The sequence below is a fragment of the Paracoccus jeotgali genome (assembly GCF_002865605.1).
GTDB classification, from domain to species: Bacteria; Pseudomonadota; Alphaproteobacteria; order Rhodobacterales; family Rhodobacteraceae; genus Paracoccus; species Paracoccus jeotgali.
Window position 1 is genome coordinate 1,393,444 of record NZ_CP025583.1, and the last position, 111,328, is coordinate 1,504,771.

Sequence of the window (111,328 nt, forward strand, 5' to 3'; positions counted from 1 at the left end):
CCAGCACCCGATGGCCGCGCCGCTGCAGCGCCGGCGCCAGATGGGTGAACTGCGCCGGATAGTTCTGGTGGACGAACAGGATGTTCATGGCACGGGCTGGCCGGCGCGATCCTGAAAGGCGGCCCGCATCAGCGCCGCGGTATAGTCGGTCGCGGGCGCGTCGAAGACCTGGGCCGTGCTGCCCTGTTCCACCACCTCGCCCGCGCGCATGACCATGATCTGATGGGCCATGGCGCGGATGACGCGCAGATCGTGGCTGATGAACAGGAAGGCGAGGCCATATCGTTCCTGCAGGCCGCGCAGCAGATCGACGATCTGGACCTGCACCGTCATGTCCAGCGCCGAGGTCGGCTCGTCCAGCACCACCACGCGCGGGCGCAGGATCATCGCCCGCGCAATGGCGATCCGCTGCCGCTGCCCGCCCGAGAACTCGTGCGGATAGCGGTGCATCATGGCGGGGTCGAGCCCGACCTCGGCCATGATCTCGGCCACCATCTCGCGCCGGTTGCGGCCCGGCTCGACGCCATGGACGCCCAGGCCCTCGGCGATGATCTGCTCGATCGTCATGCGCGGCGACAGGCTGCCGAAGGGGTCCTGAAACACGATCTGCATGTCGCGCCGCAGCCGCCGCAGCTGCCGCGCCTTCCAGCCGCCGATGTCCTGACCCAGATAGAGGATCGGACCGTCGCTTTCGATCAGCCGCATGATCGCCAGCGCCAGCGTCGTCTTGCCGGACCCGGATTCGCCCACGATCCCCAGCGTCTCGCCCTGCCTGACCACGACGCTGGCGCCGTTCACGGCCTTGATATGGCCGACGACGCGGCGCAGAAAGCCGCGCTTGATCGGAAACCAGACCTTCAGATCGCGGGTCTCGACAAGAACCTCGGCCCCGTCCGGGACCGGGCGCGCCTGCCCCTTCGGCTCTGCCGCCAGCAGCTTGCGGGTATAGGGGTGCTGCGGGTCGGCGAAGAGCTGCTCGGCCGGGCCCTGCTCGACGATCTCGCCGTCCTTCATCACGCAGACCCAGTCCGCGATCCGCCGCACCAGCCCCAGATCATGGCTGATGAACAGCATCGACAGCCCCTCATCGCGCTTCAGCTCGGCCAGCAGGTCCATGATCTGCGCCTGGATGGTGACGTCGAGCGCGGTGGTCGGCTCGTCCGCGATCAGCAGTTCCGGACCATTGGCCAGCGCCATCGCGATCATCACCCGCTGCCGCTGCCCGCCCGAGAGCTGGTGCGGATAGTCCTGCAGGCGGCTTTCCGGCTCGCGGATGCCGACGCGGGTCAGCAGCTCGATAATCCGCGCGCGGGCCGCCGCCCCGCGCAGACCCTGATGCAGCGCGAGGCTTTCCGACAGCTGCCGTTCCAGCGTGTGCAGCGGGTTCAGCGAGGTCATCGGCTCTTGAAAGATGAAGCTGATGTCATTGCCGCGGACCTGACGCAGCCTCGCCTCGGACGCGCCCAGCATCTGCTGGCCGCGCCATGTCACGCTGCCAGACAGCTCGGCCGAATCGCCCAGAAGCTGCACCGTCGACAGCGCCGTGACCGATTTCCCCGACCCCGATTCGCCCACCAGCGCGACGGTCTGGCCGCGCGGGACCGAAAAGCTGACGCCGCGCACGGCCTCGATCCGGCGTCCGTCCTGATGAAAGCCGATCCTCAGGTCGCGGACGTCCAGCAGCGGCGCATCGTCTTCGGTCATTTGAACGTCTTTCGCGGATCGAAGGCGTCGCGCACGCCTTCGAAGATGAAGACCAGCAGCGACAGCATGATGGCGAAGGTGAAAAAGGCGGTGAAGGCCAGCCACGGCGCGCGCAGATGCTGCTTGCCCTGCAAGGCCAACTCCCCCAGCGAGGGCGCCGAGGCCGGCAGGCCGTAACCCAGATAATCCAGCGCCGCGAGGCCCGAGATGGTGCCGGTGACGATAAAGGGCAGCATGGTCAGCGTGGCGACCATCGCGTTGGGCAGGATGTGGCGGAACATGATGACCCGGTCGCTGACCCCCAGGGCGCGGGCGGCGCGGACATATTCGAAATTGCGGGCGCGCAGGAACTCGGCCCGGACCACGCCGACCAGCGCCGGCCAGCCGAACAGGATGGTGATGAAGACCAGCAGCCAGAAGCTGCGGCCAAGGATCGCGAACAGGATGATGATGACGTAAAGCGAGGGCGTGTTCTGCCAGATCTCCATGATCCGCTGCAGCACGATGTCGGTGCGGCCGCCGAAATAGCCCTGAATCGCGCCCATCGCGATGCCGATGGTCGAGGCGATGACGGTGACGATCAGCGTGAACATGATCGAGGTGCGGAACCCGTAGATGACGCGCGCCGCCACGTCGCGGGCGGTGTTGTCGGTGCCCAGCCAATGCGTCGCGTCGGGCGCGCTTGGCGCCTGCCCGACATTGTTGATGGTGCGGTAGCTGAACGGGATCGGCGGCCAGATCATCCACCCCTGCTCGGCCTTGGGCACGTCCGAGGTGCCGGCGCGGATCGCGTCGATCATGCCTTCGGGGTCGTCCCAGCAATCCTCGCGCCCGCCCGACAGGATCAGGCATTGCACCGCCGGGTCGGTATAGATCGCCTCGGTCTGGAAATCGCCGCCAAAGGCGGTCTCGGGGTAGAAGCGATAGACCGGCAGGTGGATCTCGCCGCGATAGCTGACAAGGATAGGCTTGTCATTCGCCACCAGTTCCGCGCAGGCCGCGACCACGAACATGACCGAGAACAGGATCAGCGACCAGAAGGCCCGCCGGTTGCGACGAAAGCTGCGCCAGCGGCGGCGGTTCAGTTCGGACATGGCCATCAGCCCGACCTCTTTTCGAAATCAATGCGGGGATCGACCAGCACATACATCAGGTCGGACAGGATGCCGACCAGCAGCCCGATCAGGCCAAAGACATAAAGCGTGCCGAAGATCACCGGATAGTTGCGCTTGACGGCGGCCTCGAACCCCAGCCGGCCCAGACCGTCCAGCGAAAAGATCGTCTCAATCAGGATCGACGATCCGAACAGCATCCCGATGAACATGGCTGGAAAGCCCGCGATCACGATCAGCATGGCGTTGCGGAAGACATGTCCGTACAGCACCCGGTTCTCGGCCAGACCCTTGGCGCGGGCGGTCATCACATATTGCTTGTTGATCTCGTCCAGAAAGCTGTTCTTGGTCAGCAGGGTCAGCGTCGCAAAGCCGGAAATCGAGGTCGCCAGCACCGGCAGCGTGATGTGCCACAGGTAGTCCTTGATCTTGCCAAATGTCGACAGCGTGTCGAAATCGCTGCTGACCAGCCCGCGCAGCGGAAAGATCCGCCAATAGGTGCCGCCCGCGAACAGGACCAGCAGGATCACGGCAAACAGGAACGCCGGGATCGCATAGGCGATGATGATCGCGGTCGAGGTCCAGGTGTCATAGGGCGTGCCGTCGCGCACCGCCTTCTTGATGCCCAAGGGGATCGAGATGACATAGGCCAGCAGCGTCGACCACAGCCCCAGCGTGATCGAGACCGGCAGCTTGTCGATTATCAGATCGACCACGCTCTCGGAATGAAACCAGCTTTCGCCGAAGTCAAAGCGCAGGTAATTGCCCATCATCGTCAGGAAGCGTTCCAGCGGCGGGCGGTCAAAGCCGAACTCTTTTTCCAGCTCGGCGATGAATTCCGGCGGCAGGCCCTGCGCGCCGGCATACTCGACCCCGCCCCCGCCCGCGTCCGAGCCGCCGGCGATGTTGGCGAAGACATCGCCCTCGCCCCGGACCTGCGCGATCACCTGCTCGATCGGGCCGCCGGGGACGAACTGGGTCAGCGTGAAATTGACGATCATGATCCCGAGCAAGGTCGGGATGATCAGCAGCAAACGCCGCAGAAGATAAGCTGCCATGAACTGCCCTTGCCTGTCGCTGTCCTCTGGCGTCCGGTTTGCGACGCGCCTTAGCGCAGCGCCCCGGCCGCTTTCAGCTTTTCGGCCTTTTCTGCGTTATACCACCAGAAATCAAGCTCACCCAGCATCAGCGGCGGCAATTCGGCGGGATGTTCGTATTGCTCGTAATAGGCGACGGTGTGGCTGGGCTTGTACCAGTTGGGCACCCAGATCCGCAGCGCGCGCAGCGCCCGGTCCAGCGCATGGACGGCGACGGTCATCTCTTCCTGCGTCTGAGCGGCGACTGCGTGCCCGATCAGCGTGTCGATGGCCGGGTTGGCGAGACCGGCGGGGTTAAAGACGTCATCGGCGCCTTGCGAGCCGAAATTCTGATACAGCCCGTCGCCCGCGATCATGTCGGTCAGCGAATGGCCGACCATCAGATCATATTCGAAACGGTAACGCCGCGTCTCGTATTCCGCGTCATCGACCCGCGCCATGCGGGCATCGATCCCCAACGCCCGCAGATTCTCGACATAAGGATTGATGATGCGGTCGAAGGCTTGGGAATCGTTCATGAATTCGACCTGCAGGGTCTGCCCCTGCGCGTTCCGGCGCACGCCGTCCTTGCCGACCTGCCAGCCGGCCTCGTTCAGCAGATCGGCGGCCTTGCGCAGCGCCCCCCGGTCAAGCTGGCGCGGCCCGCCATGGGGCGGCACAAAGGCGGGCTCGGTCAGGATGCCATTGGGCAGATCGGCGGCGACGGGGGTCAGCAGCGCCAGCTCTGCCTCGCTTGGCGGGCCATTTGCGCGCAGCGGGCTGTTGTCCCAGAAGGATTCGATGCGGGTATAGAGGTCATAGAACAGCGCCGTGTTGGCCCAGTCGAAATTGAACATCAGCCCGATCGCCTCGCGGACGCGGATGTCCTGAAACTTCTCGCGCCGCAGGTTGAAGAAGAAGCCTTGCGCGGGCGCCTTGGTGCCGTTGGGCAGCTCGGTCTTGATGACATGGCCACGCTCGACACCGGGGAAATCATAGCCGGTCGCCCATGAAATGGACGAGTTTTCGTTGCGGAAGGTGTATTCGCCGGCCTTGAACGCCTCGAACGCGGCATCGGAATCAGCGAAATACTCGATTCGGATGCGGTCGAAATTGTGCCGCCCGCGCTTCAGCGGCAGATCGCGGGCCCAATAGTCCGGGTTGCGCCGCCAGACCACGGTGCGGCCCATATCGGCGCTGTCGAACATATAGGGGCCCGAGCCGACAAAGGGCGTGCTGCTGGCCGCCTCCAGATCGCGGTCATTGTCGCGGAAATCGGCCTGCGAAAACACCGGCAGCCCGCCCGCCGCCTGGATCACGTCGCGGCGCGGATAGCCGGGCACGAAATCAAAGCGGATGCGCCGGTCGTCCAGCACCGTGGCCCCGGCAATCGACTGCGCGATGACGGCACGAAACGAGTTCAGCCCCTTGTCGCGCAGCACCTCATAGGTGAACAGCACGTCCTGCGCAGTCACCGGGCTGCCGTCCGAAAACTTTGCCTCTGGGCGCAGAGTAAAGATCACCCAGTCGCGGCTTTCGGGGTATTCTATGGTCTCGCACAGCAGGCAATAGGCGGCGCCGATCTCGTCCGCCGTGCCCTCCATCAGGGATTCGTGCATCACCGTGGACAGCGCCGCACCGCGGCCGCGGACGGTATAGGGGTTGAAGCTGTCAAAGCCCCCGGTCAGCGCCATCGAAAACTCGCCCCCCTTGGGCGCGTCCGGGTTGACATAGCGCAGATGCTCGAACCCCTCCGGCAGCTCGGGCGGACCAAAAACGCCGATGCCGCTGGCGATGGTGGTCGGCGCCTCTTGCGCGGCAAGCGGCAGGGTCAGGATCGGCAGGATCAGGGCGGCAAGGCGGGCGATCTGGCGCATGTCGGTCCTTTGCTAGTGCTTTGCCCGACAGGCTAGGGGCCGCCCGCCCCCGGATCAATCCGCGATTTCGTGAACGACCGGGCGGGCCGGTCGACGCCACGCAAAACGCCCGGCGGTGAGGCCGGGCGTTGGATGGTGACGAAAAGCGGCTGTTACTCGCTGGCCGCCAGATAGGCGATCACGTCGGCCCGGTCCTCGGGCTTGGGCAGACCGGCAAAGCTCATCTTGGTGCCGGGCACTTCGGCCTTGGGGTTCAGCAGATAGGCCTGCAGCGCTTCCGGCGTCCATTCCGGGTCTTCGGTGGCATGTTCGACCATCGCATCGGAATAGTTGAAGCCCGCGACGGACGCCACCGCCCGACCCACGACGCCGTTCAGATGCGGCCCGGTGCCGTCGGTGCCGTCCAGCTTGTGGCAGGCCTTGCACTTGCCGAACACCTTCTCGCCCTTGGTCGCGTCAGCCGATTCCATCAGGACGGCGAAATCAAGCTCTTCCTCGGGTTCTTCCTCGGCACCGCCATCGGCATCCTCGACCTCGATCGAATAGGCCTGCGCCACCTCGCCATCCTCGGCGTGACCCGAGGGGCCGATGTGGAACAGGGCGCCGCCCGCCCAGAACAGCAGCAGCAACGCCAGAAGCGAGCCGATCAGCGCGCCCGCCGCCTTCGTGATGGTCATGGTGTTGAACATGTGCCGTCCCCGCTAGGTAGTGTTCAAAATCTGGGCGTATCTATCCGCTTTCGCTCCACCGGTTCAAGGTATAGTTGACGCCCCAGATGTCAAAGCGCCCATCGACGAGGTGAGAGGACCATGACGACCAACCGCATCGCCTTTCAGGGCGAGCCGGGTGCCTATAGCCATCAGGCCTGCCGCGACGCCCGCCCCGACATGGAAGCCCTGCCCTGCCGCACCTTCGAGGATGTGATCGACGCGGTCCGCGCGGGCGAGGCCGATCTGGCGATGCTGCCGGTCGAGAACTCGACCTATGGCCGGGTCGCTGACATCCACCACCTGCTGCCCGAATCCGGCCTGCATATCGTGGACGAGGCCTTCGTGCGCGTCCATATCAGCCTGCTGGCGCTGCCCGGCACGCCGCTGTCCGAGATCACCGACGCGATGAGCCACACCGTCTTGCTGGGCCAGTGCCGCGGCTTCATGCGCCAGCACGGCATCCGCGGGATCACCGGCGCCGACACCGCCGGCTCGGCCCGGATCGTGGCGGATCGCGGACAGCGGCACATCGCCGCACTCGCATCGCCGCTGGCGGGCGAGATCTACGGGCTGGACCGTCTCGCGGACGAGATCGAGGACCGGCAGAACAACACCACACGATTTCTGGTCATGTCCCGCCAGCCCGACCACCGCCGCCGCCCCAACCGCGCGGGCGAGGACGGGATGATCACCAGCTTCGTCTTCCGCGTCCGCAACATCCCGGCGGCGTTGTACAAGGCGATGGGCGGGTTTGCGACGAACGGCGTGAACATGACGAAGCTGGAAAGCTACATGGTCGACGGCGTCTTCACCGCAACGCAGTTCTACGCCGATATCGAGGGCCACCCGGACGACGCCAATGTCCGCCTGGCGCTGGAGGAGCTGTCCTATTTCACCTCGATGATGAACATCCTCGGCGTCTACCCCGCCGACCCCCTGCGCGCGATGCAGCGCATGGCGCAGGGGTGAGGGCGGCGAGTAAGATCGTCCGTCGAGTTGTGGTCGGCTGAGGGCTTGGAGAATAGTCGCGACGAGCCACTCCGCTGAAGCTGGTTTGCGTTAGCGGAAGCCCACAGACTGTCAGCCGTCGGCCACCAAAGGCAGGGCGCCGCGCCCGAGCCGGGTGAGGTCGCCAAATTAAGCAGGCCCGGCGCCACGGGCCACTGCCCCCGGATGGCATCGAGACGCGATGCAAAACGAAGTCGCACCCCTTCCAGCGCCCTCTTCAACTCAAGACGTCATCCACGAACGCCTTCACCTTCTTCGCGATCTTCCGGTCCAGCTGCCCCTTGCCCAGCTTGGCCGTCTGCAAGGCCAGCCGGGCGCGCATGTTCCGGGGCCGAACGTCGAGTTCAAAGATCAGCCGCGTCTTTTGCCGCGACATCGCGATGACGCTCAGGTCCAGCCGCAAATCGAAAGGCGTTGACACGCCCGTCAGGCCCAGCCGCTCGGGCCGGTCGAACTGCACCAGCGCCAGTTGCAACTCGCGCCGCTGCCCGCGCCAGTCGAAGGCCAGATTCCACACCCTCGCCCCGATCGAGATGTCGTTGACCGGCGTCACCGCCACCCCGCGGCGCAGCAGCATGCGTTCGAGCCGGTCAAAGTCGGCGAGCGCATCGAAAAGCTCGGTCGCCGCCACCTGTCTGTCGATTCTGGTCGAGAACTTCATCCGAACATCTTACCCGCAAAATCACATGCCGTGTCGATACTTGCCCGCATAAGCTGTTGCAACCCGGCTTCCCCTCCCGCCGCTGAAAAGGTTTCTGCCACAATCTCTGGTTGCATTTGATTGACCCCGCGTTCTAATTCCTGATGTGTCGCGTGCCGCTTCATGCGCGTCACATGCCCCTTCCGAGGTTCCAGTTCTTGCCCGACGGCTCGTCCCCCGATGCAGGTGATGCCCGCCCCGCCAGAGTTAAGGCGGCCGCCAGCACCATCACGCTGCGCATCCTCGCCACGACGGATCTGCACATGAACCTGGGCGCCGAGCGGTCGTCGGGCGGTCTCGCGCGGCTGGCAAGCGTCATCGAAACCCAGCGCCGGGTGTTTCAGAACGTGCTGCTCTTCGAAAATGGCGATCTGATCGAAGGCACGCCTCTGGGAGAGGAAATCGCCCGCAGCGGCCTCGGCGCGGGCGAGGTTCACCCGGCCGTCGCGGCGCTGAACGCGCTCGGCTATGACGCGGCGACGCTGGGCAATCACGACTTCACCCATGGCACCGCCTTTCTGCGACGCGCCCTGCGTGACGCGGCCTATAAGGTGACCGTCGCCAACGCCGCCCTGCTGGACGGCCCCCCGATCTGGACCGACAGCGTGCTGCTGGACCGCCGGTTCCACGATGGCGAGGGCCGCAGCCATCCGATTCGCGTCGGCGTCTTCGGCGTGCTGCCGCCCCAGACGGTCCGATGGGAGGCGGGGCTGGCCGGCCGGATGAGGACTGAGGATGTCACCCTCGCCGCCGCCCGTGCTGCCACCGCGCTGCGCGGTGCGGGGGCGCAGGTGGTCGTCGCGCTCAGCCATGGCGGTGTCGGCATGCAGGGCGTTTCCAACCCCGAAAACGCGGCGGGCGAGATCGCGTGCCTGCCCGGGATCGATGCAGTCATCGCCGGTCACACCCATGAATTGTCGGTGATGCCCTCTGCCCCCGGACAGGCTCCGATCGTGACTGCCGGCTGCGGCGGTTCTCACCTCGCCGCGATCACGCTGCGCTTTGACCCAGACGAGGCTAGCGGTCCCCGCAACTGGCGGATCACCTGCATTGGGGTCGACGCCTTGCCTGCCGCCGATCAGCCCTCGCCGCGCGTGATCGCATTGATGAAACGCGTCCCGGCCAGTGTGATCCGCCGGCTGAACAGCCCGGTAGGGGAATGCGATCAGCGATTGAGCAGCCATTTCTCGCTGCTGGGCAGGGACAGCGGCTTGCGGCTTGTCGATGCGGCGGCGCGGCACTGGCTGCAGCAGGTGGCGCCGGAGGGGCCGCCAATCCTTGGCGCCTATGCGCCGTTTCACACCGGCGGACGCGGCGGGCCGGGCAACTTTATCGATATTCGCGCCGGTGCGCTTCGGCGGCAGGACGTGTGCACCCTCTATCCGTTCAGCAATCGCATCGGCCTGATCGAGATATCCGGCGACGAGCTTCTGGACTGGCTTGAACGCGCGGGATCGATCTTCCACCGGATCGATGGCGGCAGCGAAGACACCCCCCTGGTCGATCCCGCTTTTGCGGGGTTCCAGTTCGATGTCGCGACGGGGATCGACTATAGTCTCGACTTGGCACAATCGGCGGCTTTCGATCCCAGCGGGCGGCACATCTTCAACACTCGGCGGCTGACCGAGGCGCGCCATCAGGGGCGCAGCATCCGCCCGGCGGACCGGTTCCGGCTGATCGTCAACAGCTATCGGCTGGGCGGCGGCCCGCTCTATGGTGCGCTGACGCAGGGGAAACGCTGCCTGCTGCCGGATTCGGCACGGCTGCACATGCGAGAGATCCTGACCCGCTTCCTCGCCCTCGGCCCGGTGGCGAAACTGCCGGAAACGCCGCTGTTCACCCTGACCGCCCCGCCCGGCAGCACCGCGAGTTTCGACACCGCGCCCGAGGCGGACCCGGCCTGCAGCCCCATCCCGGTCGCCGCCGATTCGATCACGCCGCAGGGCTTTCGGCGGCTCGTTTTGCGGTTCTGATCGGGGTTGCATCGCGGCGCGGGCTTGCCTATCTAGGCGCTGAGAGGCTGGCGCGGGCGAACGCTTCGCCAAACCGGTCAGGTCCGGAAGGAAGCAGCCGTAACGAATTTCGTTCGGGTCGCTGTCCAGTCTCTCACCCCTCCCCGATTGCTCGACCCAGCGCCCTGCATCTGGCGCCGTCGCCCCCGCCCATCTGCGCGGTTGTCGCCACTTGGCGCCGGGGCTAATGTGCCGCGAGCAGGAAAAGGCCCCATGATCGCAAGCGAACAGAATTATCAGGTGCTGGCGCGGAAATACCGGCCCGAGACGTTTTCCGACCTCGTCGGTCAGGATGCGATGGTGCGCACGCTGAAAAACGCGTTCGCCTCGTCCCGGATCGCGCAGGCCTTCGTGATGACCGGCATCCGCGGCACCGGCAAGACGACCACCGCGCGGATCATCGCCAAGGGGCTGAACTGCACCGGGCCGGATGGCACGGGCGGGCCGACGGTCGAGCCGTGCGGGCAGTGCGAGCACTGCGTCGCGATCTCGCAAGGGCGTCACGTCGATGTGATGGAAATGGACGCGGCCAGCCGGACGGGCGTCGGCGACATCCGCGAGATCATTGAATCCGTTCACTATCATGCTGCCTCGGCGCGCTTCAAGATCTACATCATCGACGAGGTGCACATGCTCTCGACCAGTGCGTTCAACGCGCTGCTCAAGACGCTGGAAGAGCCGCCGCCGCATGTGAAGTTCATTTTCGCCACCACCGAGATCCGCAAGGTGCCGGTCACGGTGCTGTCGCGCTGCCAGCGCTTCGACCTGCGCCGGATCGAGCCAGAGGTGATGATCGCGCTGCTGCGCCGGATCGCCGATGCCGAGGGCGCGCAGATCAGCGACGAGGCGCTGGCGCTGATCACGCGGGCGGCCGAAGGCTCGGCGCGCGATGCGACCTCGATCCTCGATCAGGCGATCAGCCATGGCGCGGGCGAGACGACTGCGATGCAGGTGCGCGCGCTGCTGGGGCTGGCCGATGGCGGCCGCATCCTCGATCTGTTCGAGATGATCCTGCGCGGCGATGCGGCGCAGGCGCTGGCGGAACTGCAGGCGCAATATGCCGACGGGGCCGATCCGGTGGCGGTGCTGCGCGATCTGGCCGAGGTGACGCATTGGATCTCGATCGTGAAGATCACGCCCGAGGCCAGTGACGATCCCACCGTCTCGCCCGATGAGCGCGAGCGCGGGGCGGCGCTGGCCGAGCGGATCCCGATGCGGGTGCTGACGCGGATGTGGCAGATGCTGCTGAAAGCGCTCGAAGAGGTCTCGACCGCGCCCAATGCGATGATGGCGGCCGAAATGGCGGTGATCCGCCTGACCCATGCCGCGGATCTGCCCGACCCCGAGGCGCTGATCCGCAAGATCCAGTCCGCTCAGGCGGCGGGCGAGTTCAGCCGGCCCACCGGCAACGGCTCGGGTGGCACGACAGCTTCCCCGCAGGCAACCGCGCGCTCCGCACCCGTCGCGGCGACGCGCGTGACGCAGGCTGGGCATGGTGGAAGCGTGATGGCCGCGCAGGCGCTGGCGCCGTCGGCGGTGCCCGAGAGTTTGATCGCCGCCTATCCCGATTTCGAAGCGGTTCTGGACCTCATCCGGCGGATGCGAGACATGCCGCTGCTGATCCTGGTCGAGAACCATCTGCGGCTGGCCCGCTACAGCCCCGGCCGGATCGAGTTCCAGCCCACGCCCGACGCCCCGCGCGATCTGGCGTCGCGGCTGGCCGAACGGCTGCGGGGCTGGACCGGCGGGCAGCGTTGGGCGGTGACCGTGGTCAACGAGGGCGGCGCGCCGACCCTGGCCGAACGCCGCGCCGAGGCCGAGGCCGAGGCATTGGCGCGGGCGCGGGCGAACCCGCTGGTTCAGGCGACGCTGGCGGCCTTCCCCGAGGCGCGGCTGCTGGCCGCCCGCCCTGCCCCCAGCGAAAGTGACAGCACCCCGGAACCCGTCGAGGCGGACCGGCATGATGACGGGGTCGGGCCGGTTGGCGCGGCCGAGGAATGGGACCCGTTCGAGGACGAGGAGTAGACGATGTTCAAGGGATTGGGCGGCATTGGCGACATGGCCAAGATGATGGCCGCCGCCAAGGATATGCAGGCCAAGATGGCCGAGATGCAGGAAAGCCTGGCCGGGATCACGGTCACCGGCGAGGCCGGGGCCGGGCTGGTCCGGGTCGAGGCGACGGCCAAGGGCGAGCTGACCGGGCTGGAGATCGATCCGTCGATCTTTGTCGCCTCGGAAAAGCAGGTGGTCGAGGATCTGATCCTCGCCGCCGTCAAGGACGCGCAGCGGCGCGCGCAGGAACGCGCGCAGTCGGAAATGGCGCGGATCACGCAGGAACTCGGCCTGCCGGCTGACATGAAGCTGCCCTTCTGACCGCTGATGGCCGAAGGCAGCGATGACATTCAGGCGCTGATCGCGGCGATGGCGCGTCTGCCGGGTCTGGGGCCGCGCTCGGCCCGGCGGCTGGTCCTGTCGCTGCTGGCGCGGAACTCTGGCCAGATGAGCCAGCTTGCGACGCTGATGGCCAAGGTCGCGAGCACCGCGCAACCTTGCGCGCGCTGCAACAACCTGTCCGACCGCGAGATCTGCGCGATCTGTGCCGATCCGGCGCGGGCGACCGGGGAAATCTGCGTGGTCGAGGATGTGGCCGATCTGTGGGCACTGGAACGGGGGCGGGCCTTTCGCGGGCGCTATCATGTACTGGGCGGAACGCTGTCGGCGCTGGACGATGTGGGGCCGGCCGATCTGGGCATCCCGCGCCTGCTGTCGCGCATTGAGGACGAAGCCGTGACCGAGGTGATCCTGGCGCTGAACGCCACCATCGAAGGCCAGACCACCGCGCATTACATCGCCGACGCCCTGCCCGAGGCGCTGACCGTCACCGGGCTGGCGCAGGGCGTGCCCATCGGCGGGGAGCTCGACTATCTGGACGACGGCACCATCACCGCGGCCCTGCGCGCCCGGCGCCGGTTCTGACCCTCGCCCAACATCATCCGTTCCGATTCGCACCATCCACCCTCACCCCCGATCGCGCTCAGGCTAGGCTCACGCGGCTGAAGATCGGGTTAACGCGCGAATCCCGGCAAAAATCCCGCTTGGCGCTTGACTTTGGCGGCTGGCGGACGTATCTGCGGCGCGATTTACCCGGAAGCATGGCCTTCCGGTCCCCGACCAGCGAAGCGGGGATCGCCCCCCGTCAGCGCGTTGCGCCCACGGGGGCGATACTGCTTCCGTGACCGGCGACAACGCAACCGGACCCTTAGGAGGCCCGCATGTTCGAGAACCTCTCCGACCGTCTTGGCGGCGTCTTCGACCGGCTGACCCGTCAGGGCGCCCTGACCGAGGATGACGTCACCGCCGCCATGCGCGAGGTCCGCACCGCGCTGCTCGAGGCCGACGTATCGCTGCCGGTGGCGCGCGGTTTCGTCAAATCGGTGACGCAGAAGGCGACCGGCGCCTCGGTCACGAAATCGGTGACGCCGGGGCAGCAGGTGGTCAAGATCGTCCATGACGAGCTGATCAAGGTGCTGCAGGGCGACGGGCCGGCCGACAGCCTGCGGATCGACAACCCGCCGGCGCCGATCCTGATGGTCGGGCTGCAGGGCTCGGGCAAGACCACGACCACGGCCAAGATTGCCAAGCGGCTGAAAGAGCGCGAGAAAAAGCGTGTTCTGCTGGCCTCGCTGGACACCAACCGGCCGGCGGCGATGGAGCAGCTGGCGATTCTGGGCAAGCAGGTCGGAGTCGATACGCTGCCCATCGTTGCGGGCGAATCGGCCGTGCAGATCGCCCGCCGCGCCAAGCAGCAGGCCAGCCTTGGCGGCTATGACGTCTATATCCTGGACACCGCGGGCCGTCTGCATATCGATGCAGTGCTGATGGACGAGGTGCAGGCGGTCCGCGATATCGCCTCGCCCCGCGAGACGCTGCTGGTGGTCGACGGGCTGACCGGGCAGGACGCGGTCAATGTGGCGACCGAATTCGACGACAAGGTCGGCATTACGGGCGTCGTGCTGACGCGGATGGATGGCGACGGGCGTGGCGGTGCGGCGCTGTCGATGCGCGCCGTGACCGGCAAGCCGATCCGCTTTGTCGGTCTCGGCGAAAAGATGGACGCGCTGGAAAGCTTCGATGCCGAGCGGATCGCCGGTCGCATCCTCGGCATGGGCGACATCGTCGCGCTGGTCGAGAAGGCCCAGCAGGTGCTGGAGGTCGAGCAGGCCGAGCGCATGATGAAGCGCTTTCAGAAGGGCATGTTCAACATGAACGACCTGAAAGGCCAGCTGGAACAGATGCAGAAGATGGGCGGCATGGGCAGCATCATGCAGATGATGCCCGGCATGTCCAAGATGGCCAAGCAGGCCGAAGAAGCGGGCATGAACGACCAGATGATCCGGCGCCAGATCGCGCTGATCAACTCGATGACCCGCAAGGAACGCGCCAATCCCGAGCTGTTGCAGGCCAGCCGCAAGAAGCGGATCGCGGCCGGCGCCGGGCTTGAGGTGTCAGAGCTGAACCGGCTGCTGAAGATGCAGAAGCAGATGGCCGACACCATGAAGAAGCTGGGCAAGATGAAGGGCGGGATGCTGAAACAAGCCATGCGCGCCATGACCGGCAAGGGCGGCGGGCTGCCCGATATGGGTCAGGTCGATCCCAGCAAGATGGCCGAGGCAACCAAGATGCTGCAGGACCCGCGCGGTCTGGGCGGGCAGCTGGGCGGGATGAACCTGCCCGGCGGGCTGTCCGGCATGTTCGGCAAGAAATGACCCGTCCCGCCATGTCCGCCGACCCCGCCGCATCCGATGCCACGCAGGCCGCCTCGCGCGCGGCCGAGCTGCTGAAAGGGCACCGCGCCAGCATCGACCGGCTGGACGCGATCCTCGTCTATACGCTGGCCGAGAGGTTCAAGCACACGCAATCGGTCGGCCGTCTGAAGGCCGATCACGATCTTCCTCCGTCCGATCCGGCGCGTGAAGCGCAGCAGATCGAGCGGCTGGAACGCCTCGCGCGCGAGGCCGATCTCGACCCGGAATTCGCGCGCAAATTCCTCAACTTCGTGATTGCAGAGGTCATCCGCCATCACGAGGGTTTCCAATCCCCGGAGGCGTGACCGCGCATCCGATCCCGCCATTTCTGAAGGAGAAGACCCAATGGCAATGAAAATCCGTCTGGCCCGTGGTGGCTCGAAGAAGCGTCCGCACTACTCGATCGTCGCCACCGATTCGCGCATGCCGCGCGATGGCCGCTTCCTGGAAAAGCTGGGCACCTACAACCCGCTGCTCGCCAAGGACAGCGAAGACCGCGTCAAGATGGACATGGAGCGGGTGCAGTACTGGCTGGACCAGGGCGCCGCGCCGACCGACCGCATCTCGCGCTTTCTGGAAGCCGCCGGCGTCAAGCCGAAGGCCGAGCGCAAGAACCTGAAGAAGGCCGAGCCGGGCAAGAAGGCCCAGGATCGCGCCAAGGCCCGTGCCGACAAGGCCGAGGCCGCCCGCGCCGCCGCCGAAGCCCCGGCCGAAGAAGCCGCTTCGGAATGATCCGGTCTCGGCCCGTCGCCATGGCGGGCCGCTGACAGGCTGGCAGCCCCATATCCGGTCGCCCTTGGCGGCTGGATCGGGGGTGGCAGCATCGGGGTCACCGGGCCTGAAAAGGGGTGCGTCATGTCCGAACGGATCTGCGTGGGCGCGATTGCCGGTGCCTTCGGCGTGCATGGCGAGGTGCGGCTGAAAAGCTTCACCTCCGAAGCCGCCGATATCGCCCGCTACAGCCCGCTGACGACCGAGGATGGTGCGCGCAGCTTTACCGTGTCGCTGACCCGTCAGGTGACGGGGGGGTTGGGGGCGCGCCTGTCGGGCGTGGCCACGCGGGAACAGGCCGAGGCGCTGCGCGGCGTGACCCTGTGGGCGCCGCGCTCTGCCCTGCCCGCTTTGCCGGATGACGAATTCTACCACGCCGATTTGATCGGGCTTGAGGTCTATGACACCGGCGGGCGCTTGCTGGGTCAGGTCAAGGCGGTCTATGACCACGGCGCCGGAGATTTCCTTGAAGTCACCGGCGCGCAGACCCTGCTGCTGCCTTTTACCCGCCAGACCGTGCCGACCGTCGACCTTGCCGCCGGCCGTCTGGTCGCCGATCCGCCGGGCTCGGACGAATGAGCGGCGCGGAGGACACCCCGCCCGATGACCCTGCCGACGACCCCGGCGACGACACGCCGCGCCCGGCGCGGTCGCATGGCCGGGTCAGCATCGCCGCGCAGGCGGCGCGGCAGGGGAACAGGCCGCGCGATCTGATGGCCGATCCCGATGCCTGGACCGCCAATGTGATCACACTCTTCCCCGATGCGTTTCCCGGCGTTCTGGGCCTGTCGCTGACCGGACGGGCGCTGGCGCTCGGGCTGTGGCGGCTGGAGTCGATCGATCTTCGCGCGTTCGGCGTCGGCAAGCATCGCAATGTCGACGACACGCCCGCCGGCGGCGGCGCGGGCATGGTGATCCGCGCCGATGTCATGGCCGCAGCGCTCGACCGCGCCGACCCCGCGCTGCCCATCATCTACCTGTCGCCGCGCGGCGCGCCGCTGACGCAGGCCCGTGTGCGGCAATTGTCGCAAGGCCCCGGCGTCACCCTGATCTGTGGCCGGTTCGAGGGCGTCGATCAGCGCATCCTCGACGCCCGCGGGATCGAGGAAATCAGCATCGGCGATTATGTCCTGACCGGGGGCGAGCTTGCCGCTCAGGTCTTGATCGACGCCGCGGTCCGGCTTATACCCCGCGTGGTCGGGAATCAGGCGTCGCTGACCGAGGAATCCTTTTCCGAAGGTCTGCTTGAACACCCGCAATACACTCGCCCGTCCGAGTGGGAAGGCCGCAGGATACCGGATGTCGTCATGTCCGGCAATCACGCGGCCATTGCCGCTTGGCGACGAGAACAGGCCGAACGCCTGACCAAGGAACGCCGCCCCGACCTGTGGCGGGCATATGAGGGCCGGGCGACCGGCGCGACTATGGACCCGACAAAGGACCGACAGCTCTCGGGCGCATCACACCAAGCAGGGCAGCACCCTGCGCATGACAAGGATGAACCGCGATGAACCTGATCGCACAGATCGAAGCCGAGCAGATCGCCGAACTCGGCATGGAAATCCCCGACTTCAAGGCCGGCGACACGCTGCGCGTCGGCTACAAGGTGACCGAGGGCACCCGCACCCGCGTCCAGAACTATGAAGGCGTCTGCATCAGCCGCAAGGGCGGCAGCGGCATCGGCGCCAGCTTCACGGTCCGCAAGATCTCGTTCGGCGAAGGCGTCGAGCGCGTCTTCCCGCTGTATTCGACCAACCTCGCCCATATCGAGGTGGTGCGCCGCGGCCGCGTCCGCCGCGCCAAGCTGTATTACCTGCGCGACCGCCGCGGCAAATCGGCCCGGATCGCTGAAGTCACCAATTACAAGCCGAAGGCCGACAAGACGTCTGCGGCCGACGCCAAGGCCTGAGGATCGCTGCCATGAAAAAAGACATTCATCCCGCATACCACATGATTCAGGTCAAGATGACCGACGGCACCACCTATGCGTCGCGCTCGACCTGGGGTTCCGAAGGCGACACGCTGGCGCTGGACATCGACCCGACGACCCACCCGGCCTGGACCGGCGGCTCGGCCAAGCTGATGGACACCGGCGGGCGCGTCTCGCGGTTCAAGAGCAAATATGCCGGTCTCGGCTTCTGATCGCCGACAGCTGTCACCCCGAAACGCCGCCCCGCTTGGGCGGCGTTTTTCGTTGCGTCACGGCGTTGACCGGCTGACAAGGCGCGACAGATCATCGCGCTAAGCGGTTGCAACCAAATGGCAACTCTGCCCGCGCTTGCAGGCCCGTAACCCCGGCCAAGGCTTCCCAAAAACGCGCTGTCCGCCTATGGTCCGGGCACGAAACAGGGGCGAGATCCATGGCGCATATCATCGTTGTCGGCAATGAAAAGGGCGGTTCCGGCAAGTCCACGACCTCGATGCATGTGGCGACGGCGCTGGCGCGGATGGGGCATCGCGTTGCGGCGCTGGATCTGGATATCCGCCAGCGCAGCTTTGGCCGTTATCTGGAAAACCGCATCCATCACTGCGTCAAGGCCGGGCTGGACCTGCCGACGCCGACGCTGGGGGATCTGCCCGCGCAGTCGCCGAACGACACCGACCCGCTGTCGCAGGCCATGGCGCAGCTTGACCCCGACCATGATTTCATCGTCATCGACTGCCCCGGCTCTCATACCCGGCTGGCGCAGATGGCGCATATGCTGGCCGATACGCTGGTCACGCCGATGAATGACAGCTTCATTGATTTCGACCTGCTGGCGCGGATGTCGCCCGAGGGCAAGGTGCTCGGCCCCTCGATCTATGCCGAGATGGTCTGGGGCGCGCGTCAGGGGCGGCAGGCGGCGGGTGCCGGGCCGATCGACTGGGTTGTGCTGCGCAACCGGCTGGGCACGCAGGCGATGCACAACAAGCGCAAGGTCGGCACCGCGCTGACGCAGCTGTCCAAGCGCATCGGCTTCCGCGTCGCGCCGGGATTTGCCGAGCGCGTGATCTTTCGCGAGCTGTTCCCGCGCGGCCTGACCCTGCTGGATCTGCGCGATATCGGGACCGAGCAGCTGAGCATGTCGAACATCGCCGCGCGGCAGGAGCTGCGCGATCTGGTGGCGACGCTCAACTTGCCCGGCGTCAAGATCGACTTCTGACGCGGGTGCGCTACAGCGCCCGCCAGCCGATATCGCGCCGATAGAAGCCTTCGGGCCAGTCGATCGCATCGGCCAGCGCATAGGCGCGGTCGCGGGCCTCGGCCAGACTGTCGCCGCGCCCGGTCGCGGACAGAACCCGCCCGCCCGAGGCGATCAGCTGACCCTCCTTCAACGCCGTTCCAGCGTGGAACACGGTCTGCGAACCGGTATCAGGAAGATCGTCCATCCCCTTGATCGCGCTTCCTTTCCGGTAGTCGCCCGGATAGCCCTGCGCTGCAAGGACGACCGTCATCGCGTGATCATCCGCCCAGTTCACCCGGACCTCATCCAGCCGCCCCTCGACACAGGCTTGAATCAGATCGAGCGCCTGCGCGCCGAGGCGCATCATCAGCACCTGACACTCCGGATCGCCGAAACGGGCGTTGTATTCGACCAGCCGCGCCTGCCCGTTTTCAATCATCAGCCCGGCATACAGCACGCCCTGAAACGGCGTCCCGCGCCGCGCCATCTCGGCTACGGTTGGGCGGATGATCTGGGCCATCACCTGCGCCTGCAGCGCCTCGGTCAGGATCGGCGCGGGGGAATAGGCGCCCATGCCGCCGGTGTTGGGGCCGCGGTCGCCCTCGTCCCGGCGCTTGTGGTCCTGCGCGGTGCCGATGGGCAGGCAGTTGACGCCATCGGACAGCACGAAAAAGCTGGCTTCCTCGCCGGGCATGAACTCCTCGATCACCACCTCGGCGCCGGCCTCGCCAAAGCCGCCGGCAAAGATCATGTCGATGGCCTCAACGGCCTGCTGGACGGTCTCGGCGACGACCACGCCCTTTCCGGCCGCCAACCCGTCGGCCTTGACCACAATGGGCGCGCCCACCCGCCGGACATGGTCCTGAGCGGCCTGCGCGTCGCGGAAGCGCGCCCAGCCTGCGGTGGGCGCCCCGCAGGCATCGCAGATCTCCTTGGTGAAGGCCTTCGACGCTTCCAGCTGCGCGGCCGCCTGCGACGGGCCGAAGACCGCCACCCCGCCTGCGCGCAACACATCGGCTACGCCCGCCGCCAGCGGCGCCTCGGGGCCGATCACCACCAGATCGATGGCGTTTTCCTGCGCGAATTCAAGCACCTCATCACCGGACATGATGTCGATGCGGGCACATTCCGCGACCGAGGCGACGCCCGGATTGCCCGGCGCCACGATCAGCCGGTCGCATTTCGGGTTCTGCCGAAACGCCCAGGCCAATGCGTGTTCACGCCCACCGCCACCGAGGATCAGGATGTTCATGCCACGCCCTTTCACTTGTGCGCCAATGCCGCTAACCATGTCCCGCACGCAACTAAAGCCGCGCGCATCGCGGCGCAATCGCGAAGTGCTGCGGGGGCTGGGGACGGCGGATGGATCTGTTCGAGGATGACGACCCGACACCGGGCGAGACCAGGGGCGGCAACGCCCCGGCGCTGAGCGTGTCCGAAATTTCCGGCGCGGTGAAGCGCGTGATCGAGGGCGAATTCGGCCGCATCCGCGTCCGCGGCGAGATCGGTCGCGTGGCGCTGCCCCGCTCGGGCCATGTCTATTTCGACCTCAAGGACGACCGCGCCGTGCTGGCCGCGATCTGCTGGAAGACGCAGGCCGCCCGGCTGAGCCAGGCGCCGGAAGAGGGGCTGGAGGTCATCGCCACCGGGCGGCTGACCACCTTTCCCGGCCAGTCGAAATATCAGCTGATCGTCGAGGAGTTGGAACCCGCCGGCGAAGGCGCGCTGATGGCGATGCTGGAAAAGCGCCGCCGCGCGCTGGCCGAGGAAGGGCTGTTCGACGCCGCGCGCAAGCGGCCCCTGCCCTTTCTGCCGCGCGTGATCGGCGTCGTCACCTCGCCCTCGGGCGCGGTGATCCGCGACATCCTGCATCGGCTGCGCGACCGTTTCCCGTCGCATGTGCTGATCTGGCCGGTCGCGGTGCAGGGCAAGGCCTGCGCGCCCGAGGTCGCGGCGGGCATTCGTGGCTTCAACGCCCTGCCCGCAGATGGACCGATCCCGCGCCCCGATCTGCTGATCGTCGCCCGCGGTGGCGGCAGTCTTGAGGATCTGTGGGGCTTCAACGAGGAAATCGTCGTGCGCGCGGCGGCCGAGAGCAGGATCCCGCTGATCTCGGCCGTGGGGCACGAGACAGACACCACGCTGATCGATTTTGCCGCCGACCGGCGCGCGCCCACGCCCACCGCCGCCGCCGAAATGGCGGTGCCGGTGCGGCGCGATCTGGCGACGGGGCTGCAACAGGCCGGGCTGCGGATGAACCAGGCGATGGGCCAGCGGCAGGACCGGCTGGCGCAGCGTCTGGTCGATCTGTCCCGCGCCCTTGGCCGCCCGCAGACGCTGACCGAGGCGGCGCGGCAGCGGCTCGATTTTCGCGGCAACGCGCTGGAACCGGCGCTGCGGAACCTCGTCTTGCGGCGGCGCGACCAGCTGGGCGGGCTGCGCCTGACGCCGGTGATGCTGCGCCGGCAGACGGATGCGGCGCGCGCCGCGCTTGGCAACCTGACCCGGCATCTGCGCGGCGCGGGTGCGCTTGCCGATAGCCGCCGCCGCGACCGGCTGACGGCGCTGGCCGAGCGGCTGGAAAACGGCCGCGCGCGGGTGCTGGCCGACAAGCGCCGCGAGACGGCGCAGGCCCGCGCGCAGTTGGCGCCGCTTGGCGCGCGGCTGGCGGATGCGTTCGGCCGCGACCTGACGCGGCGTCGCGAGGCGCTGTTGCGGCTGGACCGGATGCGGGTGTCGCTTGGCTATCCGCAGACGCTGGCGCGGGGCTTCGCGGTCATCCGCGACGCCAAGGGCGCGGTGCTGACCTCGGCCACCGTTGCGGCAGAAAGCCCGCGCCTGCTAATCGAGATGTCGGATGGCAGCCTGACCGCGCGGCCGGATACCGAGCCTCAGGGCTCGCTGTTCTGATCCGGGGGCGGCGGCTTCGGCCGGTCGTCCCATTCGTCCGACAGGATGCGTTCCGCGTCGCCCTTGGGGTCGTCATATTGCCGCGTCCGCAGCGACCACAGGAAGGCCGCGAGCCCGCCCGCACCCAGCAGGATCGAAACCGGAATCAGGATGACCAGAATCTCCATCAGCGCAGCCGCAATGCGTTCAGCGTGACGGTGATCGAGCTTGCCGACATCGCCAGCGCCGCCAGCAGCGGGGTGGCCAGCCCGGCCATCGCGACCGGGACCGCGATGACGTTATAGCCGAACGAGATCGCGAAGTTCTCTTTGATCCGCCGCCGCGCCTTGACGGCCAGTGCCACCGCCTCGGCCACCGGCTGCAGATCCTGCCCCATCAGCACCATGTCCGAGGCCGCGCGCGCCGCATCGAGCGCCGAGGCCGGCGAGATCGAGACATGCGCCCGGGCCAGCGCCGCCGTGTCGTTCAACCCGTCCCCCACCATCAGCACATGCGCGCCAGCCTGAGCCAGCGCGGCAATCTCGGCCTCTTTCTCGGCCGGGGTGACGCCGGCGCGAAACTCGTCGATGCCGAGCGCCTTTGCTGCCGAGGCAACCGCCGCCGCCGTGTCACCCGACAGCATCATCACCCGGCGCCCCTGATGCTGCAGGGCCGTGACACATTCCGCCGCGCCGGGCCGCAGCGCGTCGACAAAACGCAGCAGCACGGGCGCGTGACCTTCGACCGACAGCAGGCTGACCGGCCCATCGGCATCGACCGGCTCTTGCGCCGCGTCTCCAGCCCAGTCGGCGCGGCCTAGACGGACCCGCAGCCCCTGCCAGCGCCCTTCGACGCCAAAGCCCGGCACCTCGGCTGCCTGATCCAGCGGCGCGATCGGCACGCCCGCCCCCTTCAGCGCCCCGGCCAGCGCGCGCGACAGCGGATGGCCCGAGGCGTCGGCGATGGCATGGGCCACCGGGCGCAGCGTGTCCGGCAGATCGGCCAGACGGACCAGTTCCGGCTGACCCATGGTCAGCGTGCCGGTCTTGTCGAAGACGACGCAATCGACCTCGGCCAGACGTTCAAGCGCGGTGCCGTCCTTGATCAGCAACCCGCGCCGGAACAGCCGCCCCGAGGCCGCTGTCACGACCGCCGGCACCGCCAGCCCAAGCGCGCAGGGGCAGGTGATGATCAGCACCGCCGCGGCCACGTTCAGCGCCACCCGCCAATCGCCGCTGAGATACATCCACAGCCCATAGCTGAACAGCGCCAGCAGATGCACGACCGGCGAATAGCCGCGCGAGGCCCGCTCGGCGAGCGAGGCGTATTTGCCTCGCGTCGCCTCGGCCATGGCCACCAGATGCGTCAACCGGCCCAGCGAACTGTCCTGCCCCGCCGCCGTCACCCGCAGATCGAGCGGGCCGGTCAGGTTCACCTCGCCCGCCGACAGCATCATGCCAGGGGCCGCCTGCACCGGCAGGCTTTCCCCGGTCAGCAGCGAGCGGTCGATCTCGGACATGCCGGTGACCACCTCGCCATCGGCGGCCACGCGGGCGCCGGGACGGATGCGGATCATGTCGCCGGGGCGCAGATCGGCCAGCGGCACGACCTGCTCGGCCCCGTCGCGCAGCAGCACCGCGCGCGGCACCTCGAGCGCGGTCAGCTCGGCCGCCGCCGAACGCGCGACGGCGCGCGTGCGATAGTCGAGGTAACGCCCGATCAGCAGAAAGAAGCACAGCATCACGGCGGCGTCGAAATAGGCGTGATGCCCGGAATGCAGCGTCTCGAAGAGCGAGATCGAGGTAGCCAGGATCAGCGCCAGCGAGATCGGCACATCCATCCCCAGCCGCCCGCCCTTGAGGCTGGCCCAGGCGCTGCTGAAGAAGGGCTGACCGGCAAAGATCACCGTCGGAAAGGCGATGACGGCGGAAATCCAGTGGAACATGTCGCGCGTAGCGCCGCTGGCCCCCGACCAGACCGCGACCGACAGGATCATGATGTTCATCATGGCAAAGCCCGAAACGCCGATGCGCATCAGGATGTCGCGCCCCTGCCGGTCGGCGGCGGTGGGACCAAGGGCCGAGGCATCAAGCTCATGCGCCTCGTAACCGATGCCCTCCAGCACCGGAATGAAATCGGTGGCCTCGCGGCCCGGCGCGTCGATCATCACCCGGCGCAGGGTCAGGTTGACCCGCGCCGCGCGCACGCCCGGCTGCGCCAGCAGCGCGCGTTCGACATCGGTGATGCAGGCGGCGCAATGGGCGGTGGGCAGCGACAGCACCAGATCGCCCCGCGCGGCGGCGGAATCGGCGATCCGCGCCGCCAGCGGCGCCGCGTCGCAGGCCGGGCAGGCGCTCAGCCGAGAGGCATATTCGCGGTCGGCACCCAGATCCGTCATCTCAGCCCCTGACCATCGCGCCGGGGAAGTTGGCGAGGCGCTGGCGGAACACCGTGCCGTCCGGGGCATCGGCTTCCAGATGAACGACCCAGGCCCCCGGCGCCAGCGTCAGATCGCTAAGCCACAGCCCGCCGTGATAGCGCATCTCGGGCGTCACATCGTCGCGTTTCTGCGTCGGGCGGCCGACCACGACCCGCAACCCGCTGACCCGCGCCGGCAGCCCGGCGCTGTCGGTGATCTTGAGGCTGAGCGTGCGCCCGTCATAGCTGGGGCTCGCTGTCCACCCAAGCGCCTGCTGCGCCGCCCGCTCGCGGTCGAAATTTTGCGAGGCGACATAGCTGTTGCCGGTCTCCAGCCCCGGAAAGCTGCGGACCGCCGTCACCGCCATGACGATATTCACCAGAATGATGACCCCGAACAGCGACGCAAAGACCATCAGCATCCGCCGCGGCCCCAGGGTCCGGCCGCCGGTGAACAGCAGGAAGGGCGCAAAGAACACCGCGGCCACGCCCAGGATCATCAGGAAGCTGGCGGTGGACATGCCGGCAAAGGTGGACCCAGTCATCTCAGTTCTTTCCGTGGAATACCGTTTCAATGCTGGCCTGCTGGCCGGCGGGGTCGCTGACCAGCAGCGTCAGGGGCGTCCGGCTCTGCTCGGTCAGGGGCGAGTCCGGCGCGGCGGTCAGATAGACGCGCAGGGTCGCGGTCTCATCCGCCGGCACCTCGACGATGGGATCTTCGACCCCTTCGACGCGCAGGTCAAGCTGCGGCAGCCGTTCCCCATCCGGCCCCGCGACGTCCAGCGAAAATGCCAGCGCCTCGTGCTGCTTGTTGCGCAGGCGCAGCTCGTAAGTGTTGCGGATCGCGCCGTCGGAGAGCGTCACGAACAGCGGGTTACGGATCGGCGAGACGTTCAGATCGAAGGGCGAGCGCATCAGCAGCGCCACGATCAGCGCCACCCCGATCGCCGACCACAGGGTGAAATACATCAGCGTGCGCGGGCGCAGGACGTGGCGCAGCAGCGAATTGCCCTCGTTCCCGATCCGCTCGGCGGTTTCATCCTTGAGCGCCATATAGTCGATCAACCCGCGCGGCTTGCCGATCCGGTCCATGATCTCGTCACAGGCGTCGATGCACAGCGCGCAGGTGATGCATTCCAGCTGCTGACCGTCGCGGATGTCGATGCCCATGGGGCAGACGTTGACGCAGGCGAAGCAGTCGATGCAGTCGCCCTTGTCGCCGGGCGGCACGTCGGATTTCGTGGCCTCGCCCTTGCGGATCTTGCCGCGCGGCTCGCCCCGCCACTCGCGATAGGCGACGGTCAGCGTATCCTCGTCCATCATGGCGCCCTGAATCCGAGGCCAGGGGCAGGCATAGATGCAGATCTGTTCGCGCGCGAAGCCGCCGAACAGGAAGGTGGTCGCGGTCATGATGGCGATGGTCATATAGGCGACGTAATGCGCCTGCCCGGTCACCAGATCGCGCAGCAGCGCCGGGGCGTCGGTGAAATAGAACACCCAGGCGCCGCCGGTCAGGACCGAGATCACCAGCCAGATCAGCCATTTCGTCGCCCGCAGCCTGATCTTGCGCGCGCTCCACTCGGATCGCCACAGCCGGATCTGGTTGTTGCGGTCGCCCTCGATCCAGCGTTCGACATGGACGAACAGATCGGTCCAGACCGTCTGCGGACAGGTATAGCCGCACCAGACCCGCCCAAGCGCCGAGGTGAACAGGAACAGCCCCAGCCCGGCCATGACCAGCAGCCCGGCCACGAAATAGAACTCATGCGGCCAGATCTCGATCCAGAAGAAGAAGAAGCGACGGTTCGCCAGATCGACCAGCACCGCCTGATCGGGCATCCCCTCGCCGCGATTCCAGCGCAGCCACGGGGTGATGTAATAGATCGCCAGCGTCGCCGCCATGATCGCCCATTTCAGGCGACGGAAATTGCCATGCACGGCGCGCGGGAAAATCGGCTCGCGCGCGGCATAGAGGGTCGGAGGACCGCTTTCCTGGCTGGACATGAACTGGCTCCTGTTGCTTGTTCGTCAACCGCGCGCCGCCCAAGAGGGCTTGACGGGCGCGGCCTGCGGGTAAACATATATCCACGATCCGGGTATTATCGAAGTGGCGAGAATGTCGCAGCCTGCCCTGATGCCATGGCCCCGGTGTCGTGGCGTTCGCGGGTCAGGCGACGGGCCGGCCGGTCCCTGACGGGGCCACGGCCAGACGCCTTCCCGGAACGATGTCGGGGCGGGCTTTACCCCGCCCCGGTCGGAAGCCGGCCCCTCAGGAAACGCGCGAACAGGACGAGGGGCCGGCGCCATCCCGGCGGCGTGTCGCCGCCGGAATCTGCAACTTATTCACCACCGCCAAGGCTGTGGACGTAATGCGTGACGGCGCGGATGTCGGCTTCGGACAGGCGCGTCGACCAGTTCGGCATCACGCCGAAGCGGGCGTAATAGACCGAATCGTGGATGGTCTGCCGGTCGCCGCCATACAGCCAGACCGCATCGGTCAGGTTCGGCGCGCCCTGCATCTGGTCGCCGGTGCCGTCCTCGCCATGGCAGGCGACGCAGTTGTCGGCAAAGACCTCTTCCCCTAACGCGGCCTTGGCGGCGACGTGATCCTGCCCGGACAGGGCCAGCACATATTCGACCACCTGATCGATCTGCTGCCTGTCCAGTAGCTCGTCGGCGCCGAAACGCGGCATCTCGGAATAGCGGGCGTCGGGGTCGTCGGTGTTGCGGATGCCGTGGGTGACGGTCAGGTGGATATCCTCCATCGTGCCGCCCCAGAGCCATTCATTGTCGAGCAGGTTCGGATAGCCCTTGCTGCCCGCCGCGCCCGAGCCGTGGCACTGCGCGCACCAGGTGGCGAAGACCGCCCGCCCGGCATTGCCGGCGTAGTTGGCAAGCTCGGGGTCCTGCGCGATCTCGTTCAGATCGGCCATGACCAACCGGCCCTGGATATCGGCATTGGCGGCGTCATAGCGCTCGATCTCTTGCGCCAGTTCCAGACGATAATTCGTGCCCAGCAGCCCCTGCGTGGCCGAGTTGATCAGCGGCCAGGCCGGATAGAAGAAGGTATAGGCGATGGCCCAGACGATGGTCAGATAGAATGTCCACAGCCACCAGCGGGGCATGGGGTTGTCGTATTCCGTGATCCCGTCCCATTCATGCCCGGTCGAAGAGACCTCGTCGACCATCCGGCTGGCGCGCTGGCGCCCGGTGCGGGGGCCGACGCGCATGGGCTCGTGCAGGTTCTTGCCCTCGGGCTCGCCCGACGGATGTTCCAGGATCTGCTTCTTGGCCTCGTCATCGGCGGCCATGCGTTCCAGCTTGATCCGGTTGTCCGGGTTTTCGGGGCTGTCGTGATCGTCCTTGTCAGCCATCACCGGGCTCCTCGTCGTTCTGGGGCGGCGCGGGGCGCCGATCATGTCTGAAGATGCTTTTCGCCGCGTCGTCATGCAGGCGTCTCGATCCGGGGCGGAAGACCCAGATGATCACGCCGACAAAGATCGCCACCAGGGCCAGCAGGGCCCAGCTGTCGGCGAATTGGCGCAGCAGGCTGTAAAGATCCATGCTGCCCCCTTACCGCGTCGGGTCCGGTTCGAAGGTGGTGAAGTCGACCATCGTCCCCAGCACCTGAAGATAGGCGATCAGCGCGTCCATTTCCGAGACGCCGGGCTGGCGGTCGAAGTTGCGCTGCTCGGCGCCGGGATAGCGTTCCTCCATCCCCGAGGCGTCGGCGTCTGGATCGGCCTGGGCGAGGAAGTCCGCCCGCGCCGCCTCGATCATCTCGTCGCTATAGGGCACGCCCACCATGCGGTCGGTCTGCAGCCGGTCGACGATGTATTCGCCCGTGATCATGCGGTTTTCCAGAAACCCGTAGGCCGGCATGATCGATTCCGGCACGACCGAGCGCGGATCGCGCAGGTGGTCCACATGCCATTCGTCCGAATAGCGGCCGCCGACCCGGGCCAGATCCGGCCCGGTGCGCTTGGACCCCCACTGGAACGGATGGTCATACATCGATTCCGCCGCCAGGCTGTAATGGCCGTAACGCTCGACCTCGTCGCGCATCGGGCGGATCATCTGGCTGTGGCAGACATAGCAGCCCTCGCGGACATAGATGTCGCGGCCGGTCAGTTCGAGGGGGGTGTATGGACGCATCCCCTCGACCTCTTCGATGGTGTTGTCCAGATAGAACAGCGGCGCGATCTCGACGATGCCGCCGACGGTGACCACCAGGAACGAGAACACCAGCAGCAGCGTCGCGTTTCGTTCGAGGATCTTGTGCTTTTCAAGAATCTGCATGGTTGGTCCCCTTATTCCGCCGGAACAGCGATGGTCGAGGGCTGGACCCGCGGCTGCCGCGAGACCGTCGCCCAGAGGTTATAGGCCATCACCAGCCCGCCGATCAGATACAGGGCACCGCCCAGGAAGCGCACGACGTTCATGGCGTATTTCGCGGCCACCGTGTCGGCGAAGGCGTTGACCAGGAAGCCCTGGCTGTCGACCTCGCGCCACATCAGCCCTTCCATGATGCCCGACACCCACATCGACGAGGCGTAGAGAACCAGCCCGATCGTCGCCAGCCAGAAGTGCCAGCTGACCAGCGGCAGGCTGTACAGACGCTCGCGGCCCCACAGACGCGGCACCAGATAATAGAGCGCGCCAAAGGTGATCATGCCGTTCCAGCCAAGCGCGCCGGAGTGGACGTGACCGATGGTCCAGTCGGTATAATGCGACAGGCTGTTCACGGCCTTGATCGACATCATCGGCCCTTCAAAGGTGGCCATCCCGTAAAAGCCCACGGCGACGACCATCATGCGGATGATCGGGTCGGTGCGCAGCTTGTCCCAAGCCCCCGACAGGGTCATCAGACCGTTGATCATCCCGCCCCAGCTGGGCATCCACAGCATGATCGAGAAAACCATCCCCAGCGTCGTCGCCCAGTCGGGCAGCGCGGTATAGTGCAGGTGGTGCGGACCGGCCCAGATATACAGGAAGATCAGCGCCCAGAAGTGGATGATCGACAGCTTGTAGCTGTAGACCGGCCGCTCGGCCTGCTTGGGGATGAAGTAATACATCATGCCCAGGAAGCCCGCGGTCAGGAAGAAGCCCACGGCGTTGTGGCCATACCACCACTGGGTCATCGCATCCTGCACGCCCGAGAAGACCTGCACGGATTTCGACCCGAGGAAGCTGACCGGCACCGACATGTTGTTGACGATGTGCAGCATCGCGATGGTCACGATGAAGGACAGATAGAACCAGTTCGCGACATAGATATGCGGCTCGCGGCGCTTCATGATCGTGCCGAGGAACACGATCAGATAGGTCACCCAGACCACGACCAGCCACCAGTCGGCATACCATTCAGGCTCGGCATATTCCTTGGACTGCGTCGCGCCCAGGATATAGCCGCTCGCCGCCAGCAGGATGAACAGCTGATAGCCCCAGAACACGAACCAGGCGGCGTTGCCGCCCCACAGCCGCGCCGCCGAGGTGCGCTGCACCACATAGAACGAGGTCGCGATCAGCGCGTTGCCGCCAAAGGCGAAGATCACCGCCGAGGTGTGCAGGGGACGCACCTTGCCAAAGTTCATATAGCCGCCCAGAGCGTCCGAGAAGTTCAGCTGCGGCCAGGCGAGCTGCGCGGCCGCCGTCAGACCGACGGCAAAGCCCACCACCGCCCAGAAGGTGGTGGCGATCACGCCGGCGCGGATGACGCCGTCGCTATACTCTGCCTCGTTGATGGCGGGCCGGATCTCGTCGGTGCGGCGCAGGTAGAAAATGAAGAAGCTGGCGGCGAAGAGCATCACGATCAGCATGTTGACCGTGAAGGCCAGATCGCGTCCGTAATTCGCCGCGATCGCTGCGATGACCGTGATCACGCCAAGCACGATCAGCTTGATGTAGTCCGACATGGTTAAGTTGTCCCCGTATCCATTTGGGCAAATGCGCCCGAATCACGCGCGGCGGGCGCGTGCCTTGGGTGGCTGCTCCCGATCTCTCTATGCTGTGACGTTGCAGACTAGCCTTGATCTGCATCAAATCCAACACTGCTGCGGCGCAATAGGCTGGGGCGAGAGCGCGGCGTTCTGCCGCACGTGACGGCGAAGGAAAGAATCATGGGTTACAAGACGATATTGACGGTCATCACCAGCGAGGGGCAGCAAAACCAGCTTGCCGCGGCGATCGAGATGGCCCGGCGCGAGGATGCGCATCTGGAAGTCTTCTGCCTTGGCGTCGATCATTCGCAGACCGGATACTATTATGCCGGGGCCTCGGCCTATGTGTTTCAGGAAAACATCGACAAGGCGATGGCTTCGGCCGAATCGCTGGAAACGATGATCCGCAAGCGCCTGCAGGGCGAGACGATCCGCTGGTCGGTCGAAAGCGCGGTGGCGCAGGTCGGCGGGCTGACCACGCTGATCGGGATGCGCGCGCGCTTCGCCGATCTGGTCGTGCTGACCCGTCCCTATAGCGAGACGGCCGCCCCCGACGCCGAGGCGGTGACCGAGGCCGCGCTGTTCGAAGGCGGTGCGCCGGTGCTGATCGTGCCGCGGGGCGAACTGCCCGAAACGCTGGCGCGGCGCGTGCTGATCGCCTGGGACCAGTCGGAAGAGGCGATGACCGCCATCCGCCGCGCCATGCCGATGCTCGCCAAGGCCGAAAGCGTCGAGATCACCGTCATCGACCCCTCGCCGCACAGCCCCGAACGCTCGGACCCCGGCGGGGCGCTGTGCCAGATGCTGACCCGCCATGGCGTGCGCGCAAGCATCGCGGTTCTGGCCCGGACCATGCCGCAGATCAGCGAGATCCTCGCCCAACGCGCCATTGAGATCGGCGCCGATCTGATCGTGATGGGCGCCTATGGCCATTCCCGCTTCCGCGAGGCGATCCTGGGCGGCACCACGCGGACCATGCTGCGCAAGACCAGCATCCCGGTTCTGATGGCCCGCTGAACGCAAAACCCCCGCGAGATCCTCGCGGGGGTTTCTTGACGGCGCATGAGGGGTCAGGCGACCTCGGCAAAGACCTTGTTCAGCGCCCGTTCCAGCTTTTCGAACATCTCGTCCATCTGCGCCTCCGTCAGGATGAAGGGCGGGCACAGCACGATCGACTGACCCAGCGGGCGGCAGATCAGCCCCAGATCGGTGCAGGTATTGGCAATCCGCTCGCTGACCGACAGGCTCGCATCGAAGGGCGTCTTGCTGGCCGGGTCGAGGCAGGCCTCCAGCGCCCACATATAGCCGACGCCGCGCAGCTCGCCGATATTGGACGAGCGCTGCATGATCTGGCGCAGCCCCTCCTCCATCCGCGGCGCGAGGCGGCGGACATTCTCGGCCAGCCCCTCATTCATCACCACGTCGATGGCCTTCAGCGCGATGGCGCAGCCGACTGGATGGCCCGAGGCGGTGAAGCCGTGCGGAAACTCCTCGATCTCCTCGACGGCGGCGCTCAGCCGGTCGGACAGCTCGGGCCCCAGGATCACCGCGCCCATCGGGAAGAAGCCGGCGGTCAGGTTCTTGGACGAGATGATCGCATCCGGCACGAAATCATAGGTCTCGCAGCCCCAGGTGTTGCCGGTCCGGCCAAAGCCGCAGATCACCTCATCCGCGATCAGCGGGATGCCGTGACGCTGAAGGATCGGCTGGATCGCCTGGAAATACCCCTTGCTGGGGGGGATCACCCCGCCCGCGCCCATCACCGGCTCGGCCACGAAGGCCGCGATGGTGTCGGCGCCCTCGCGCGCGATGGTGTCCTCCAGCTCTTTGGCCATGCGGACGGTGAATTCCTGCTCGGTCTCGCCCGGCCGCCCCTCGCGCCAGTAATGCGGGCAGGTCAGGTGGATGAAGCCGTCCAGCGGCAGGCCGAAGACCTCGTTATAGGGCTTGCCGGTCATCGAGGCCGAGGCGATGGTCACCCCGTGATAGGCGTTCACCCGCGTCAGCACCTTGCGCGCCTGCGGTCGGCCCTCGGCCCGGTTTAGGAACCACAGCATTTTCACCATGGTATCATTGGCTTCCGAGCCGGAGTTTGTGTAGAACACCTTGCCGCGCGGGAAGGGCGAGACCTCGACCAGCTTTTCCGACAGCATCACCGTCTGGTCCGACATCCGCCCGAAAAAGGCGTGATAGCCGGGAAAACGCTCATACTGCGCCTTGGCGGCGTCGATCAGACCGCGATGATCGAAGCCCGCGACCATGTTCCACAGGCCCGAATTCGAATCCAGATAGCGCCGGCCATTGGTGTCGAAGACATAGGGCCCCTCGCCATGCGTCAGGACGACGGTCCCGCGCTCATGCACCGATGGCAGGTCGGTGAAGCCATACATCGAATATTCCTGGGCGCGCTGCTCCCAGCTTTGCGGTTGAGCCATGATCGTCTCCTGCAGGGATCTGGAATAAGGCTATCGCCGCCGCCGCGGCGGGGCAATGGGCGGGCCGTGCCGCCATCAAGGGTCGAATCGCGCGGCACCCATCGGGGCCGCGCGACAGGCTCGCGGTCAGAGGTCCGGGTAAAGCGGGAAGCGCGCGCAAAGCTCGGCGACCTCGGCGCGGACCTTGTCCTCGACCTCGGTATTGCCGTCCTCGCCATGGGCGGCCAGCCCGTCCACGACCTCGACGATCCAGCGCGCGATCTGGCGGAACTCGTCCTCTTTGAAGCCGCGCGTGGTCCCGGCAGGCGCCCCCAGACGGATGCCCGAGGTCACGAAGGGCTTTTCCGGATCGAACGGCACGCCGTTCTTGTTGCAGGTGATATGCGCGCGACCCAAAGCCGCCTCGGCGGCCTTGCCGGTCACGCCCTTGGGCCGCAGATCGGCGAGGCACAGGTGGTTGTCGGTCCCGCCCGAGACGATGTCGATGCCGCCCTTCATAAGTTCATCCGCCATGGCGCGGGCGTTGGTCACGACCTGCGCCGCATAATCGCGGAAGCTCGGCTCCAGCGCCTCGCCGAATGCCACTGCCTTGGCCGCGATGACATGCATCAGCGGCCCGCCCTGCAGGCCGGGGAACACGGCGGAATTGATCTTTTTGGCCAGCGATTCGTCATTGGTCAGGATGATCCCGCCGCGCGGCCCGCGCAGGGATTTATGGGTGGTGCTGGTCACGACATGGGCGTGCGGCACGGGGCTGTCATGCTGCCCCCCCGCGACCAGCCCGGCGATATGGGCCATGTCCACCATCAGCCATGCCCCGACCTCGTCCGCGATGGCGCGGAACGCGGCCCAGTCCCAGCCGCGGCTATAGGCGGTGCCGCCGGCGACGATCAGCTTGGGCTTGTGTTCCAGCGCCTTGGCGCGGACGTCGTCGATGTCGATCAGCTGGTCCTGGGCGCGCACGCCATAGGACACCACGTTGAACCACTTGCCCGACATGTTGACCGGGCTGCCATGGGTCAGGTGCCCGCCCGAGTTCAGGTCCAGCCCCATGAAGGTGTCGCCCGGCTGCAGCAGCGCCAGAAACACCGCCTGGTTCATCTGGCTGCCCGAATTCGGCTGCACATTGGCATAGTCGCAGCCGAACAGCTCTTTCGCCCGCTCGATGGCCAGATTCTCGACGATATCGACATATTGGCAGCCGCCATAATAGCGCTTGCCCGGATAGCCCTCGGCGTATTTGTTGGTCAGCACGCTGCCCTGCGCCTCGAGAACGGCGCGGCTGACGATGTTCTCGGATGCGATCAACTCGATCTCATCGCGCTGCCGGCCCAGCTCCTGCTCGATGGCGCGCGCGATGTCGGGATCGCGGGCGGCAAGGCTCTGGGTGAAGAAATCATGGGTCTGGCTTTTCATGCTGTCTCTCCGGAAACGAGGCGGGGTCGGCGACTGTCTAGCCCAGCCCTGTCGCGGACTAAACAGGAAATCAGCGGCTTGACGATAGTTGGCCGCGGCCCGTCCCTCGACAGGGGTTGCCTTCGGCGGACGCAGGCGGGAACTTGGCCGGGATTGGTGGGGATCGGCAGATGATAGAACGACTTCGCTTCGTGGCCAGCGAGACCAAGGTCGCGCAGGCGGCGCTGAAGCGGCTGACGGCGCGTTACGGGCAGGCCACGGAAGACGAGGCCGAGGTGCTGGTCGCGCTTGGCGGCGACGGGCTGATGCTGACCACGCTGCACGGCAATCGCGGGCTGCCGGTCTACGGGATGAACCGCGGCACCATAGGCTTTCTGATGAACGACTATGCCGAAGAGGGGCTGCCCGAGCGCATCGCCGAGGCCGAGTTGACGGTGACCAACCCGCTGTCGATGACTGCGGGCGCCATCGACGGCAGCCGCTATACGGCGCTGGCGATCAATGAAGTCAGCATGTTGCGGATCGGACCTCAGGCAGCGCGGCTGCGGATTTCGGTCGATGGCCGGGTGCGGATGGAGGAATTGGTCTGCGACGGCGCGCTGGTGTGCACCCCTGCGGGATCGACCGCCTATAACTATTCTGCTCATGGGCCGATCCTGCCGATGGGGTCGGATGTGCTGGCCCTGACCGCCATCGCGGCGTTCCGGCCCCGCCGCTGGCGCGGCGCGATCCTGCCCAAGACCGCGACCGTGCGCTTTGACGTGCTGGAGCCCGAAAAGCGGCCGGTCATGGCCGATGCCGATTCGCGCGGCGTCGATTCCGTGCTGTGGGTCGAGATCAAGTCCGAGCCGCAGGTCGCCCACCGCATCCTGTTCGACGCAGGTCACGGGCTGGAGGAACGGCTGACCCGCGAGCAGTTCGTCTGAGGGTGGGAGACGCACGGTCCCCAGCGGAACGGCTGCACGATTAGTAAACAGCCTTAATAGGACCACGGCCGCTGCCCCGTCGCCTGCCTTGTGGTGACGACGCGCAGCCCTGCCTCGCCATCCGTCATCGCCACAGCGCCGGTCCGGCGCAGCCGGTTCAGGTCGAAAAGCTGACACGCACCCCCTGCCCCGGCCTTACTGTTGCTTGCCTTGTCCACCGCCTGATCGGTCACGATGATCGCGCCGTCATGACACAAGCGCGGCACCGCCTCGGCGCTGCCCTTGCCGGTCAGATGCCAGACCTGAACCCCGGCGAACCCCGTCTGCCGGATCTTCACCGGCCCCTCCCACCCCGGCCGGGACGCTGCCTCTTCTTGCGAGACCATGTCGCCGTCCTTTTCCAGCCATTCCCGCACCGTGAAGCTGCCGCCCTTGGGCTTGGACAGCACCCGGCCCTGCGGCGTCATCACGCCCACCGCATCACCCGCCTGCGAGATCAGCATCTGCGGGCGGCTGACATTCAGCCAGGCCGAGAACCCCGCTGCGACCAGCACGATCCCCCCGATGCCGCGCCAGTTCCCGCGCCACCCCGCCCGGCTGCGCCACCCCAGCACTGCCATCGTGGCGCCAATCGCCAGCAGGGGCAGCACCAGCGGGCCGGGCTGGGTGACGAGGCTGACCGACCCCTTCAACCCCGCGATCCACGTCCCGACCGCCAGCATCCAGTTTGTCCCCAGACCCATCAGCCACAGCGCCGGCGCCTCGAGCCCGAAGGGCGCCAGCAGCGCCGCGATCGGCCCCATCGGCATGATCAGGACGCCGGTCGCCGGCACCACAAGCAGATTCGCCAGCACCCCGTAATGGGCCATGCGCCCGAAATGCAGCGCCGCGATGGGCGAGGTCGCAAAGCCCGCCACCACTGACGACGCGATCAGCATCACGACCGGCCGCAGCAGCCAGGGCAGCCGCGCGGACAGGCGGTGCCAGGGGCGGAAGCTGACGATCAGCGCGATGGTGGCGGCAAAGCTCATCTGAAATCCCGGCGTCAGCAGCGCCTCGGGCGCGAGGGCGAGGATCACCGCCGCTGCCAACGCCACCGTCCGCAGCGACAGCGCCCGGCGGTCGGCGAGGATGGCCCCCATCATCACCGCGACCATCAGAAACGCCCGCTCGGTCGCGACCCCGCCGCCCGACAGCCACAGATAGCCCGCCGCCGCGGCAATTCCGCCAATGGCCGCCAGCTTGTGCGCGGCCCAGCTGACGCCGCGCCCGCTGACCGCCTGCCCCGCCACGATCAGCAGCCGCAGCGCCGAAAACACAAAGCCGCCCAGCATCGCCATGTGCAGGCCCGAGATCGAGATGATGTGGTAGAGGTTCGAATCCCGCATCATCTGGTTGGTCTCTTCGCTGATGCCGCTGCGGTCGCCGGTCATCAGGGCCGACGACACCGCCCCCGCCTGCCCGCCGATCCGCTCTTGCATTGCGGCCGAAACGCGCATCCGCAGCCGGTGCAGGCGCATCGCCCCGTCAGTCCCGGGCGGCGCGACGGTCATCACCGGGCTCCGCGTATAGCCGATGGCGCCGAGGCTGGAAAACCACGCCGCGCGCCGGAAATCAAAGCCGCCAGGCTCTGCCGGCCCCGGCGGCGGGCCGAGATGGCCAGTCAGCATGACCCGCGTTCCGGGCGCCGGCGCCTCGGTCACGCCATCGGGCAGCGACAGGCGCAGCTTGCGCGGCAGGCGGTGGTCGGGCACCCGCTCGAGCCGGACCTGATCCAGCGTCAGCCGCATGCGGTCGCGGGCCGAGCGGTCGATGCCGGTCACCCGGCCCTCGATCGCGCCATAATAACGAAACTCCAGCACCGGGGCGGCGACGCGATGGGCGCGCAGGCTGGACAGCCCAAAGCCCACCGCCACCGCCAGCAGCGCAAAGCCGATCAGCCGCGTCGCGCCACCCAGGCGCCAGCCGGCCTGCAGATCCAGCCGCCAATACCAGAGCGCCGCGCCCACAATGCCCACCACAGCGGCCCCGAGATTCGCCCCGAAGCCCGGCTGGAACGGCAGCGCGAACCACAGCCCGATGCCCACCGAAATCCAGACCGGAGCCCAGCAGATCAGCCCGGCGCGTTCTGCCGGCCCGGCCAGATCCTCGCTGCGGGCGCGGCGCGGGGTGGCCGCCGCAGAACGGCGCTGCGACGTCATTGCGAGTTCTGTCGTGGCGTCTGCGAATGCCATTCTTGTGTCTTTGCGGCCCCTTCGCTATCCCTCGGCGCGACCATAGATCGAGACTCGTTCACAAAGGGTTAACGACGGGGTCACGCCCTGCCCGACCCTTGAAAGGCACGCCATGTCCTCAGCCCCCACCTCCTCCGCTGTCGTGACCCGCTTCGCGCCCTCGCCGACCGGCTATCTGCATATCGGGGGCGCGCGCACGGCGCTGTTCAACTGGCTTTTCGCGCGCCACCATGGCGGGCAGTTCCTGCTGCGGATCGAGGATACCGACCGCGCCCGCTCGACCCCGGAAGCCAGCGAGGCCATTCTGGACGGGCTGCGCTGGCTGGGCCTCGACTGGGACGGCGCGCCGATCAGCCAGTTCGAGCGCGCCCCCCGCCATGCCGAGATCGCCCAGCAGATGCTGGCCCAAGGCCATGCCTATCGCTGCTATTCGACGCCAGAGGAGATCACTGCCTGGCGCGAGGCCAACCCCAACCGCCCCTTCCTGTCGCCCTGGCGCGACGCGACCGAGCCGCAGCAGGACCGCCCCTTTGCCATCCGCCTGCGCGCCCCGCGCGAGGGGCAGACGGTGATCGCGGATGCCGTGCAGGGCGACGTCACCTTCCGCAACGATCAGCTTGACGACATGGTGCTGCTGCGCAGCGACGGGACGCCGACCTATATGCATGCGGTGGTGGTCGACGATCACGACATGGGGGTGACCCATGTCATTCGCGGCGACGATCATCTGACCAATGCCGCGCGGCAGGCGCAGATCTATGACGCGATGGGCTGGCCGCGCCCGGTCTTTGCCCATATCCCGCTGATCCATGGCACTGACGGCAAGAAGCTGTCGAAACGGCACGGCGCGGTCGGGCTGCATGAATACGCGGTCTTGGGTTATCCGGCGGCGGCGATGCGCAACTATCTGGCCCGGCTCGGCTGGTCGCATGGCGATGACGAGCTGTTCACCGACGCCCAGGCGCAAGAGTGGTTCACCCTTGACGGCATCGGGCGGGCGCCGGCCCGGCTGGACTTCAAGAAGCTCGAGCATGTCTCGGGCTGGCACATCGCGCGGATGAGCGAGACCGAACTGCTGGCAGAGCTGGACCGCTATCTTGACGCAGCGGAACACCCGCGCCTGACGCAGCGGCAGATCGAACGGCTGCGCCCGATCCTGCCGGCGCTGCAGGCCAAGGCCAAGACCCTGCCTGCGCTGCTGGAACAGGCCCGCTTCGCGCTGATCGAGCGTCCGATCGTGCCGGACGAGAGGGCCGCCGCGGCGCTGGATACGGTATCCCGTGGTATGCTGATTACATTGACGGCTGCGTTGCGGACTGCTAGTTGGTCGCGCGACGAGCTGGAGCAGGCTGCCAAGTCCGTGGCAGAGGCAAACGGGCTGGGACTGGGCAAGATCGCGTCGCCGCTGCGCGCTGCCTTGGCCGGGACAAGCTCTACCCCCAGCGTGTTCGACATGATGCTGGCGCTTGGCCGCGATGAGGCCCTTGCACGGCTGCAAGATCAGGCGGGCCAAGACCCGCTTTCACAACCGGCTGCCGACGGCGCCGGCATAAGCGAAGGAAACCGGAATGGCTGACAAGAAACCCGCGATTCTGTCTCTGGGCGAGAAGCAGGTCGAATTGCCTGTCCTGACGCCGACTGCGGGACCGGATTGCCTGGATATTCGCAAGCTCTACGCCCAAGGCGACGTCTTTACCTATGACCCCGGCTTTACCTCGACCGCCAGCTGCGATTCCGAGATCACCTTTATCGACGGCGACAAGGGTGAGCTGTGGTATCGCGGCTATCCGATCGAGCAGCTTGCCGAGAAGTCGCATTATCTCGAGGTCTGCTATCTGCTGCTGCACGGCGAACTGCCGTCGGAAGAGCAGATGGTCGATTTCGAGAACCGCATCACGCGCCACACCATGGTGCATGAGCAGATGCATTATTTCTTCCGCGGCTTCCGCCGTGACAGCCACCCGATGGCAACGCTGGTGGGCGTGGTCGGCGCGATGTCGGCCTTCTATCACGACAGCCTCGACATCAATGACCCGCATCACCGCGAGGTGGCCTCGATCCGGCTGATCGCCAAGCTGCCGACGCTGGCTGCGATGGCGTTCAAATACGCGATGGGCCAGCCCTTCGTCTATCCGAAGAACGACCTCGATTACGCGTCGAACTTCCTGCATATGTGCTTCTCGGTTCCGGCCGAAAACTACAAGGTCGATCCGGCGCTGGCGCGGGCCATGGACCGCATCTTTACCCTGCATGCCGATCACGAACAGAACGCCTCGACCTCGACCGTGCGTCTGGCCGGGTCGTCGGGGGCGAACCCGTTTGCCTGCATCGCGGCGGGCATCGCCTGCCTGTGGGGGCCGGCGCATGGCGGTGCGAACCAGGCGGCGCTGGAAATGCTGCAGGAAATCGGCACCGTCGACCGCATTCCGGAATACATCAAGCGCGCCAAGGACAAGGATGATCCCTTCCGCCTGATGGGCTTTGGGCACCGGGTCTACAAGAACTTCGACCCGCGCGCCAAGGTGATGAAGGAATCCGCCGACGAGGTTCTGGACCTGCTGGGGATCGAGAACAACGAGACCCTTAAGGTTGCCAAGGAGCTGGAGCGGATCGCCCTCGAGGATGAGTATTTCGTCTCGAAAAAGCTCTATCCGAACGTCGATTTCTATTCCGGCATCATCCTGTCGGCCATCGGCTTCCCGACCTCGATGTTCACCCCGATCTTCGCGCTCTCGCGCACCGTCGGCTGGATCTCGCAGTGGAAAGAGATGCTGTCGGACCCGCAGAACAAGATCGGCCGCCCGCGCCAGCTTTATGTCGGCTCGGATAAGCGCGATTATGTCCCGGTCGACAAGCGCTAAGCCGGCGACAGATGCAGACACGGCCCCGGAGTCCGGGGCCGTTTTGCTGCGCCCTCATCACGTCTTGTGCTCCATCGGCTGGGCCGGACGAGGCTACTCGCCCGCCTTCAGCCGGAACATGGACAGGGTGGTGATGGGCCGGCTGCGCCGCGATCCGGCGACGCCCGTGCAGTTCGTGGCAGGCGCCGACAGCATCTGCGCCCCCTGCCCGCACCGGCGTGGTCAAGGCTGCGCCTCGGCCGAGCGCATCGCGGGGCTGGACCAAGCGCATGGCGCGGCGCTTGGCATTGCGCCGGGCGCCGCGATGACGTGGGCGCAGGCCGAGGCGCGGGCCCGGCGGCTCGATCCCGACGATCTGGATCGCATCTGCGCGGCCTGCCAATGGCTGCCGCTGGGGCTGTGCAAATCGGCGCTGGCGGCGCTGAAGGCCGCCGAAAGCGAAAACGCCGCCCCGGATGGGACGGCGTCGTAAGGTTCCGGGTCCGTGGGATCAGCGGCGGTCCAGCACGCTCCACCCGCCCTTGACGGCCATGGCGGCCAGGATCGCCTTGACCACCGCGCCCAGCAGGAAAGGCGCGACCCCGGCCATGAAGGCCGCGCTGAGCGACAGGCCGGTCACCGCCTTCAGCGCCAGCATCCCCGGCACGAACAGCAGAATCGCGGGCAGGAAGGCGGCTACGAACAGGCGCATCACGCCCCGGTCCAGCCCACGCTCGACCAGCCAGCCGGTCAGCCATGCCATGCCGATAAAGCCCCACAGAAAGCCCGCCGTCGGCCCCATCAGCGGCGCGATGCCGCCGGTGGCGTTTGCAAAGACCGGCAGCCCCATCGCGCCCTCGGCCAGATAGGCGAGCAGCGTCAGCGCACCCAGCCTTGCCCCATAGGTCAGCCCGATCACCGAAACCGCCAGCGTCTGCAGCGTCATCGGAACCGGGATCATCGGAACCGAGATCTGCGCCGAGATCGCCAGCACCGCCGAGCCGGCAAGGACCAGCATCGAATTGGCGAACAGGGAACGGGTCGGCATCGCGGCCTGGGTCAAAGTCATCTTGGTGCCCCTCCTGGGTGTCTTGTTTATGCGCGCGATTTTGCCGCATCCGGCCCGGAAGTCAATTCCCTGTCCCATCTTGCAGTTCGCGCGTGGGTATGGGACAGCATCGGCCATGAAAAAGGACATGGCAAAGCGTATGGCGGAACATCTGTCGGCGGGGCACAAGCCCGGTCCGCAAAAGGTGGCGCTTGTCACCGGCGCCTCGCGGGGGCTTGGCGCGGCGCTGGCCGAGGCGCTTGGCCATCGCGGCTATCACGTCATCGCGGTTGCCCGCACCGTCGGCGCGCTGGAAGAGCTGGACGACCGCCTGCGCAATGCCGGCTGCCAGCCGGCAACGCTGGCGCCCATGGATGTGATGGAATCGCCTGCCATGATGCAGCTGACCGCCGCCATCGCCAAGCGGTGGGGCGGTCTGGATGTCTGGGTGCACACGGCCATCCACGCCGCGCCGCTGACCCCGGCGGGCCATGTCGACGGCAAGGATTGGGAGAACTCGTTCAAGGTCAACGCGACCGCGACCCAGAACCTGATCGGCCTGCTCGAGCCGCTGCTGCGGGCCCGTCACGGCGTGGCGATCATTCCCGACGATCCGCGCGGCGGGCAGAAGTTCTTTGGTGCCTACGGTGCCAGCAAGGCCGCGCAGATGGCGATTGCGTCAAGCTGGAAGGCGGAATCCGCCCGCCTTGGCCCAGAGGTGCTGATGCCGCATCCCAAGCCCATGCCCACGGCCATTCGCGGACGTTTCTTCCCCGGTGAGGATCGCTCGACCCTGTCGCCCTGCACCATCGAGGCCGAGGCGATTCTGGACGAAGCCGGGCTGTAGCCGCCCCCTGCCCGGCGCAGATTGCCAAAAGAAAAGCCCCGGAAATCCGGGGCTTTCGTCGTCTTGTTCAGGTGCTTCAGTGCGGGACCGTCGAGGAGTCCGGGTCCAGACCGATATGCGTGCCAAGCGCCTGCATGTCGGCCAGCAGCTTGACGGCGGCGGCGACCACGCCCTCGGCGCCTTCGGCCTCGCGGGCCTCGGCCACCTTCTTCTTGCGATGGGCCGAGCGCAGCATCTCGTCGAACACCTCTTGCGTCATCTCGTCCCGACGACGCCCGATCTCGGCCAGAAGCGAGACCGAGTCGTTGGTGATCTCGGCGAACCCGCCCGAGATGGCGAACTGATGCTCGGTCCCCTTGTCGTCGACGACGGTGACCAGACCGGGCCGCAGATTGACGATGGTGGCGGCGTGACCGGGCATCGCCGACAGATCGCCATCCTCGCCCGGCAGGCGCACCTCGCGCACGGGAACGGAAATCAGGTTCCGTTCCGGCGCGACCAGGTCGAACTGCATGGTATCAGCCATTTCGCCCCCTTATGCCGCTTCTGCGGCGAGTTTCTGGGCCTTGGCCTTCACGTCCTCGATCCCGCCGACCATGTAGAAGGCGGCTTCCGGCAGGTGATCGTATTCGCCGGCGGCGACGGCCTTGAAGGACCGGATCGTCTCTTCCAGCGGCACCTGCACACCGTCAGAGCCGGTGAAGACCTTGGCGACGTCGAAGGGCTGCGACAGGAAGCGCTGGATCTTGCGGGCGCGGGCGACGGTCAGCTTGTCCTCTTCCGACAGTTCGTCCATTCCGAGGATCGCGATGATGTCCTGCAGCGACTTGTATTTCTGCAGGATTCCCTGAACCTCGCGGGCGACGTTGTAATGCTCTTCGCCCAGGATCTGCGGGTCCATCAGGCGCGACGAGCTGTCCAGCGGGTCCACGGCCGGATAGATGCCCAGTTCCGAGATCGCACGCGACAGGTTGGTCGTGGCGTCGAGGTGGGCAAAGGTCGTGGCCGGGGCCGGGTCGGTCAGGTCGTCGGCGGGCACGTAGACCGCCTGGATCGAGGTGATCGAGCCGCGTTTGGTCGAGGTGATGCGTTCCTGCATCGCGCCCATGTCGGTGGCCAGCGTCGGCTGATAGCCCACGGCCGAGGGGATGCGGCCCAGCAGCGCCGAAACCTCGGAGCCGGCCTGGGTAAAGCGGAAGATGTTGTCGACGAAGAACAGCACGTCGGTGCCGGACTGGTCGCGGAACTGCTCGGCCACGGTCAGGCCGGTCAGCGCCACGCGCATCCGCGCACCCGGAGGCTCGTTCATCTGGCCATAGACCAGCGCCACCTTGGACTTGCTGAGGTCTTCGGTGTTGATGACGCCGGATTCGACCATTTCATAGTAGAGGTCGTTGCCCTCGCGCGTCCGCTCGCCCACGCCGGCGAAGACGGAATAGCCCGAGTGCACCTTGGCGATGTTGTTGATCAGTTCCATGATCAGAACCGTCTTGCCGACGCCGGCACCGCCGAACAGGCCGATCTTGCCGCCCTTGGAATAGGGGGCCAGCAGGTCGATGACCTTGATGCCGGTGACGAGGATTTCCGACGAGGTCGCCTGCGAGGCGAAGTCGGGCGCCGGCTGGTGGATCGAGCGGGTCTCGGTCACGTTCAGCGGCGCGCCTTCGTCAACGGGCTCGCCCACGACGTTGAGGATCCGGCCAAGGGTCACGTCGCCCACCGGCACCTGGATCGGTTCGCCGATATCGGTGACCTCGGCGCCGCGGACCAGACCTTCGGTCGCGTCCATGGCGATGGTGCGGACGGTGTTCTCGCCCAGATGCTGGGCCACTTCCAGCACCAGCCGCTTGCCGTTGTTGGTGGTTTCCAACGCGTTCAGAATCGCCGGCAGGTGGTCTTCGAACTGCACGTCGACGACGGCGCCGATGACCTGGGTGATCCTGCCCTTTGCTTTGGCCTCTGCCATGTTTCTACCCCTTTGCGGTCAGAGCGCCTCGGCGCCCGAAATGATTTCGATAAGTTCCTTGGTGATCGCAGCCTGACGGGACCGGTTATAGACGGTGGTCAGACGGTCGATCATGTCGCCGGCGTTGCGCGTCGCGTTGTCCATGGCCGTCATCCGCGCGCCCTGTTCGGACGCGGCGTTTTCCAGCAGGGCGGTGAACACTTGCGTCGCCACCGCGCGCGGCAGCAGGTCGCGCAGGATCGCCTCTTCGCCCGGCTCATAGTCGTATTCGGCCGAGACCGAGACCGGCTCTGCCGTCTCGTCGATCACCGCGGGGATGATCTGGCGCGCGGTCGGCACCTGGCTGATCACCGATTCGAAGCGGTTGTAGAACAGCGTCGCCACGTCGAAATCGCCGGTTTCAAAGCGGTCGAGCACCTCGTCCGCGATGCCGCGGGCGTTTTCATAGGCGACGCTTTTCACGTCCGACATGTCGACATGATTAACGAACATCTGCCCGTAATCGCGCTTGAGCTGCTCGCGGCCCTTCTTGCCGACGGTCAGGATGGTGACCTCTTTCCCCTCGCCCGTCAGCCGGTTCGCCGTCTGGCGCGCCAGCCGCACGATGGTCGAGTTGAAACCACCGGCCAGACCGCGTTCCGAGGTCAGCACCACCAGCAGATGACGTTCTTCCGCGCCGGTCCCGGCCAGCAGGCGCGGCGCGGTGTCGGCACCGGCCGCCTTGCTGGCCAGCCCCGCCATGACCGCGTTCATGCGGTCGGCATAGGGGCGCGCCTCTTTGGCGGCTTCCTCGGCCCGGCGCAGCTTGGCGGCGGCGACCATCTGCATGGCCTTGGTGATCTTGCGCGTCGACTTGACGCTGTTGATCCGGTTTTTCAGATCCTTGAGGCTGGGCATCTATCCCTCCTCTCAGGCGCGGGTTTTGTTGTAAGCGTCCAGAGCAGCCTTGATCGCATCTTCCAGATCGCCCGCCACCTTGCGGTCGTTCTTGGTGATGTCGTCCAGCAGATCCGATCTCTGGTTGCGCAGGAACTGGATCAGACCCTGTTCCCAGGCCACGATCTCGCGGACCGGCACCTGGTCGACATAGCCATGCGTGCCCGCATAGATGACGACGACGATCTCGGCGTTGGTCAGCGGGTGATACTGGGGCTGCTTCATCAGCTCGGTCAGGCGCGCGCCGCGGTTCAGCAGGCGCTGCGTTGCCGCGTCGAGGTCCGAGCCGAACTGCGCGAAGGCCGCCATCTCACGATACTGCGCCAGTTCCAGCTTGACCGGGCCGGCGACGGATTTCATCGCCTTGGTCTGGGCCGACGACCCCACCCGCGACACCGACAGACCGGTGTTCACGGCCGGACGGATGCCCTGGAAGAACAGGTCGGTCTCCAGGAAGATCTGCCCGTCGGTGATCGAGATCACGTTGGTCGGAATATAGGCCGACACGTCACCCGCCTGGGTTTCGATGATCGGCAGCGCGGTCAGCGAACCGCCGCCGTAATTCTCGTTCAGCTTGGCCGAACGCTCGAGCAGGCGCGAGTGCAGATAGAACACGTCGCCCGGATAGGCTTCGCGCCCCGGCGGGCGACGCAGCAGCAGCGACATCTGGCGATAGGCGACGGCCTGCTTGGACAGGTCGTCATAGATCATCAGCGCGTCCATGCCGTTGTCGCGGAAGAACTCGCCCATGGCGGTGCCGGAATAGGGCGCCAGATACTGCATCGGCGCGGGGTCCGAGGCGGTGGCGGCGACGACGATGGAATATTCCATCGCGCCGGTCTCTTCCAGCTTTTGCACCAGCTGCGCCACGGTCGAGCGCTTCTGCCCGATGGCGACATAGACGCAATACAGCGTCTTCATGCCGTCGTCTTCGCGGCCGTTATAGTTCTTCTGGTTCAGGATCGTGTCGAGCGCGAGCGCGGTCTTGCCGGTCTGGCGGTCGCCGATGATCAGCTCTCGCTGACCGCGGCCAACCGGTATCATGGCGTCCACGGCCTTCATGCCCGTCGCCATCGGCTCGTGCACCGATTTACGCGGCATGATGCCCGGCGCCTTCACGTCGGCCACGGCCTGCGTGACGTCGGTCAGCGGGCCCTTGCCGTCGATCGGGTTGCCAAGCGCGTCGACGACGCGGCCCAGCAGGCCCTTGCCGACCGGCACTTCGACGATGGCGCCGGTCCGCTTGACGGTGTCGCCTTCCTTGATGTCGCGGTCATCGCCGAAGATCACGACGCCGACGTTGTCGGTTTCGAGGTTCAGCACCATGCCGCGGATGCCGCCGGGGAATTCCACCATCTCGCCGGCCTGGACCTTGTCGAGGCCGTAGATGCGGGCGATGCCGTCACCGACCGACAGCACCTGGCCGACTTCGGCCACTTCGGCGTCCTGGCCGAAATTCTTGATCTGATCCTTGAGGATCGCCGAAATCTCGGCAGCCTGGATTCCCATTATCCGACCTCTTTCATGACATTCTGCAGGGAAGCGAGCTTCGATCTGATCGAACTGTCGATCATCTGCGAGCCCAGCTTGACAATCATGCCGCCGATGAGCGTGTCATCGACGCGCGTGTTCAGTTTGACCGTCTTGCCCGATTTTTCGGCCAGCGTCGCGGTCAGACGCTGCTTTTGCGTATCGCTCAGCTCGACGGCCGAGACGACATCGGCGGTGACTTCGCCGCGTTCCTCGGCGATCAGCGCCCTGAGCCGGTCGATCAGTTGCGGCAGCGCGAACAGGCGGCGGTTGCGCGCCATCAGCGCCAGCGTGTTGGTCAGCGCGTCCGACAGGCCCATGCGCGCGGCAATCGCCTGGATCGAGCGCTGCTGCTCGGCGCGCGAATAGATCGGCGACGCGATCAGGTCGCGCAGCGCCTCGCTGTCCTGAAGCGCCGTGTCCAGCGCGTCGGCCTGCTGGGCCAGCTGGTCGATCCCTTCGGATTCCCTGACGATATCGAACAACGCCTGCGCATAGCGCCCGGCAATCGAGGCGGAAATCGATGCGGAGTTGGCCACGGTCATCCTTCCGGTTTGCGCGCAACCCGCCGTCGGGCCGTCCCTCGGGACAGTCGGATGCGGGATCACGGTCGTTGGGTGCGGGCAGTTTCCGCCCGTCATCTTTCGCGGTGGTCTGTAGCAATTGTTTTTCGCACCCGCAACACTCCAATGACGCCGCGGGCGCGTTTTGCGCCAACATCTTGCCGCATTGCGGCATCGGGTCACGCCGCCTTCCGGGCGAGGCGGTCACGCCCGCTTTCCACCTGCCCCGCTGCCTGCAACCGATGTCACACTCGCGGCGCGGCCCCTCGTGCACCCCCTGCCCCAACCCCGGCACAGCGCGCATCATGCGCCTGCGTGCCACGGGCCGGATCGCGTGCCGGGCGTGGCCGCGCGATGCCTTCCAGCACCTCGAGCGGGCTTGGCACGCTGACCCGCTGCGCCGGACCGACGGGGGCGCGGATCTGCTTGGTGAACTCGGCCCAGATCACCCCCGCCACCAGAACCGACGAGATCCGCCCGCCCATCCGCTCCCACCACATGGCGCTGCGCAGCCAGAAACGGCGGTCCGAGGGCGGGATATAGATGGCAGCGCCGCTGCGCTCGGTCACGAAGCCCGCCGCCTCGGCCTGCCGCGCAAGCTGGCCGGGCGTATAGCTGCGGCCGAACCCGAAGGGCGTCGTATCGGTCCGCGCCCATAGCCCCGCCCGGTTCGGCACCATCACCACCATCCGCCCGCCCGGCCCCAAGGCGCGCCACGCCTCGGCCAGCAGCGCGCCGGGATGGTCCGAGGTCTCCAACCCGTGCAGGATCACCAGCCGGTCGACGCTGCCGGTATCCAGCGGCCAGGCGGTCTCGTCGCACAAGACGCTGTGATTGGCCCCACCGGCGGGCCAGGCCATGACGCCCTGCCGCCCCGGCATCAGCCCGGTCACGCGCCGCGCATGGCCCAGATAGGGCCGCAGCATCGGCACGGCGAAGCCGTAACCCGCGACCGACATGCCCGTGACCGAGGCCGCCGGCCAGCTCGCCCCCAGCCGGTCCCGCAGGATGCGCTGCGCGACCCGCCCCAACGAGCGTGCATAATAGAATCGGCGCAGATCGATGACATTATGATGCATCTGTCGAATTGCACTCGGTTGCGGCGGCGTCGGTCGCGGTCCAGACTGACCGCAAAGAACAGGAGTTTGCAATGTCCCAAGCCGAGATTGTCACCATCCGCTGCCTGCAGGACAATTACGCCTATCTGCTGCACGCAGACGGGCAGACCGCGCTGTTCGACGCCCCCGAGGCCGCGCCAGTGCTGCAGGCGCTGCGCGAGCGGGGCTGGCGGCTGGACCAGATCTTCCTGACCCATCACCACGCCGATCACATCCAGGCGGTACCGGAACTGGTCGCGGAGACGGGGGCGCAGGTCATCGGCGGGGCTGCCGACGTCCACCGCCTGCCGCCCCTGGATCAGCAGGTTGGTGCGGGCGAGACGGTGCAGGCGGCGGGGCTGACGGCGCATGTGATCGACGTCTCGGGGCATACGGTCGGGCATCTGGCCTTTCACGTGCCTGAGGCGAGCGCGGTCTTTACCGGCGACAGCCTGATGGCGCTTGGCTGCGGGCGGCTGTTCGAAGGCGACGCGCCGACCATGTGGCAAAGCCTGATGCGGCTGAACGCCCTGCCGGACGAGACGCTCGTCTGCTCGGGCCATGATTACTGCACCGGAAACGGCGCCTTTGCGCTGTCGGTGGATGCCGACAACACGGCCCTGCAGGACCGGCTGGACCAGATCGCCGCTGGCCGCTTTCCCTGCGCGCCCGCGACGCTGGCCGTGGAACGAGCCACCAATCCCTTCCTGCGCGCCGGGGCCTTGGCCGAAAGCGTCGGGGCCAGCGATGCGGCGTCGGCCTTCGCCCGGCTGCGTGCCATGAAGGACGCGTTCTAGGGATGGAAAACACGACCCTCCACGCCTTGAAACCCGACCGGGGGACGCCCAGATTGTCACGCACAACCGGGATTTCGGTGCTGCCGCGAAAATGTGACTTGAAACGCGACGAAATCCACCAATCCTTAAGATGATGATGACAGTCTGTGCAGGTGGGCGCGGCCCAAACCGCTCGGACAGACTGACAGGAGACGCAAGTGCCCTCATTCTCGACCTCTCTTGAACAGGCGATTCATGCCGCCCTCGCGCTTGCCAATGAACGCCGCCACGAATTGGCGACGCTGGAACATCTGTTGCTGGCGCTGACCGAAGAACCCGATGCGGTGCGCGTGATGCGGGCCTGCAATGTCGATCTGGCCGAGCTGCGCCAGCATCTGAACGAATTCATTGACGACGATCTGTCGACGCTGGTGACCGATATCGACGGCTCGGAAGCGGTGCCGACGGCGGCCTTCCAGCGCGTGATCCAGCGTGCCGCGATCCATGTCCAGTCTTCGGGCCGGGCCGAGGTGACGGGCGCCAATGTGCTGGTCGCGATCTTTGCCGAACGCGAATCGCATGCTGCCTATTTCCTGCAGGAAATGGACATGTCGCGTTATGACGCGGTGAATTTCATCGCCCATGGCGTGGCCAAGAATCCCGATTTCAACGAAGCGCGCCCGGTGACCGGCTCGGAATCTCCGGCCGAGGAAGAGGCGGCACCGTCGCCGAAATCCGAATCGGCGCTCGACAAGTTCTGCGTCAACCTGAACGAAAAAGCCGTTCAGGGCGATGTCGATCCCCTGATCGGGCGCGAGGCCGAGGTCGAGCGTTGCATCCAGGTCCTGTGCCGTCGGCGCAAGAACAACCCGCTGCTGGTGGGTGACCCCGGCGTGGGCAAGACCGCCATCGCCGAAGGTCTGGCCAAGAAGATCGTCGAGGGCGAGACGCCCGAGGTGCTCTCCGGCGCCACGATCTTTTCGCTCGACATGGGGGCGCTGCTGGCCGGCACCCGCTATCGCGGCGATTTCGAAGAGCGGCTGAAGGCTGTCGTCAAGGAACTCGAGGCGCATCCCGATGCGGTCCTGTTCATTGACGAGATCCACACCGTGATCGGTGCCGGTGCGACCTCGGGCGGCGCGATGGATGCGTCGAACCTGCTGAAGCCGGCGCTTGCCGGCGGCAAGATGCGCTGCATGGGCTCGACCACCTACAAGGAGTTCCGCCAGCACTTTGAAAAGGACCGCGCCCTGTCGCGGCGTTTCCAGAAGATCGACGTGAACGAGCCCTCGGTGCCGGATTCGATCAAGATCCTCATGGGTCTGAAGCCCCATTTCGAGGCGCATCACGAGCTGCGCTATACGAATGAGGCGATCAAGACCGCCGTGGAACTCGCCAGCCGCTACATCAACGACCGCAAGCTGCCCGACAGCGCCATCGATGTCATCGACGAGGCCGGCGCGGCGCAGCATCTGGTCGCCGAAAGTCGGCGCAGAAAGACCATCTCGCCGAAAGAGATCGAGGCCGTCGTGGCCAAGATCGCGCGGATTCCGCCCAAGAACGTCTCCAAGGACGATGCCGAGGTGCTGCGCGACCTCGACCGCTCGCTCAAGCGTGTGGTGTTTGGGCAGGATGCGGCCATCGACGCGCTGACCTCGGCGATCAAGCTGGCCCGTGCGGGCCTGCGCGAGCCGGAAAAGCCGATCGGCAACTATCTGTTCGCGGGACCGACCGGCGTTGGCAAGACCGAGGTCGCCCGCCAACTGGCCGATTCGCTGGGGGTCGAGCTGCTGCGCTTCGACATGTCGGAATATATGGAGAAGCACGCCGTCTCACGGCTGATCGGCGCGCCGCCCGGCTATGTGGGCTTTGATCAGGGCGGTCTGCTGACCGACGGCGTGGACCAGAACCCGCATTGCGTGCTGCTGCTGGATGAACTCGAAAAGGCGCATCCGGATGTCTACAACATCCTGCTGCAGGTGATGGACCACGGCAAGCTGACCGACCATAGCGGCCGGACCACCGACTTCCGCAACGTCGTCATCATCATGACTTCGAACGCGGGCGCGGCGGATCAGGCGCGCGCGGCCATCGGCTTCGGCCGCGACCGTCGCGAGGGCGAGGATACCGCCGCCATCGAGCGCACCTTCACGCCCGAGTTCCGTAACCGTCTGGACGCGATCATCAGCTTCGCGCCGCTCTCGCGCGACGTGATCGTGCAGGTGGTCGAGAAGTTCATCCTCCAGCTCGAGGCGCAGCTGATGGACCGCAACGTCCATATCGAGCTGACCCCCGAGGCCGCGAACTGGCTGGCGGAAAAGGGCTATGACGACAAGATGGGCGCCCGTCCGCTGGCCCGGGTCATCCAGGAAACGATCAAGAAGCCCCTGGCCGAGGAGCTGCTGTTCGGCCGGCTGACCAAGGGCGGTGTCGTCAAGGTCCGCGTAGAGGACGACAAGCCCGTCCTCGACATCACCGGCCCCGAAGCCCCCCGCATCGGCCGCAAATCCAAGCCACCCCTGCTGACGGCGGACTGAGCAGAAGAAATCACGCGGCCTGTGGAAACACGGGCCGCGTGATGTAATGAAGAAGCCGTGCTGGATTGGGTATGACAGGGCCAGAGCGGCCGCAGGCTAACCATTCACAGCGCCTAGACTAGAGCCGCCCGCGAAACCGCCGCAAAACTTGCTGATCCGTGGTCGGGGCGAGAGGATTCGAACCTCCGGCCTACGGTACCCAAAACCGTCGCGCTACCAGGCTGCGCCACGCCCCGACGGGGTGGTTGTAGCGGGTGTCGGCGGGGCGGGAAAGCCCTATTGGCAGGGTCGTGCGGCGATTTCAGGGTCGAGGCGCGGGTGCGACAGCGCCAGACCGGGTTTCAGGCCGAGGCGGCGGGCTTCGCCGCCGGCGAGTTCCAGCACCATCAGCCTGGCCGGGTCTGCGTCGTCGGGGGTGGCGCCGGGGATGGGGGTGAGGTCGCCGGGAATGGCGTTTTCGTGGATATGACGGATCACACCGCTTGCGTCGATGAAGATCATGTCGAGCGGGATCAGCGTGTTCTTCATCCAGAACGACATCGGACCGGGTGCCTCGTAGATGAACAGCATCCCCGTCCTGGGCGCCAGCGATGGGCGCATCATCAGGCCCTGGGCGCGGGTCTCGGGGGTGTCGGCGATCTCGACCGTGATCGAGATGTCGATCTCCGGGAACAGCGCCAGAGACGCGTCGCAGGCGGGGCGGGTGCGGGTCTCGTGCTCGGCGACGGCGGGTACCGTGGCAGCGAGCGGCGTCAGCGCAGACAGCAGAAGGATTGGCAAAGCACGAAGCGGCGTCGAAGCCGACGACGGTCTCCGCATCCCTCCCCGAAACCGCGCAGAGACCCAGCGGCAGCGGGTGCGCGTGGCGCCTGCCTTTCTCACTGATCCTCGTCTTTCGGCGGCGTCTCTGCACTCGCGGCGCGGTCCCATGGGGCAATCTGGGCCGCCATCAGGCCCCGGCGGCCTTGCACGACGCGCAGCGCGATGGCCTCGCCGACCTCGAGCTCGGCAAGGCCGGAATGGCGCAGCACCTCGGTGTGCAGAAACACATCCTCGGACTGTCCGAAGAGATTTGCGAAACCGAATCCCTTACCGCGGTCGAACCACTTGACCCGTGCGGGCAAAAGCGGCAGCGCGGCCAGATCCTCGGGCGTGGTGTCGGCGAGATCGCTGATCGGGGCCGCGCCCTCGGTCACGGGCGGGTCGATCGACAGCACGCGCACCGCCTGCAATCCACGATCCGTCTTCTGGACAAGCGCCGAGATTCGCGAGCGGTCGGCTACCGAGCCCTGCCCGAAATTGCGAAGGACGTTGGCGTGCAGCAGGACGTCTGGCCCGAGGCCCTCGACCACCACAAAACCGAATCCCCGCACCGGATCGAACCATTTCACGGTTCCGGAGACCTCTGACACCTCGTCGTTATCCGTGACTGACACACCAGAACCCACTGCTTGATCCGGCGCAACATTGCACCCCGTCCACTTCAGGCGAGATACTACACAACTCTATTCGCCAGTCGCCATGAAAACACCAATGTTGACGTAGGGTAAAGCGGCTTTCTCCGCAGACAATTCAGACATATCTATCCATATTTAAGCATTATTCACGGCGAGAGCCGTTGAACCTGCCAGACTGCGCCGGGATCACCCGGTGCACGCGTCCAGCGAAAGCGGTCATGCAGGCGGAACGCGCCGTCGGCCCAGAACTCGATCTGCACCGGGTCGATGCGGAAACCGCCCCAGAACGGCGGCCGCGGCGGGTTCAGGCCCAGCCTCGCGCCCTGTTTCGCGACCTCGACCATCAACGCGTTGCGCGAGGCGAGCGGCCGGCTTTGCGCCGAAGCCCAGGCCCCAATCCGGCTTTGCAGCGCACGGCTTGCGTAATATTCCTGCGCTTTCGGACCTTCCTCGCGGGTCACGGTGCCGCGCACGCGGATCTGGCGGCGCAGCGACTTCCAGTGCATCACGAAGGCGGCCTTGGGCGTCGCCGCCAGTTGCTGCCCCTTGGCGCTGTCGTAATTGGTGTAGAAGACGAAGGCCCCCTGCCCGTCGCCGTGGCTTTCGATCTCTTTCAGCAACACCATCCGTACATCCGGAAGCCCGTCCGGATCGACGGTGGCAAGCGCTATGGCGTTGGGATCGTTCGGTTCTGTCGCCTCGGCTTCGGCCAGCCAGGTCTGTGCCAGCAGGAACGGATCGTCTCCTGCAAAGATGCCGTCGCGCGCGCTCATGCTTGATGCCTCCGGGGGTTTCGCCTAATCCTGCCCAAAAGCCAGGACGGAGACACGCATGTCAAGCAGCGAAGCACCAGGGTTGATGACCGGCAAACGCGGCCTGATCATGGGTCTTGCCAACGACAAATCCATCGCCTGGGGGATCGCGAAAGCGCTTGCCGATCAGGGCGCGGAACTTGCCCTGTCCTATCAGGGCGAGACGATGAAGAAACGCGCCGTGCCGCTGGCGGAGGAACTGGGCACGAAGATGCTGTTCGACTGCGATGTGGGGAACGAGGCCTCGGTCGCGGCGATGTTCGACGAGATCGCGCAGGGCTGGGGCAGCATGGACTTTCTGGTCCATGCCATCGGCTATTCCGACAAGACGCAGCTGCGCGGACGCTATGTCGACACCACGCATGACAACTTCATGAAGACGATGGACATCTCGGTCTATTCCTTCACGCTGGTCGCGCGTCACGCGGCGGCGCTGATGACCAAGGGCGGCAGCATGGTGACGCTGACCTATTACGGGGCCGAGCGCGTGATGCCGCATTACAACGTGATGGGGGTGGCCAAGGCCGCGCTCGAGGCGTCGGTGCGTTACATGGCCGAGGATCTGGGCAAGGACAATATCCGCGTCAACGCGATCAGCGCCGGGCCCATCAAGACGCTGGCGGCCTCGGGGATCGGGGATTTCCGCTATATCCTGAAATGGAACGAGTTGAACTCGCCCCTGCGGCGCAACGTGACCCAGGACGAGGTCGGCAAATCCGCGCTGTATCTGCTGTCGGATCTGGGCAGCGGCGTCACCGGCGAGACGCATCACGTCGACGCCGGCTATCATCTGGTCGGGATGAAGGCCGTGGACGCGCCCGATATTGACGCCACCAACGGGCGCAAGGACGACTGAACTGGACGGTTTGGCCCCCTATCTGGCGCTGATCGGGGCGATGACGCTGGCGATCCTGTCGCCCGGCCCGGCGATCATCTCGGCCATCCAGACCGCGTTTTCGCGCGGGCGCGAGGTCGCGATGCCCTATGGCATGGGGCTGGCCTTTGGTGCCTCGCTGTGGGGAGCTTTCGCGCTGGCCGGTCTGGCGGTGGTCTTCGCGCTGCACCCAGAGCTTTATCGCGGCGTCAAGCTGCTGGGCGGGCTGTATCTGCTGTGGATGGCGCAGGGGTTGTGGCGCGCGGCGACGCAGCCTTTGCCCGATGCCGCCGAAAAGCGCTTTGGCCGGGGCTTCTTCGGTGGCGTGCTGCTGAACCTGTCGAACCCGAAACCGGCGCTGTTCTACTCCGCGCTGCTCTTGTCGCTGTTTCCGGGGCCGCTGACACTGGGGCGGCAGGCGTCGATCTATGCGACGGCGCTGACGACCGAGCTGTTCTGGTATGCGGCGGTCGTCACGGCCATGTCGACGGTGGCCATGCGGCGGCGCTATTTCGACGCGAAATTCTGGATCGACCGGATCGCTTCGGTGGCACTGGGCCTGCTGGGTCTGGCGCTGATCTTCAACAACTGAGAGGCTTAGATGACCGACGCAGACCTTCTGCCGCATGAAAAGGGTTTCCATGTCAGCTGGGACCAGCTGCACCGCGACGCGCGCGCGCTGGCATGGCGGCTGGACGGGCGCGAATGGCGCGCCATAGTGGGCGTGACGCGGGGCGGCATGGTGCCCGCGATGATCGTCGCGCGCGAGCTGGACATCCGCACCATCGACACCATCTCGATCCGGTCCTATCGCGGGGTCGCTGCCGAGGCCGATCAGAGCGAGCTGCAATTGCTGAAGCGCCCCGATGCCGAGCTGATGGGCGATGGCGACGGGATCCTGGTCGTCGACGATCTGGTCGATTCCGGCCGCACGCTGGAACTGATCCGCGAGATGTATCCCAAGGCGCATTTCGCCACCGTCTATGCCAAGCCCAAGGGCAAGCCGATGGTCCAGACCTATGTGACCGAGGTCAGCCAGGACACCTGGATCTTCTTTCCCTGGGATATGGCGCTGCAATATGTCCGGCCCTATCGCGGCGAGGATTAAGGCGCGCCGCAATCGCTGGCGCCGTCAGGGCGGGCGCGGATTACGCGCTCGTTTCATCGGTTCGGGGAACTGATCGGGGGTTGGGGAATTGATTGCGCAACGGGGTCGCCGCGTCGGCTCCCGGATTTGAATGAGGAGATGTTCGATATGCGCAAGATTTTGCTGACCACCGCCCTCGTGCTGCCGATTTCGGGAATGGCCTTTGCCCAGTCCTCTGAAACTCCGCCGCCGACCTCGGCCGATACCACGACCACCCAGGCCCCGGCCACCACGCCTGATGCGACCACCACGACCGCCGGCGAAGCCGCGAACGAGGCCGCAGATGATGCAGCCGACGCCGCTGGCGACGCAGCCGACGCCACCGCCGATGCGGTCGAGGCGACCGGCGATGCCGCTGCCGACGCGGCCGACGAGGTGACCCCCGATGCAGATGTGGACGTGACGACCGACACCACGCCTGACGCAGCGGCGACCACCACCGACGTGACCACTACGACGGACGCGGCGACCGCCGACGCCACGACGGAAACCGGCATTGCCGGCATGGACACCGAGGTTGCGGCCGATGCCGACGCCACGGCCGACATGGACACCACCGCCGATCCGATGGTGCCCGCCGACCCGACCGCGCCGGCCGAGGTTCAGGACACCGCCGCGGACGCCACGGCGCTGGAAGCCGAGATGGCCAGCAGCGACAAAATCGTGCGTGAGCAGGCGCCGAACGAGCTGCGCGTCGACTGGATCAACGGCTCGAACGTGACCGGCACCGACAACGCGACCGTCGGGCAGGTGCGTGACTTGATTGTCGATACCGAGAACGGCCACCTGATCGCCGCGATCATCGGTGTGGGCGGCTTCCTTGGGATTGGTGAAAAGCAGATCGCCGTGCCGATCGACCGTCTGCGGATCAATTATGACGCTCAGCAGATCACGACCGAGCTGACCAAGGACGAGGCCAAGGCCGCGCCCGAATACCGCTTCCGCGACCGCGAGGCCGCGCCTGCGGCGGCACCTGCCGGCACCGACCCGGCGGCCATGCCCGCAGACACTGCGCCTGCCACGGATGCAGCCATGCCGGCTGACACCACCGCCACCGACATGCCCGCAGACACCGCCCCGGCGGCTGACATGACCCCTGCGGACACGGCGACGGACGCCACGGCGGCTGACACCACGGCCGCGGTCACCATGCCCGCTGACGGCACGGTTGACACCGCGGCCCCGGCCGACACCACTGATGCGGCGACCACCGACGCCGCCGCCACGGATGCAGCGGCTGACGCCGATGCCGACGCGACGGCTGATGTCGATGCGGATGTCGATGCAGACGCGGATGCCGATGCGGATGCCGATGCGGATGCAGAGACGACCGACGCTACCGATCCGAACGCGACTCCGGCCCCGGCGAACTGATCGGGCCAAGGCTGTGACAAAAGCAAAGGGCGGTCCTCGGACCGCCCTTTTTCCGTTGCTCGAATCCTGCGCTAACGCCCGACCCGTCAGCCGTTCCCGCGCGTGAACTGCGCCGCCCCCTCCGCCGCGCGCAGCAGGGCGCGGGATTTGTTGAGCGTCTCCTGATACTCGGCCTCGGGGTCGCTGTCATAGACGACGCCGCCGCCGGCCTGGATGTAAAGCTGCCGGTCCTTGATCACGCCGGTCCGCAGCGCGATGCACATGTCCATCTCGCCATTGGCGGCGAAATAGCCCACCGCCCCGCCATAGACGCCGCGCTTTTCGGGCTCCAGCTCGTCGATGATCTGCATCGCCCGCACCTTGGGCGCGCCCGAGACGGTGCCCGCCGGCAGGCCCGCCAGCAGCGCCGACAGCGCGTCCTCGCCCTCGCGCAGCTCACCCACCACGTTCGACACGATATGCATGACATGGCTATAGCGTTCGATGACGAATTGCTCGGTCGGCTGCACCGTCCCGATGCGCGAGACCCGCCCGACATCGTTGCGGCCCAGATCGAGCAGCATCAGGTGCTCGGCCAGCTCCTTCGGATCAGCCAGCAGATCAGCTTCCAGCGCGCGGTCCTCGGCCTCGGTCTGGCCGCGCGGGCGGGTGCCGGCGATGGGACGGATCGTCACCTGCCCGTCACGCAGCCGCACGAGGATTTCGGGGCTGGCGCCGACGATCTGGAACCCGCCCTCTTCCGGGGCGAGGTTCAGGAAGAACATGAAGGGCGAGGGGTTGGTGCGCCGCAGGCTGCGATACAGCGAAAACGGCGGCAGCGGAAAATCCAGCGCCCAACGCTGCGCCGGCACGACCTGAAAGATATCGCCCGCGCGGATATAGTCGCGCGCCGTCTCGACCGCCTGCCGATAGCCGTCTGGGGTGAAGTTCGAGCGCGGCTCGCCCACCGACAGCGCCTGCCCCATCTCGCGCGGTTCCTGCGGCATCCGGTCAAGGCTGCGCAGCGCGTCCGACAGCCGCTCGGCCGCCTGCGCATAGGCGGCGCGGGGGTTGGTGGCCTCGTCATGCCAGACCGGCGCGCAGAGCGTCACCTCGCCCTTGACCCCGTCCAGCACCGCCACGACCGAGGGCCGCAGCAGCATCGCGTCGGGCAGGTTGATCGGGTCGGGGTTCACATCCGGCAGATCCTCGACCAGCCGCACCATGTCATAGCCGAGATAGCCGAACAGCCCCGCCGCCGCCGCCGGCACGTCCTGCGGCATGTCGATGCGGCTTTCCGCGATCAGCGCGCGCAGGCTGTCGAGCGCAGGCCGGGGGTCGTCCTGATACGCCTCGCTATAGCGTGCGGCGCGGTTGATCCGCGCCTGACCGTCGCGACATTCCCAGATCAGGTCGGGCTTCATGCCGATGATCGAATAGCGCCCGCGCAGCTCGCCGCCGGTCACGCTTTCCAGCACGAAACTGTTCGGCGCGGCCTCGGCCAGCTTCAGCATCAGGCTGACCGGCGTGTCCAGATCGGCGGCGAGCCGCGCGGTCAACAGCTGGTTCTGCCCGGCCTGCCAGCCTTGGGCAAAAGCGGGATAGTCGGGACTGATCTGCATGGCCTACATCTGCGATTCGACCGAGGCGATGGCCGCCTGGTTCAGGGTGACGCCGTTCCGTTCCTGCGCCGCGCGCGCATAATAGTCATAGAAATCGGCCTGCAGCGACTGGCCCAGCCGGCTTTCGGCGCGCGCCACGATCTCGCCCGCTTCGCCCTGCGACAGATCGGCGGGGATGATCTTGTCCACACGAACAAGCGCCACCCGGCCGGCATCATCGACGATCTCGGTCTCGCCCTCGTCCAGCGTGAACGCCTCGGGGATCAGCCGGGGCGGGGCCGCTTCCAGCCAGCCATCGCGCAGCAGCCCGGCCTCGGTCTGCCAGACCAGTTGCGCGGGCTGCGCTTCGCTCTCCGGCGCTTCGCTTGCGGCATCGGTGCCATCGGTCGCAGGGGTCGCCTCGGCGCCCGGCATGGTGCTGGACACGGCGTCCAGCTTGCGCTCTTCGGCCAGCGCCAGAAGCTGACGATGCGCCTCGCTTTGCGCCCAGTCGGCGGCGACCTTTTCGCGCACCTCCTCGAAGGGGATCAGCGTCGGCGGCACGATCTCGTCGAGTCGCAGGGCGAAGATGCCGCCGTCTTCCAGCTCGAACAGCTCGGGGAAGTCACGCTCGCTGACGGCGGCCGCCTGCTCGCGAAAGCTGGGATAGCCACCGATCTCGCCCGGACCGGCCTCATCAGCGGCGGTCCATTCGATCTCGGCCAGCGTCATCTCGGTTTCTTCGGCGACCTGTTCCAGCGTCGCACCGCCGGCCAGCATGTCCTCGATCTGTGGGGCCTGATCGCTGATGATCCGGCGCGCGCGGGCGGCGGCGGCCTCGGCCCGCAACTCGGGCAAGGCGTCCTCATAGCTGACCTCGACTGGATCGAGGATCGCATTCACGGAAAACAGCGCCGGGCCCAGATCGGTGTCGACGGGGCCGACCACGCCATTATCCTCGGCGGCAAAGACCGGCCCGGCGGCGGCGCCAAGCTCGGCCTCGGTCATCTCGCCCAGGTCGGTGTCCTGCAGGGTCAGGCCGCGTTCGATGGCAAGTTGTTCGAAATTCGCCTCGCCCGCCTCGATACGGGCCTTGGCGGCCTGCGCGGCCTCGGCGCCTTCATAGACCAGACGCCCGACCATGCGGCGCGCGGGCTGGTGATATTCGTCGGCCTTCGCGTCATACAGCTCGCGCAGCGCTGTTTCGTCCAGTTCCACCTGCTCGGCCAGCATCTCGGGCGTCAGCCAGACATAGCTGATCCGCCGGGCTTCCGGCGCGGTGAAACGGTCGGCATTGGCCTTGTGCCAGGATTGCAGGATCTCGTCATCGGCCGGGCGCACCGGCGCGGGCAGATCGGCGGCGGTCAGTTCCAGCCACGAGATGTCGCGCTTTTCCAGCCGCCATTTCGCCGCGCGCTCGATCAGTGCCTGCGGCGGCGTGACACCTGACACCACCGCCTCGGCGAGGATCTCGCGGGCGATTTCGTTGCGGATATCACGCTCGAAGCGGTCCTCGGTCAGGCCCTGACGGCGCAGCACCTCGCCATAGGCGGCGCGGTCGAACCCGCCCGGCCCCTGAAACGCCCCGGCGGCGGTGATCGCCTCGGCCACGGCGCGGTCCCCGACCGAGAGGCCCGCCTGCCGCGCCTCTTCGGTCAGCGCGGCATTGCCGAAAAGCTGCGCCTGAACGGCCTGCGTCAGCCCCATGGCGCGCGCTTCCTCGATGGTGAAACGCTGGCCGGTCTGGCGGGTGATGTTGTCCATCTGGCCGCGCAAGGCGTTGTAATAGCTTTGGGTATCGACCTTGGTCTCGCCCACGCGGCCGATCTCGGTCTGGCCGCCGGTAAAGCTGGTCACGCCGAACCCGCCCAGCCCAAGCAGCAGCAAGCCCATCAGAATCCAGACGATCGTGGATTTGCCCTTGGTGCGCAGGTTCTTCATGCGTCATGTCCCTTGTTCTGGTCAGGCAGGGTTGTAGGGCGGGGGCCGCCCCGCTTCAAGGCCGGCCTTGGGTTATAGGCCGGGCTTCGGCGGAGTGCGCTCGACTCACGGATCTCGCGGCAAGGTCATCAGTCGATGCCGGGCAGCGTCGGCAGCCGCAGGTCGGGCGCCGTGGTGTTTTGTGGCGCGGCGTTGGGGGCCGAGGGTGGTGTCGTGGCTTCGGCGGCGTCCGAAGGGGAAGGCGTCGCAGGTGCAGTCGGGGCGTTGCTTTGCTGTTCGGGCTCCGCCTCCGGTGTCGGCAGAGGGATCACCGCGACCTCCGGCTCCGGCTCCGGATCCGGCTCCGGCTCCGGCTCCGGCTCCGGCGATGCCAAGCCTGCCTCGGGCGCACCGTCCATCGCAGATGCAGGCTCTTGCGGCGGCGCGGGAATGACGACGGCTTCCGGCCGCGACGGCCCGTCCTCGCCACCCATCCGCGTCAGCGAAGCCGTGCCGCTCGCATCTTGCGGGGTCGCGGGCTGCGCCGCTCGGCCGGGCAGCGTCACGCCAGCCTCGGGCACCGCCTCTGGCGCGGGGTCGAGCGCGGGCGCGGGTTCGGGCGCGGCCTGCGCCGATTCGATGCGGGGCGGGCTGGCGCCAAGCGAGGGCGCCGGCGCGGCCGCGACCGGCATTGCAGGCGCCTGGTCGATGCTGCGCAGGAATTCGGACCCGGCGGGCGGGGTCAGATCGGTTTCCGCCGGCAGCGGCGCTGTTTCTGCTGACGGCGCGATGGCCGCGACATCGGCAGGCTCTGGCGCAGCATCGGTCACAGCGGGCAATTCGGGCGGGGCATCTGGCATCTGCGGCGCGGGCGCCGGGGCGGTGTCCTCGACCGCAACCTGCTGCTCGACCGGCGCGGCAGACTCCTCGCGCGCAGCCGGAAAGGCCAGCGAAAGCGCCACCAACGCGGCTGCCCCGATCAGCCCGCCATGCAGGACTCCGCGCCCGAATCCGTCCGCCATTGCCATTCCCGTCCCGTTCCCGTCGCGCGACGGCTTGCCCCGCCCCGCCATTTCGCACATCTATAAGGCCAGATCCCGGCGGGTTCACCCCATTTCGCGACGATGACATGATCCTTCTTATCGACAATTACGACAGCTTTACCTGGAACCTCGTCCATTACCTGGGCGAAGAGGGGGCCGAGGTCGAGGTGCGGCGCAATGACAGCCTCTCGGTCGCCGAGGCGCTGGCGCTGAAACCGGACGGCATCGTCATCTCGCCCGGTCCCTGCGATCCGGCGCGGGCGGGGATCTGTGTCGAGCTGATCCGCGCGGTCGCGCAGGACGGGCGGGTGCCGCTGCTGGGCGTTTGCCTTGGCCATCAGGCGATCGCCGAGGCGTTCGGCGGACGGATCGTGCGCGCCGACCGCATCCTGCATGGCAAGGTCGACGACATCCACCATGACTCGGCTGGCGTTTTCGAGGCCCTGCCCTCGCCCCTGCGCGCCACGCGCTATCATTCGCTGACGGTGGCGCCGGACAGCCTGCCCGACTGCCTGCGCGTCACCGCACGCTCTGGCGACGGGACGATCATGGGGATCCTCCACCGCGACCTGCCGATCGAGGGGGTGCAGTTCCACCCCGAATCCATCGCCTCGGAACACGGCCACCAGATGATCCGCCGTTTTCTGGACCGCTGCCGCCAGCCCGAAACCGCATGAGCCGTCCCATGACACCCCGCACCAGCACCGATATCCGCCCGCTGATCGGGCTCGCCGCGGAACGTCCGCTGACCGAGACCGAGGCCGCTGGCGCCTTCGCCGCGCTGTTCGAGGGCAAGGCCACGCCGGCCCAGATCGGCGGGCTGCTGATGGCGATGCGGGTGCGCGGCGAGACCGTGGACGAGATGGCCGCCGCCACCGCCGCCATGCGCTCGCGCATGCACCGGATCAAAGCGCCGGCGGGGGCGGTCGATATCGTCGGTACCGGCGGCGACGGGCGCAAGACGCTGAACATCTCGACCGCCGCGGCACTGGTCGTCGCGGGGGCCGGCGTGCCGGTCGCCAAGCACGGCAACAAGGCGCTGTCCTCGCGGTCGGGCTCCGCCGATGCGCTGACCGAGCTGGGCATCAACATCATGGCGACGCCCGAGCAATCGGGGCAGGCGCTGGCGGCCGAGGGGCTGTGTTTCATGATGGCCACGGTCCACCACCCCGCCATGCGCCATGTCGGCGCGGCGCGGGCAGAGCTGGGGACGCGGACGATCTTCAACCTGCTGGGGCCGATGACGAATCCCGCGGGCGTCACACGGCAGTTGACCGGCACCTTCGACGCCGCCTGGTGCCGCCCTATGGCCGAGACGCTGCGGGCCCTCGGCTCCGAACATGTCTGGCTGGTCCATGGCAGCGACGGCACGGATGAGCTGGCCATTTCGGGCGACAGCTTTGTGGTCGAGATGAAGGACGGGGTGATCCGCGAATTCACCGTCACGCCCGAGGATGCGGGCCTGCCGCGTCATGATTTCAGCGAGATCGTCGGCGGAGACGCCGCCCATAACGCCGCCGCCGCGCGGGCGGTTCTGGACGGGGCACGGAACGCCTATCGCGACGCGGTGATCCTGAACGCGGCCGCCACGCTGCTGGTCGCGGGCCGGGCCGGCGATCTGCGCGAGGGGGCGGCGCTTGCCGGAGACAGCCTCGACAGCGGCGCCGCGCGCGCCCGGCTAGACGGGCTGATCCGCGCCGTGCCGCCGGCCGAACAGCCGTGACCCCGCCCGAAGCCTGGGCGCATCTGGCCTTTTTCCGCGACGACTGGCCGGGAATTGCTGGACGACTGTACGGCCAAGCCTTCCTGCCCGGACCGCAGGCCATCTTTCGTGCCTTGACACTGACCGCGCCGGACGATGTGCGAGTCGTGATCCTCGGCCAAGACCCCTATCCGACACCCGGCCACGCCGATGGTCTGGCGTTTTCGGTCGCCCCCGGCGTCGCGCCGCCGCGATCCCTTGCCAATATTTTCAAAGAGATGCAGGACGATCTTGGCGCCCATCCTTCGACCGGCGATCTGTCGCATTGGGCGCGACAAGGCGTGCTGCTGCTGAACACGGCGCTGTCGGTGCCGCAGGGTCAGGCCGGCGGCCATGCCGGCTGGGGCTGGGACCGCCTCGCCCGCGATGCGGTGGCCGAGGCGCAGCGCCACCGGCCGCTGGCCTTCATCATCTGGGGCAACCATGCCCGCAAGGCGCTGAACGGCCTGCCCCGCCCGCAGGATCTGGCGCTGGCCAGCGCCCACCCCTCGCCACTCTCGGCGCGGCGGGGGTTCTTTGGCTCGCGTCCCTTCTCGCAGGTGAATCAATGGCTGGATGCGCAGGGCTCGGCACCGATCGACTGGGCGGGGCTTCAAACCTCTGACCCCAAGGGATAAGGTCGTGGCATGGATATTCTGGACAAGATCAAGCACTACAAGCTCGATGAAATCGCCGAGGCGCGGGCCGCACGCCCCCTCGCCCTGATCGAGGCCGAGGCCCGCGCCGCGCCGCCCGTCCGGGGCTTCGCCGCCGCGCTAGATGCGCGCGCCGCGGACGGCTATGCGCTGATCGCCGAAATCAAGAAGGCCAGCCCCTCGAAAGGCGTCATCCGCGAGGATTTCGACCCGCCCGCCTTCGCCCGCGCCTATCGCGACGGCGGCGCCGCCTGCCTGTCGGTGCTGACCGACCGCCCCAGCTTTCAGGGCGCGCCAGAGTTTCTCTCCGCGGCGCGCGAGGCCAGCGGCCTGCCGGTTCTGCGCAAGGATTTCATGTTCGACCCCTATCAGGTGGCCGAGGCCCGGTCCTGGGGCGCGGATGCGATCCTGATCATCATGGCCGCGGTCGAGGACGCTTTGGCCGCCGAACTTGAAGACGCCGCGAGACACTGGGGCATGGATGTTCTGATCGAGGTCCATGACCGCGCCGAACTGGACCGCGCCTTGCGGCTGACCTCGCCGCTGATCGGGGTAAACAACCGCAATCTCAAGAGCTTCGAGCTTGATCTTGCCGTGACCGAGACGCTGGCCCCGCATATCCCCGCCGACCGTCATCTGGTCTGCGAAAGCGGCCTGTTCACCACCGCTGATCTCGACCGCATGGCCGCGGTCGGCGCCCGCCGTTTCCTTGTCGGGGAAAGCCTGATGCGCCAGCCCGACCTGACCCTCGCCACCCGTCAACTGCTTGGTGCCGCATGAGCCTGACTCATTTCGATCAACAAGGTCAGGCCCATATGGTCGATATCTCGACCAAGCCGACGACCGCCCGCGAGGCCGTGGCCGAGGGGCTGGTGCTGATGCAGCCCGAGACGCTGGCCCTCGCCCAAGGCGGCGCGGCCAAGGGCGATGTGATGGGCGTCGCGCGCCTGGCGGGGATCATGGGCGCCAAGCGCACCGCCGATCTGATCCCGCTCTGCCACCCGCTGCCGATCTCGAAGGTCGCCATCGAGCTCGAAGCCGATCCCGACCTGCCCGGCATCCGCGTCACCGCCACCCTGCGCACCACGGGCCAGACCGGCATCGAGATGGAGGCCCTGACCGCCGTCTCGGTCGCCTGCCTGACCGTCTATGACATGCTAAAAGCCGCCGAGAAGGGAATGCGGATCGAGGGCATCCGCCTGCTGCGCAAGACCGGCGGCAAATCCGGAACTTACGAGGCATAGATGATCACTGTTGACGAAGCGCTGCAGCGCGTCCTCGCCCTCGCCGGGCCGGTCCGGACCGAGGAGATCGACCTCTCCGACGCCCTCGGCCGTGTGCTCGCCGAACCCGTCCACGCGCGGCTGACGCAGCCCCCCTTCAACGCCGCCGCCATGGACGGCTATGCCATCCGCCGCACCGAGTGCGAACAGACGCTGCGCGTCATCGGCGAGGCCGCCGCCGGCCGCCCCTGGACCGGAGACGCAGCCCCCGGAACTGCGATCCGCATCTTCACCGGCGCGCCCGTCCCCGACGCTTATGACCGTGTCGCGATGCAAGAGGATGTAGCGCGGGATGGCGATACTATCCGCCTGACGCAGCAGTCCGAGAATGACAACATTCGCGCCAAAGGCCATGATTTCGTTGAAGGTTCATCCTTCGACCCCGCACGCCCGCTGACCCCGCGCGACCTCGCGCTGATCGCCGCGATGAACGTCGCCCGCCTGACCGTCGCCCGCAGGCCCCGCGTCGCGGTGCTGCCCGGCGGGGACGAGCTGGTGCCGCCCGGCACGACGCCCGGGCCGGGCCAGATCGTCAGTTCGAACGACCTCGCCATTGCCTCCATCGCTCGCCTTGCAGGCGCCGAAGTGGATGTGCTGCCCATTGCCGCCGACACGGAAGAGAGCCTGCGCGACAGTTTCGCCCGCGCGAGCCGGGCTGATCTGATCGTGACCATCGGCGGCGCCTCGGTCGGCGATCACGACCTGATCGGGCGCGTGACCGAAGGGATGGGGATGGAGCGCGCCTTCTACAAGATCGCGATGCGGCCGGGAAAGCCGCTGATCGCCGGCAAGATGGCCGACGCCGCGATGCTTGGCCTGCCGGGAAACCCTGTCTCGGCTATCGTTTGTGCGGAATTGTTCATGCGCCCGTTGCTTGCCGCTATGCAGGGTCTACCGCAGGTGGAGCGGGTTCGTGACGGTGTTCTGGGTGCGGATCTGCCGCCCGAAGGGTCACGTCAGCACTATCTGCGCGCCAGCATCAGGCATGAGGACGGGCAGGCGGTGGTCACGCCGCTGACCAGTCAGGATTCGGCGCTGCTGGCGATGCTGAGCAGCGCCGACGGGCTTCTGGTGCGCCCGGCAGGTGATCCGGCGCGGAAAGCAGGCGAGAAAATCCGCTATATCGCCTTCGATTAACCGGTTCTTAAATCTGTTGCGGGCAAGCTGTTGACGATACGAGGCAATCGTGCCAGAACATTTGCTGAACGTCGCAGAAACGGGGCCGGAACGTGCTGACCAGAAAACAGATCGAGCTACTTGAATTCATCCAGAAGCGGATGGCGCGTGACGGGATCTCGCCCTCCTTTGACGAGATGAAGGTTGCGTTGGATTTGCGCTCCAAATCCGGGATTCACCGGCTGGTGACCGCGCTGGAGGAACGCGGCTTCATCCGCCGCCTGCCGCATCGGGCCCGGGCGCTGGAAATCGTGCGCCTGCCCGAGACGCTGATGCAGGCCGGACGGGATGCCGAGGACTCGCAGTTCACCCCGCAACTGATCGAGGGCAGCCGGTCCGACCCTCAGCCGCCGCCGCGTGGCGCGATGCCGGTCCGTGTCGATGCCGTCGAGCTGCCGGTGATGGGCCGCATCGCGGCGGGCGTGCCGATCGAGGCGATCTCCGAAGTCTCGCATCATATCGCCGTCCCCGGCAGTATGCTGACCAGCCGCGAGAATCACTACGCGCTCGAGGTGAAGGGCGACTCGATGATCAACGCCGGGATCAATGACGGCGACGTCGTCGTGATCCGTGAACAGGACTCGGCCCAGACCGGGGATATCGTCGTCGCCCTGGTCGAGGGACATGAGGCGACGCTGAAATATTACCGCCGCAAGGGTGCCATGATCGCCCTCGAGGCCGCGAACCCGGCATATGAGACGCGCATCCTGCCCGAAGACAAGGTGAAGGTGCAGGGTCGTCTGGTGGGGCTGATTCGGAGCTATTGAGGATCGCTGTTGAGCGGGCGAAAGGTAGAGGGGCGCAGTTGAGGCGGTTTCGGTGAGGGGTAGCGCTGCAATCGGTAAGCCCGGCGCCTGACCTGCGGGATCGGTCATCGTTGAACTGCGTCAACTTTCCCGGCCGCTCACCGTCTGGAGGTTGTGTGGGCATCGTGGGAGGGGCGCGGCAGTTCGAGTCTGGACGACGGCTCGAACGCTGCGGCCTGCGAGGTAGTCCAACGATGCTCATGTCGTTGAGGATCACTGCGCCTTCGGTTCACGCTGAGAGCGAAGGTTTGGAACTGCCGATCATGCCGTCGCGTCCTAGGCGGCAAATGCAGCAAGGTGGATCGACCTGATGCTGGCCGACCCACTGTCACGCTCATTGCCTGTCCGAGCGAACAACACGTGGCGAGAGTTTACGCCCCGCCCCGTTACGTCGTTGGCTCGGCCTGCGCATTTTCCTCCGACGCCCGGACCTCCGCTTCTGTCGCCGGCAGGCGGAGGCGGACGCGTTTTATGCGGCGGGGGTCGGCGTCGACGATCTCGAACTCGGCGCCGCTGTCATGGGGAATCACCTCGCCGCGGACCGGGATCCGGCCGACCAGCATGAAGATCAGCCCGCCCAGCGTGTCGATCTCTTCATCCTCTTCGCCGGTCGCCAGCCGCAGGCCGGTCTCGCGTTCCAGATCATCAAGCGGCGCCTTGGCCTGGATCAGCCATTCGCGCGGGCTCTCGGCCAGCCACAGCTCGCCCTCGGCCTCGTCATGCTCGTCCTCGATCTCGCCGATGACCTGCTCTATCAGGTCCTCGATCGTCACCAACCCGTCGACGCCGCCATATTCGTCGATCACCAGCGCCATGTGGATCCGTTCGCGCTGCATCTGCTGCAGCAGCACGCCGATGGGCATGGACGGCGGCACATAGAGCAAGGGCCGCAGCATCGGGCGCAGGCTGAACTTGCCGCCGGGCCGGGCGCCGAAGCCGTGTTTCAGCGCCACATCCTTGAGCAGGATCAGCCCCAGCGGACTGTCGAGCGTCCCACGAAAGACCGGTATCCGCGACAGCCCGTGTTCGCGGAACATCTCGATCAGCTCTTCGAGGCTGGCGGTCACCGGGGCGGCCACGATCTCGACCTTGGGGATCGCCACGTCATCGACGCGCATCCGACGCAGGTTCACCAGACCGGGCGCGAGCGGTTCCGGCAGCCCCGCCTGACCATTCCCGTCGCCACTCTCGTCATTGCCCGAGAAGGCGCCGAACAGCCGGCCCAGAAACCCCCGGGAGGCCGGCAGGTCGCGGCCATCGCTTCCGGTGCCGTCGGCCCAACTGGCGGGATCGGTGCCGACATCGCTCGGCGCGGCGGGACTTCGCGGAGGTTCGCTGTTCATGTTTCCTTCTCCAGATAGGGGTCGTCGATGCCGAGCGTGCCGAGGATCGCCACCTCGGCGGCCTCCATGGTGGCGGCATCGGGGTCAGTCTGATGATCATAGCCGGCCAGATGCAGCACGGCATGGACCAGCAAATGAGTGGCGTGCACGGCCAAGGGCTTGCCTTGCGCGGCGGCCTCGTCCCGGCAGCGCTCGAAGGCAATGGCGATGTCGCCGAGGCTGTCGGTTTCTGGGAGCGGCGGATGCGCGCCGGGGGCGTGGGCGACATGCTCGACCGCCGGCCAGGACAGTACATTGGTCGGCTGCGGCTTGCCGCGAAAATCGGCGTTCAGCGTGGCGATGCGGGCATCATCGCAGCCCATCACCACGATGTCGGCGTCTATCCCCAGCCAGTCTAGCGTCGCGCGGCCTGCGCGTTCGGCCAGACCTTCCAGCCCCGCCTCGGCCCATCGCTCATCCTCGAGGACGGTCTCGATCTCAGCCATCGGCGCGTCCCGTGCGCCCATCCTGCGAACTGCCAGGCGCGCGGCGGGGCGGATAGCTGCCGCGTGGCAATTCGCCGCTGGCCAGCGCCTCGGCATCGGCGGCGTCATAGGCCTCGATCACCTTCGCGACGAGAGAGTGGCGCACCACGTCCTTGGAGGTGAAATAGTTGAAGCTGATGCCCTTGATCCCCGACAGGATGCGTTCGGCATCGACCAGCCCGGACTGGGTGCCGCGCGGCAGGTCGATCTGGCTGCGGTCGCCGGTGATGACCATGCGCGAGCCCTCGCCCAGGCGGGTCAGGAACATCTTCATCTGCATGGTCGAGGCGTTCTGCGCCTCGTCCAGCACCACGAAGGCGTTCGACAGGGTGCGACCGCGCATGAAGGCCAGAGGCGCGATCTCGATCCGCTTTTCCTCCATCAGCTTGGCCAGTTGCTTGCCGGGCAAAAAGTCGTTCAGCGCGTCGTAAAGCGGCTGCATGTAGGGATCGACCTTTTCCTTCATGTCGCCGGGCAGGAACCCCAGCCGCTCGCCAGCCTCGACGGCCGGGCGCGACAGGATGATGCGGTCGACATGGCCGCCGATCAGCAGCGTGACCCCGACCGCGACGGCCAGATAGGTCTTGCCGGTGCCGGCGGGGCCGATGCCGAAGGCCATCTCATTGGCGAAGAGGTTGCGGACATAGGCCTTTTGCGCGTCGGTGCGCGGCTCGACGGTCTTCTTGCGGGTGCGCAACTCGATCGGCCCGGTCGCGAACATCTCGAGCTGTTCGGCGGGGCTGGCCGGGCGCAGTTCCGGCTCGGGGCCCATGCGCAGCGCGGCGTCGATCTCGGCGGTGCCGACGGGCTTGCCCTGTTCCAGCCGCGCATACATCGAGGCCAGGGTCGAGGCAGCCTCGGCCTGCGCGACCTCGGGGCCGACCACGGCCAGCAGATTGCCGCGACGCAGGATGTGCACGCCAAGCGCCGTCTCGATCTGCGACAGGTTGCGGTCGGCAGGACCGCAAAGCTCGATCAGCAGCCGATTGTCGGGAAACTCGATCAGGGTTTCGCCCTGCGTGGCGGCGGGCGCGTCGGAATCGGGTGCAGCGGGGGTCAGGCCCAATAGGATCTCCGGTTTGTCTGTCGTCTCATGGTGGGGTTTGATCGGCGGTTGCACAAGGGCTTGCGGGACAATCGCCGCAAATCGGCGCCCTGCAGGCAAAAGACGGGGCGCGATCCGCGCCCGCCTGTGCCGGGTTCGGGTCTAGATATAGTGACGCCGATAGCGCTGTCCAAGAGCGGTCAGAACCTCGTAGCCGATGGTCCCGATGACGTCGGCCACCGCGTCGATCCCCTGCGCCGGGCAGATCAGGTCGAGCGCCTCGGGCACCGTTTGCAGCGCCGAGACATCCGCCGTGATCAGGTCCATCGAGACGCGACCGACGACCGGGCAAGCCTGCCCGTCCGCCAACAGGTCGATGCGCGGGCGGTCGCCGTCCGAGGACAGGCGGCGGTGGATGCCGTCGGCATAGCCCGCCGCCACCGTCGACACGCGCATCCGGCGCGGCGCGGTGTAGGTGTTGGAATAGCCGATGGTCTCGCCCGCCTCGACCTCGCGGGTCTGGATCACCGGCAGGGACAGGCGCACGACCGGTTGCGCTGCGTCAAAGGGTCGCCCGCCATACAGCCCGATGCCGGGGCGGGTCAGGTCAAAGTGATAATCCGGCCCCAGCAGGATGCCGCCGGTGGCGGCAAGGCTGCGCGGCGCGGTGACGCCCTGCGTCATCTGCTGAAAAACCGCCAGTTGCTGGGCGTTCATCGGGTGGTCCGGCTCGTCCGCGCAGGCCAGATGCGACATGACCAGCACCGGGCCCTGCGCCAGGATCTCGTCCTTCAAAGCGGCCCATTCGGCAGGCTCGAATCCAAGCCGGTTCATGCCGCTGTCGAGTTGGATGCCGAAGGGGCGGCCCGGCCGCATGGCGCGGTCGCGGAAATATTGCTCGGGGTTGTTCAGCACCGGGATCGCGCTGCCCAGATCGGCGCCGGCCATGTGACCCGACAGGACAAAGATCTGCGCCTCTGGGCCTGCACCGGCGCGCACCGCTGCCACCTCGCGGTCGAGCGCCACGAAGAAATCGCGCGCGCCCTCGGCGGCAAGGCGTCGTGCGACCTGCTCGGCGCCCAGGCCATAGGCGTCGGCCTTGACCACCGCCGAGGCGCGGGCGCCCGGCGATTTCGCGGCAAGCGCGCGATAGTTGGCGGCAATGGCCGAAAGGTCGATCTGAAGCGTCATGCCGATGCTTTCCTTCATCCCTCGCGACAGGTCAAGCGAGATAGGCGGCGGGCATGGGCATAGCTGCAACATGAGCCGCGAAAAAACCCCTGTGCCGCAGCGTCGGGCGGTGAAACTGGCCGCGCAATCGGCCACAATCGGCTTATGCCCGTTCCGCTTCCCCTGCCCCGCATCCTGCGCGCTGCCTGTCAGATCGCCCTTCTGACGCTCGCCTGCCCCGTGCTGGCCGAGGATGTGACGCAACCGCTGCTGCCGGTGCCCTCGGGTCAGCCGGTCTATTGGCTGGAAACGATCCACGGACTGCCCGGCCTCAGCGGGCTGGCCTATCGCTTTCGCTTCGTCGCGCCGGATCTGGCCGATCTGGTGCCGATGGCGGGCGAATATCCGCAGGACGATCTGGGCAGCTTCGACGAGCCGCTGACGGATGACGACATGGCCGCGCTGTCGGACATGGCGGGTGCGCAGCCGGGCGCGGCCATCGACGGCGACGATATCTTCATCTCGCTCGAGGAACTCGACCTGCCGCCCGTCACCTCGGAGCCGGGGGCAGAGGCGGCGGCGGACCAGTATCTTGCGCTTGAAGCGGTGATCGCGGATCAAGAGGCGTGGCAGGGCGAGATCCTGCCGCCGATGCCCGAAAGCCTGCTGCGCGACCCGATGCATGACGACATCGTCTGGCTGTGCGAGAACTTCGTCCTGCCGCGCCTGTCCAAGCTGGGGCCACGCCCGCGCGAGATCATCATCTCGCTGTCCGACCGCCCCACCGTCGCGGGCGAGATGACGCTGAACGCGGTGCAACTGTTCGAGGCGTTTACCCTGCCCCCGGACCGCGACGAATGTGTGTGGGAGCCCTACTGACGCCCTGCCCGACCCCCGCGATGATGCAAGCCTGCCACAGATCGGCGGCTGCCCGCCGGCGCCCATCGCCGCCCCGTTGTGACTCGGGCGCGATCTTGTAGGATTTCGGCGTCCGCGCGCATTCTGCGCCGCGACAGACAACAAGGGGCGTGAAAGCCCCGCGCACAGGAGCAGACGATATGAAGAAACTAGCGCTTGCGATGATCGCCCTTGGCGTTCTGGCCGCTTGCCAGCCCCGCCAGCCCGAAGTGATCACCACCAGCCCCGCCGTCTCGGTCGAGCCGGTGTATCAGGGCAAATACGGCGCCAACTGATCCGAACCGCCGTGCGGGCGGGCCTGCCCGTCCCGCGCGGCCCCCGGCCATGACAGGACCGACGCCAGACATGCAGAAACATCGCGGCTTTCCGTCCCGCCTGCCCTCGACCGATTACCAGTTCACCATCCGCCGCGCCAATGCGAGCGGCGCGACCAAGCTGGTTGCGCGCGAACGCTATCGCGACCGCAGCCCGGCCGACAGGCGCGCGGATGCGGGCTTTCTGGCCGCGCTGATCGCGCATTTCGGCGAGGACGAGTTCGAGCGGGGGAACCTGGACGCCGGGCGGCTGTCCTGGCTGCTGGGGCGCGAGGTCGTGCCGGTGGGCAAGCTGGACCCGACCTCGTATGAGCAGCTTTTCCGCCTTGACCTGAAGCGCGCCGAGGCCAACTTCCCCGAGCTTTTCGCCCGGCACGACGACGCAGAGGACGATCCCGACGCGGATGGCTGGGACGATGAGGATGACGACGAAGAGGACTGAAAACGCGGCGCTTCATCGGTGGCGCGTCCGGAGCCGTTGCATTTTGGGCAGCTTGCTGCCGGTCGAGCGGGTTTCACGCGCTTGTCAGTTTTCGTTCCCGGACAGCTATGGCAAGGTCAGGCCGTCAAGCAAATAGGCCCGGAAAGGGCGTTTTTCATAAAGGCAGTGTACCAAAATGCAGATCAAAACCAGTCTCCGCCTCGTCGCTGCGTTTGCGGCAATTGCAGCCGTCTCGGCCTGTGCGACCGACCCCTATGGCACCGGCGCGGGGCTGTCGCCCGACGCGCAGCGTGCGCTGATCGGCGCGGGCGCGGGCGCGGTGGCTGCCAAGGCATTGGACGAACGGGTTGCGACGGGCGCGATGCTCGGCGCGGCGGCCGGCGCGCTGTGCGATGACGTCGGCGTCTGTCAGCAACGCTGATCCGACCCCCTAACCCAGAACAGGTGAATCACATGACCACTTTCAGGCTTTCCGCCCTTGCGCTGACCCTGGCGCTTGCCGCCGCGGGATGCACGCAGAACATCAACCCGACCGATGTCGACCGTGCCGCCATCGGCGCCGCCGCCGGCGCGACCATCGCGCATGTCGCCGGCAAGAGAGAGAGCGACGTCTATAAAGGCGCCGCCATCGGCGCCGCCGCCGGCGCGCTGTGCAACGATGTGGGCGTCTGCCAGTAAGGCTTTCGCGACATGACAGATCAAACGCCCGGCGCAGCGATGTGCCGGGCGTTTTCGTTTCGCTTTCTTGCCCTGTCTCTCGGCTGTGCTAGAGATTGGCGGAAATAACGCACGTTCGCGAAAGGGACCATGACACCGCCGCTGGATCATCTCTTGTCGCCGCAGGCGCAGTCGGCGGTCATCGCGGGCAGCTTTCTGGCGGCTGGCTGGTGGGTGGTGGCCTGGCAGAACCGCCGCCGCGACCGCAAGAACCGGGCCGAGCGGGTGCGCGACGTGCAACGCGCGCTGTTTGCCGAGATCCGCGCCTATCTGGCGGTGCTGGACCGCGACGACATCGCCAATTACGGCGCCGCCATGGCCGAGCGGATCGAGATGGAGGAGGGATTTTTTCCCATCATCCCGACCGAGCATAACGACGCGATCTTTCGCGCCATCGTCTCGGACATCCACGTCCTGCCCCGCGACACCGTCGATCCGGTGGTGCTGTATTACAGCCAGCTGAACGCGATCAGCGCGATGATCGCCGATCTGCGGGCGCTTGACGTCGAACGCATCGGCCCGGTTCGCGCCGGGGCGATGTATCGCGACTATATCTCGATGAAGTTGGGCGCGGCCGAGTTGGGGGCCAGCGCGATCAAGGCAATCCTCGCCAATATGGACGGCACCGGGCGTCCGGCGACCTGGCAGATGCCGCGCTAACCCCGCGCGGCGCCGCTAGCGATCAATAGCCCGGACGCGGGCCGGTGCGGACACGGATCGGCTTGGGGGCGTAATTGGCGGACATGGAAACCTCCTGCATTCGGTCCCTGTCAGTAACATAGCGAATCCGTTGCGGTTTTTCAATCGCGACCGCACGCGATCAGCGCAGCAGCCCGGCCCGGCCGATCTCCTGCAGGCGCAGCGGGAACTTGTCGATCGCGCGAGAGATCTCGCGCACGCTCCACGGTTGGGGCTTGCGCTGCTTGACCTGCCCATCCTTGTCCATGATCACCAGCGAAAAGCCGCGCGGATGCAGGCTGCGCCGCCAGATGCTCGGGTCCGCCGGATCGGTGTCGGTGATGACGACGACATCGCGCTGCACCAGCGCCGCCGGCCGGTCGCGCAGCTCTTGCAACTGGCGGACGAAGGCGGGATCGGCGTCGGTATCGGCAAAGACCACGACCGGGCGGGCCTGCCACATGAAATCCTCGGGCGCGACCTCGGCGGCGTTCAGGATGTCGAGCGTGATCAGCGTCTGATCGCTGCGGACCTCGGGCGCGCGGGGGGTCTGCATGGCATCGACCTCGGCCGCGCTTGGCGGATTGACCCGCCGCGGGGGCGCGTCGTCGCGGCCCGGACCCATCGCGCCCAGCATCATCGCCGCCGCCAACATCATCAGCACATGTTTCATCGCCACCTCGTTCTGGCACAACATATAGGGTCGAAGTTGCGGAATGGCACCCCTCGTTCCCGCCGCTTTGGGTGCAAATTCTCGGCAGACAAGCCGCGGAGGCTGCGCTAGCAATAACGCATGACGATGCCGCGCGCCAATAACCGCCTGCCCACTGATTTCGCCGCCGCGCTCGGCCATGCGGTGTCGGGCTTCGGCTTTCTGGAAGAGGCGCTGAAGCGGGCGATCTTTTCGCTGTCGCTCGAAGGGCTGGGGAAAAAGCCCGACGACCGCGCGCTTGCGGCATTCCTGCAACGGATGGAAGAGATCGGCGACGACACCATGGGCACGCTGATCGACCAGTTTCTGGCCCAGGCGGGGCGTGCCAGGATCGCCGACCGCAAAGAGCTCGCCGCCGATCTGCGCCGCATCCGGCACAGCCGCAACCTGCTGTGCCATGCCTCGTGGAAGGTCAGCCCGCGCAAGGACTACTGGCATCCCTCGTTCCTGAACACCCGCGGCGAGGTCTATCCCGACGATCTGTCCGTCCCCGATCTGGACGCGATCCACGACCTGACGCTGGCCACCGCCGCCCGCATCATCGAGATCATGCGCGCCACCGGCATCGAGGGCGAGTGGCTGGGCGCCTCGGGCGCGGTCGAATGAGCCTAAGCCGTCCCCGCCCCGCCCGCGCTGCCGCGTTGCAACGCCCGCCCCGCCGCGCTAAGCAGCGCCCAATTCATGCAAGAGGCTTTCATGTCCGCCCCCATTCGGCTTGGCATTGCCGGGCTTGGCACCGTCGGGATCGGTGTCGTGAAGATCATCCAGAAGCACGCCGAGCTGCTGTCAGCCCGCTGCGGATGCGAGATCGTCATCTCGGCCGTCAGCGCCCGCGACCGGCGCAAGAACCGCGATGCGGATGTCTCGGGCTATGCCTGGGTCGATGACCCGCTGGAACTGGCCGCCCGCGACGATGTCGATGTCTTTGTCGAGCTGATCGGCGGCGATCACGGCGTCGCGCGCGAGGCGGTCGAACTGGCGCTGAAAACCGGCAAGGACGTCGTCACCGCCAACAAGGCGCTGCTGGCGATGCACGGGCAAGAGCTGGCCGAACTGGCCGAGGAACAGGGCCGCGTCATCCGCTTCGAGGCCGCCGTCGCGGGCGGCATCCCGGTCATCAAGACGATGACGGAATCGCTGGCCGGGAACCGGATCAGCCGCATCATGGGGGTGATGAACGGCACCTGCAATTACATCCTGACCCGGATGGAAAGCGCCGGTCTGCCTTACGAGACCGTCTTCGACGAGGCCCGGCGGCTGGGTTATCTCGAGGCCGATCCGCAGCTGGACGTGGGCGGGATCGACGCGGCGCACAAGCTGGCGATCCTGTCCTCGATCGCCTTCGGCACCCGCGTCGCCTTTGACGGGGTCGAGATCGAGGGGATCGAGCGGATCAGCATCGACGACATCCACCGCGCCGCCGATATGGGCTATCGGATCAAGCTGCTGGGGGTCGCACAGATGACGGCGCGCGGGCTGGAACAGCGCATGTCGCCCTGCCTGGTGCCCGCCGACAGCCCCCTTGGGCAGTTGCAGGGCGGCACCAACATGGTGGTGATCGAGGCCGACAGCGTCGGCCAACTGGTCCTGCGCGGGGCCGGCGCGGGCGAGGGGCCGACGGCCAGCGCGGTCATGTCCGACATCGTGGAACTGGCGCGCAAGGTCCGTGTCCCGGTCTTCGGCCAGCCCGCAGGCTCGCTGACCCGCGCGCAGCCTGCCCGCACGGCGGTTCCGGCGGCCTATTACCTGCGCCTCGCGCTGCTCGACAAGCCGGGCGCCTTGGCCAAGGTGGCGGCGGTGCTGGGCGATGCGGGGATCTCGATCCACCGGATGCGGCAATACGACCATCAGGGCGGCACCGCGCCGGTGCTGATCGTCACCCACAAGACCACGCCCGAGGCCATCGACCACGCCATCGCCGAATTGCCCCGCACCGGCGTCATCGCCGCCGAGCCGGTGGAGCTGCGGATCGAAGAGGTGCAGAGCTAGGCGCGCGCGCTGCTTTGGTGCGCCAGCCGACGTGCCGTGCCGGCCTTTCTACGCGGCCGAACAGTTCCTTCGCGGCCAAGCGCCCGGCCTGACAGCTTGCCCGGCTGATCCCTTGGCTGCGGCTGACGCGCCTGCGCCGCGTCCCGGTGCGACGTGAGCGGCTTGCTGCCTGCCCCCCTACCTGAACAGGATCAGGCTCGCCGGGGACCAGCCGATGCTGGCGCGGGTGCCGACATCGGGGATGTCGCGGCCAAAGACGTTGCGCATCGAGATCCGCACCGGCTCGGATTTGGTGCCGTCCTCTTCGTCGATGCGGACGTCGTAATAGGTCATGTCGCCGTAATAGACGACCTCGTCGATGACCCCGCCATTCTGCCGCGGCGCGGTCTGGGGCTGGCCTTCTGGGAAGATGCTGACCGCCTCGGGGCGGAAGCCGATCATCGGCGGGGCGCCCGGCTCGTCATGGCGGGCGACGCGGCTTTCGGGGATCTCGATCTCGCCCAGACCTTCGACATCGACATGGATCACGCCCTCGCCTTCGGACAGGATCGTCGCGGGCAGGAAGTTCATCACCCCGATGAAATCCGCGACGCGCCGGTCGACGGGGCGGGAATACAGCGACTCCGGCTCGTCAAGCTGCGCGATCTGGCCTTCGAACATTACCGCGATGCGGTCAGACATGACCAGCGCCTCTTCCTGATCGTGAGTGACCAGAACGAAGGTGATGCCGACCTGACGCTGCAGCTTGATCAGCTCGACCTGCATCTGCTCGCGCATCTTGCGGTCCAGCGCCGAAAGCGGCTCGTCCAGCAGCAGCACCTTGGGCTTAAGGATCAGCGCCCGCGCCAGGGCCACACGCTGCCGCTGTCCGCCCGACAGCGCATGGGCACGGCGCTTGCCATAGCCGGTCAGCCCGACCATCTTCAGCGCCTCTTCGACGGCGGCGTCCTTTTCGGCGCGCGGGCGCGGGTCGCGGCGCAGGCCGAAGGCGACGTTCTCAGCCACGCTCAGATGCGGAAAGATGGCGTAGGACTGGAACACCATGTTGGTCGGGCGCTTGTTCGCCGGCACCCGCGCCATGTCCTTGTCGTCGATCAGCACGACCCCGGACGAGATCCCCTCGAACCCCGCGATTGTGCGCAGCAGCGTCGTCTTGCCACAGCCCGACGGCCCGAGAAGCGAGAAGAACTCACCCTCGCGGATGGTCAGGTCGATGCCGCGCAGGGCGTGATAGTCGCCATAATATTTGTGCAGGTCGCGGCATTCGATCATCGGTCTCGCCGCCTGCAACTCCGCATAGCGCGTGGCCGATTTCGCCTTGCGCGGCGAGCGGACCGGCGCGGCGGTGGTCGGGATGCGGTTGGAATCGTTCACAGGAAACCCCCATGGCCTTGCCGGCCGGTCCGTGCCGCGCCGCGGCGGCGGAAATATTCGGCTGCGGTCAGCAGCAGGATCGACATCAGCACCAGCACCGTCCCCAGCGCCATGATGACCGGGATCGCCTTGGGAAAGCGCAGCTGGCTGAAAATATAGGTCGGCAGCGTCGGCTCGTTCCCGGCGAGGAAGAACGCGATGATGAATTCATCCAGCGAGATGGTGAAGCTCATCAACAGGGCCGAGATGATGCCCGGCATGACCAGCGGCAGGATCACCAGCCGAAACGCGCTGAACCGCGTCTCGCCCAGATCCTGCGCGGCCTCTTCCAGCGATTTGTCGAGGCTGTTGAAGGCGGTGGTCAGGATCGCAATCGCGTAAGGCAGGCAGATCAGCGTGTGGCCCACGATCACGGTCAGGACCGACAGCTCGACCCCGATGGCCAGCAGCACGACCAGCAGCGACATGGCCACAATGATCTCGGGCAGCACCAGCGGCAGCATGATCAGCCCCATGATGCCGGTCTTGGCCGGAAAGTTGTAGCGCGTCGAGGCCCGCGCGGCGAACACCCCCAAGGCCGTCGCCAGCACCGCCGAACTGACCGCGATGGTCAGCGAGTTGAAGAAGGCGCGGCGCAGCGTCGGGTTGGCCCACATCTGCGCGAACCAGTCGGTGGTGAACCCCTTCAGCGGAAAGGCGATGATCGTGCCAGAGTTGAAGGCAAACACCGGCAGCAGCGCGATCGGCGCATACAGAAACAGCAGGTAGATCAGCGAATAGATGCGCAGCCCGTTGCCCCTCATCACGACCTCACCCTGAGAAAGCGGCGGTTGAGCAGCAGGAACAGGACGCTGAGGATCGCCACGATCAGCATCGCCGTCACCGCGACCGCCGAACCAAGCGGCCGGTTGTCCAGCGCAAGCATCTGTTTTTGCACCATATTGGCGATCATCGGGATCTTGCCGCCGCCGATGAGTTCCGGCGTGACATAGTCGCCGATGGTCGGGATGAACACGATCAGCGAGGCCGCGATCACCCCCGGCATGGCCAGCGGCAGCGTCACCCGCCAAAAGGTCATCATCCGCGATTCGCCCAGATCCCGCCCCGCTTCCAGCAGCGAGCGGTCGATCTTTTCCAGCGCCACATAGATCGGCAGGATCGCAAAGGGCGCATAGGCATGGGCCAGCGTGATGACCATCGCCTGCACGTTGAAGAGCAGGAACGACAGCGGCTCGTCGATGACGCCGATCCCGGTCAGGGTGGCGTTGATGACGCCGTTATGGCCCAGGATCACCTTCCACAGGAACACCCGGATCAGATAGGAGGTCCAGAACGGGATGGTGATCAGAAAGATCCACAGCGCCTTGCGTTCCGGCGGCACGACGAAGGACAGGAAATAGGCCACCGGAAAGGCCAGCAGCACCGTCGCCGCCGTCACCGCCAGGGCCACCCACAGCGAGCGCAGCAGGATCTTGTGAAAGACCGGATCGCTCAGCACCGCGCGGTAATTCTCGAAGGTGAATTCGTGAATCACCTCCAGATAGCCGTCGCGGAAGAACGAATAGGCCAGAATCGTCGCCAGCGGTGCGGCCAGCACCAGCACGGCATAGATCAGCGGCGGCGAGACCATCGTCAGACCCTGACGCGCCTCGGTATCGATGCGGGGTGCTGACATCGTCTCTCCCTGTGGCAGACTTGCGGACCAAGCCTTTCGGGCAACTCTATAATCGGATCGGTGGATTTGAAAAGCCGCTTTGCCCGATCATGGCGGGGCGGTCGCCTGCCTTGGCTTTCAGGGCAGGTGGGCGCCTTTCATCTCGACAGATCGCTGCGTGCATGCTTGAGTGTCGGGCAATCGGGGCCAGCAAGGATGCCCCTGCTGTGGAGGAAACATGACAACGAAATCAACACTCGACCGCCGGCGCTTCCTGTCCCGCGCAACCATCGGCGGCGCGTCCGCGGCGGCTGCCTCGACGCTTGCCGCGCCCGCACTGGCGCAGAGCAGCCCCAAGATCAACTGGCGCATGACCTCGTCCTTCCCGCCCTCGCTCGACAACCTGTTCGGGGCGGCGGGCGACCTGGCCACCATGGTCAGCGAAGCGTCCGAGGGCAATTTCGTCATCCAGCCCTTCGCCCCGGGCGAGATCGTCCCCGCGCTGCAGGCCGCCGATGCGGTCAGCGACGGCACGGTCGAAGCGGCGCATTCCGTCGGCTACTACTATTGGGGCAAGGACCCGGCCTGGGCGCTTGGCTCGACGGTGCCGTTCAGCCTGTCGGCGCGGGCGCAGAACGCTTGGCTGTATCACGGCGGCGGCAACGAGATGTTCAACGAATTTCTCGACCAGTACAACATCCACGCCTTCCCCGGCGGCAATACCGGCGTCCAGATGGGCGGCTGGTATCGCAAGGAAATCAAATCGGTCGAGGATCTGAAAGGCCTCAAGTTCCGGGTCGGCGGATTTGCCGGCAAGGTGCTGGAAAAGCTGGGCGTGGTTCCGCAGCAGTTGGCGGGCGGCGACGTCTATCCGGCGCTGGAAAAGGGCACCATCGACGCGGCCGAGTTCGTCGGCCCCTATGACGACCAGAAGCTGGGGCTCGCGCAGGTCGCGCCCTATTACTACTATCCCGGTTGGTGGGAAGGCGGGCCGGCGGTCCACTTCATGTTCAACAAGGAAAAGTTCGAAAGCCTGCCGCCGCAGTATCAGTCGCTGCTGAAAACCGCCTGTCAGGCGGTGAACGGCAACATGCTGCATGAATATGACTGGCTGAACCCGCCCGCGCTGAAAGAGGTCGTGGCCGGCGGCGCCAAGCTGATGCCCTTCCCCGAGGATGTGATGCAGGCCTCGTTCGACGCCGCGAACGAGATCTATGCCGAGCTGGACGAGACCAACCCGCACTGGCAGAAGATGTGGGCCTCGATCAAGTCGTTCCGCAATGACTGGTATCTGTACAACCAGACCGCGGAATACACCTATGACACCTTCATGATGATCCAGCAGCGCGCCGGCAAGCTGTAAGCCGCGGCCTGTCGTGACGGTTGCGGGGCGCCTTCGGGCGCCCCGTTTTGCTGTGGGCCTGCCCGGCCCGTTCCCCCTTTTCAAACCGCACCGATGCTGCTATGCGCGCGGCTTCGGCCTCACCCTTGGAGGAGGCCGCCAATCGTGAAAGGAACACATCATGGCCAAAGAGATCCCAGATCTGGTGGCCGAGGCACGCACGGGGACAGGCAAGGGGGCCGCCCGTCAAGCTCGCCGTAACGGCAAGGTGCCCGGAATCGTTTATGGCGACCACAAGGACCCGGTCGCAATCCAGTTCGACTTCAACCAGTTGCTGACCAAGCTGCGCGCCGGTCGGTTCCTGTCCACGCTGTGGAACCTGAAGGTCGAAGGGCAGGAAGACGTCCGCGTCATCTGCCGCGGCGTTCAGAAGGATGTCGTGAAGGATCTGCCGACGCATATCGACTTCATGCGCCTGCGCCGCACGTCCAAGATCAACCTGTTCATTCAGGTCGATTTCATCAACCAGGACAAATGCCCGGCGCTGAAGCGCGGCGGCACGCTGGTGACGGTCCGTCCCGAGGTCGAACTGATGGTGACCGCGGGCGATATCCCGGAAAGCATCGTGGTCGATCTGGAGGGCCGCCAGATCGGCGAGACCATCCACATCAGCGACGTGACCCTGCCCGAGGGCGCGGTTCCGGTGACCGACCGGAACTTCGTGATCGCGAACCTCGCGGCGCCGTCGGCGCTGCTGTCCGAAGAGGGCGCCGAAGAAGCCGAAGCCCCCGAGGTCGAGGCGGAAGCCGAAGCCCCGGAAGCCTGATCTTCCGGCAGAAACGAACAGGGCGGTGCCTGGCACCGCCCTTTTTCATTGGGGAATGGCTTTCGCCGGGTGCCGGATCAGCCGCGCGCGTCCCGCGCCCCGTCAGCCGCCTCGGCGCAGGCGTCGATGGCATCGACCGCCGCCTGCCAGGCCAGCAGGATCGAGGCATGGCGATTGGGATAATCCCGCGCCGGGATCAGCGCCTCAAGTCCGGCGAAAGGTGCGTCGGGGACGGGCCCTTCCTCGCGCAGCATCTTTTCCAGCTGCTCGGTCGCGCGGGCGAGATCCTCGCGGCTCGCACCCAGCACCGCCTGCCCCAGCACCCCGGCCGAGGCCTGCCCCAGCGCGCAGGCCCGCACCTCTTGTCCGAACCCGGCGATCCGCCCCTCCTTCAGCCGCACATGCGCCGTCACCGTCGAGCCGCATTGCGGCGAGCGTTTCATCGCGCTTCCCTGCGCGTCGGGCAGCGGCCCCAGATGCGGAATATCGGCAGCAAGCGCCAGGATCCGCTTGGAGTAGAGCTGCATCATGTCAGCGTCGGCCATGGTTTCCCCCGCGTCGTTCTCGGTCTAGATAGGGATCCGACAAGCGAAAGGAAAGCCGATGTTCGATCCCGCGACGCTGCGCTATGACGTCAACGGGCTGATCCCGGCCATCGCCCAGGACGCCGAGACCGGCGAGGTGCTGATGCTGGCCTGGATGAACGCCGAGGCGGTGGTGCGCACACTGGACAGCGGCCGCGTCACCTATTGGTCGCGCTCGCGGCAGGCGTTGTGGGTCAAGGGCGAGACGTCCGGTCACGTCCAGAACCTGCGCGAGATGCGGCTCGATTGCGACCGAGATTGCCTGCTGCTGCTGATCGACCAGACCGGCCCGGCCTGCCACACCAACCGGCGGTCCTGCTTCTATACTGCCCTGCGCGACGGGGACGAGGTCGAAATCATGGCGCCGATGCCGACCACCGCCTGATCTTGTTGGAATATTAATCTCTGCGTGCTGTGATCGCCCCGTCAACTCATGCGGCCGTGCGCCGCCAAGGGAACGGGATCGAAAATTGCAGGATTTCTTCATTGTCTGGGCCGAAAAGCTCATCACCGTGTTCGTCGTCGTGGCGCTGATCGCCGTCGGCGGGGCCGGGCTGTTCATGATGCTTTCGAACACGCCCGAGGGTGGATTCTTCATGGGGCTGATGGCGATGCTCTTCGGCGCGCTTTATGTCGTGATCGTCGCGGGCGTCATGTTCGTGGCCTTCGGCATCTATCGCAACACGCTGGAGACGAACCGCCTGCTGGCCGAATTGCTGCGACGCTAGGTGCCGATGGGCTGCAGCATCTGACGAACCTCCGCCGGGGTGACGCCCGCCTCGCGCAGCGCGCGCAGAGATCTGGCGTTGTCGCGCTTGGCCAGACGCTTGCCATCCTCGTCTCGGATCAGCCGGTGGTGGCGGTAGCGGGGCTGCGGCAGGTCCAGCAGCGCCTGCAGCAGAACGTGGATCCAGCTCGCCTCGGCCAGATCCTGCCCGCGCGTGACCAGCGTGATCTCCTGCGCCGCGTCGTCGACCACGACCGACAGATGATAGGACGTCCCCATCCCCCGCCGCGCCAGCACCACATCGCCGATGCCCGACAGAAACGCCGCGCGGGACAGATGCTGCGGCCGGCTATCATGCAGGCTCAGCCGCTCAACCCCCAGCAGGTCAAAGGCGGCGGAAGCGTCCAGCCGGATCGCCTCATCGCCCGTCAGGCCGCGCACCGGGCGCCCGCGACAGCTGCCGGGATAGACCAGCCCGTCGGGCCCGAGGATCGGCGCGCCTTCCTGCGGAGCCGACAGCGCCGCGCGAATATCGCCCCGCGTGCAACTGCAGGGATAGGTGACGCCCATCCCCGTCAGCCGGTCGAGCGCCGCCGCATAAGCGTCCAGCCGGTCGGACTGCCGCATGACCGGCTGCGGCCAGTCGAGGCCCAGCCAGTGCAGATCGTCATAGATCGCCCTTTCAAACTCGGCGCTGCATCTCTCGCGGTCGATATCCTCGATCCGCAGCAGGAACGCGCCCGGTGACGCGGCCTGCGCGGCAAAAAGCGCCGCATAGGCGTGCCCCAGATGCAAAAGCCCGGTAGGCGAGGGCGCGAAGCGGGTGCGGATGGTGGCGTCGGTTACTGCGCCGCCAGCCATGCGCTGAAATCCTGCTTGGCGCGGTCGGTATAGGCCGGGTAGCGCGCCTTGCGCCCGCGCCGTCCGCCCTTGGCCTCGACCGGCGGGAACAGCCCGAAATTCACGTTCATGGGCTGGAAACTGCGCGCCTCGGCCCCGCCGGTGATGTGGTGGACCAGCGCCCCCATCGCCGTCGTCCCCGGCGGCGGTTCAAGGTGCGCCCCCCGCGCCTCGGCAATCGCCAGCCGCGCCGCCAGCAGCCCCATCGCGGCGCTTTCGACATAGCCCTCGACCCCGGTGATCTGCCCGGCAAAGCGCAGATGCGGTTTCGAGCGCAGGCGCATCTGGCCATCCAGCAGCCGTGGCGAGTTCAGGAAGGTGTTGCGATGAATCCCGCCCAGCCGGGCAAAGCTCGCCTCTTGCAGGCCGGGGATCATGCGAAAGACGCGGGTCTGCGCGCCGTATTTCATCTTGGTCTGGAAGCCGACGAGATTATACAGCGTCCCCAAGGCATTATCGCGGCGAAGCTGGACCACCGCATAGGGTTTCTGCGCCGGATCATGGGGATTGGTCAGACCGACCGGCTTCATCGGGCCGTGACGCAGCGTTTCGCGCCCGCGTTCGGCCATGACCTCGATCGGCAGGCAGCCGTCGAAATAGCCGGCGGTCTCGCCCTCGCGAAACTCGGTCTTTTCCGCCTCGAGCAGCGCGTCGATGAAAGCCTCGTACTGGTCACGGGTCATCGGGCAGTTGATATAGGCGGTGCGCTCGGCCTCGGTCTCGCCCTTGTCGTAACGCGACTGGCGCCAGGCGATGCTCATGTCGATGGTGTCGGCGTGGACGATGGGCGCAATGGCGTCAAAGAAGGCCAGCGCGTCCGACCCCGTCTCGCCCTGAATCGCCTGCCCCAGCGCGGCCGAGGTCAGCGGCCCGGTGGCGATGATCCAGCGCCCATCGGCGGGCAGCTCGGTGATCTCGCCCGGCACGACGCGGATCAGCTCCTGCGCGGTCAGCGCGGCGGTCACGTCGGCGGCAAAGGCCTCGCGGTCGACGGCCAGCGCGCCGCCCGCGGGCAGCTTGTGGCGGTCGGCCATCTGCATGATCAGCCCGTCCGCCTGCCGCATTTCCCAATGCAGCTGGCCGACGGCATTATTCTGGTCGTCATCCGAGCGAAACGAGTTCGAACACACCATCTCGGCGAAATCGCCGCTTTTATGGGCGAAGGTGGCGACAAGGGGCCGCATCTCGTGCAGCACGACCGGCACGCCGGCGCGCGAAAGCTGCCAGGCGGCCTCTGATCCGGCAAGACCGGCACCGATGATGTGAACAGGTTCCATGCGCCGGGGCTAATCCTTGTCAGGCAAAGGCGCAAGGGTCGGGCGCAGGGGGACCCCCGCGCCCGGTTTGCCATCACGAATCGAGCTTGCCGACGCGGGCGGGCGTCTGGGCGGCCTCGATCTCGATCCGGCGCGGCTTCAGCGCCTCGGGCAGCTCGCGGATCAGGTCGATATGAAGCATCCCGTCCTGATGCGAGGCACCGGTGACGCGGATATGCTCGGCCAGCGCAAAGCGGCGCTCGAAGGCGCGGGTCGCGATGCCACGATGCAGGAAGCTGCGCTCGCCTTCCTCGGCGGGCTTGCGCGCGGTGACGATCACGGCCCCGTCACGCATCTCGACCGAGAGGTCATCCGAGCAAAATCCCGCGACGGCAATCGTGATCCGATAGCTGTCGTCGCCGGTCTTTTCGATGTTGTAGGGCGGGTAGGACTGGGTGGCGCTGTCGGCCGACAGCACGCGGTCCATCAGATCGGCCATGCGGTCGAAACCGACCGAGGCGCGATAAAGCGGTGCGCGATCAAAGTGACGCATTTCATACATCCTTTCCAAGCGATGTCATGTCATGCCCCCGTGTACCGGGCGGCGGTGGTGTCAAGGCCCTTGCGGCGCCTCGGGTCTGATCTGGGAACCCGGTTTCGCCCTGTCAAGAGCCGTGCGAGGCGGTGCGATAGACGGTTTCTTAACCGGGGCTGTGCTAGCGCGGGGGATGAGGCAGCGTGGGCGCCGATCCCGCTGGCCAGAGGCAGGCGAAGGACTTATCACGGATCTATGCCAAGAACCGCTTCCCTAATTTCCGGTCTGACCGACCTTGTGCGGCAGATCCACGCCTGCCCCGCTTCGCGGGCCGGATGATGCGTCGGCGGGTGCTGTATGTGCCGGGCTACGACCCCCTGCCCCCGCGCCGCTACCGCGAGCTTTACCGGCGAGAGGGCGCGGCGCAGGCGGAAATCTCGGGCTATACCCTTCTTCAGCGCGAGCGGCGCGATCCGACCGGCTTTGGCTGGGCGGCAGGGATCGGCGACAGCCACGCCGAGTTCGAGGTGCTGGTCTGGTCCGACATCGTGAATGCCAGCATGGGGCAGTCGATCCCGGCCACCTATCTGCAACTGCTGCAGACGGCTTGGGCCTATATCGGCTCAGGCGCGCTGTGGCGTCTGATGCGGCTGCGGCGCGGGCCGGTGATCGCGGCGCTTTATCCCATCGCGGTGCTGCTGGCGCAGGCGGCTATCGCGCTGGCCCTCGGCGGGGTGCTGCTCTGGCTGATGCCGTGGTGGGCGGGGCTGCCGCTGGCGGGGCTGACCGTCTGGGCGGTGCTGCGCTGGTGGCGGCGGCTCGACGGGCGCATCTTTGCCTATTATCTGATGCATGACTACGCCTTCACCGCGCTGCAGGGAGGCGCCTATCCGCAGGCGCTGTCGGCGCGGATCGACGGTTTCGCGCAGCGCATCGGGGCGCTGTCGCCGCAGGACTGGGACGAGGTGCTGGTGGTCGGCCATTCTTCGGGCGCCTATGTCGCGATCTCGGCGCTGGCGCGGCTGGCGCGAGAGGGCCGGCTGGGCGATCACGTCTCGCTGCTGACGCTGGGTCATGTGGTACCAATGGCGTCGTTTCTGCCCGGCGCGGCGCAATTGCGGGCCGATCTGCACGATCTGGCGCAGGCGGACCCCGACTGGGTCGATGTCACCGCGCCCGGCGATGCCTGCTGCTTTGCGCTCTGCGATCCGGTCGCGGTGTCGGGATCGACGCCTGCCGGTGGCGGCGGGCCCAAGGTCGTCTCGGCCGCATTCCGCCAGACCCTGTCGCCCGAAAAACAGCGCAGCCTGCGCGGTCGCTGGTTCCGGCTGCATTTCCAGTATCTCTGCGCCTTCGACCGGCCGGGGGATTACGACTATTTCCAGATCACCGCCGGGCCGCTGCGGCTTGGTGAACGCTTTGCCCATCGTGGCCACTCACCCGGTCGCATCGCGCGCCCGGTCAACCGCTGGCGGCACGGATGATCCCGCCCAAGCCCGTCGCCGCGCCCGGTCGCAGAGGGTTTTGGCATTACCTGCGCGGCTTTCGCCGCGACCTGCTGTCCGCCCTGCCGCCCCGGCTGTTCCGGGCCTGGATGGCGGAATATCGCGCCGGGCCGATCCACAGCTTTCTGTGCAACGATCCCGAACTGGTGGCCCTGGTGCTGCGGCAAAACCCGGCAGCTTTCCCGAAATCGAACCGCCTGCGCGAGGGGCTGGCGCCGCTTCTGGGGCGCTCGGTCTTTGTCACCAACGGGCCCGAGTGGAAGCGGCAGCGCCGCATCATCGACCCCGCCTTCGAGGGCGGCCGCCTGCGCGAGATCTTTCCCCAGATCCACGCCGCCGCGCTTGCCGCGACCGAACGGCTGACGCCGGGCGAGATCGACCTGGAACCCGAAACCTCGCAGGCCGCCGCCGATGTCATCTTTCGCACGCTGTTTTCGGTGCCCATCGCGGACCGGACGGCCGCGCAGGTGTTCGCGGCCTTCCGTGCCCATCAGGACGCGCAGCCCATCGTGAACCTCGCGGCCCTCGTCCCGCTGCCCGGCTGGCTGCCGCGCCCCCATTCGCGCCGGACAAGGCGCACCGCCGCCCATATCCGCAGCCTGATTGCGCAGCTTGTCCACGCCCGCGCCGACGCCATCGCCAAGGGCACCGCCCCGCCCGATCTGGCGACGCGGATCATGACCACGCCCGACCCGCTGACCGGCGAACGGTTCACGCCGGCCGAGATGGTCGATCAGGTGGCGATCTTTTTCCTTGCCGGGCACGAAACCAGCGCCTCGGCGCTGGCTTGGGCGCTGTGGCTGCTGGCGGCCGATCGCGACTGGCAGGACCGAGTGGCGGCAGAGGCGCAGGCCGAACTGGACCCCGCGAACCCCGATTTCTCGGCCGTGGCGCGGCTGAACCACTCCCGCGCCGTCTTCCGCGAGGCGCTGCGGCTTTATCCGCCGGTCCCGATGATGGTGCGCGAGGCCGCCTGCCCGCAGCGTTTCCGCGGCCGCGATGTGCCGCAAGGCGCGCAGATCGTCATCTCGCCCTGGCATCTGCATCGCCATGAACGGCTGTGGGAGAATCCCGACGGGTTCGATCCCGGTCGCTGGGGAACCGAGAATGGCCGCGACTGCGCGCGGCGCGCCTATATCCCGTTCTCGGCGGGCGCGCGCGTCTGTCCCGGTGCTGGCTTTGCAATGGTCGAGGGGCCGCTGATCCTGTCGATGATCCTGCGCCAGTGGCGGCTGACGCCCGCCGACCCCCCGCCCGTCCCCGTCGCGCGGCTGACGCTGCGCGGACAGGACGGCATCAGGGTCAGGCTTTCACCTCGCGACCATGACGCGACACGCCATCGGTGACGCGGGTATAGGTGCCCTGCCCCGACAGGATGCCGCGGAAGCCGCCCGGTTCGTCCAGCGAGAACACGATGATCGGCAGCTTGTTGTCCCGCGCCAGCGCGATCGCCGAGGCATCCATCACGCCCAGATTCTTCTGCAGCGCCTCGTCATAGCTGACCTCGTCATAGCGCTTGGCGTCGGGATAGCGGATCGGGTCCTTGTCATAGACGCCGTCGACCTTGGTGCCCTTGAAGATCGCCTGGCAGTTCATCTCGGACGCGCGCAGGGTGGCGGCTGTGTCGGTGGTGAAATACGGGTTGCCGGTCCCCGCCGCAAAGATGATCACGCGCTTCTTTTCCAGATGCCGCACGGCGCGGCGGCGGATGTATGGCTCGGCCACTTCGTCCATGCGGATCGCGGTGATGACGCGGGTGTGGATGCCCTTGGCCTCCAGCGCGGATTGCATGGCCAGCGCATTCATCACCGTCGCCAGCATCCCCATGTAATCGGCGGTCGTCCGCTCCATCCCCTGGGCGCTGCCTTGCAGCCCGCGGAAGATATTGCCGCCGCCGATGACCATGCAGACCTCGACCCCCATCCTGTGGACGGAATCGACTTCGTCGGCGATGCGCGCGATGGTCGGCGGGTGCAGGCCATAGCCCTGATCGCCCATCAGCGCCTCGCCCGAGATCTTCAGCATGACGCGTTCATAGCTGGTCGGGGTTCTGGCTTCGGTTTCAGTCATGGGAATTGGCCCTTCCAGCGGTTCACCTGTGGCGCAAAATGTCGCAAAAGGGTCGGGGTTTCAACCGGAGAGCCGCATGGCGCGCCAGCACCTCATCGACCGCCTCGATCCGCAGCGCCATGTGGTGATCGCGGGGCCGACCGCCTCGGGCAAATCGGCGCTGGCGCTGGACATCGCGCTGCGGCAGGGCGGGACCATCGTCAATGCCGATGCGATGCAGATCTGGTCCTGCTGGCAGGTGCTGACCGCGCGCCCGGACGCGGACGATCTGCGCGCGGCCCCGCATGCGCTTTACGGCCATGTCGCGCCGGACGAGAGCTATTCCGTCGGCGACTGGCTGCGGCAGGTGGCGCGGCTGCCGGGCCGGCTGATCGTCGTCGGCGGCACCGGGTTGTATCTCAGCGCGCTGACCACCGGCCTTGCGCCGATCCCGCCCGTGCCGGCGCAGGTCCGGCAGCAGGGTGATGCAATGCTGCAAGCGGGCGGGCTTGCCGGGATGATCGCCGGGCTTGACGCCGAGACGCGGTCCCGGATCGATCTGCAGAACCCCGCCCGCGTTCAGCGCGCGTGGGAGGTTCTGACCGCCACCGGCAAGGGGCTGGTTGCGTGGCAGGCGGACACGCCCGCGCCCTTGATCCCGCTCGAACAGGCGCATTGCGTGGTGCTGGAATCGGATCGCGACTGGCTGGCGGAGCGCATTGCGCTGCGCTTCGACCAGATGTGGGCAGGCGGCGCGGTCGAGGAGGTGCGCGCCATGCTGCCGCACTGGGACGCGGCCGGGCAATGGGCGCGTGCGATCGGCGCGCCCGAGATCGCCGCCTATCTGCGCGGCCAGTTCGACGCCGAGACGGCGCGCAGCCGCGCCATCATCGCCACGCGCCAATATGCCAAGGCGCAGCGGATCTGGTTCCGCTCGCGGATGAAGCCGTGGGAGAAGCTGCGCGTCGGTCCGGCCTAATCTGCGTCCGGCGCGTCGTCCTGACGGCCGCGAAAGCCGGTGGCGACGACGAATTTCTCGGACGAATCGGAACGTGAAGCGGGCGGTTTCACATTCGCGACCTTGGTGAAGTTCTGCTTCAGCATCGCCTGCAGCCCCTGCTCGGCCCCCCCGGCCAGCACTTTGGCGACAAAGGTGCCCCCCGGCGCAAGGACGTCGAAGGCCAGCTGCGCCGCCGCCTCGACCAGCGCCACGATGCGGATGTGGTCGGTGCCCTTGTGCCCCGAGGATGAGGCCGCCATGTCCGACATCACCACATCGGCCTCGCCCCCCAGCCACGCCTTGACCTGTTCATCCGCGCCCTCTTCCAGGAAATCGAGCTGATGGATCTCGGCCCCGGCGATGGGATCGACCTCTTGCAGGTCGATGCCAATGATGCGGCCCTGCTTGCGGTCGGCGCGTTCGCCAAGCGAATTGATGCGCGGCACCGCGACCTGACACCAGCCGCCGGGCGCGCAGCCCAGATCGACCACCCGCGCACCGGGCACGAGAAATTTGTACTTGTCGTCCAGTTCAAGGATCTTGTAGGCCGCGCGACCGCGATAGCCGTCGCGCCGCGCGCGGGCCACATAAGGGTCGTTCAACTGCCGTTCCAGCCACAGCGTGCTGGACAGCCGCCGCCCCTTGGCGGATTTCACCCGGACCCGCAGATCGCGCTGCCCGCGCCCCGATGATTTCCGCTCTCGCGGACCCTGGGCACCGCCGCCCGGCTTCTTCGTCATCCTGTCACCCCGTTCAGCGCGTCGTCGGTGATGGCGCCGTCGCGCACCATCTGAGAATACAGCAAGCCCTCGCGCAGGCCACGATCCGCCACGGACAGCCGGCGCGTGGGCCAGATCCGCATCAGCGTCTGCAGGATCGCCGCGCCGGACATGATCAGGGCGTGGCGCTCTCGGCCGATGCGGGGGTCGTTGCGCCGCCCTTCGGGGCCGAGGGCCAGATAATCGCGGATCACGGCGTCGATTTCGGCCGTGGTCATGGTAAGCCCGTCGACGCGGGTGCGGTCATAGCGCTTCAGCCCCAGATGGCTGGCCGCGACCGTCGTGACCGTCCCCGAGGTGCCGATGATCTGAAAGCCGTGATCCGGCGCGCCCTTGGCATAGGGCGCGAAATCGGCGAGCAGTTCCTCGAAATACCAGCTCATCAGCGCGAAACAGCCGGGATCGTCGGTGACGTCGGCGAACTGATCGCGCAGCGTGGCGACCCCCAGCGGCACGCTGATCCAGTCGACCACGCGCGCGCCGCCGGTCCTGACCGCGCCGAAATCCGCGCCCAGCCGCATGATCGCGCGCGAGCGTTCATGCGGATCGACGTCCGACAGCTCGATCCAGACCAGCTCGGTCGAGCCGCCGCCGATATCCACGACCAGCAATTGTTCGGTCTTCTGGTTGACCAGCGGCGCGCAGGAAATCACAGCAAGCCGCGCCTCTTCCTCGGCGCCGATCACCTCGATCGGCAGCCCGGTCTCGCGCCGGATCATGCGCAGGAAATCGCGGCTGTTGCGCGCGCGGCGGCAGGCCTCGGTCGCGACGAGGCGCATATTGGTCACGCGATGCTGTTCCAGCTTGCGCCGGCAGACCTGCAGGGCATGGACGGTGCGCGACATCGAGGCACGCGACAACCGGCCTGAGGCTTCCAGCCCCTGCCCCAACTGGACAGGCTTGGAAAAGCTGTCCACGACCTGGAACTGACCCCCCGTCGGGCGGGCAATCAGCATCCGGCAACTGTTTGTTCCCAGATCCAGTGCCGCATAGAGCGGCCCCGAATCGGGCTGGCGGGTGCCTGACGGCTCAACCTTTTGTGCCGGGAACGCGTCCGCACCCGCGGGACGCCTGGGCGCCATGTTCACGCCCTCCGATATCAAGTTGACCTCAAGCTAACTGCGCGTGGCCGCCGGTTCAAGGGTGCAGCGAAACGCGATCGCGTGACGAGGCGTCAGCGGGGTCCGGGCTGGGGCGGTGGGGCCTCGGGCATGTCCGAGGTGCCGAACAGCCCCGCCAGCCCGCGCGAAAGCAGATTGGCGACCCGCGGCCGGGGCTGGGCGATGAAGGGCAGCGGGCGGCAGACCTCCATCGCGGCGATGCCCACGCGGGCGGTCAGCGCGCCGTTGACCACGCCCTCGCCAAAGCGGCGCGACAGCTTGGCCAGCAGCCCACCGCCGGCGACGGTGTGGATCAGATCGTCGCCCGCCGCCACCGCGCCGGTCGCCACCAGATGCGTCATCACCGTGCGCGCCAGCCGCCAGCCGCCGACCGCGCCGGCGCGCCCGCCATAGATTTCCGCCATGCGCCGGATCATCCGCAGATTGGCCGCCAGCGCCACCGCCACATCGACCAGCGCCAGCGGGATCAGCGCGGTGGCGGCGGCGACGGTCCGCGCTGCCGCCTCGATCTCGCGCCGCGCGTCCTGATCGAGCGCGGCAAGCAGCTGCGTCTCGGCCAGCACCAACAGCGATTCGGCGTCGAAGCTGTCGCCCGCGGCCTCGGCCAGATTGGCCCGCGCCCATTGCGCCTCGGGCCGCGCCTGATAGAGCGTGTCGAGCCGCGCGACCACCGCCTTGGCCTCGGCCAGATCGCGCTGCGCCAGCGCCTGAACCGCCGCCCGGTTGATGCCGTCGATCTGGGCAAAGCGCCGCCACGCCCGCATCTCGCGCAGCGCCATGGCCAGCACCGCCAGCGTGAACAGGCCGAACAGCACCGCGCCGACCCAGCCCAGAAGCGGCCAGCGCGACATCAGCCCGTCGATATAGTTCAGCGCCGCAACCGATAGCAGGAAGGTCAGCAGCGCCGCGCCCGCGTTCAGGAAGAACCGCGTCAGCGGCGACGGCCCGCGCCCCGCCAGCCGGGCGAGCATCTGCATCGTGCGCGGTGGCGGCGGGGGTGCGGGGCCGTCATGGATCGGCTCGGCATCGGCGGGGCTGGGGCCGGTGGCGTCGTCCTCGAACCGCGCATGAGGCTTTTCCGGCTTGCGCGGCGCGGGGCGGTCGTCGTCCAGTTCGATCAGGATGGGGCGGGGGCGTTCGGGGTCTGTCACAGCCGGTCTCCGATCAGGAATTCCGCGGCGCGGTCCAGCCGGATATGCGGCGGGCCGTGCCCCTCGCGGGCGGTATCGGCGGCGGGTCGGAACTGCATCGCCTCAAAATCGCCGTCCAGCCACGCCTGCTGGCCCTGCTGGGCGGCGTTCAGCAGCATCGCCGGATCGGCCGGCAGCTCGCCCGGATAAAAGGCCGCCAGCCGCCCATCCATCAGCCGCCCGCGCACCGCCGGCAGCTCATTGCCGTTCTGCTCGATGGTCGTTTCCGTCGTGGCCCGCAGCGAGGCGATGGCCAGCGCCTCGGTCCGGGCGCCGGCAAAATCGGCGCGGTCGCGGGCCTCGCGCAGCAGGGCGGTGGCGATGCGGGTCAGGCGCGGATGCTGCGTGTGGTGCAGGTGATCGGCCTTGGTGGCGGCGAACAGGATCCGCTCGACCCGTCGCAGACCCAGCATCTGCGCCAGCCAGCCCGTCCGGCCGGGGTTGAAGGCCGACAGGATGTCGGCCATCGCCCGGCGCAGATCATTGACCGCCTGCGGCCCGGCATGGATCGCGCCCAGCACGTCGATCAGCACCACCTGCCGGTCGATGCGGGCGAAGTGGTCGCGGAAGAACGGCTTCACGATGCGGGACTTATAGGCCTCATACCGGCGGGCGAATTCGCGATGCAGCGGCGATTTGCGCGGCGCGGGCGGCAGCGGCGCAAAGGTCAGCGCGGGCGAGCCCGCCATCTCGCCCGGCAGCAGGAACCGCCCCGGCGTCAGGTCGGACAGCCCGGCGAGGCGCGATTCCTGCAGATGCGCGGTGTAAAGCTCGGCCAGATTGCGGGCGGTCGCTTCGTCCAGCGGCGCGCTGAGGTCCAGATCCTGCAGGGCCGACTGGAACGCGGCGGCGCCGGGGCGGCCGGTCATGCGCTCGAGCACCTCTTTCGACCAGGTGTCGAAGCTGCGCTCCATCAGGCGCAGGTCCAGCAGCCATTCGCCAGGGTAATCAACGATGTCCAGATGCACCACCTGCGGCCCGCGCAGGCCGCGCAGCATCCCGCGCGGCTGCACCCGCAGCGACAGCCGCAGCTCGGAAATCTGGCGCGTGCCCTCGGGCCAGTGCGGGTCCGGGCCGGTCAGCGCCGCCAGGTGCCGCTCAAGCTCAAAGCGCGGGACGGTGTCGTCAGGCTGGGGTTGCAGCCACGCCGCCTTGATCGAGCCATCGGCGGCGGCACGCAGCGCCCCCATCCGGCCCCGATCCATCAGGTTCGCGACCAGCGAGGTGATGAACACCGTCTTGCCCGCCCGCGACAGCCCGGTGACCCCGATCCGGATGACCGGCTCGCCCAGACCCACGCCGCGCAGCACGCCTTCGGTGAAATCGGTAATGCCCATCCTGTCCCGCCTGTCATTGCCCCGGCGGATATCGCCGGAAGATCGGACCTTGCCTTCGGCCCTTGGCGGGTCAACCCGCGGCCCCGTATGCAGGTTTCATAGACGGGCGCCGCGCTGCCCCGCAAGCCCGCAGCCGGGCGGTTTCGGCTGGCAGGGTGCAGCCGCCCGCGCGATAAGAGCCGCATGAGCCTGCCCCTGCCCGATCCGCCCCTGCCCATCGACGCCGTGCTGCCCGCACTGTGCAATGCGCTGCGGCGCGAGGGGCGTGCGGTGCTGGTCGCACCCCCCGGCGCGGGCAAGACGACGCGGGTGCCGCTGGCGCTGCTGGATCAGACCCAGGGCCGCATCGTCATGCTGGAACCGCGCCGGCTGGCGGCGCGGGCGGCGGCCGAGCGGCTGGCGGCCAATCTGGGCCAGGCGACGGGGCAGGATGTCGGCTTTCGGATGCGCGGCGAATCGGTCCCCGGCGCGCGGATCGAGGTGGTGACCGAGGGCATCCTGACCCGGATGCTGCAATCCGACCCATCGCTCGACGGCATCGGCTGCGTGGTCTTTGACGAGTTCCACGAGCGCAGCCTGAACGGCGATCTGGGCCTTGCCCTGCTGTGGGAGGCGCGGGGCGCGCTGCGGCCCGACCTGTCGGTGCTGGTCATGTCGGCGACGCTGGATGCCGGTCCCGTCGCGGCGCTGCTGGACGACGCGCCGATCATCGAAAGCCAGGGCCGCGCCTTTCCGGTCGAGACCCGCCACCTGCCCCGCCCCCTGCCCGCCACCGCACGGTTCGAGACCGAGGCCGCGCGCCTGATCGCGCAGGCCGAGGCCGAGACCCGCGACCAGCCCGGCGGCACCATCCTCGCCTTTCTGCCCGGCGAGGGCGAGATCCGCCGGGTTCGCGCCGCGCTTGGCGACCTGCCGGCCGAGATCCTGCCGCTTTACGGGGCGATGGAGATCAAGGCGCAGCGCGCCGCCCTGTCGCCTCCCGGATCCATGCGGCGGATCGTGCTGGCGACCTCGATCGCCGAGACCTCGCTGACCATTCCCGCGGTGCGCGTGGTGGTCGATTGCGGCCGCGCGCGGCGGGCGGGATTCGATCCCGGCACCGGCATGTCGCGGCTGGTCACTACCCGCGTCAGCCGGGCCGAGGCGGAACAGCGCCAGGGCCGCGCCGGTCGCGTGGCCCCCGGCATCTGCTATCGCATGTGGTCGCGGGCCGAGGCCGGGATGCTGCCCGACTTCGCCCCGCCCGAGATCGCCGTGGCCGACCTTAGCGGGCTGGCGCTGGATCTGGCGAATTGGGGCAGCGACGGCAGCGATCTGGCCTTTCTGACGCCGCCCCCCGCCCCGGCCCTGGCCGAGGCGCGCGTGCTGCTGCAGCAGCTTGGCGCCTTGGGCGCCGATCAGCGCATCACCGATCACGGCCGCAAGCTGGCGCGCCTGCCGCTGCATCCGCGTCTGGCCCATATGCTGCAACAGGCGGGGGCGCAGGCCGCGCCGCTGGCGGCGCTGCTGGAAGAACGCGATCCGCTGCGGGGGGTGGGTTGCGACCTGACGCTGCGGCTGCGCGCGCTGACCCAGCCCGCGCGACACGAGCCCGCGCGCGGCGCGCTCGACCGCATCAACCGTCAGGCCAAGCGGCTGCAGCGCCTTGTCGCCGCCCGTCCCGCGACGCTGTCGCCGGGCGCGATGGCGGCGCATGCCTATCCCGACCGTATCGCCATGCGCCGGCCGGGGGATGCGCCGCGCTATCTGCTCTCGGGCGGGCGCGGGGCGGCGCTGCCGGACGGGGACGCGATGGCGGGCGAGCCGTGGCTGGTGGTCTGCGATCTGGACGGCGACGGCCCCGAGGCGCGCATCCGTCTGGCCCTGCCCATCACCGGCGACGAGATCCGCACCGCCTATGCCCACCGGATCGAGACCGTCGAGGCGGTCGAGTGGTCGGCGCGGGACGGTCGCGTCATCGCAAGACAGCGCGAGATGCTGGGCGCGCTGACCCTGACCGACCGGCCGCTGCCCGATCCCGACCCGGCGCTGCTGGCGCAGGCCCTGTGGCAGGGGGTCCGGGCCGAGGGGCTGTTCTGGACCGCTGCCGCTGCGCGTCTGCGGGCGCGGATCGCGCTGCTAAAGGGCGCGCCGGATGTCTCTGACGCGGGGCTGCTGGCGGATGGGGACTGGCTGCTGCCGTTTCTGGACGGGCTGCGGACGCGGGGCGATCTGCGCGCGCTCGATCTGACGCAGCCCCTGCTGAACCTGCTGGGATGGGAGGGGCAGCAGGCGCTGAACCGGCTGGCGCCATCGCATTTCACCACGCCGCTCGGGCGTCGGGTGCCCATCGACTACAGCGCCGAGACGCCTTCGGTCGAGCTGCGCCTGCAAGAGGTCTTCGGCGTCACCGAACACCCCCACGCCGGCGGCCAGCCCCTGCGGCTGACCCTGCTGTCGCCGGGCCAGAAGCCGGTCGCGGTGACAACCGATCTGCCGGGCTTCTGGGCCGCGGGCTATGCCGATGTCCGCAAGGACATGCGCGGCCGCTATCCGCGCCACCCCTGGCCCGAGGACCCGACGCAGGCCGACCCGACCCTGCGCGCCAAGCCGCGCGGGACGTGACGGCGGGTTGCCGTGATATGTGGGGCGTCTGGCCGGTTGGGCAGGGTCCGAATCGGCGGTCCCGGCGACGGTCGCGCCGGATTAGATAAAAGTGCTCACCTCTGCGCTGTCGCCTTGTCCCTCGCCGCTGCGATCCAGCGGCAGCCAAGCCAGACCCGTGGCTGAGGACGACGCGCCGTCCGGCAAGGCAAGCCCCTTACGGCCGCTGCGAGTCCTCGCCCACCGGCTCCGCCTGCATCCGCGCCACCCGGTGATCCATCACCCGGCGCCACAGCGGCGGGACCATCGCGATGGCGCCCATCACCGGCAGCGGATAGGGCAGCAGCGGGCGCATGTCCTGCGGGGACAGGCGCAGCGCGGGATAGGGGCGACCAGGATGGGCGTGGTGGTCCGAGTGTCGCGGCGCATTCACCATCCCCAGCGAGGACAGCGCATGGGGCGAATCCCAGCTATGCCGCGGGCCCACCGGCTCGACCCGGTCGCCGGTGCGGGCGCGGCGCAGCCCGTAATGCTGCACATAGTCGGACAGCAAAAGCTGCATCTGCGCGTAAAGGCACAGCCCCAGATAATCCACCATCGCCCTCGGCCCGAAGCCGATCCAGACGCCGATGATCCACAGCCCGGCCCCGCCGACCCAGATCAGATAGGGGTTCAGGCGCCGCGGCAGCCGCGCCCGCGCCCGCTCGGCGGCCAGCCCCTGCCGAAACGACCCCCACCAGGCGCGCGGGAAAAAGCGCCAGAAGCTTTCACCCAGCCGGGCCGAGTTCGGGTCGCGCGCCGTCGCCACATGGCTGTGATGGACCAGCCGATGGGCGCTGACGTGATGGCCGAACAGCAGGCTGACATAAATCGCGGTCCCCAGCCGGAACAGGCTGCGGCGGCTGCGGTGGATCAGCTCATGCGCGACGGCATTGGCGACCTGCCCGAACCACATGCCGGCGCCCAAGAACAGCACCACACGCTCGGTCAGGGTCAGTTCATTGCTGCCAAAGGCGCTCAGCGCCGACAGCAGCAGCGCGAAATGGGTCAGCGCCAGCAGGGTCAGCCCGGTCTCGGTCGCAGGAAAAGGCTGGCCCTCCTCGGCATCGCCGAAGGACAGGCCCGCCAGCATATCGGCCAAGGGTGCCAGCACTGCCATCCACAGCAGGCCCAGCCACAGCGGCCAGCCGCCGACCTCGGCCCCGCGGATCAGCAGCGCGGCCGGCAGGATTCCGGCCGCGGCATAGGCGAGTGCCGGGGGCACGAGATGCGAACCCCGACGCGGCGCCACGGTCAGTCCAGCCCGACCAGCGCGCGGGCGAAATCGCGCGGCTCGAACGCGTCGAGATCGTCGATCTGCTCGCCCACCCCGATGGCATGGATCGGCAGGCCGAAGCGGTCGGCCAGCGCCACCAGCACCCCGCCGCGCGCGGTCCCGTCCAGCTTGGTCATCACCAGCCCGGACACGTCGGCGAGACGCCGGAACGTCTCGACCTGCGAGATGGCGTTCTGGCCCGTCGTCGCGTCCAAGACCAGCAGCGTGTTATGGGGCGCCGAGGGGTCCTTCTTGCGGATCACCCGGACGATCTTGGCCAGCTCCTCCATCAGGTCGGCGCGGTTCTGCAGGCGGCCGGCGGTGTCGATCATCAGCAGATCGGCGCCCTCGGCCTCGGCCCGTGTCATGGCGTCAAAGGCGAGGCTGGCCGGGTCGCTGCCCTCGGGCGCGGTCATCACCGGGACGCCGGCGCGGTCGCCCCAGACCTGCAACTGCTCGACCGCGGCGGCGCGGAAGGTGTCGCCGGCGGCGATCACCACCTTCTTGCCGGCAGCGCGGAACTGGCTGGCGAGCTTGCCGATGGTCGTGGTCTTGCCCGAGCCGTTGACCCCCACCACCAGCACCACCTGCGGGGTCTTGGGGTAAAGCGGCAGCGGGCGGGCGACCGGCGTCATGATCCGGGTGATCTCGTCGGCCAGCAGCGTCTTCAGTTCGGTCGCGGACAGGCGGCGGCCCATGCGGCCTTCGGCGATGTTGGCGGTGACGCGCAGCGCGGTATCGACGCCCATATCGGCGGCGACCAGCGTATCCTCGAGGTCTTCGAGCATGGCGTCGTCAAGCTCTCGCCGCGGCTCGGCGGGCGTGGGCGGTGCGGCGCCGAACAGTCGCCCCATCAGGCCGGGGCGGCGGGTTTCGGGCGGCGCGGCGGGCTCCGGGGCAGCCGGTCGCGGCGCCTCGGCGGGTTCAGGCGGCGGGGGCGGCGTCACCGGGCCGGGCTGGCCGGGCAGCGGATCGGGCGGGGCGGTGGGGGCGGCCGGATCGGCGGGCGCTTCAGGTGGCGGCGCGGCGGGGGCTGGCGGGGCCGCGTCAGCTTGCGCGGCGTCAGGGGCGCGGCCCGGCGGCGTCTCGGGCGTGCCCTCGCCGACCAGATCGTCAAGCCCCTGCCCGATCCGGGAGGAGGATTTGGTCAACCGCTCGCGCAGCTTGGAAAAGAACGACATCGCCACCTCATTCGCTGGACCCGGAACCTAAGGCTTCGGGGCGGAAAGGGAAAGCCCGCCGCAGCGCAGGGGCCGGGCCTAGAACGCCTTGAAGGTCATCGTCGTCAGGGTGCGCTGGATCCCCTCGATATCGAACAGATGCTCGTTCAGGTAATGGCCGATATCCTGATCCTCGGGGATATACAGCTTGGCCATCAGGTCGAAATCGCCCGAGGTCGAGTAAAGCTCGGACACGATCTCGCGGTCATAGATCGCATCGGCAACGGCATAGGTCTGGCCAGGGGCGCAACGGAACTGCACGAAAACGGGGCGCATGGGATGTCTTTCGCTTGCAACGGGAACGGGCGGCGCTGGCCATGATTAGCCCGGCTGCGCGGCCCCCGTCCAGTCCCCGCGCTCGACCCCCGCCCAGAAGCGGCGCAGCATCAGCACGGCCGCGACCGTTAGCCCGATCAACAGCCCGGCCCACAGCCCGGTCGGGCCCATCCCCAGCGGAAAGGCCAGCAGATAGCCCGCCGGCAGGCCGATCACCCAATAGCTGATCCCGGCCAGCCACATCGGCCCGCGCGTGTCCTGCACCCCGCGCAGCAGCCCCAGCCCCTGCACCTGCAGCGCATCGGCCAGCTGGAACAGCGCGGCCCAGAACATCAGCCCGACGGCGAGCGACAGGATCGCCTCGGATTGCGGATTGGCGGGGTCGAGGTACAGCCCCACCATCGGCTCGGGCAGGATGATGAAGGCAAGGCTGGTCAGCGCGCCGAAGCCCGCCGCGATCCACAGGACCGTCACCGCCGCGTCGCGCATCATCACCGCATCGCCGCGCCCGGCGGCCTGCCCGGTGCGGATGGTCGCGGCATTGGCGATGCCAAGCTGGAACATGAAGCTGATCGAGGACAGCTGCAGCGCAATGCCATGCGCCGCCAGCGGCTGGGTCCCGAACCAGCCCATCATCACATTGCTGCCGACGAACATCCCGATCTCGGCCACCAGCGTCAGCCCGACCGGCAGTCCCAGCAGGAACACCGCCCGCAGCGCCGGCCAGTCGGCCCGCCAGAAGCGCTGCATCAGCGCGATGGGCCGGGTCATCGGCAGCCACAGCGCATAGGCGAGGATCGCCGCCAGCGTCACCGCCTGCGTCCCGACCGAGGCGATGGCCGCGCCGCGCACGCCCAGTTCCGGCGCGCCCAGATTGCCGAAGATGAACACCCAGTTGAAGGCGACGTTGACCGGCAGCCCGGCCAGCGTCAGCCACAGCACGACCTGCGTCCGCTCCATCGAGGCGAGATACGAGTTCAGCACCATCGCCCACAGCGTCAGCACGATGCCCCAGCCGGCGATGCGCAGGTAGTCCTGCGACAGCTGCGCCACGATCTCGGCCTGTCCCAGCGCCAGCATCAGCGGGCCGGAATACCACAGGACCGGCATCATCAGCACGCCATGAACCAGCGACAGCCACAGCGCCATGCGGGTGACGCGGCGGATCTCGGTCGTGTCGTCGCGGGCATGGGCGGTGGCCAGCAGGCCCATGATGCCGATGCCATAGCCCGCGCCCAGCATCATCAGGATCAGCAGGATCGAGGTCGCCAGCACCAGCGCCGCCAGCGCATCGACGGAATACCAGCCGATCATCACCGTATCGCTGATGCCGATGGCCATGCGCGCCAGATGCGCGCCGACCAGCGGCAGGCCAAGCGCCATCGTGGCGGCGATATGGGGGCGGTAACGGGCGAAGGACATGGCTCGCGATTAGCCAAGCCCGGACGCAAGGGCAAGGCCCATCGGCAGCGGCTTGGGCCGGGGGTCAGCGGGCCGTCGCGTTCATCGCCGAGGCCACGGCAAAGGCGAGTCGGCGGTCGGCGATCACCTCTGGCCCGACGGCGCCGGGGCGGAAGCGCAGACGAAAGGCGGCGAGGCGTTGTTCGGGCGGCACATCGGGATAGCCGATGCGGGTCAGGCTTTCGGCCAGCGGCGGCAGCGGCGGGGCCGGATCAAGTGCAGCAGGCCCCACTGCCAGCCCCAGCCGCACCAGCCGCGCCCAATCGAAACGCGGACCGGGGTCGCATTTCCGGCCCGGCGCCATGTCGGAATGGCCGATGACGCCGGCGGGGCCGATCTGCCAGCGCGCCATGATCTGCGGCAGCAGCCGGCACAGCGCATCCATCTGCGCCGCCGCAAAGGGCCGGTCGCCGGGATTGACCAGTTCGATCCCGATGGACCGCGAGTTGATGTCCTGATGCCCCTGCCAGCTTCCTGCCCCGGCATGCCAGGCGCGGCGATCCTCGGGGACCAGCGCCTCGGTCGCGCCATCCTCGTCGATCAGCCAATGCGCGCTGACCTCGGCCGCCGGATCGCAAAGGCGGCTGCGGGCGGATGCGGCGTCGATCATGCCGGTGAAATGCAGAACGATCAGCGTCGGGTGCAGGCCGTTCTGGCGCGGGCCGTGATTGGGGCTGGGAAAGGACATGGTGGCGGTGGATCGGCGCCCGGCAGGCTTTGCCCGCCGGGGCCGGACAGGTCTTACATCGCGCCTTGGCGGTAGGGGCCGGGCTCCCAGCCGCAGACATAGCCGTCGCCATCGGGATCGAGGCCCAGCGGGTCAAGCTGCGGGCCGCCCTGCGCCAGGAAGGCAAGCTGCGCCTGCCCGGCCTCGGCATAGGCCGCACAGGCCTGCGAGGCGACCACGGCAGAGCCGCCGGACCGCGCATAGACCTGCATCCCCATCGGATGCTGCTGACCCATCGCATAGGTCGCCAGCAGATCGACGCCCGGCGTGGTGGTGCCCGCGACCGGGCCGGCGACAGGGGCGGCGACCGGGGCCACGACCGCAACCCGCGCGGCCCGCTTGACCGGCACTCGGGCCGAGGGCAGCCGCTTGCCGGTCGCCGGATCGACATAGGCACCGCCGGTCTTGGGTGCGCGGTTGCCCCGGATCGGCGCGGTGGCGACCTGCGCGACGCCGGTGGTGGTGCCGCGCACCCGTTCCCACAGCGTCGGGGTCTGGATCATCTCGGGCGTCGGCGCCTCGAAGGGGCGCGTCATCGGCACCGTCTGGGGCGCCGGCGCGCGGCCGGTCAGCGCCACCTCGCGCGTGGCGCGATACTGGTCATAACTCGTCGCGCTGTCGAAGCGGTAACGGGGGTCGAGCACCTGGCCGCGCCCGTCGGCACAGGCGGACAGCGCCACAAGGCAGATCAGTCCTAGAGCAGTTTTTCTCATTTTTACGGTTCCTGTCCCGATCGTTACCACCATTTGTCCGGCCGGCCGACAAAGCCTGCGGCACGCTCCAGAACACTGGCATGATTCAGCAGTTCGGCCTCGGCAAAGGGCCGCCCGATCAATTGCAGCCCCAGCGGCAGACCGTCGGCGTTCAGCCCGACCGGCACCGAGATGCCCGGCAGACCGGCAAGGTTCACCGTCACCGTGAAGACGTCGTTGAGATACATCTCGACCGGGTCCTTGCCCGCCATCTCGCCCAGCCCGAACGCGGCCGAGGGCGTGGCGGGGGTCAGGATCGCGTCCACGCCCGCGGCATACGCCTGGTCGAAGTCGCGCTTGATCAGCGCCCGGACCTTGCGGGCGCGGTTGTAATAGGCGTCATAGAACCCCGCCGACAGCACATAGGTGCCGATCATCACCCGGCGCTGCACCTCGGGGCCAAAGCCTTCGGCGCGAGTCTTTTCATACATCTGCACGATGCCGTCCCCGGCGCCCAGCCGCGCGCGGTGGCCATAGCGCACCCCGTCATAGCGGGCCAGGTTCGACGACGCCTCGGCCGGGGCGATCACGTAATAGGCGGGCAGCGCGTAGCGGGTATGGGGCAGCGAGATCTCGACGATCTCGGCGCCCGCATCGCGCAGCATGTCGGCGCCCTTCTGCCACAGGGCCTCGATCTCGGCGCCCATGCCGTCCATGCGGTATTCGCGCGGGATGCCGATCTTCTTGCCGCGGATGTCGCCGGTCAGCGCAGCCTCGTAATCCGGGACCGGAAGATCGGTGCAGGTCGAGTCGCGGTCATCGGCCGAGGCCATCGCGCCCAGCATGATTGCCGCATCGCGCACCGTCCGCGTCATCGGCCCGGCCTGATCCAGCGACGAGGCAAAGGCGATGGTCCCCCAGCGGCTGACCCGGCCATAGGTGGGCTTCAGCCCCACGATTCCGGTGAACGCCGCCGGCTGGCGGATCGAGCCGCCGGTATCGGTGCCGGTCGCGCCCAGACACAGATCCGCCGCCACCGCCGCCGCCGAACCGCCCGAAGACCCGCCAGGCGTCAACGCCGTCTCGCCCACGCGCCACGGGTTGACCGCATTGCCATAGACGCTGGTCTCGTTGGAACTGCCCATGGCGAACTCGTCCATGTTCAGCTTGCCCAGCATGACCGCGCCGGCATCCCACAGGTTCTGGGTCACGGCGGATTCGTATTCGGGACGGAAGCCTTCCAGAATCCCGCTCGCGGCCTGGGTGGGCACGCCGCGCGTGCAGAACAGGTCCTTGATGCCGACCGGAATCCCGGTCATCGCCGCGCCGTCGCCGGCCTTGATGCGGTGATCGGCCGCCCGCGCCATTTCCAGCGCCAGATCCGGGGTCTGGTGGACAAAGGCGTTCAGCGCCCCAGCACCTTCGACAGCGGCAAGACAAGCCTCGGTCAGCTCGACCGCGGACAGCTTGCCGGCGCGCATGGCGTCGCGGGCCTCGGCAATGGTCAATTCGTTCAGCGCGCTCATTCCACCACCTTCGGCACGGCAAAGAAGCCTTCGCGGGCATCGGGAGCGTTGGCCAGCACTTTCTGCTGATAATTCCCGTCGCTGACCACATCCTTGCGCAGCTTGAGGCGCATCGGCGTGACCCCGGTCATCGGCTCGACGCCCTCCACATCCACCTCGTTCAGCTGCTCCATGAACTGCAGCATATGGCTCAGCTCGGCCGCGAGCGCCGGCAGATGGCTCTGATCGACCGCGATGCGGGCCAGATGCGCGACCTTGCGCGCCTCATCTTCAGTGATGGACATGGAAGCTCCTTGTATCTGGCGCCGGGTTTAGCCGCGCCGGCAACGCGCTGCAAGCATGCCGGTTCGGGCTTTCCCCTGCGGGATGGCGGGGTCTCAGGGGGTGAAGCTTTGCATGATCTCGGGTTCGATCAGCCGCGCCTTCAGCGCCTTCAGGGGCGAGATGTCGGGTTCCAGCGCCGGGAAGGTCCGGTAATGCGAGCAGACGATGCTGTCGAAATCGAACCAGCGCCGCGCCGCATAGGCGGCCCGCGCCGGGTCCATGGTGAAATGCCCGCCGACCGAGAGGATGCCGATATCGGGTTTGTGCAGATCGCCCATCCATTCCATGTCGGCCATGATGTCGGTGTCGCCCGAGTGATAGATCACCCGCCCCTCGCCCGCGATCATGTAGCCGGATTCGTGCCCGGCATAGACCGGCCGCCCATCCCCATCCGCGAACGAGGATGAGTGCGTCGCGTTGACCATGGTGACAGACGCGCCCCCCAGATCGACGGTGCCGCCCTTGTTGAAGCCGATCACCTCGATCCCGTGATGCTTTTCCCAGTATTGCATCAGATCGAAGATGCCCGCGACGGGGATGCCCAGCTCTTTCGCGATGCCGGGGGCGTCGGTGGCGTGGTCGAAATGACCGTGGGTCATCAGGATATGGGTCGCGCCCGCCAGCGCCTCGTCGCGGCGTTCGGCCGGAAAGACCGGGCTGTCCTTTACCCAGGGGTCGATCAGGATCACCGCCTGCTCGATCTCGATCCGCCAGCTTGCGTGGCCCAGCCAGGTCAGTTTCATCGCTTCCTCCGTTGATCCGCGGCTACGCGCCGCCCTTGGCGCAGCCTAGCACCCCGGTTGCGACAAAAAAACCGCGTCGATTCATGATTAAGGGTTGCGTTAACTCATTTTTGATCTGCTATAGGTTGCAAATTGGAGAAGCGTTGACGCGTGCAAGCTGAAAGATCGGGGCGAGAATGTCTTATCTGATCCAGGCCTTTACCTTCGACAGCCCGGTGCCGGTCTTAGGTGGCTTCCCCCTCACCTATCAAAGCGGAGCGCTGTTTTCCCAAGCGCAGCGGACCGACATATACCTCGCGGACCCCGGCGACAGCTTCGATCGTATCGTCGACTTCAATGCTGGCGGGCAAGAACTGCTGGAAGATCTTGACCTTGGTCAGGGCGAGGTGATCAACGCCGGCACGCCGTTGACCTTTCGCGTCAACACCGTCAGCGAGGTTTTGCAGCCGGGGACGAACCATCTTTATTACGTGTTCATTCCGCATCAGGCCACCGGCTCGATTAACTCTCCCGCACCGCTTGGCGGCGGACGCACGGTCTTTGTCATCGCGGCGAAGGGGACCCCGCCCCTCGACCCCCAGAAAGACTACAACTGGGACATCGGCAACAACCTTAACCGGCTGTCCACCGACCACACAGCAATCCCCTGCTTCGCCACCGGCACCCTGATCGACACCGCGAACGGGATGCGCGCGGTCGAGACGCTGGTGGCGGGGGATCTGGTGCGGACGCGGGATCGGGGGCTGCGTCCGGTGGCCTGGGCCGGCGGGCGGCACCTGCCGGCGCGAGAGCTGGACGCCGCCCCGCATCTGCGCCCGATCCTGATCCGGTCCGGCGCGCTTGGGCCGGGGCTGCCGGCGCATGATCTGACCGTCTCGCCGCAGCATCGGGTGCTGATTCACTCGAAGATCGCCGCCCGTCTGGTCGGGCAGGCCGAGGCGCTGGTGGCGGCCAAGCATCTGTGCGGTCTGCCGGGGATCGCGGTGCTGAATCCCGGCGGCGGGGTCGGCTATCACCACCTGCTGTTCGACCGGCACGAGCTGGTCTGGTCGAACGGATGCTGGACCGAATCGCTGTTCACCGGGCCGCAGGCGATGGCCGCCCTTGGCAGCGCCGCCCGCCGCGAGATTAGGGCGATCCTGCCGCAACTGTTCGACGGCACCGCCCCCACCGGCGCGCGCCAGTTTCTGACCGGCCGCGAGGGCCGAGAGCTGACGCGCCGCCACCTCAAGCACGGCCGCGCCTTGGTGATGCAGGCGGACGACTGAGCCGCGCTAGCCCTGCGCCCTGTCCACCGGCTTCAACCCGCGCAGATACCGCGCCGATTTGTCGCAATAGGACTGCGCTGAGCCCAGCAGCGCCTGATATTGCGCGTCGTCGATGTCACGCACGGTCCGCGCCGGGGCGCCCATGACCAGCACGCGCGAGGCGATCTCTTTGCCCTCGGAGACCAGCGCCTGCGCGCCGATCAGCGAGCCCTCGCCAATGCGGGCGCCGTTCAGCACCGTGGCCCCCATCCCGATCAGCGAGCCGGACCCGATCACGCAGCCATGCAGCATGGCGCGGTGGCCCACGGTCACATTCTCGCCCACATGCACGGGAAAACCGGGATCGGTGTGGATGCAGGACAGGTCCTGGATGTTCGAGCCGCGGCCGATGCGGATCTCGTCATTGTCGCCGCGCAGCACGGCGCCCCACCAGATGCTCGCGCCCGGTTCGATCACCACGCGCCCGATGATCTGCGCGTCGGGCGCGATCCAGACATCGTCGGCGATTTGGGGCGTCACCCCGTCCAGTTCCCAGATCATGCCGATCAGCCCTCCATCAGCGCCTTGACGAATGTTCCCAGACCCTTCTGCCGTTCGCGCCGCAGCCGCTCGGCGGTCAGGATCGCGACCAGCTGCTGGAAGCTGGTGTCCAGATCGTCGTTTATCAGCACATAATCATATTCGGCCCAATGGGAAATCTCATCGCGGCTTTTCGACATCCGCGCGGCGATGACCTGCGGCGCGTCCTGCCTGCGCGAGATCAGCCGCCGCTCCAGCTCCGCCAGCGAGGGCGGCAGGATGAAGATCGACACCACATGCCCGCCCAGGGCCGAGGCGCGGATCTGCTGGCCGCCCTGCCAGTCCACGTCGAACAGCGTGTCGCGCCCGGCCTGCATCGCCGCCTCGACCGGGGCGCGGGGCGTGCCATAAAGGTTCCCGAACACCTCGGCATGTTCCAGCATCTGCGCGTCGCCGGCCTGCTGGGCGAAATCCTCGCGCGTGGTGAAGTGGTAATGGCGGCCATGCACCTCGCCCGGCCGTGGCGGGCGGGTGGTGGCCGAAACCGAGAAGGCCAGCGTCGGGTCCCAGTCGATCAGCCGCCGCGCCAGCGTGGTTTTCCCCGCCCCCGAAGGAGATGAGAGGATGATGAGTAGCCCGGTCCGGTCCATGCCTGCCCCTTTCGTTGGCGGCATTTGCCCGGGCTTGGCGGGGGGAATCAAGCCTGTCTTCTTAACCAATGGGTAAGATTTTCCCATGACCGCGGGCGCGTGTCGGGTATTGTGGGGTTGCGGTCATCCAGGAAACGGCGTTGCCGGGTGACCGCATCTGTGATCGGAATGTTTGTAATGAGTGATGATGTGAACCAGCCCCCGACCGAGGCGGGACCGGCCGCAACCAGCGGCGCGGGCCGTGGCGGCACTGGTCCGGGCGATTTGACGCGGATCGAGGGGCGGCGGCCCCTTGCGCCGCCGGGCGCGCCTGACGCGCCGCAGGACGGGCCGCCTGAAACGCGGTCGCGACGGGGCATCCGGCTGGCGGCGGATCGCTGGCCCGACCCGGCCCGCGTGGCCGAGACGATGCGACAATATTGGAACAGTCTGCGACAGGGCCGCGCCGTCCCCGACCGCGCCGATGTCGAGCCGCGCGGGATTCGCGAGGTGCTGGATTATGCCTTCATTCTGGAACGGATCGCGCCCGGTGCGGCGCGGTTTCGGCTGGCGGGCAGCCATCTCGTCGATCTGATGGGGATGGAGGTGCGCGGGATGCCGGTCTGTTCGGTCCTGAACCCCGACAGCCGGGGGCGGTTCTCGGATGTGCTCGAATCGGTCTTCAAGGCACCGCAGACCGCCGAACTGACCCTGCGGGCCGAGGCCAGCTATGGGCGCCCGGTGCTGGTCGGGCGGATGCTGCTGCTGCCGCTGAAATCGGATCTGGGCGATGTGACCCGGGCGCTTGGCTGTCTGGCGACGCAGGGCCAGATCGGGCGCGGGCCGCGCCGCTTCGACATGACCGGCGAGACGGTGGCCCCGCTGATCCAGGGTGCGCGTGCCCTGCCCCCCGGCCCCGGCGCCACCGGCTTTGGCGAGGAACCGCTGCCGTGGCGCCCCCCGATGCTCTCCCGCCCCCCGCGCGAGCCGCTGCGCCCTGATGCCACGCCCGAAGAGCGCCGCGCGCGGTTCCGGGTGATCGAGGGGCCAGAGGACTGATCTGGCGGCGCGGGAATGGCGGCGCGTTTGGTCATTGCGGCTGCCGGGCCCATATCTGTCACGCGAACAGCCGCCGGCCAGCCGCGCCGCAGATGCCTTTGCGCCTCCGTCTGGCGATGCCGGTGATTCTTCGCTAGATACGGGCGCAACAGCCGCCCGCCCGGCACCGCCATGTGAAAGGATATCTCATGCCCGCCTATCGTTCTCGCACCTCGACCCATGGCCGCAACATGGCCGGCGCGCGCGGGTTGTGGCGCGCCACCGGCATGAAGGACGATGATTTCGGCAAGCCGATCATCGCCATCGTCAACAGCTTCACCCAGTTCGTGCCCGGACACGTCCACCTGAAGGATCTGGGCCAGCTGGTCGCGCGCGAGGTCGAGAAATCCGGCGGCGTGGCCAAGGAATTCAACACCATCGCCGTCGATGACGGCATCGCCATGGGCCATGACGGGATGCTGTATTCCCTGCCCTCGCGCGAGATCATCGCCGATTCGGTGGAATACATGGTCAACGCCCATTGCGCCGACGCGATGGTCTGCATCTCGAACTGCGACAAGATCACCCCCGGCATGCTGAACGCGGCCATGCGGCTGAACATCCCCGCGATCTTCGTCTCGGGCGGCCCGATGGAGGCCGGCAAGGTCGTGCTGCAGGACGGCAAGCTGCAATCGCTGGATCTGGTCGATGCGATGGTGGCCGCCGCCGATGACAGCATGAGCGATGCCGATGTGCTGGCGATCGAGCAGAATGCCTGCCCGACCTGCGGATCGTGTTCGGGCATGTTTACCGCGAACTCGATGAACTGCCTGACCGAGGCGCTTGGCCTGTCGCTGCCGGGCAACGGCTCGACGCTCGCCACCCATTCCGACCGTCAGCGTCTGTTCGAAGAGGCCGGGCAGCGCATCGTCGGGCTGGCGCGCCGCTGGTATGACCAGGATGACGCCAGCGTGTTGCCGCGCAACATCGCCAACCGCCGCGCGTTCGAAAACGCCATGTCGCTGGACATCGCGATGGGCGGGTCGACCAATACCGTGCTGCACATCCTCGCCGCCGCGCATGAGGGCGGGATCGACTTCGACCTGCAGGATATCGACGAATTGTCGCGCCGCGTGCCGTGCCTGTCCAAGGTCGCCCCCGCCAAGGAGGACGTCCATATGGAGGACGTCCACCGCGCCGGCGGCATCATGGCGATCCTCGGCCAGCTGGAACGGGGCGGGCTGATCCATCGCGACACGCCGACTGTTCACGCCGCCACATTGGGCGAGGCCATCGACCAATGGGACATCTCGCGCAGCACGGACGAGGCGGTGCATCGCTTCTATTCCGCCGCGCCGGGCGGGGTGCCGACGCAGACCGCGTTCTCGCAATCGCAGCGGTGGGAGTCGCTCGATCTCGACCGCAAGGACGGGATCATCCGTTCGGTCGAGGCGCCCTTTTCGGCCGATGGCGGGCTGGCGGTGCTGCGCGGCAACATCGCGCCCGACGGCTGCATCGTGAAGACGGCGGGGGTGGACGATTCGATCCTGACCTTCGCCGGCCCGGCGGTCGTCTATGAAAGCCAGGACGCGGCGGTCAGCGGCATCCTGACCGGCAAGGTCAAGGCCGGCGATGTCGTGGTGATCCGTTATGAAGGTCCGAAGGGCGGGCCGGGCATGCAAGAGATGCTGTATCCGACCAGTTACCTGAAATCCAAGGGTCTGGGCGCGGAATGTGCGCTGGTGACCGATGGCCGCTTTTCGGGCGGGAC

The 111,328-nt window shown here is 67.3% G+C and carries 112 protein-coding genes, 1 tRNA gene and 1 other RNA gene (2 of these 114 running past the window's edge); 53 read left to right on the forward strand and 61 right to left on the reverse strand.

Translation table 11 applies throughout. From position 1 onward, the window contains the following. The 6 genes from CYR75_RS06830 to CYR75_RS06855 form a co-directional block, all read right to left on the reverse strand. Positions 1–88, reverse strand: the 5' portion of a protein-coding gene (locus CYR75_RS06830; RefSeq protein ID WP_101499368.1) for a glycosyltransferase. The gene continues 1,151 nt to the left of window position 1, outside the view; 88 of the gene's 1,239 nt are visible here — the first part of the coding sequence; the start codon lies at positions 86–88; its stop codon lies off the left edge, out of view. Continuing rightward, positions 85–1,704 (reverse strand): ABC transporter ATP-binding protein, encoded by a 1,620-nt coding sequence (locus CYR75_RS06835; RefSeq protein WP_101499369.1) that lies wholly within the window; start codon positions 1,702–1,704, stop codon positions 85–87. Before CYR75_RS06835 ends, CYR75_RS06830 begins: the two co-directional genes overlap by 4 nt. Beyond that, positions 1,701–2,804: an ABC transporter permease gene (locus CYR75_RS06840; protein WP_101499370.1), complete on the reverse strand. Its 1,104-nt coding sequence runs from the start codon at positions 2,802–2,804 to the stop codon at positions 1,701–1,703. The genes CYR75_RS06835 and CYR75_RS06840 overlap by 4 nt, the downstream gene beginning before the upstream one ends. After that, a complete protein-coding gene (locus CYR75_RS06845; protein ID WP_101499371.1) occupies positions 2,804–3,874 on the reverse strand; it encodes a microcin C ABC transporter permease YejB in 1,071 nt (356 codons plus the stop codon). The genes CYR75_RS06840 and CYR75_RS06845 overlap by 1 nt, the downstream gene beginning before the upstream one ends. A 50-nt stretch (positions 3,875–3,924) precedes the next feature. Then, complete coding sequence (locus CYR75_RS06850) at positions 3,925–5,769, reverse strand: extracellular solute-binding protein (protein ID WP_101499372.1); 1,845 nt, start codon at positions 5,767–5,769, stop codon at positions 3,925–3,927. A gap of 152 nt (positions 5,770–5,921) precedes the next feature. Continuing rightward, positions 5,922–6,458 (reverse strand): c-type cytochrome, encoded by a 537-nt coding sequence (locus CYR75_RS06855; RefSeq protein WP_101499373.1) that lies wholly within the window; start codon positions 6,456–6,458, stop codon positions 5,922–5,924. A 120-nt stretch (positions 6,459–6,578) separates the two neighbouring features. On the opposite strand from CYR75_RS06855, the gene CYR75_RS06860 reads away from it, so the two are divergent. Beyond that, entirely contained in the window at positions 6,579–7,448 is an 870-nt protein-coding gene (locus CYR75_RS06860) for a prephenate dehydratase (protein WP_101499374.1), read from the forward strand. Between the two features lie 256 nt (positions 7,449–7,704). On the opposite strand, the gene CYR75_RS06865 is transcribed toward CYR75_RS06860, so the two are convergent. Next, entirely contained in the window at positions 7,705–8,148 is a 444-nt protein-coding gene (locus tag CYR75_RS06865) for a hypothetical protein (protein WP_101499375.1), read from the reverse strand. Positions 8,149–8,321: 173 nt separating this feature from the next. On the opposite strand from CYR75_RS06865, the gene CYR75_RS06870 reads away from it, so the two are divergent. From CYR75_RS06870 to CYR75_RS06930, 13 genes are all read left to right on the forward strand, one after another. Beyond that, on the forward strand, positions 8,322–10,160 hold the full coding sequence (locus tag CYR75_RS06870) for a 5'-nucleotidase C-terminal domain-containing protein (RefSeq protein ID WP_158644609.1): 1,839 nt from the start codon (positions 8,322–8,324) through the stop codon (positions 10,158–10,160). Positions 10,161–10,201: 41 nt separating this feature from the next. Beyond that, positions 10,202–10,298, forward strand: an RNA gene (gene ffs, locus CYR75_RS06875) — signal recognition particle sRNA small type. A gap of 114 nt (positions 10,299–10,412) precedes the next feature. Further along, on the forward strand, positions 10,413–12,224 hold the full coding sequence (locus CYR75_RS06880) for a DNA polymerase III subunit gamma/tau (RefSeq protein ID WP_101499377.1): 1,812 nt from the start codon (positions 10,413–10,415) through the stop codon (positions 12,222–12,224). Between the two features lie 3 nt (positions 12,225–12,227). Continuing rightward, the gene (locus tag CYR75_RS06885; RefSeq protein WP_101499378.1) at positions 12,228–12,572 is read left to right on the forward strand and encodes a YbaB/EbfC family nucleoid-associated protein; all 345 of its coding nucleotides are present in this window, start codon (positions 12,228–12,230) and stop codon (positions 12,570–12,572) included. A gap of 6 nt (positions 12,573–12,578) precedes the next feature. Beyond that, positions 12,579–13,175, forward strand: a complete 597-nt coding sequence (gene recR / locus CYR75_RS06890) for a recombination mediator RecR (protein WP_101499379.1) — start codon at positions 12,579–12,581, stop codon at positions 13,173–13,175. A 296-nt stretch (positions 13,176–13,471) separates the two neighbouring features. Continuing rightward, positions 13,472–14,965, forward strand: a complete 1,494-nt coding sequence (gene ffh / locus CYR75_RS06895; protein ID WP_101499380.1) for a signal recognition particle protein — start codon at positions 13,472–13,474, stop codon at positions 14,963–14,965. Then, the gene (locus tag CYR75_RS06900) at positions 14,962–15,309 is read left to right on the forward strand and encodes a chorismate mutase (RefSeq protein WP_225972882.1); all 348 of its coding nucleotides are present in this window, start codon (positions 14,962–14,964) and stop codon (positions 15,307–15,309) included. Before ffh ends, CYR75_RS06900 begins: the two co-directional genes overlap by 4 nt. A 40-nt stretch (positions 15,310–15,349) precedes the next feature. Further along, a complete protein-coding gene (rpsP, locus tag CYR75_RS06905) occupies positions 15,350–15,736 on the forward strand; it encodes a 30S ribosomal protein S16 (RefSeq protein ID WP_101499382.1) in 387 nt (128 codons plus the stop codon). Positions 15,737–15,859: 123 nt separating this feature from the next. Continuing rightward, positions 15,860–16,354: a ribosome maturation factor RimM gene (gene rimM, locus CYR75_RS06910; protein ID WP_101499383.1), complete on the forward strand. Its 495-nt coding sequence runs from the start codon at positions 15,860–15,862 to the stop codon at positions 16,352–16,354. Continuing rightward, on the forward strand, positions 16,351–17,286 hold the full coding sequence (gene trmD, locus CYR75_RS06915) for a tRNA (guanosine(37)-N1)-methyltransferase TrmD (RefSeq protein ID WP_101499384.1): 936 nt from the start codon (positions 16,351–16,353) through the stop codon (positions 17,284–17,286). The genes rimM and trmD overlap by 4 nt, the downstream gene beginning before the upstream one ends. Further along, complete coding sequence (gene rplS / locus CYR75_RS06920; protein WP_101499385.1) at positions 17,283–17,684, forward strand: 50S ribosomal protein L19; 402 nt, start codon at positions 17,283–17,285, stop codon at positions 17,682–17,684. Before trmD ends, rplS begins: the two co-directional genes overlap by 4 nt. 11 nt (positions 17,685–17,695) lie before the next feature. Further along, the gene (gene rpmE / locus CYR75_RS06925) at positions 17,696–17,917 is read left to right on the forward strand and encodes a 50S ribosomal protein L31 (RefSeq protein ID WP_101499386.1); all 222 of its coding nucleotides are present in this window, start codon (positions 17,696–17,698) and stop codon (positions 17,915–17,917) included. A gap of 218 nt (positions 17,918–18,135) precedes the next feature. Continuing rightward, positions 18,136–18,918 carry a division plane positioning ATPase MipZ gene (locus tag CYR75_RS06930; protein WP_101499387.1) on the forward strand — a complete coding sequence of 261 codons (783 nt, stop codon included), beginning with the start codon at positions 18,136–18,138 and terminating at the stop codon, positions 18,916–18,918. A gap of 10 nt (positions 18,919–18,928) precedes the next feature. On the opposite strand, the gene purD is transcribed toward CYR75_RS06930, so the two are convergent. Then, the gene (purD, locus tag CYR75_RS06935; protein WP_101499388.1) at positions 18,929–20,191 is read right to left on the reverse strand and encodes a phosphoribosylamine--glycine ligase; all 1,263 of its coding nucleotides are present in this window, start codon (positions 20,189–20,191) and stop codon (positions 18,929–18,931) included. Positions 20,192–20,301: 110 nt separating this feature from the next. On the opposite strand from purD, the gene xseA reads away from it, so the two are divergent. After that, positions 20,302–21,849 (forward strand): exodeoxyribonuclease VII large subunit, encoded by a 1,548-nt coding sequence (gene xseA, locus CYR75_RS06940; protein WP_101499389.1) that lies wholly within the window; start codon positions 20,302–20,304, stop codon positions 21,847–21,849. Here xseA and ccoS read toward each other — a convergent pair. The 8 genes from ccoS to ccoN form a co-directional block, all read right to left on the reverse strand. After that, positions 21,831–22,016 carry a cbb3-type cytochrome oxidase assembly protein CcoS gene (ccoS, locus tag CYR75_RS06945; RefSeq protein ID WP_101499390.1) on the reverse strand — a complete coding sequence of 62 codons (186 nt, stop codon included), beginning with the start codon at positions 22,014–22,016 and terminating at the stop codon, positions 21,831–21,833. The genes xseA and ccoS overlap by 19 nt on opposite strands. Further along, the gene (locus tag CYR75_RS06950) at positions 22,016–24,226 is read right to left on the reverse strand and encodes a heavy metal translocating P-type ATPase (RefSeq protein WP_101499391.1); all 2,211 of its coding nucleotides are present in this window, start codon (positions 24,224–24,226) and stop codon (positions 22,016–22,018) included. Before CYR75_RS06950 ends, ccoS begins: the two co-directional genes overlap by 1 nt. Before the next feature lies 1 nt (position 24,227). Continuing rightward, a complete protein-coding gene (locus tag CYR75_RS06955; RefSeq protein WP_225972883.1) occupies positions 24,228–24,791 on the reverse strand; it encodes a FixH family protein in 564 nt (187 codons plus the stop codon). A 1-nt stretch (position 24,792) separates the two neighbouring features. Continuing rightward, complete coding sequence (gene ccoG, locus CYR75_RS06960; RefSeq protein WP_101499392.1) at positions 24,793–26,250, reverse strand: cytochrome c oxidase accessory protein CcoG; 1,458 nt, start codon at positions 26,248–26,250, stop codon at positions 24,793–24,795. 335 nt (positions 26,251–26,585) lie between these two features. Continuing rightward, a complete protein-coding gene (gene ccoP / locus CYR75_RS06965; RefSeq protein WP_225972918.1) occupies positions 26,586–27,434 on the reverse strand; it encodes a cytochrome-c oxidase, cbb3-type subunit III in 849 nt (282 codons plus the stop codon). 178 nt (positions 27,435–27,612) lie between these two features. Beyond that, positions 27,613–27,810, reverse strand: coding sequence for a cbb3-type cytochrome c oxidase subunit 3 (locus CYR75_RS06970; RefSeq protein WP_101499394.1), 198 nt, complete (start codon positions 27,808–27,810; stop codon positions 27,613–27,615). 9 nt (positions 27,811–27,819) lie between these two features. Further along, positions 27,820–28,545: a cytochrome-c oxidase, cbb3-type subunit II gene (gene ccoO, locus CYR75_RS06975; protein WP_101499395.1), complete on the reverse strand. Its 726-nt coding sequence runs from the start codon at positions 28,543–28,545 to the stop codon at positions 27,820–27,822. 11 nt (positions 28,546–28,556) lie between these two features. Continuing rightward, the gene (gene ccoN, locus CYR75_RS06980) at positions 28,557–30,161 is read right to left on the reverse strand and encodes a cytochrome-c oxidase, cbb3-type subunit I (protein WP_101499396.1); all 1,605 of its coding nucleotides are present in this window, start codon (positions 30,159–30,161) and stop codon (positions 28,557–28,559) included. 204 nt (positions 30,162–30,365) lie between these two features. Here ccoN and CYR75_RS06985 point away from each other — a divergent pair, with 204 nt between their 5' ends. Beyond that, complete coding sequence (locus tag CYR75_RS06985; protein ID WP_101499397.1) at positions 30,366–31,202, forward strand: universal stress protein; 837 nt, start codon at positions 30,366–30,368, stop codon at positions 31,200–31,202. Between the two features lie 53 nt (positions 31,203–31,255). Here CYR75_RS06985 and CYR75_RS06990 read toward each other — a convergent pair whose 3' ends face one another. Then, entirely contained in the window at positions 31,256–32,620 is a 1,365-nt protein-coding gene (locus tag CYR75_RS06990) for an aminotransferase (protein ID WP_101499398.1), read from the reverse strand. A 126-nt stretch (positions 32,621–32,746) separates the two neighbouring features. Continuing rightward, a complete protein-coding gene (gene glyA, locus CYR75_RS06995; RefSeq protein WP_101499399.1) occupies positions 32,747–34,036 on the reverse strand; it encodes a serine hydroxymethyltransferase in 1,290 nt (429 codons plus the stop codon). 170 nt (positions 34,037–34,206) lie between these two features. On the opposite strand from glyA, the gene CYR75_RS07000 reads away from it, so the two are divergent. Further along, complete coding sequence (locus tag CYR75_RS07000; protein ID WP_101499400.1) at positions 34,207–34,962, forward strand: NAD kinase; 756 nt, start codon at positions 34,207–34,209, stop codon at positions 34,960–34,962. A 53-nt stretch (positions 34,963–35,015) separates the two neighbouring features. Here CYR75_RS07000 and CYR75_RS07005 read toward each other — a convergent pair whose 3' ends face one another. Next, positions 35,016–37,196, reverse strand: coding sequence for a ComEC/Rec2 family competence protein (locus CYR75_RS07005; RefSeq protein ID WP_225972884.1), 2,181 nt, complete (start codon positions 37,194–37,196; stop codon positions 35,016–35,018). Between the two features lie 112 nt (positions 37,197–37,308). On the opposite strand from CYR75_RS07005, the gene gltX reads away from it, so the two are divergent. The 3 genes from gltX to CYR75_RS07020 all read left to right on the forward strand — a co-directional run bounded on the left by gltX (position 37,309) and on the right by CYR75_RS07020 (position 40,529). After that, complete coding sequence (gene gltX, locus CYR75_RS07010; RefSeq protein WP_101499402.1) at positions 37,309–38,772, forward strand: glutamate--tRNA ligase; 1,464 nt, start codon at positions 37,309–37,311, stop codon at positions 38,770–38,772. Beyond that, positions 38,765–40,057, forward strand: coding sequence for a citrate synthase (gene gltA, locus CYR75_RS07015; protein WP_101499403.1), 1,293 nt, complete (start codon positions 38,765–38,767; stop codon positions 40,055–40,057). The genes gltX and gltA overlap by 8 nt, the downstream gene beginning before the upstream one ends. 118 nt (positions 40,058–40,175) lie before the next feature. Beyond that, on the forward strand, positions 40,176–40,529 hold the full coding sequence (locus CYR75_RS07020; protein WP_264080912.1) for a DUF1284 domain-containing protein: 354 nt from the start codon (positions 40,176–40,178) through the stop codon (positions 40,527–40,529). Positions 40,530–40,547: 18 nt separating this feature from the next. On the opposite strand, the gene CYR75_RS07025 is transcribed toward CYR75_RS07020, so the two are convergent. Then, a complete protein-coding gene (locus tag CYR75_RS07025) occupies positions 40,548–41,105 on the reverse strand; it encodes a biotin transporter BioY (RefSeq protein WP_225972886.1) in 558 nt (185 codons plus the stop codon). A gap of 127 nt (positions 41,106–41,232) precedes the next feature. On the opposite strand from CYR75_RS07025, the gene CYR75_RS07030 reads away from it, so the two are divergent. After that, entirely contained in the window at positions 41,233–41,931 is a 699-nt protein-coding gene (locus CYR75_RS07030) for an SDR family NAD(P)-dependent oxidoreductase (RefSeq protein ID WP_225972887.1), read from the forward strand. A 76-nt stretch (positions 41,932–42,007) separates the two neighbouring features. On the opposite strand, the gene atpC is transcribed toward CYR75_RS07030, so the two are convergent. The 6 genes from atpC to CYR75_RS07060 form a co-directional block, all read right to left on the reverse strand. Further along, entirely contained in the window at positions 42,008–42,457 is a 450-nt protein-coding gene (atpC, locus tag CYR75_RS07035) for an ATP synthase F1 subunit epsilon (RefSeq protein ID WP_101499406.1), read from the reverse strand. Positions 42,458–42,466: 9 nt separating this feature from the next. Next, complete coding sequence (gene atpD, locus CYR75_RS07040; protein ID WP_101499407.1) at positions 42,467–43,897, reverse strand: F0F1 ATP synthase subunit beta; 1,431 nt, start codon at positions 43,895–43,897, stop codon at positions 42,467–42,469. 18 nt (positions 43,898–43,915) lie between these two features. After that, the gene (locus CYR75_RS07045) at positions 43,916–44,794 is read right to left on the reverse strand and encodes a F0F1 ATP synthase subunit gamma (RefSeq protein ID WP_101499408.1); all 879 of its coding nucleotides are present in this window, start codon (positions 44,792–44,794) and stop codon (positions 43,916–43,918) included. 12 nt (positions 44,795–44,806) lie between these two features. Next, a complete protein-coding gene (atpA, locus tag CYR75_RS07050; RefSeq protein WP_101499409.1) occupies positions 44,807–46,342 on the reverse strand; it encodes a F0F1 ATP synthase subunit alpha in 1,536 nt (511 codons plus the stop codon). Then, the gene (locus tag CYR75_RS07055; RefSeq protein WP_101499410.1) at positions 46,342–46,908 is read right to left on the reverse strand and encodes a F0F1 ATP synthase subunit delta; all 567 of its coding nucleotides are present in this window, start codon (positions 46,906–46,908) and stop codon (positions 46,342–46,344) included. The genes atpA and CYR75_RS07055 overlap by 1 nt, the downstream gene beginning before the upstream one ends. A gap of 263 nt (positions 46,909–47,171) precedes the next feature. Further along, positions 47,172–48,005 carry a class I SAM-dependent methyltransferase gene (locus CYR75_RS07060; RefSeq protein ID WP_101499411.1) on the reverse strand — a complete coding sequence of 278 codons (834 nt, stop codon included), beginning with the start codon at positions 48,003–48,005 and terminating at the stop codon, positions 47,172–47,174. Positions 48,006–48,076: 71 nt separating this feature from the next. Between CYR75_RS07060 and gloB the strand changes: the two genes are divergently transcribed. Both gloB and clpA read left to right on the forward strand, forming a co-directional pair. Continuing rightward, positions 48,077–48,820, forward strand: coding sequence for a hydroxyacylglutathione hydrolase (gene gloB, locus CYR75_RS07065; protein ID WP_101499412.1), 744 nt, complete (start codon positions 48,077–48,079; stop codon positions 48,818–48,820). 197 nt (positions 48,821–49,017) lie between these two features. Further along, complete coding sequence (gene clpA / locus CYR75_RS07070) at positions 49,018–51,336, forward strand: ATP-dependent Clp protease ATP-binding subunit ClpA (protein WP_101499413.1); 2,319 nt, start codon at positions 49,018–49,020, stop codon at positions 51,334–51,336. A 159-nt stretch (positions 51,337–51,495) separates the two neighbouring features. On the opposite strand, the gene CYR75_RS07075 is transcribed toward clpA, so the two are convergent. The 4 genes from CYR75_RS07075 to pdxH all read right to left on the reverse strand — a co-directional run bounded on the left by CYR75_RS07075 (position 51,496) and on the right by pdxH (position 53,566). Then, positions 51,496–51,572, reverse strand: a tRNA-Pro gene (locus tag CYR75_RS07075). A 40-nt stretch (positions 51,573–51,612) separates the two neighbouring features. After that, positions 51,613–52,116 (reverse strand): DUF192 domain-containing protein, encoded by a 504-nt coding sequence (locus tag CYR75_RS07080; RefSeq protein ID WP_225972888.1) that lies wholly within the window; start codon positions 52,114–52,116, stop codon positions 51,613–51,615. A gap of 98 nt (positions 52,117–52,214) precedes the next feature. Further along, positions 52,215–52,772 (reverse strand): cold-shock protein, encoded by a 558-nt coding sequence (locus CYR75_RS07085; protein WP_101499414.1) that lies wholly within the window; start codon positions 52,770–52,772, stop codon positions 52,215–52,217. Positions 52,773–52,939: 167 nt separating this feature from the next. Next, positions 52,940–53,566: a pyridoxamine 5'-phosphate oxidase gene (gene pdxH, locus CYR75_RS07090; RefSeq protein ID WP_101499415.1), complete on the reverse strand. Its 627-nt coding sequence runs from the start codon at positions 53,564–53,566 to the stop codon at positions 52,940–52,942. Between the two features lie 58 nt (positions 53,567–53,624). Between pdxH and fabI the strand changes: the two genes are divergently transcribed. The 4 genes from fabI to CYR75_RS07110 all read left to right on the forward strand — a co-directional run bounded on the left by fabI (position 53,625) and on the right by CYR75_RS07110 (position 57,000). Next, positions 53,625–54,461: an enoyl-ACP reductase FabI gene (gene fabI / locus CYR75_RS07095; RefSeq protein ID WP_101499416.1), complete on the forward strand. Its 837-nt coding sequence runs from the start codon at positions 53,625–53,627 to the stop codon at positions 54,459–54,461. A gap of 10 nt (positions 54,462–54,471) precedes the next feature. Further along, positions 54,472–55,071, forward strand: a complete 600-nt coding sequence (locus CYR75_RS07100) for a LysE family translocator (RefSeq protein ID WP_225972889.1) — start codon at positions 54,472–54,474, stop codon at positions 55,069–55,071. A 9-nt stretch (positions 55,072–55,080) separates the two neighbouring features. After that, entirely contained in the window at positions 55,081–55,587 is a 507-nt protein-coding gene (gene gpt / locus CYR75_RS07105) for a xanthine phosphoribosyltransferase (protein ID WP_101499417.1), read from the forward strand. Between the two features lie 147 nt (positions 55,588–55,734). Next, positions 55,735–57,000, forward strand: a complete 1,266-nt coding sequence (locus CYR75_RS07110; protein ID WP_158644610.1) for a PRC-barrel domain-containing protein — start codon at positions 55,735–55,737, stop codon at positions 56,998–57,000. An 86-nt stretch (positions 57,001–57,086) separates the two neighbouring features. Here CYR75_RS07110 and trpE read toward each other — a convergent pair whose 3' ends face one another. The 3 genes from trpE to CYR75_RS16625 all read right to left on the reverse strand — a co-directional run bounded on the left by trpE (position 57,087) and on the right by CYR75_RS16625 (position 61,522). Beyond that, a complete protein-coding gene (gene trpE, locus CYR75_RS07115; protein ID WP_101499419.1) occupies positions 57,087–58,601 on the reverse strand; it encodes an anthranilate synthase component I in 1,515 nt (504 codons plus the stop codon). A 3-nt stretch (positions 58,602–58,604) separates the two neighbouring features. Then, positions 58,605–60,521, reverse strand: coding sequence for a peptidylprolyl isomerase (locus CYR75_RS07120; RefSeq protein WP_225972890.1), 1,917 nt, complete (start codon positions 60,519–60,521; stop codon positions 58,605–58,607). A gap of 128 nt (positions 60,522–60,649) precedes the next feature. Continuing rightward, complete coding sequence (locus CYR75_RS16625) at positions 60,650–61,522, reverse strand: hypothetical protein (protein ID WP_158644611.1); 873 nt, start codon at positions 61,520–61,522, stop codon at positions 60,650–60,652. Between the two features lie 107 nt (positions 61,523–61,629). On the opposite strand from CYR75_RS16625, the gene CYR75_RS07130 reads away from it, so the two are divergent. The 7 genes from CYR75_RS07130 to lexA all read left to right on the forward strand — a co-directional run bounded on the left by CYR75_RS07130 (position 61,630) and on the right by lexA (position 67,166). Next, positions 61,630–62,220 carry an anthranilate synthase component II gene (locus CYR75_RS07130; protein WP_101499420.1) on the forward strand — a complete coding sequence of 197 codons (591 nt, stop codon included), beginning with the start codon at positions 61,630–61,632 and terminating at the stop codon, positions 62,218–62,220. A gap of 8 nt (positions 62,221–62,228) precedes the next feature. Further along, positions 62,229–63,266 (forward strand): anthranilate phosphoribosyltransferase, encoded by a 1,038-nt coding sequence (trpD, locus tag CYR75_RS07135; RefSeq protein WP_101499421.1) that lies wholly within the window; start codon positions 62,229–62,231, stop codon positions 63,264–63,266. Continuing rightward, complete coding sequence (locus CYR75_RS07140) at positions 63,263–63,922, forward strand: uracil-DNA glycosylase (RefSeq protein WP_101499422.1); 660 nt, start codon at positions 63,263–63,265, stop codon at positions 63,920–63,922. The genes trpD and CYR75_RS07140 overlap by 4 nt, the downstream gene beginning before the upstream one ends. Positions 63,923–63,931: 9 nt before the next feature. Then, positions 63,932–64,720 carry an indole-3-glycerol phosphate synthase TrpC gene (gene trpC, locus CYR75_RS07145; RefSeq protein ID WP_101499423.1) on the forward strand — a complete coding sequence of 263 codons (789 nt, stop codon included), beginning with the start codon at positions 63,932–63,934 and terminating at the stop codon, positions 64,718–64,720. After that, entirely contained in the window at positions 64,717–65,184 is a 468-nt protein-coding gene (moaC, locus tag CYR75_RS07150; RefSeq protein WP_101499424.1) for a cyclic pyranopterin monophosphate synthase MoaC, read from the forward strand. Before trpC ends, moaC begins: the two co-directional genes overlap by 4 nt. Next, positions 65,185–66,360: a molybdopterin molybdotransferase MoeA gene (locus CYR75_RS07155; protein WP_101499425.1), complete on the forward strand. Its 1,176-nt coding sequence runs from the start codon at positions 65,185–65,187 to the stop codon at positions 66,358–66,360. Between the two features lie 92 nt (positions 66,361–66,452). Further along, entirely contained in the window at positions 66,453–67,166 is a 714-nt protein-coding gene (lexA, locus tag CYR75_RS07160) for a transcriptional repressor LexA (protein WP_101499426.1), read from the forward strand. Positions 67,167–67,591: 425 nt separating this feature from the next. Here the strand turns inward: lexA and CYR75_RS07165 are convergent, their stop codons facing one another. The 4 genes from CYR75_RS07165 to alr all read right to left on the reverse strand — a co-directional run bounded on the left by CYR75_RS07165 (position 67,592) and on the right by alr (position 71,308). Continuing rightward, entirely contained in the window at positions 67,592–68,548 is a 957-nt protein-coding gene (locus tag CYR75_RS07165; protein ID WP_101499427.1) for a hemolysin family protein, read from the reverse strand. Further along, positions 68,545–69,033, reverse strand: coding sequence for an rRNA maturation RNase YbeY (gene ybeY / locus CYR75_RS07170; RefSeq protein ID WP_101499428.1), 489 nt, complete (start codon positions 69,031–69,033; stop codon positions 68,545–68,547). Before ybeY ends, CYR75_RS07165 begins: the two co-directional genes overlap by 4 nt. Further along, positions 69,026–70,138 (reverse strand): PhoH family protein, encoded by a 1,113-nt coding sequence (locus CYR75_RS07175; RefSeq protein ID WP_404825365.1) that lies wholly within the window; start codon positions 70,136–70,138, stop codon positions 69,026–69,028. Before CYR75_RS07175 ends, ybeY begins: the two co-directional genes overlap by 8 nt. 141 nt (positions 70,139–70,279) lie before the next feature. Next, positions 70,280–71,308, reverse strand: a complete 1,029-nt coding sequence (gene alr, locus CYR75_RS07180) for an alanine racemase (protein WP_101500925.1) — start codon at positions 71,306–71,308, stop codon at positions 70,280–70,282. A 144-nt stretch (positions 71,309–71,452) separates the two neighbouring features. Here alr and CYR75_RS07185 point away from each other — a divergent pair, with 144 nt between their 5' ends. The 6 genes from CYR75_RS07185 (at position 71,453) to CYR75_RS07205 (ending at position 74,338) form a co-directional block, all read left to right on the forward strand. Beyond that, the gene (locus tag CYR75_RS07185) at positions 71,453–72,166 is read left to right on the forward strand and encodes a DUF6497 family protein (protein ID WP_101499429.1); all 714 of its coding nucleotides are present in this window, start codon (positions 71,453–71,455) and stop codon (positions 72,164–72,166) included. Positions 72,167–72,345: 179 nt separating this feature from the next. Beyond that, positions 72,346–72,480, forward strand: coding sequence for a YajG family lipoprotein (locus CYR75_RS16630; RefSeq protein WP_264080913.1), 135 nt, complete (start codon positions 72,346–72,348; stop codon positions 72,478–72,480). A gap of 70 nt (positions 72,481–72,550) precedes the next feature. Beyond that, positions 72,551–72,961 carry a hypothetical protein gene (locus tag CYR75_RS07190; RefSeq protein ID WP_101499430.1) on the forward strand — a complete coding sequence of 137 codons (411 nt, stop codon included), beginning with the start codon at positions 72,551–72,553 and terminating at the stop codon, positions 72,959–72,961. Positions 72,962–73,136: 175 nt separating this feature from the next. After that, on the forward strand, positions 73,137–73,382 hold the full coding sequence (locus CYR75_RS07195; RefSeq protein WP_101499431.1) for a hypothetical protein: 246 nt from the start codon (positions 73,137–73,139) through the stop codon (positions 73,380–73,382). Positions 73,383–73,414: 32 nt separating this feature from the next. Next, positions 73,415–73,639, forward strand: a complete 225-nt coding sequence (locus CYR75_RS07200) for a YMGG-like glycine zipper-containing protein (RefSeq protein ID WP_101499432.1) — start codon at positions 73,415–73,417, stop codon at positions 73,637–73,639. A gap of 129 nt (positions 73,640–73,768) precedes the next feature. Further along, the gene (locus tag CYR75_RS07205) at positions 73,769–74,338 is read left to right on the forward strand and encodes a hypothetical protein (RefSeq protein ID WP_101499433.1); all 570 of its coding nucleotides are present in this window, start codon (positions 73,769–73,771) and stop codon (positions 74,336–74,338) included. 160 nt (positions 74,339–74,498) lie between these two features. Here CYR75_RS07205 and CYR75_RS07210 read toward each other — a convergent pair whose 3' ends face one another. After that, entirely contained in the window at positions 74,499–75,053 is a 555-nt protein-coding gene (locus CYR75_RS07210; RefSeq protein WP_225972891.1) for a DUF4174 domain-containing protein, read from the reverse strand. A gap of 96 nt (positions 75,054–75,149) precedes the next feature. Here CYR75_RS07210 and CYR75_RS07215 point away from each other — a divergent pair, with 96 nt between their 5' ends. Both CYR75_RS07215 and CYR75_RS07220 read left to right on the forward strand, forming a co-directional pair. Then, positions 75,150–75,674: a hypothetical protein gene (locus CYR75_RS07215; RefSeq protein WP_101499434.1), complete on the forward strand. Its 525-nt coding sequence runs from the start codon at positions 75,150–75,152 to the stop codon at positions 75,672–75,674. A 90-nt stretch (positions 75,675–75,764) separates the two neighbouring features. Continuing rightward, complete coding sequence (locus CYR75_RS07220; protein ID WP_101499435.1) at positions 75,765–77,057, forward strand: homoserine dehydrogenase; 1,293 nt, start codon at positions 75,765–75,767, stop codon at positions 77,055–77,057. Positions 77,058–77,234: 177 nt separating this feature from the next. On the opposite strand, the gene CYR75_RS07225 is transcribed toward CYR75_RS07220, so the two are convergent. The 3 genes from CYR75_RS07225 to CYR75_RS07235 all read right to left on the reverse strand — a co-directional run bounded on the left by CYR75_RS07225 (position 77,235) and on the right by CYR75_RS07235 (position 80,106). Then, complete coding sequence (locus tag CYR75_RS07225) at positions 77,235–78,329, reverse strand: ABC transporter ATP-binding protein (RefSeq protein WP_101500927.1); 1,095 nt, start codon at positions 78,327–78,329, stop codon at positions 77,235–77,237. A gap of 98 nt (positions 78,330–78,427) precedes the next feature. Continuing rightward, on the reverse strand, positions 78,428–79,234 hold the full coding sequence (locus CYR75_RS07230; protein WP_101499436.1) for an ABC transporter permease: 807 nt from the start codon (positions 79,232–79,234) through the stop codon (positions 78,428–78,430). Next, entirely contained in the window at positions 79,234–80,106 is an 873-nt protein-coding gene (locus tag CYR75_RS07235; RefSeq protein WP_101499437.1) for an ABC transporter permease, read from the reverse strand. The genes CYR75_RS07230 and CYR75_RS07235 overlap by 1 nt, the downstream gene beginning before the upstream one ends. Positions 80,107–80,323: 217 nt before the next feature. Here CYR75_RS07235 and CYR75_RS07240 point away from each other — a divergent pair, with 217 nt between their 5' ends. Both CYR75_RS07240 and CYR75_RS07245 read left to right on the forward strand, forming a co-directional pair. After that, positions 80,324–81,448 carry a TRAP transporter substrate-binding protein gene (locus CYR75_RS07240; RefSeq protein WP_101499438.1) on the forward strand — a complete coding sequence of 375 codons (1,125 nt, stop codon included), beginning with the start codon at positions 80,324–80,326 and terminating at the stop codon, positions 81,446–81,448. 160 nt (positions 81,449–81,608) lie between these two features. Further along, positions 81,609–82,253 carry a 50S ribosomal protein L25/general stress protein Ctc gene (locus CYR75_RS07245; protein WP_101499439.1) on the forward strand — a complete coding sequence of 215 codons (645 nt, stop codon included), beginning with the start codon at positions 81,609–81,611 and terminating at the stop codon, positions 82,251–82,253. A 77-nt stretch (positions 82,254–82,330) separates the two neighbouring features. Here CYR75_RS07245 and CYR75_RS07250 read toward each other — a convergent pair whose 3' ends face one another. Then, on the reverse strand, positions 82,331–82,798 hold the full coding sequence (locus tag CYR75_RS07250) for an iron-sulfur cluster assembly scaffold protein (RefSeq protein ID WP_101499440.1): 468 nt from the start codon (positions 82,796–82,798) through the stop codon (positions 82,331–82,333). Positions 82,799–82,856: 58 nt separating this feature from the next. Between CYR75_RS07250 and hisI the strand changes: the two genes are divergently transcribed. Both hisI and CYR75_RS07260 read left to right on the forward strand, forming a co-directional pair. Then, entirely contained in the window at positions 82,857–83,222 is a 366-nt protein-coding gene (hisI, locus tag CYR75_RS07255; protein ID WP_101499441.1) for a phosphoribosyl-AMP cyclohydrolase, read from the forward strand. 85 nt (positions 83,223–83,307) lie between these two features. Continuing rightward, positions 83,308–83,565, forward strand: coding sequence for a hypothetical protein (locus CYR75_RS07260; RefSeq protein ID WP_101499442.1), 258 nt, complete (start codon positions 83,308–83,310; stop codon positions 83,563–83,565). Here the strand turns inward: CYR75_RS07260 and gluQRS are convergent. From gluQRS to CYR75_RS07275, 3 genes are all read right to left on the reverse strand, one after another. Then, positions 83,562–84,425, reverse strand: coding sequence for a tRNA glutamyl-Q(34) synthetase GluQRS (gene gluQRS / locus CYR75_RS07265; RefSeq protein ID WP_101499443.1), 864 nt, complete (start codon positions 84,423–84,425; stop codon positions 83,562–83,564). The genes CYR75_RS07260 and gluQRS overlap by 4 nt on opposite strands. Next, positions 84,407–85,741 carry a methylenetetrahydrofolate--tRNA-(uracil(54)-C(5))-methyltransferase (FADH(2)-oxidizing) TrmFO gene (gene trmFO / locus CYR75_RS07270; protein ID WP_101499444.1) on the reverse strand — a complete coding sequence of 445 codons (1,335 nt, stop codon included), beginning with the start codon at positions 85,739–85,741 and terminating at the stop codon, positions 84,407–84,409. The genes gluQRS and trmFO overlap by 19 nt, the downstream gene beginning before the upstream one ends. A gap of 73 nt (positions 85,742–85,814) precedes the next feature. After that, positions 85,815–86,273, reverse strand: coding sequence for an Hsp20 family protein (locus CYR75_RS07275; protein WP_101500928.1), 459 nt, complete (start codon positions 86,271–86,273; stop codon positions 85,815–85,817). A gap of 317 nt (positions 86,274–86,590) precedes the next feature. Between CYR75_RS07275 and CYR75_RS07280 the strand changes: the two genes are divergently transcribed. Both CYR75_RS07280 and CYR75_RS07285 read left to right on the forward strand, forming a co-directional pair. Further along, on the forward strand, positions 86,591–87,739 hold the full coding sequence (locus CYR75_RS07280; protein WP_101499445.1) for a hypothetical protein: 1,149 nt from the start codon (positions 86,591–86,593) through the stop codon (positions 87,737–87,739). Beyond that, positions 87,736–89,106 (forward strand): cytochrome P450, encoded by a 1,371-nt coding sequence (locus CYR75_RS07285; protein WP_101499446.1) that lies wholly within the window; start codon positions 87,736–87,738, stop codon positions 89,104–89,106. Before CYR75_RS07280 ends, CYR75_RS07285 begins: the two co-directional genes overlap by 4 nt. Here CYR75_RS07285 and pyrH read toward each other — a convergent pair. Beyond that, positions 89,063–89,830, reverse strand: a complete 768-nt coding sequence (gene pyrH, locus CYR75_RS07290) for a UMP kinase (RefSeq protein ID WP_101499447.1) — start codon at positions 89,828–89,830, stop codon at positions 89,063–89,065. The genes CYR75_RS07285 and pyrH overlap by 44 nt on opposite strands. Before the next feature lie 76 nt (positions 89,831–89,906). On the opposite strand from pyrH, the gene miaA reads away from it, so the two are divergent. Then, positions 89,907–90,788 (forward strand): tRNA (adenosine(37)-N6)-dimethylallyltransferase MiaA, encoded by an 882-nt coding sequence (gene miaA, locus CYR75_RS07295; protein WP_101499448.1) that lies wholly within the window; start codon positions 89,907–89,909, stop codon positions 90,786–90,788. Here the strand turns inward: miaA and CYR75_RS07300 are convergent. The 4 genes from CYR75_RS07300 to CYR75_RS07315 form a co-directional block, all read right to left on the reverse strand. After that, on the reverse strand, positions 90,785–91,549 hold the full coding sequence (locus CYR75_RS07300) for an RlmE family RNA methyltransferase (protein ID WP_101499449.1): 765 nt from the start codon (positions 91,547–91,549) through the stop codon (positions 90,785–90,787). The two genes, miaA and CYR75_RS07300, sit on opposite strands and share 4 nt — an antisense overlap. Next, positions 91,546–92,670 (reverse strand): Ppx/GppA phosphatase family protein, encoded by a 1,125-nt coding sequence (locus CYR75_RS07305; protein WP_101499450.1) that lies wholly within the window; start codon positions 92,668–92,670, stop codon positions 91,546–91,548. Before CYR75_RS07305 ends, CYR75_RS07300 begins: the two co-directional genes overlap by 4 nt. 92 nt (positions 92,671–92,762) lie before the next feature. Continuing rightward, on the reverse strand, positions 92,763–93,860 hold the full coding sequence (locus CYR75_RS07310) for a YcjF family protein (protein ID WP_101499451.1): 1,098 nt from the start codon (positions 93,858–93,860) through the stop codon (positions 92,763–92,765). Then, positions 93,857–95,236: a YcjX family GTP-binding protein gene (locus CYR75_RS07315; RefSeq protein WP_101499452.1), complete on the reverse strand. Its 1,380-nt coding sequence runs from the start codon at positions 95,234–95,236 to the stop codon at positions 93,857–93,859. Before CYR75_RS07315 ends, CYR75_RS07310 begins: the two co-directional genes overlap by 4 nt. Before the next feature lie 183 nt (positions 95,237–95,419). On the opposite strand from CYR75_RS07315, the gene hrpB reads away from it, so the two are divergent. Beyond that, on the forward strand, positions 95,420–97,840 hold the full coding sequence (gene hrpB / locus CYR75_RS07320; RefSeq protein WP_101499453.1) for an ATP-dependent helicase HrpB: 2,421 nt from the start codon (positions 95,420–95,422) through the stop codon (positions 97,838–97,840). Between the two features lie 196 nt (positions 97,841–98,036). On the opposite strand, the gene CYR75_RS07325 is transcribed toward hrpB, so the two are convergent. From CYR75_RS07325 to CYR75_RS07365, 9 genes are all read right to left on the reverse strand, one after another. Beyond that, positions 98,037–99,110, reverse strand: a complete 1,074-nt coding sequence (locus tag CYR75_RS07325) for an alkane 1-monooxygenase (protein WP_225972892.1) — start codon at positions 99,108–99,110, stop codon at positions 98,037–98,039. Positions 99,111–99,112: 2 nt separating this feature from the next. Beyond that, complete coding sequence (gene ftsY, locus CYR75_RS07330) at positions 99,113–100,315, reverse strand: signal recognition particle-docking protein FtsY (protein ID WP_101499454.1); 1,203 nt, start codon at positions 100,313–100,315, stop codon at positions 99,113–99,115. A 78-nt stretch (positions 100,316–100,393) separates the two neighbouring features. Beyond that, on the reverse strand, positions 100,394–100,630 hold the full coding sequence (locus tag CYR75_RS07335) for an Lrp/AsnC ligand binding domain-containing protein (protein WP_101499455.1): 237 nt from the start codon (positions 100,628–100,630) through the stop codon (positions 100,394–100,396). 45 nt (positions 100,631–100,675) lie between these two features. After that, positions 100,676–102,052, reverse strand: a complete 1,377-nt coding sequence (locus CYR75_RS07340) for an MATE family efflux transporter (RefSeq protein WP_101499456.1) — start codon at positions 102,050–102,052, stop codon at positions 100,676–100,678. Between the two features lie 64 nt (positions 102,053–102,116). After that, entirely contained in the window at positions 102,117–102,779 is a 663-nt protein-coding gene (locus CYR75_RS07345) for an N-acetylmuramoyl-L-alanine amidase (RefSeq protein ID WP_101499457.1), read from the reverse strand. A gap of 53 nt (positions 102,780–102,832) precedes the next feature. Beyond that, positions 102,833–103,531: a hypothetical protein gene (locus tag CYR75_RS07350; RefSeq protein ID WP_158644612.1), complete on the reverse strand. Its 699-nt coding sequence runs from the start codon at positions 103,529–103,531 to the stop codon at positions 102,833–102,835. Between the two features lie 23 nt (positions 103,532–103,554). Next, entirely contained in the window at positions 103,555–105,036 is a 1,482-nt protein-coding gene (gene gatA, locus CYR75_RS07355) for an Asp-tRNA(Asn)/Glu-tRNA(Gln) amidotransferase subunit GatA (RefSeq protein ID WP_101499459.1), read from the reverse strand. Further along, positions 105,033–105,320 (reverse strand): Asp-tRNA(Asn)/Glu-tRNA(Gln) amidotransferase subunit GatC, encoded by a 288-nt coding sequence (gatC, locus tag CYR75_RS07360; RefSeq protein WP_101499460.1) that lies wholly within the window; start codon positions 105,318–105,320, stop codon positions 105,033–105,035. Before gatC ends, gatA begins: the two co-directional genes overlap by 4 nt. Positions 105,321–105,413: 93 nt before the next feature. Continuing rightward, entirely contained in the window at positions 105,414–106,103 is a 690-nt protein-coding gene (locus tag CYR75_RS07365) for a metal-dependent hydrolase (RefSeq protein WP_101499461.1), read from the reverse strand. 176 nt (positions 106,104–106,279) lie between these two features. Between CYR75_RS07365 and CYR75_RS07370 the strand changes: the two genes are divergently transcribed. Further along, positions 106,280–107,371: a Hint domain-containing protein gene (locus CYR75_RS07370; RefSeq protein ID WP_101499462.1), complete on the forward strand. Its 1,092-nt coding sequence runs from the start codon at positions 106,280–106,282 to the stop codon at positions 107,369–107,371. Positions 107,372–107,377: 6 nt separating this feature from the next. On the opposite strand, the gene CYR75_RS07375 is transcribed toward CYR75_RS07370, so the two are convergent. Further along, positions 107,378–107,911 carry a gamma carbonic anhydrase family protein gene (locus CYR75_RS07375; RefSeq protein WP_101499463.1) on the reverse strand — a complete coding sequence of 178 codons (534 nt, stop codon included), beginning with the start codon at positions 107,909–107,911 and terminating at the stop codon, positions 107,378–107,380. A 5-nt stretch (positions 107,912–107,916) separates the two neighbouring features. Beyond that, positions 107,917–108,540: a guanylate kinase gene (gmk, locus tag CYR75_RS07380; protein ID WP_101499464.1), complete on the reverse strand. Its 624-nt coding sequence runs from the start codon at positions 108,538–108,540 to the stop codon at positions 107,917–107,919. A gap of 177 nt (positions 108,541–108,717) precedes the next feature. Here gmk and CYR75_RS07385 point away from each other — a divergent pair, with 177 nt between their 5' ends. Then, entirely contained in the window at positions 108,718–109,578 is an 861-nt protein-coding gene (locus CYR75_RS07385) for a PAS domain-containing protein (RefSeq protein ID WP_225972893.1), read from the forward strand. A gap of 188 nt (positions 109,579–109,766) precedes the next feature. Further along, on the forward strand, positions 109,767–111,328 hold the 5' portion of the coding sequence (gene ilvD / locus CYR75_RS07390; RefSeq protein WP_101499465.1) for a dihydroxy-acid dehydratase. Its footprint extends 277 nt past the window's final position; 1,562 of the gene's 1,839 nt are visible here — the first part of the coding sequence; it begins with the start codon at positions 109,767–109,769; its stop codon lies off the right edge, out of view.

Bases quoted from the DNA above. Each gene is read 5' to 3' on its own strand.
- trmD (WP_101499384.1), top strand. From the start codon at position 16,351: ATGAGCGGCGCGGAGGACACCCCGCCCGATGACCCTGCCGACGACCCC.
- gltA (WP_101499403.1), top strand. From the start codon at position 38,765: ATGGCTGACAAGAAACCCGCGATTCTGTCTCTGGGCGAGAAGCAGGTC.
- CYR75_RS07005 (WP_225972884.1), bottom strand. From the start codon at position 37,196: ATGGCATTCGCAGACGCCACGACAGAACTCGCAATGACGTCGCAGCGC.
- CYR75_RS07345 (WP_101499457.1), bottom strand. From the start codon at position 102,779: ATGTCCTTTCCCAGCCCCAATCACGGCCCGCGCCAGAACGGCCTGCAC.
- CYR75_RS07350 (WP_158644612.1), bottom strand. From the start codon at position 103,531: ATGAGAAAAACTGCTCTAGGACTGATCTGCCTTGTGGCGCTGTCCGCC.
- pyrH (WP_101499447.1), bottom strand. From the start codon at position 89,830: ATGACTGAAACCGAAGCCAGAACCCCGACCAGCTATGAACGCGTCATG.
- ccoP (WP_225972918.1), bottom strand. From the start codon at position 27,434: ATGGTCGACGAGGTCTCTTCGACCGGGCATGAATGGGACGGGATCACG.
- CYR75_RS07225 (WP_101500927.1), bottom strand. From the start codon at position 78,329: ATGATCGAATGCCGCGACCTGCACAAATATTATGGCGACTATCACGCC.
- rpsP (WP_101499382.1), top strand. From the start codon at position 15,350: ATGGCAATGAAAATCCGTCTGGCCCGTGGTGGCTCGAAGAAGCGTCCG.
- CYR75_RS07245 (WP_101499439.1), top strand. From the start codon at position 81,609: ATGGCCAAAGAGATCCCAGATCTGGTGGCCGAGGCACGCACGGGGACA.
- CYR75_RS07370 (WP_101499462.1), top strand. From the start codon at position 106,280: ATGTCTTATCTGATCCAGGCCTTTACCTTCGACAGCCCGGTGCCGGTC.
- CYR75_RS06835 (WP_101499369.1), bottom strand. From the start codon at position 1,704: ATGACCGAAGACGATGCGCCGCTGCTGGACGTCCGCGACCTGAGGATC.
- CYR75_RS07240 (WP_101499438.1), top strand. From the start codon at position 80,324: ATGACAACGAAATCAACACTCGACCGCCGGCGCTTCCTGTCCCGCGCA.
- CYR75_RS06855 (WP_101499373.1), bottom strand. From the start codon at position 6,458: ATGTTCAACACCATGACCATCACGAAGGCGGCGGGCGCGCTGATCGGC.
- recR (WP_101499379.1), top strand. From the start codon at position 12,579: ATGGCCGAAGGCAGCGATGACATTCAGGCGCTGATCGCGGCGATGGCG.
- gatC (WP_101499460.1), bottom strand. From the start codon at position 105,320: ATGTCCATCACTGAAGATGAGGCGCGCAAGGTCGCGCATCTGGCCCGC.
- CYR75_RS06880 (WP_101499377.1), top strand. From the start codon at position 10,413: ATGATCGCAAGCGAACAGAATTATCAGGTGCTGGCGCGGAAATACCGG.
- trpE (WP_101499419.1), bottom strand. From the start codon at position 58,601: ATGCAGATCAGTCCCGACTATCCCGCTTTTGCCCAAGGCTGGCAGGCC.
- CYR75_RS06885 (WP_101499378.1), top strand. From the start codon at position 12,228: ATGTTCAAGGGATTGGGCGGCATTGGCGACATGGCCAAGATGATGGCC.
- CYR75_RS07155 (WP_101499425.1), top strand. From the start codon at position 65,185: ATGATCACTGTTGACGAAGCGCTGCAGCGCGTCCTCGCCCTCGCCGGG.
- miaA (WP_101499448.1), top strand. From the start codon at position 89,907: ATGGCGCGCCAGCACCTCATCGACCGCCTCGATCCGCAGCGCCATGTG.
- trmFO (WP_101499444.1), bottom strand. From the start codon at position 85,741: ATGGAACCTGTTCACATCATCGGTGCCGGTCTTGCCGGATCAGAGGCC.
- trpC (WP_101499423.1), top strand. From the start codon at position 63,932: ATGGATATTCTGGACAAGATCAAGCACTACAAGCTCGATGAAATCGCC.
- CYR75_RS07165 (WP_101499427.1), bottom strand. From the start codon at position 68,548: ATGAACAGCGAACCTCCGCGAAGTCCCGCCGCGCCGAGCGATGTCGGC.
- CYR75_RS07055 (WP_101499410.1), bottom strand. From the start codon at position 46,908: ATGACCGTGGCCAACTCCGCATCGATTTCCGCCTCGATTGCCGGGCGC.
- CYR75_RS07275 (WP_101500928.1), bottom strand. From the start codon at position 86,273: ATGCGTCACTTTGATCGCGCACCGCTTTATCGCGCCTCGGTCGGTTTC.
- CYR75_RS07120 (WP_225972890.1), bottom strand. From the start codon at position 60,521: ATGAAGAACCTGCGCACCAAGGGCAAATCCACGATCGTCTGGATTCTG.
- ffh (WP_101499380.1), top strand. From the start codon at position 13,472: ATGTTCGAGAACCTCTCCGACCGTCTTGGCGGCGTCTTCGACCGGCTG.
- CYR75_RS06840 (WP_101499370.1), bottom strand. From the start codon at position 2,804: ATGGCCATGTCCGAACTGAACCGCCGCCGCTGGCGCAGCTTTCGTCGC.
- CYR75_RS07000 (WP_101499400.1), top strand. From the start codon at position 34,207: ATGATAGAACGACTTCGCTTCGTGGCCAGCGAGACCAAGGTCGCGCAG.
- trpD (WP_101499421.1), top strand. From the start codon at position 62,229: ATGACACCCCGCACCAGCACCGATATCCGCCCGCTGATCGGGCTCGCC.
- CYR75_RS06950 (WP_101499391.1), bottom strand. From the start codon at position 24,226: ATGACGGATCTGGGTGCCGACCGCGAATATGCCTCTCGGCTGAGCGCC.
- CYR75_RS07365 (WP_101499461.1), bottom strand. From the start codon at position 106,103: ATGAAACTGACCTGGCTGGGCCACGCAAGCTGGCGGATCGAGATCGAG.
- CYR75_RS06870 (WP_158644609.1), top strand. From the start codon at position 8,322: ATGCCCCTTCCGAGGTTCCAGTTCTTGCCCGACGGCTCGTCCCCCGAT.
- pdxH (WP_101499415.1), bottom strand. From the start codon at position 53,566: ATGAGCGCGCGCGACGGCATCTTTGCAGGAGACGATCCGTTCCTGCTG.
- ftsY (WP_101499454.1), bottom strand. From the start codon at position 100,315: ATGTCGTTCTTTTCCAAGCTGCGCGAGCGGTTGACCAAATCCTCCTCC.
- CYR75_RS07060 (WP_101499411.1), bottom strand. From the start codon at position 48,005: ATGCATCATAATGTCATCGATCTGCGCCGATTCTATTATGCACGCTCG.
- CYR75_RS07250 (WP_101499440.1), bottom strand. From the start codon at position 82,798: ATGGCCGACGCTGACATGATGCAGCTCTACTCCAAGCGGATCCTGGCG.
- atpC (WP_101499406.1), bottom strand. From the start codon at position 42,457: ATGGCTGATACCATGCAGTTCGACCTGGTCGCGCCGGAACGGAACCTG.
- ccoN (WP_101499396.1), bottom strand. From the start codon at position 30,161: ATGTCGGACTACATCAAGCTGATCGTGCTTGGCGTGATCACGGTCATC.
- atpA (WP_101499409.1), bottom strand. From the start codon at position 46,342: ATGGGAATCCAGGCTGCCGAGATTTCGGCGATCCTCAAGGATCAGATC.
- purD (WP_101499388.1), bottom strand. From the start codon at position 20,191: ATGAACATCCTGATCCTCGGTGGCGGTGGGCGTGAACACGCATTGGCC.
- ccoS (WP_101499390.1), bottom strand. From the start codon at position 22,016: ATGGAGATTCTGGTCATCCTGATTCCGGTTTCGATCCTGCTGGGTGCG.
- CYR75_RS06930 (WP_101499387.1), top strand. From the start codon at position 18,136: ATGGCGCATATCATCGTTGTCGGCAATGAAAAGGGCGGTTCCGGCAAG.
- moaC (WP_101499424.1), top strand. From the start codon at position 64,717: ATGAGCCTGACTCATTTCGATCAACAAGGTCAGGCCCATATGGTCGAT.
- rimM (WP_101499383.1), top strand. From the start codon at position 15,860: ATGTCCGAACGGATCTGCGTGGGCGCGATTGCCGGTGCCTTCGGCGTG.
- CYR75_RS07190 (WP_101499430.1), top strand. From the start codon at position 72,551: ATGCAGAAACATCGCGGCTTTCCGTCCCGCCTGCCCTCGACCGATTAC.
- rplS (WP_101499385.1), top strand. From the start codon at position 17,283: ATGAACCTGATCGCACAGATCGAAGCCGAGCAGATCGCCGAACTCGGC.
- CYR75_RS07025 (WP_225972886.1), bottom strand. From the start codon at position 41,105: ATGACTTTGACCCAGGCCGCGATGCCGACCCGTTCCCTGTTCGCCAAT.
- CYR75_RS06845 (WP_101499371.1), bottom strand. From the start codon at position 3,874: ATGGCAGCTTATCTTCTGCGGCGTTTGCTGCTGATCATCCCGACCTTG.
- CYR75_RS16625 (WP_158644611.1), bottom strand. From the start codon at position 61,522: ATGGCGGACGGATTCGGGCGCGGAGTCCTGCATGGCGGGCTGATCGGG.
- CYR75_RS06970 (WP_101499394.1), bottom strand. From the start codon at position 27,810: ATGGATCTTTACAGCCTGCTGCGCCAATTCGCCGACAGCTGGGCCCTG.
- ccoG (WP_101499392.1), bottom strand. From the start codon at position 26,250: ATGTCCAGCCAGGAAAGCGGTCCTCCGACCCTCTATGCCGCGCGCGAG.
- CYR75_RS07210 (WP_225972891.1), bottom strand. From the start codon at position 75,053: ATGTTGTGCCAGAACGAGGTGGCGATGAAACATGTGCTGATGATGTTG.
- gloB (WP_101499412.1), top strand. From the start codon at position 48,077: ATGTCCCAAGCCGAGATTGTCACCATCCGCTGCCTGCAGGACAATTAC.
- CYR75_RS07340 (WP_101499456.1), bottom strand. From the start codon at position 102,052: ATGTCCTTCGCCCGTTACCGCCCCCATATCGCCGCCACGATGGCGCTT.
- glyA (WP_101499399.1), bottom strand. From the start codon at position 34,036: ATGAAAAGCCAGACCCATGATTTCTTCACCCAGAGCCTTGCCGCCCGC.
- CYR75_RS07195 (WP_101499431.1), top strand. From the start codon at position 73,137: ATGCAGATCAAAACCAGTCTCCGCCTCGTCGCTGCGTTTGCGGCAATT.
- CYR75_RS06990 (WP_101499398.1), bottom strand. From the start codon at position 32,620: ATGGCTCAACCGCAAAGCTGGGAGCAGCGCGCCCAGGAATATTCGATG.
- CYR75_RS07185 (WP_101499429.1), top strand. From the start codon at position 71,453: ATGCCCGTTCCGCTTCCCCTGCCCCGCATCCTGCGCGCTGCCTGTCAG.
- CYR75_RS07020 (WP_264080912.1), top strand. From the start codon at position 40,176: ATGGACAGGGTGGTGATGGGCCGGCTGCGCCGCGATCCGGCGACGCCC.
- CYR75_RS07110 (WP_158644610.1), top strand. From the start codon at position 55,735: ATGCGCAAGATTTTGCTGACCACCGCCCTCGTGCTGCCGATTTCGGGA.
- CYR75_RS07215 (WP_101499434.1), top strand. From the start codon at position 75,150: ATGACGATGCCGCGCGCCAATAACCGCCTGCCCACTGATTTCGCCGCC.
- CYR75_RS07305 (WP_101499450.1), bottom strand. From the start codon at position 92,670: ATGGCGCCCAGGCGTCCCGCGGGTGCGGACGCGTTCCCGGCACAAAAG.
- CYR75_RS07375 (WP_101499463.1), bottom strand. From the start codon at position 107,911: ATGATCTGGGAACTGGACGGGGTGACGCCCCAAATCGCCGACGATGTC.
- CYR75_RS07230 (WP_101499436.1), bottom strand. From the start codon at position 79,234: ATGAGGGGCAACGGGCTGCGCATCTATTCGCTGATCTACCTGCTGTTT.
- CYR75_RS07045 (WP_101499408.1), bottom strand. From the start codon at position 44,794: ATGCCCAGCCTCAAGGATCTGAAAAACCGGATCAACAGCGTCAAGTCG.
- CYR75_RS07315 (WP_101499452.1), bottom strand. From the start codon at position 95,236: ATGGGCATTACCGATTTCACCGAAGGCGTGCTGCGCGGCGTGGGTCTG.
- CYR75_RS07280 (WP_101499445.1), top strand. From the start codon at position 86,591: ATGATGCGTCGGCGGGTGCTGTATGTGCCGGGCTACGACCCCCTGCCC.
- ybeY (WP_101499428.1), bottom strand. From the start codon at position 69,033: ATGGCTGAGATCGAGACCGTCCTCGAGGATGAGCGATGGGCCGAGGCG.
- CYR75_RS06900 (WP_225972882.1), top strand. From the start codon at position 14,962: ATGACCCGTCCCGCCATGTCCGCCGACCCCGCCGCATCCGATGCCACG.
- rpmE (WP_101499386.1), top strand. From the start codon at position 17,696: ATGAAAAAAGACATTCATCCCGCATACCACATGATTCAGGTCAAGATG.
- CYR75_RS16630 (WP_264080913.1), top strand. From the start codon at position 72,346: ATGAAGAAACTAGCGCTTGCGATGATCGCCCTTGGCGTTCTGGCCGCT.
- CYR75_RS06865 (WP_101499375.1), bottom strand. From the start codon at position 8,148: ATGAAGTTCTCGACCAGAATCGACAGACAGGTGGCGGCGACCGAGCTT.
- CYR75_RS07220 (WP_101499435.1), top strand. From the start codon at position 75,765: ATGTCCGCCCCCATTCGGCTTGGCATTGCCGGGCTTGGCACCGTCGGG.
- atpD (WP_101499407.1), bottom strand. From the start codon at position 43,897: ATGGCAGAGGCCAAAGCAAAGGGCAGGATCACCCAGGTCATCGGCGCC.
- gpt (WP_101499417.1), top strand. From the start codon at position 55,081: ATGACCGACGCAGACCTTCTGCCGCATGAAAAGGGTTTCCATGTCAGC.
- gltX (WP_101499402.1), top strand. From the start codon at position 37,309: ATGTCCTCAGCCCCCACCTCCTCCGCTGTCGTGACCCGCTTCGCGCCC.
- CYR75_RS07300 (WP_101499449.1), bottom strand. From the start codon at position 91,549: ATGACGAAGAAGCCGGGCGGCGGTGCCCAGGGTCCGCGAGAGCGGAAA.
- CYR75_RS07130 (WP_101499420.1), top strand. From the start codon at position 61,630: ATGATCCTTCTTATCGACAATTACGACAGCTTTACCTGGAACCTCGTC.
- hrpB (WP_101499453.1), top strand. From the start codon at position 95,420: ATGAGCCTGCCCCTGCCCGATCCGCCCCTGCCCATCGACGCCGTGCTG.
- gluQRS (WP_101499443.1), bottom strand. From the start codon at position 84,425: ATGGCTGGCGGCGCAGTAACCGACGCCACCATCCGCACCCGCTTCGCG.
- fabI (WP_101499416.1), top strand. From the start codon at position 53,625: ATGTCAAGCAGCGAAGCACCAGGGTTGATGACCGGCAAACGCGGCCTG.
- CYR75_RS06985 (WP_101499397.1), top strand. From the start codon at position 30,366: ATGGGTTACAAGACGATATTGACGGTCATCACCAGCGAGGGGCAGCAA.
- ccoO (WP_101499395.1), bottom strand. From the start codon at position 28,545: ATGCAGATTCTTGAAAAGCACAAGATCCTCGAACGAAACGCGACGCTG.
- CYR75_RS07200 (WP_101499432.1), top strand. From the start codon at position 73,415: ATGACCACTTTCAGGCTTTCCGCCCTTGCGCTGACCCTGGCGCTTGCC.
- alr (WP_101500925.1), bottom strand. From the start codon at position 71,308: ATGACGCTTCAGATCGACCTTTCGGCCATTGCCGCCAACTATCGCGCG.
- hisI (WP_101499441.1), top strand. From the start codon at position 82,857: ATGTTCGATCCCGCGACGCTGCGCTATGACGTCAACGGGCTGATCCCG.
- xseA (WP_101499389.1), top strand. From the start codon at position 20,302: ATGGATCTGTTCGAGGATGACGACCCGACACCGGGCGAGACCAGGGGC.
- gatA (WP_101499459.1), bottom strand. From the start codon at position 105,036: ATGAGCGCGCTGAACGAATTGACCATTGCCGAGGCCCGCGACGCCATG.
- CYR75_RS06850 (WP_101499372.1), bottom strand. From the start codon at position 5,769: ATGCGCCAGATCGCCCGCCTTGCCGCCCTGATCCTGCCGATCCTGACC.
- CYR75_RS07385 (WP_225972893.1), top strand. From the start codon at position 108,718: ATGAGTGATGATGTGAACCAGCCCCCGACCGAGGCGGGACCGGCCGCA.
- CYR75_RS07205 (WP_101499433.1), top strand. From the start codon at position 73,769: ATGACACCGCCGCTGGATCATCTCTTGTCGCCGCAGGCGCAGTCGGCG.
- CYR75_RS07235 (WP_101499437.1), bottom strand. From the start codon at position 80,106: ATGTCAGCACCCCGCATCGATACCGAGGCGCGTCAGGGTCTGACGATG.
- CYR75_RS06955 (WP_225972883.1), bottom strand. From the start codon at position 24,791: ATGACTGGGTCCACCTTTGCCGGCATGTCCACCGCCAGCTTCCTGATG.
- CYR75_RS07285 (WP_101499446.1), top strand. From the start codon at position 87,736: ATGATCCCGCCCAAGCCCGTCGCCGCGCCCGGTCGCAGAGGGTTTTGG.
- CYR75_RS07335 (WP_101499455.1), bottom strand. From the start codon at position 100,630: ATGCGCCCCGTTTTCGTGCAGTTCCGTTGCGCCCCTGGCCAGACCTAT.
- CYR75_RS07030 (WP_225972887.1), top strand. From the start codon at position 41,233: ATGGCAAAGCGTATGGCGGAACATCTGTCGGCGGGGCACAAGCCCGGT.
- gmk (WP_101499464.1), bottom strand. From the start codon at position 108,540: ATGGACCGGACCGGGCTACTCATCATCCTCTCATCTCCTTCGGGGGCG.
- CYR75_RS06860 (WP_101499374.1), top strand. From the start codon at position 6,579: ATGACGACCAACCGCATCGCCTTTCAGGGCGAGCCGGGTGCCTATAGC.